The organism is Streptomyces sp. NPDC058335, assembly GCF_042723915.1.
Taxonomy (GTDB): domain Bacteria; phylum Actinomycetota; class Actinomycetes; order Streptomycetales; family Streptomycetaceae; genus Streptomyces.
In genome coordinates, this window is the sequence record NZ_JBHXHX010000003.1 from 56420 (window position 1) to 171762 (window position 115343).

Genomic DNA, 115343 nt, shown 5'->3' on the forward strand with positions numbered 1-115343 from the left:
TCGAGGAAGCGCCATCACCAGAAATCTCTTCCGCCGCTTTGGCGGACAACCGCCCCGGCTTCGCCACAGCAAGGACCGAAGTCGGACAGCACAACCGGTCGCCGAGCCAGACAGGCCGACGTCCGCTCCAGGGAAGGACCCTTCGTGAGCGACACCACCGATCTGATGGGCGCACGTGTCGAGGAGACCGCTGCCGCGCCCTCCACGGACGCCTCCGCGCCTGCCGCCGGTGCCGGCTCCCGGCGGCGCCGCGGTACCGGCCTCGAGGGCATGGTGCTGGCCGAGTTGCAGCAGGTCGCATCCGGCCTGGGCATCAGGGGCACCGCGCGTATGCGCAAGAGCCAGCTGATCGAGGTCATCAAGGAGGCGCAGGCGGGAAGTGGCGCGCCGGCCGCGAAGGCCGCGACGTCCCCCGCCGGGGACGCCACCGAGACCAAGCCCAAGCGCCGCGCCACCTCCAAGGCCCGCACGGGCGATGACGCCGCCGAGAAGAAGGCGGACGCCGCCCCGGCCGAGGCCCCCGCCGAGAAGGCCGTGGCCCAGCAGCAGATCGAGATCCCCGGCCAGCCGGCTGGGGGTACCGTCCGCGCGAGCGAAGCCGAGAGCGGGGGAAGCGACGCCCCCGTCGAGCGCCGCCGTCGCCGCGCGACCGCCGACGCGGGCAGCCCCGAGACCGTCACGGCCGAGGCGAAGAGCGCGCCCAAGGCCGAGGCCGCGGTCGCCACGCAGACCGAGCAGGCTCAGCCGCAGGGCGACGCCAGGAGCGACGCCGACGGCGCCGAGGGCCGCCGCCGCGACCGCCGTGAGCGGGGCCGCGACCGTGACCGTGACCGCCGCGGCAAGGGCGACGACCAGCAGGGCCAGGGCGGTCAGCGCCAGCAGCAGGGTCAGCAGAGCGGTGGCCGTCAGGACCGCCAGGACCGTCCGGAGCGCCAGGACCGTCAGGACCGTCAGGACCGCCAGCGGGACAACGGCCCGCAGGACGACGACGACTTCGAGGGCGGCCGTCGCGGCCGTCGCGGCCGTTACCGGGACCGTCGTGGCCGTCGTGGCCGTGACGAGATCGGCACCGCCGAGCCGCAGGTCGCCGACGACGACGTCCTGATCCCCGTCGCGGGCATCCTGGACATCCTCGACAACTACGCCTTCATCCGTACGTCGGGCTACCTGCCGGGTCCGAACGACGTGTACGTCTCCCTCGCCCAGGTCCGCAAGAACGGCCTGCGCAAGGGTGACCACGTCACCGGCGCGGTCCGTCAGCCGAAGGAAGGCGAGCGGCGCGAGAAGTTCAACGCGCTCGTGCGTCTCGACTCCGTCAACGGGATGGCGCCCGAACACGGCCGTGGCCGCCCGGAGTTCAACAAGCTCACCCCGCTGTACCCGCAGGACCGCCTCCGTCTGGAGACGGACCCGGGCGTCCTCACCACCCGCATCATCGACCTCGTGTCGCCGATCGGTAAGGGCCAGCGCGGTCTGATCGTGGCCCCGCCGAAGACCGGCAAGACCATGATCATGCAGGCGATCGCCAACGCGATCACGCACAACAACCCCGAGTGCCACCTGATGGTCGTCCTGGTCGACGAGCGTCCGGAAGAGGTCACCGACATGCAGCGGTCGGTCAAGGGCGAGGTCATCTCCTCGACCTTCGACCGCCCGGCCGAGGACCACACCACGGTCGCCGAGCTGGCCATCGAGCGCGCCAAGCGACTGGTGGAACTGGGCCACGACGTCGTCGTCCTGCTCGACTCGATCACGCGTCTGGGCCGTGCGTACAACCTCGCCGCCCCGGCCTCCGGCCGCATCCTGTCCGGTGGTGTCGACTCGACGGCCCTGTACCCGCCGAAGCGCTTCTTCGGTGCCGCGCGCAACATCGAGGACGGTGGCTCGCTCACCATCCTGGCGACCGCGCTCGTCGACACCGGATCCCGCATGGACGAGGTGATCTTCGAGGAGTTCAAGGGCACCGGCAACATGGAGCTCAAGCTCGACCGGAAGCTCGCCGACAAGCGCATCTTCCCGGCGGTGGACGTGGACGCGTCCGGTACCCGTAAGGAAGAGATCCTGCTCGCCCCCGACGAGCTCGGGGTCGTCTGGAAGCTGCGCCGGGTGCTGCACGCGCTCGACCAGCAGCAGGCGGTCGAGCTGCTTCTCGACAAGATGAAGCAGACCAAGTCGAACGCCGAGTTCCTGATGCAGATCCAGAAGACGACGCCGGGCAACGGCGACTGACGCAGGTCTTCACCAGAGGGCCGTCCCCTTTTCGGGGGCGGCCCTTTTCGCTGTTCAGGCGCGGGGTACGATCACGCCCTTCGGTCGACTTCGACCAAGATCTTCCTGAATTCCACGTCCCGAGGGGGGACTTGAGTGGGTACAACCACGTCCGGGGGCGGACGGCACAGACGCCGGATACGCATCGCCCTGCCCGTCGTCGCGGCAGGTGTCGCCACCGCCGTGGCGGGCGCGCTGTTCATGTCGAGCGCGGAGGCCGCCGAGACCCCGCCGTCGCCCGCACACAGCGGCCCGTCGGCCAAGGAACTCCAGGAGCGCCTCGCGTACGCCGTCGCCGGTGACGACCTCCCCGGGCAGACCGCGAAGACGTCCCTGAACGCGAGCGCCGCCACCACCGTCGACCCGAAGATCATCGGTGGTACGACGACGACCATCACCACCGCCCCGTGGATGGCGCAGCTCTGGTACGGCGACGACCGGGGGACCGCCACCACCGGCGACGACATCGGCTTCTTCTGCGGCGGCGCCGTCATCGCGCCGACGAAGATCCTCACCGCGGCGCACTGTGTCAAGGGCTACAACTGGCACGCCAACGGCGTCATCGTCACCGGCGCCACCCAACTGGCCACCGGCACCGACCTGTACGGCGGCACGTCCACGGGCGTCTGGCGTCAGTGGAACCACCCGTCGTACAGCGCGACGACCATCGACAACGACATCGCCGTCCTCACCCTGCCGAACCCCGTCAGGGCCACGCCGATCCGGATGACGACGGCCGCCGACACCGCCTCGTACCGGGCCGGGACGAACGCCAAGGTCTACGGCTGGGGCCGTACCACCTCCACCAACCAGGACATCTCCACCACGCTGAAGACGGCCACGCTGCCGATCCAGTCCGACAGCACCTGCACGAACGCCTACGGCGCCGACTTCGCCAAGGGCCACATGGTGTGCGCGGGCACCCCCGCCAGCGGCAGCGACGAGGGCACGACCACCGCCTGCAACGGCGACTCCGGCGGCCCGCTCGTGGTGAACGGCCGCATCGTCGGCGTCGTCTCCTGGGGCGTGAAGAACTGCGTGGAAAGCGGCGCGTACAGCGTCTTCAGCAAGGTTTCCGCGTATGTCGGTGCCGTCTACCCGCGCGCCGACGACACCAACCTCAACGGTGACAACTACGCCGACGTGTGGGTGCGCAACGCCGCCGACAAGACCGGCTACGAGCGCGACTCCAAGGGCACCTCGCTCGGCGCGCGCGAGTCCTGGGGCAACTGGAGCGGCGTCAACGTCGTCCTCCAGACCGACCTCGACCGGGACGGCTACCAGGACCTGCTGGTGCGCCGTGCCTCCGACGGCGACGTCTTCTGGAAGCACTACGTGCCCTCCAGCGGCACCTGGGCCACCAAGCTGATCGGCGACAACTGGAAGACCCGGCTGAGCATCGTGGCCCCCGGTGACGTCACCGGCGACTACCTGCCCGACCTGGTCTCCGTCGACTCCGGCGGCGCGCTGTGGGTCTACCCGGGCAAGGGCAACGGCTCCTTCGCGACCCGCGTCAAGGCAGGCGTCGGCTGGAGCTCGTTCAACTTCGTGCGCGGCCACGGCGACTTCAACGGCGACGGGCTGGCCGACCTGATCGCCCGCAAGAAGACGGGCGGCGCCGTGTACCTGTACAAGGGCCGCGGCAACGGCACCTTCGCGGCCGGTGTGAAGGTCGCGACCTGGAGCAACACGACGTACAACGCCTTCGCCGCCGTCGGTGACGTCAGCGGGGACGGCAAGGCCGACCTCCTGGCCCGCACGCCCGTCGGCACGCTCTACCTGTACCGGGGGAACGGAAGCACCGGAAATGTGATCTTTTCCGCACGGCTCTCGCTCGGGACGACCTTCAAGCAGTACGACATCTTCGCCTGACATCGCAGGTGAGCGGGGCGCTGCTCCGCCCGTCCCCTCACGCTCCGTGTCCGGCCTGTGCCAGGTCGGGCACGGAGCGTTGTGCAACCCTGTGCCGAGTTTCCCCGTCTGACCTGGCGGAGGGACCATGGTGGGGTTGACACGGAACCGAGGAGCGCATGTCCGCCGAGAGCACGCCGGAACCCGGCATACCGGGAGTGGCCGGCACACCGGATGAGCCCGGTACCGGTGGCTCGGGCCACCGGACCAAGGGCCACCGACGCAAGCCCCGCGCCAGGCGCAGAGGCCTGATGATCGCGGCGTGGACCGCGGCGGGGGTGGTCGTCCTCGGCGGCACCGGCCTCGGGTACGTGTACTTCAAGCTCAACGGCAACATCAAGAGCGTCGACATCGACCAGGCCCTCGGCACCGACCGGCCCACGAAGGCCGACAACGGCTCGGAGAACATCCTCGTCCTCGGCTCGGACACCCGCTCCGGCGCCAACAGGAAGCTCGGCGGCGGCACCGACGACGGCAGCGCCCGCTCCGACACGGCGATGATCATCCACGTGTACGAGGGCCACAAGAAGGCCAGCGTGGTGTCCATCCCGCGCGACACCCTCATCGACCGCCCCGAGTGCACCGACACCCAGGGCGGCAGGCACGACGCCGCGACCGGCGTGATGTTCAACTCGGCGTACACCACGGGCGGTGCGGCCTGCGCGGTCAAGACCGTCGAGTCCATCTCCGGTCTCCGCATGGACCACTACCTGGAAGTCGACTTCTCGGGCTTCGAGAAGCTGATCGACGAGCTGGGCGGGGTCGACGTCACGACGACCGAGGACATCAAGGACCCCGACAGCCACCTGGACCTGAAGGCCGGCACGCACACGCTCGACGGCGAACAGGCCCTCGGCCTGGTCCGCACCCGGCACGGCGTCGGCGACGGATCCGACCTCGGCCGCATCCAGCTCCAGCAGGCCTTCATCAAGGCCCTGGTCAACCAGGTCAAGGACGTCGGCCTCTTCACCAGCGGCAAGAAGCTGTACGACCTCGCCGACACCGCCACCAAGGCCGTCACCACCGACTCCGAGCTCGGCTCCCTGAACTCCCTGATGTCCTTCGCGGGCGGCCTCAAGGGCATCAGCGCGGACAACATGCACATGGTCACGATGCCGGTGCGGTACGACCCCGCGAACCTCAACCGCGTCCTCGTCGAGAAGGCGAAGGCCCAGCAGGTCTGGACGGCCCTCCAGAACGACCTCCCGATCCCGAAGGCCGCCACCGAGGGCAACGCCACGGGTGAGGCGGCGGGCGTCGTGTCCTCGTCCTGACCGCCGCGGTGCCTGCCCCGTGACTGCCGCGAGACCCGGCGGTCCGGCCGGCCGGACCGCCGGGAATAGATCGCCCCACCCCCCGGTTTTGGGGGATGCGGCCAGTGCTGGCAGACTGGTACGTCGGCTCCGGTTCACGCTTCCGCATCCCGCGGACGGCGACCCGGCGCCCTCCCGAAACCTAGGAGACACCTTGAAGCGCGACATCCACCCCGAGTACGTCGAGACGCAGGTCAGCTGCACCTGTGGCGCGTCGTTCACCACCCGCAGCACCATCGAGGCCGGCGCGATCCGTGCCGACGTGTGCTCCGAGTGCCACCCGTTCTACACGGGCAAGCAGAAGATCCTCGACACCGGTGGCCGTGTGGCCCGCTTCGAGGCCCGCTTCGGCAAGGCCGCCGGCTCCACGAAGTAGCGAGCCCCATTTCGCCGGTCCACGGCCGTGCCCCCGTCCGGGGCGCGCGCCGGGACCGGCGTTTTTGGTCGCCTGCCTTCCCTTTCCTTCGCAGTATCAGGAGCCAGAGATGTTCGAGGCCGTCGAGGAACTCCTCGGTGAACACGCCGACCTGGAGAAGAAGCTCGCCGATCCGTCGGTCCACTCCGACCAGGCCAACGCGCGCAAGCTGAACAAGCGCTACGCCGAGCTGACCCCGATCGTCGCCACGTACCGCTCCTGGAAGCAGACCGGCGACGACATCGTGACCGCGCGCGAGTTCATCGCCGACGACCCGGACTTCGCCGCCGAGGTCAAGGTGCTGGAGAAACAGCGCGAGGAGCTGACGGAGAAGCTGCGGCTGCTGCTCGTCCCGCGCGACCCGAGCGACGACAAGGACGTCCTGCTGGAGATCAAGGCGGGTGCGGGCGGTGACGAGTCCGCGCTGTTCGCCGGCGATCTGCTGCGGATGTACCTGCGCTACGCCGAGCGCGTCGGCTGGAAGACCGAGATCATCGACGCCACCGAGTCCGAGCTGGGCGGCTACAAGGACGTCCAGGTCGCCGTGAAGACCAAGGGCGGCCAGGGCGCGACCGAGCCCGGCCAGGGCGTGTGGGCCCGCATGAAGTACGAGGGCGGCGTGCACCGCGTGCAGCGCGTCCCGGCGACCGAGTCCCAGGGCCGTATCCACACCTCCGCGGCCGGTGTCCTCGTCACGCCCGAGGCGGAGGAGGTCGACGTCGAGATCAACCCCAACGACCTCCGCATCGACGTCTACCGCTCCTCCGGGCCCGGCGGGCAGTCCGTCAACACGACCGACTCCGCGGTGCGTATCACGCACGTTCCCACCGGAGTCGTCGCCTCCTGCCAGAACGAGAAGAGCCAGCTCCAGAACAAGGAGCAGGCGATGCGTATCCTGCGCTCCAGGCTGCTCGCCGCCGCACAGGAGGAGGCGGAGCGGGAAGCCGCCGACGCCCGCCGCAGCCAGGTCCGCACCGTCGACCGCTCCGAGAAGATCCGCACCTACAACTACCCGGAGAACCGCATCTCGGACCACCGGGTCGGCTTCAAGGCGTACAACCTGGACCAGGTCCTGGACGGCGACCTCGACGCGGTGATCCAGGCCTGCGTCGACGCGGACTCGGCAGCGAAGCTGGCAGCCGCGTAAGGCACGTACGCACGACCGAGGACGACACGGAGGACTTGCGTGCAGCAATCATTTGGGGGACGTTCCCCGAGCCCTCGCAGTCTGCTGCTCGCTGAGGTAGCTCAGGCCACCCAGCGGCTGGCCGACGCCGGCGTGCCCTCGCCGCGCAACGACGCGGAGGAGCTCGCCGCGTTCGTGCACGGCGTGAAGCGGGGCGAACTCCACTCCGTGAAGGACTCCGACTTCGACGCCCGGTACTGGGAGGTCATCGCCCGCCGCGAGCAGCGCGAGCCGCTCCAGCACATCACCGGGCGCGCCTACTTCCGGTACCTGGAGCTCCAGGTCGGGCCCGGCGTCTTCGTGCCGCGCCCGGAGACCGAGTCGGTGGTCGGCTGGGCGATAGACGCCGTACGCGCCATGGACGTGGTCGAGCCGCTGATCGTCGACCTCTGCACCGGCTCCGGCGCCATCGCCCTCGCCCTCGCCCAGGAGGTCCCGCGCTCGCGCGTGCACGCCGTGGAGCTGTCCGAGGACGCCCTGGTGTGGACCCGCAAGAACATGGAGGGGTCCAGGGTCGACCTGCGTCAGGGCAACGCCCTGGACGCCTTCCCGGACCTCGACGGCCAGGTCGACCTGGTCGTCTCCAACCCGCCGTACATCCCCCTCACCGAGTGGGAGTACGTCGCCCCCGAGGCCCGCGACTACGATCCCCAGCTCGCCCTGTTCTCCGGCGAGGACGGCCTCGACCTGATCCGGGGCATCGAACGCACCGCGCACCGCCTGCTGCGGCCCGGCGGTGTCGTCGTCATCGAGCACGCCGACACCCAGGGCGGCCAGGTGCCGTGGATCTTCACCGAGGAGCGTGGCTGGGCCGACGCGGCCGACCACCCCGACCTCAACAACCGGCCGCGCTTCGCCACCGCCCGCAAGGCGCTGCCGTGACCGTCCCCCCGACTACATCCGCGCAGTACGTGCACGAGGAGGCCCGCTAGACATGGCACGGCGATACGACACCAATGACGCGACCGACCGCGTGACGGGTCTGCGCGAGGCAGCGTCCGCCGTCCGCCGTGGCGAGCTGGTCGTCCTGCCGACCGACACGGTGTACGGCATCGGTGCCGACGCGTTCTCCAAGGAGGCCGTCGGTGACCTGCTGGAGGCCAAGGGCCGGGGCCGCAACATGCCCACCCCCGTCCTCATCGGCTCCCCGAACACGCTGCACGGCCTCGTCACGGACTTCTCCGAGCTGGCCTGGGAACTGGTCGACGCGTTCTGGCCCGGCGCGCTCACGCTCGTCGCCAAGCACCAGCCGTCCCTCCAGTGGGACCTCGGGGACACCCGCGGCACCGTCGCCGTCCGCATGCCGCTGCACCCGGTCGCCATCGAGCTGCTGACCGAGGTCGGCCCGATGGCGGTCTCCTCCGCCAACCTCACCGGCCACCCGGCGCCGGAGAACTGCGACTACGCCCAGGAGATGCTCGGCGACTCCGTCTCCGTCTACCTGGACGGCGGCCCCACCCCGGGCAACGTCCCGTCGTCGATCGTCGACGTCAGCCGCGAGGTGCCGCTGCTGCTGCGGGCGGGCGCGATCTCGGAGGAAGAGCTTCGCAAGGTCGTACCCGACCTCGAGGTGGCGAATTGACAGCCCCTGACGCGGGGCGTGGCATAGGCACCGGGGAACGTGCCGCGGAACAGACGACGACGTTCGGGTTTCCGCGGGACACCTTCCGCATCCTCCACGTCAGCACCGGCAACGTCTGCCGCTCGCCGATCACCGAGCGGCTGACCCGGCATTTCGTGTCGCAGCGGCTCGGGATGCTCGGCGGCGGGCTGATCGTGGAGAGCGCGGGCACCTGGGGTCATGAGGGCGCGCCGATGGAGGCCAACGCGGAGACCGTGCTGGCCGACTTCGGCGCGGACGCCTCCGGCTTCACCGGCCGGGAGCTGCTCGACGAGCACGTCATCATGGCCGACCTGGTCCTGACGGCCACCCGTGACCACCGCGCCCAGGTCATCTCCATGGGCCACTCGGCGGGCCTGCGCACCTTCACGCTGAAGGAGTTCACCCGCCTCGTCAACGCGATCGACCCGGCCACCCTCCCCCCGCTGGACGAGGGCGTGGTGATGCGCGCCCGCGCCCTGGTCCGAGCGGCCGCCGCCCTCCGAGGCTGGCTCCTGGCCCCCACGGCAGAGGCGGACGAGGTCTTCGACCCGTACGGGGCACCGCTCCCCTTCTTCCGCTCCATCGGCGACGAGATACACCAGGCCCTGGACCCCGTGGTGACAGCGCTGACGGGCGTTCCGGCGCGAGCTTGAGGCGTGCGGCTGGCATGTGCGCCGTGGTGGCAGCGGTGACGGGGGTTCCGGCGCGGGCTTGAGGCGTGCGGCTGGCATGTGCGGCTTGATGCCTGGGGGAGTTCTGGTGGACGGAGTCCGCCGCAGCGGCCCGCTGCGTGGGAGGTCCGCCGGGGGGCGAGGGGCGTGAGGGGCGCGTCAGGGGTCGGTCGCCGTGGTGACAGCGGTGACGGGGGTTGCGGCGCGAGGGGCGCGTCAGGGGTCGGTCGCCGTGGTGGCAGCGGTGACGGGGGTTCCGGCGCGGGCTTGAGGCGCGCGGCTTGATGCCCGGGGGAGTTCCGGTGGACGGAGTCCGCCGCAGTTCCGGCGCGGGCTCGAGGCTGGGGTGGCGTTTTTCGGGTGGCGTAGCCGGGCGGCAGTGGCGGCATCGGCCTACATTGGACGTACGTCACCGCCGACGCCCCGGAGTCCACCATGCCGGTCACCCATGCCATCGAGGCCGACGTCCTGCGTCGGCAGGACCCCGCGCTCGCCGAGATCCTGCTCGGCGAGCGTGAGCGTCAGGCGTCGACGCTTCAGCTGATCGCCGCCGAGAACTTCACCTCGCCCGCCGTGCTGGCCGCGCTGGGCTCGCCGCTGGCCAACAAGTACGCCGAGGGCTATCCGGGCGCCCGCCACCACGGCGGCTGCGAGATCGTGGACGTGGCCGAGCGCCTCGCCGTCGAGCGGGCCAAGGCGCTGTTCGGGGCCGACCACGCCAATGTCCAGTCCCACTCCGGCTCCTCGGCCGTCCTCGCGGCCTACGCCGCTCTCCTGCGCCCCGGCGACACCGTCCTCGCCCTCGGCCTGCCCCACGGCGGCCACCTGACGCACGGATCGCCGGCGAACTTCTCCGGCCGATGGTTCGACTTCGTGCCGTACGGCGTGGACGCGGAGACCGGGCTCATCGACCACGAGCAGGTGCGCACGCTGGCCCGCAGCCACCGCCCCAAGGCGATCGTCTGCGGCTCCATCGCCTACCCCCGGCACATCGACTACGCCTTCTTCCGCGAGGTGGCCGACGAGATCGGTGCCTATCTCATCGCCGACGCCGCCCACCCGATCGGCCTGGTCGCCGGGGGAGCGGCGCCGAATCCGGTGCCGTACGCCGATGTCGTCTGCGCCACCACGCACAAGGTGCTGCGCGGGCCGCGCGGCGGCATGATCCTGTGCGGCGGTGAGCTGGCCGAGCGGGTGGACCGGGCCGTGTTCCCCTTCACGCAGGGCGGCGCGCAGATGCACACCATCGCCGCGAAGGCGGTCGCGTTCGGCGAGGCGGCAACACCGGCTTTCACCGTGTACGCCCATCAGGTGGTCGCCAACGCGAGGGTTCTGGCGGCCCGGCTGGAGGCGGAGGGGATGGCCGTCACCACCGGCGGCACGGACACCCACCTCATCACCGCCGACCCGGCGCCCCTGGGTGTCGACGGACGTACCGCCCGCGGCCGGCTCGCGGCGGCCGGGATGGTGCTGGACTGCTGCGCGCTCCCGCACGCCGACCTCCGTGGCCTGCGCCTGGGCACGGCCGCGGTGACCACACAGGGCATGGGGGAGGCGGAGATGGAGCGGATCGCCAAGCTGATGGCGGGTGTGCTGCGGGGCGAGGCCGAGAGCCGGCAGGTCCGTGAAGAAGTGCGGGAACTCGCCGGGGGATTTCCGCCCTATCCCGACTGAACCGGGGTAGGCGCTCTCCGGTGCGCAGCCACACGTGCAACCATCGTCGCTACCCGGAAGTCCCCAACCTTATGCGCGCCTCGCTAGGGTGTGGGGCTCAGATGGCCAGCGAAACCTGTGGGGAAGCCCGTGCGTGAATACCTGCTGACGCTCTGCGTCACGGCCGCGGTGACGTATCTGCTGACAGGGCCGGTACGGAAGTTCGCGATCGCGGCGGGGGCGATGCCGGAGATCAGAGCGCGTGACGTGCACCGGGAGCCCACCCCGCGGCTCGGCGGCATCGCGATGTTCTTCGGGCTCTGCGCGGGCCTGCTGGTCGCGGACCACCTGACCAACCTCAACCAGGTCTTCGAGAAGTCGAACGAGCCGCGCGCGCTGCTCTCCGGGGCGGCGGTGATCTGGCTGATCGGCGTCCTGGACGACAAGTTCGAGATCGACGCCCTGATCAAGCTGGGCGCCCAGATGATCGCCGCCGGCGTGATGGTCATGCAGGGTCTGACGATCCTGTGGCTGCCGATCCCGAGCGTCGGCACGGTCGCGCTGACTCAGTGGCAGGGCACCCTGCTGACGGTGGCACTGGTCGTGATCACCATCAACGCGGTCAACTTCGTGGACGGCCTCGACGGTCTCGCCGCCGGCATGGTGTGCATCGCCGCCGCCGCGTTCTTCATGTACGCCTACCGCATCTGGTACTCGTACGGCATCGAGGCGGCGGCCCCGGCCACGCTGTTCGCCGCGATCCTGATGGGTATGTGCGTGGGCTTCCTGCCGCACAACATGCACCCGGCGCGGATCTTCATGGGCGACTCCGGCTCGATGCTGATCGGCCTGGTGCTCGCCGCGGGCGCGATCTCCATCACCGGGCAGGTCGACCCGGACAACCTGTTCGGCGGGTCCGAGCGCAGCACCGTGCACGGGATGGTGCCGATCTACATCCCGCTGCTGATGCCGCTGACGATCATCGCGATCCCGGCCGCCGACCTGATCCTCGCCATCGTGCGCCGCACCTGGCGAGGGCAGTCGCCGTTCGCCGCCGACCGCGGTCATCTGCACCACCGGCTCCTGGAGGTCGGCCACTCGCACAGCCGCGCGGTGCTGATCATGTACTTCTGGTCCGCGCTGATCGCCTTCGGCGCGCTCGCCTACTCGGTCAACTCGGCGTCCATGTGGATCGTCCTCGGCGTGGTGTTCCTCAGCGCGATCGGGCTCCTGCTGCTTCTGCTGCCGCGCTTCACGCCGCGCGCCCCACGCTGGGCGGAGTCCTTCGTGCCGCCGCGCTACCGGCGCCGCAAGGTCCTGCCGGAGTCGGCGCAGGCCCCGGAGACGGCGGCGGGGGAGGACTCCCCGGGCGACGTCCAGGACGAGGAGTCGGAGAACCGTACGCCGGTGGCGGTGGGCGTCTCGGGAGTCAACGGGGCGACCGCCGTGGGGCCGCGATCGCGCACGGCAAGGTAAGAATCTGACTAGAGCATTGCCAAGTCGTGGGGAAACCGAGAGTGGGCAAAGTTGCCCATTACCAGACAACTGGTCGCAGTTCCTGCACAGACGCGCAGAGTCACTCTCATGTGTGACAGCGAGCACACCATCCAGGTAAAGACCTCATCAAATAGTTTGTGATACGGTTCACGAGAACCCCGGATGGAGCCGAAGGACCGTAGTGCGACGGTCCATCGGTCGCGAGGTCGGCGTGAGGTCTTTCGCCCCTCGGACGGGGACTACGCTCGTCCATGACGACACCCCTGCCCCCCTTTGAAAGCGGAGTTGCCGCCATGCCGTCCAACGACGTCCGGATCCTGGCTCAGGCCGCCGTGCCCACGGTTGCCGTCGGCGCGATCGCCGCCGTCGTCAGCGGCGTGGTCGCGGGCGGCAAAGGGGCGATCGGGGCCGGCGTCGCGACGCTAGTGGTCATCCTCTTCATGGGGCTCGGTCTCTACGTTCTCCAGCGCACTGCCAAATCGCTTCCGCACTTGTTTCAGGCCATGGGCCTGATGCTCTACGCGGCGCAGATCCTGCTGCTGTTCATCTTCATGGCCGCGTTCAAGAACACGACGTTGTTCAACCCCAAGGCGTTCGCGGTCTCTCTTCTCGTCGGCACGCTGGCCTGGATCGGTGCGCAGGCGCGGGCTCACATGAAGGCCAAGATCCTCTACGTCGAACCCGAGTCCAGCACTCCCGCGAAGGACGAGCAGCCCCACAAATCGGGGCACTCGTCGTGAGGGGTAGGGCCGGGATAAAGACGCCGGAGAGATCCTGCTATCGTCCGGTGCCAACTGCGGCATCGCGGGCGCGGGCATCCGAGCTGACGCCTGCTCAATCGCGAGGCGAGATGCCCCCACGCCGCCACCACATCCGTATCACCAGTCCCGTGCCGAACCGCGGCCCTGCGCCGCGCCGACACAACGAGGTTGCCGTACCTATGCGCCACGCTGAAGGAGCCCGCGGTGAGTGCTGACCCGACGCAGGTGCTCGCCTTCGAGACCGACTGCCACATCTTCGACGGCTGTGGCTTCCCGGCCCCCGGCCTGCACTCGTTCCTCTTCGAGCCCTTGGTGGGCCACCAGGACGACGCCGTCTATTTCAACAAGACGATGCTGCTGGCGCTGCTCGGCTCGATCATCATCATCGGCTTCTTCTGGGCCGCCTTCCGTAAGCCGAAGGTGGTCCCGGGCAAGCTCCAGATGGTGGCCGAGGCCGGCTACGACTTCATCCGTCGCGGTGTCGTCTACGAGACCATCGGCAAGAAGGAAGGCGAGAAGTACGTACCGCTCGTCGTCTCCCTGTTCTTCTTCATCTGGATGATGAACCTCTGGTCGATCGTTCCGATCGCCCAGTTCCCGGTCACGGCGATCATCTCGTACCCCTTGGTACTGGCTCTGATCGTGTACGTCCTGTGGGTTTCGCTGACCTTCAAGCGTCACGGGTTCGTCGGTGCCTTCAAGAACTTCACCGGGTACGACAAGTCGCTCGGGGCGGTGCTGCCGCTGTCGATGACGATCGAGTTCTTCTCGAACCTGATCGTCCGACCGTTCACTCACGCCGTACGACTTTTCGCGAACATGTTCGCGGGCCACACGCTGCTGCTGCTCTTCACGATCGCCAGCTGGTACCTGCTGAACGGCCTCGGCATCGCCTACGCCGGCGTCTCGTTCATCATGGTCATCGTCATGACGGCCTTCGAACTGTTCGTCCAGGCCCTTCAGGCGTACGTCTTCGTGCTCCTGACCTGCAGCTTCATCCAGGGCGCGCTCGCCGAGCACCACTGAGCACCGCCACCTCCCAACCCCCAGACGTCCGATGGCCAACCTCCCCATCGGTCCTTGAAAGAGAAGGAAGAACTGGCATGTCCCAGACTCTCGCCGCTGTCACTGGTGACCTGAAGGCCCTCGGCTCCATCGGCTACGGTCTCGCCGCCATCGGCCCCGGCGTCGGCGTCGGCATCATCTTCGGTAACGGCACCCAGGCCCTGGCCCGTCAGCCCGAGGCCGCCGGTCTGATCCGCGCCAACCAGATCCTCGGCTTCGCCTTCTGTGAGGCGCTCGCCCTGATCGGTCTGGTTATGCCGTTCGTCTACGGCTCCTGATCATTCAGGCTGACGACCAGCAACCCAGACGAAAGGCAACGACATGAGCCAGCTGCTCATTCTGGCGGCTGAAGGGGAGGCCGAGAACCCCCTCATCCCGCCGATCCCCGAGCTTGTCATCGGCATCATCGCCTTCGTCATCGTCTTCGGCTTCCTTGCCTGGAAGCTCCTTCCGAACATCAACAAGGTTCTGGAAGAGCGCCGCGAGGCCATCGAGGGCGGTATCGAGAAGGCCGAGGCCGCGCAGACCGAGGCCCAGAGCGTGCTCGAGCAGTACAAGGCTCAGCTCGCCGAGGCCCGGCACGAGGCCGCGCGTCTGCGCCAGGAGGCGCAGGAGCAGGGTGCGACGCTCATCGCGGAGATGCGCGCCGAGGGCCAGCGGCAGCGCGAGGAGATCGTCGCCGCCGGTCACACCCAGATCGAGGCCGACCGCAAGGCCGCCTCGTCTGCGCTGCGCCAGGATGTCGGCAAGCTCGCCACCGTTCTGGCCGGCAAGCTCGTCGGCGAGTCCCTCGAGGACCACGCCCGCCAGAGCCGCGTCATCGACCGCTTCCTCGACGAGCTCGAGGAGAAGGCCGAGGCGTCGCGATGAACGGAGCGAGCCGCGAGGCCCTGGCAGCCGCACGCGAGCGTCTCGACGCGCTGACGGACAACACGTCCGTGGACGCGGCGCAGCTCGCCGCCGAGCTGGCGGCCGTCACCGCGCTGCTCCACCGCGAGGTGTCGCTGCGTCGGGTCCTCACCGACCCGGCGCAGTCCGGTGAGGCCAAGGCCGAGCTGGCCCAGCGTCTGCTCGGCAGTCAGGTCAGCGGCACCGCCGCCGACCTGGTCGCCGGTTTGGTGCGTTCCCGCTGGTCGCAGTCGCGCGACCTGGTGGACGCGCTGGAGCAGCTGGCTGACGCCGCCGACCTCACCGCCGCGCAGCAGGCCGGCACGCTCGACGACGTCGAGGACGAGCTGTTCCGCTTCGGGCGGATCATCACCTCGAACACCGAGCTGCGCGCCGCACTGACCAGCCGGAAGGCCACCGTGTCGGCCAAGGGCGAGCTGCTGCGCAGCCTGCTCGGCGGTCGTGCGGACGCGGCCACCGAGCGTCTGGTGACGCGCCTTGTGACCGCGCCGCGAGGCCGTAGCCTGGAAGCGGGACTCGAGTCCCTGTCCAAGCTCGCCGCCGCGCGCCGGGACCGCATGGTGGCCGTCGTCACCTCGGCGGTACCGCTGAGCGACCCGCAGAAGCAGCGCCTGGGCGCCGCCCTCGCGAAGCTCTACGGCCGCACGATGCACCTCAACCTCGACGTGGACCCCGAGGTCCTCGGCGGGATCCGGGTGCAGGTCGGTGACGAGGTGATCAACGGCTCGCTCGCGGACCGTATCGAGGACGCCACCCGCCGCATGGCGAGCTAGCAGCAACTCAACACGCAGTAGTGCTTACGGCCCTGGTTGGGCCGTGCAGAGGATTCCTGGGGGTCGCCCCCAGACCCCCAAAGAAACTTCGGGCCCAACAAGGAGAGCAGGGAACCCAGATGGCGGAGCTCACGATCCGGCCGGAGGAGATCCGGGACGCACTGGAGAACTTCGTCCAGTCGTACAAGCCGGACGCGGCCTCGCGCGAGGAGGTCGGTACGGTCAGCCTTGCCGGCGACGGCATCGCGAAGGTCGAGGGCCTTCCCTCGGCCATGGCCAACGAACTGCTGAAGTTCGAGGACGGCACCCTCGGTCTCGCCCTCAACCTCGAGGAGCGCGAGATCGGCTGCGTCGTCCTCGGCGAGTTCAGTGGCATCGAGGAGGGTCAGCCGGTCACGCGTACCGGTGAGGTCCTCTCGGTCGCGGTGGGCGAGGGTTACCTCGGCCGCGTCGTCGACCCGCTCGGCAACCCGATCGACGGCCTCGGCGAGATCGAGACGTCCGGCCGCCGTGCCCTGGAGCTTCAGGCTCCGGGCGTCATGGCCCGTAAGTCGGTGCACGAGCCGATGGAGACCGGCTACAAGGCCGTCGACGCGATGACCCCGATCGGCCGTGGTCAGCGTCAGCTGATCATCGGTGACCGCCAGACGGGCAAGACCGCCCTGGCCGTCGACACGATCATCAACCAGCGTGACAACTGGCGCTCCGGTGACGTGAAGAAGCAGGTTCGCTGCGTCTACGTCGCCATCGGCCAGAAGGGCTCGACCATCGCCTCCGTGCGTGGCGCCCTCGAAGAGGCCGGCGCGCTGGAGTACACGACCATCGTCGCCGCCCCGGCGTCCGACCCGGCCGGCTTCAAGTACCTGGCGCCGTACACCGGTTCGGCCATCGGTCAGCAGTGGATGTACGAGGGCAAGCACGTCCTCATCATCTTCGACGACCTCTCGAAGCAGGCCGACGCCTACCGCGCCGTGTCGCTGCTGCTGCGCCGTCCGCCGGGCCGCGAGGCCTACCCGGGCGACGTCTTCTACCTGCACTCCCGTCTGCTGGAGCGCTGCGCGAAGCTCTCCGACGACCTGGGCGCAGGCTCGATGACCGGTCTGCCGATCGTCGAGACGAAGGCCAACGACGTCTCGGCGTTCATCCCGACCAACGTCATCTCCATCACCGACGGCCAGTGCTTCCTGGAGTCGGACCTGTTCAACGCCGGTCAGCGCCCCGCGCTGAACGTCGGTATCTCCGTCTCCCGAGTCGGTGGTTCCGCGCAGCACAAGGCGATGCGACAGGTCTCCGGCCGCCTCCGCCTCGACCTCGCCCAGTACCGTGAGCTGGAGGCGTTCGCCGCCTTCGGTTCCGACCTGGACGCCGCGTCGAAGTCCCAGCTGGAGCGCGGTCAGCGCCTGGTCGAGCTGCTCAAGCAGGCTCAGTACCAGCCGATGGCCACCGAGGACCAGGTCGTCTCCATCTGGGCCGGCACCACCGGCAAGATGGACGAGGTGCCGGTCAACGACGTGCGCCGCTTCGAGAAGGAGCTGCTGGAGTACCTGCACCGCAAGGAGCAGGGCCTCATGACCTCCATCAAGGAGGGTGCCAAGATGTCGGAGGACACCCTCATCGCTGTCGCCGACGCGATCGCCGAGTTCAAGAAGCAGTTCGAGACCTCGGACGGCAGGCTTCTCGGCGAGGACGCCCCGGCCGCGGCCAAGTGACGTAAGGAAGGGACCTGACTCATGGGAGCCCAGCTCCGGGTCTACAAGCGTCGCATCCGATCCGTCACCGCGACCAAGAAGATCACCAAGGCGATGGAGATGATCGCCGCCTCGCGTGTCGTCAAGGCGCAGCGCAAGGTGGCGGCCTCCACGCCGTACGCGACCGAGCTCACCCGCGCGGTCACGGCGGTGGGTACCGGATCGAACACGAAGCACGCGCTGACCACGCAGGCCGAGACGGTCGTGCGGTCCGCGGTGCTGCTCCTGACGAGCGACCGCGGTCTCGCGGGCGCCTTCAACTCCAACGCCATCAAGGCCGCGGAGCAGCTGACGGCGCGCCTCGAGGCCGAGGGCAAGCAGGTCGAGACGTACATCGTCGGCCGGCGTGGTCTCGCGCACTACAACTTCCGTGAGCGCAAGGTCGCGGAGTCGTGGTCGGGCTTCACGGACGAACCGACGTACGCGGACGCCAAGAAGGTCGCGGCCCCTCTGATCGAGGCCATCGAGAAGGAGACGGCGGACGGCGGCGTGGACGAGATCCACATCGTGTTCACCGAATTCGTGTCGATGATGACGCAGACGGCGCTCGGCGACCGTCTGCTGCCGCTCAGCCTCGACGAGGTGGCCCAGGAGTCCGGGGCGAAGGACGAGATCCTTCCGCTGTACGACTTCGAGCCGTCGGCGGAGGACGTCCTCGACGCCCTGCTGCCGCGGTATGTGGAGAGCCGCGTGTACAACGCGCTGCTCCAGTCGGCCGCCTCGAAGCACGCCGCCACGCGGCGCGCGATGAAGTCGGCCACCGACAATGCCGGAGAGCTCATCGAGACGCTCTCCCGCCTTGCCAACGCGGCCCGCCAGGCCGAAATCACACAGGAAATCAGCGAGATCGTCGGTGGCTCCGCAGCCCTGGCCGACGCGACCGCGGGGAGTGACAGGTAATGACGACGACAGTTGAGACGGCCGTTGCCACGGGCCGCGTCGCCCGGGTCATCGGCCCGGTCGTCGACGTGGAATTCCCCGTCGACGCCATGCCGGAGATCTACAACGCCCTTCACGTCGAGGTCGCCGACCCGGCGAACGACGGCGAGAAGAAGACGCTGACCCTGGAGGTCGCCCAGCACCTGGGTGACGGCCTGGTCCGCACCATCTCCATGCAGCCCACCGACGGCCTGGTCCGCCAGGCCGCGGTCACCGACACCGGCACGGGCATCAGTGTCCCGGTCGGCGACTTCACCAAGGGCAAGGTGTTCAACACCCTCGGTGACGTGCTGAACAGCGATGAGCAGTACGAGGGCGAGCGCTGGACCATCCACCGCAAGGCCCCGAACTTCGACGAGCTCGAGTCGAAGACCGAGATGTTCGAGACCGGCGTCAAGGTCATCGACCTGCTGACCCCGTACGTCAAGGGCGGCAAGATCGGTCTGTTCGGCGGTGCCGGCGTCGGCAAGACGGTGCTCATCCAGGAGATGATCTACCGCGTCGCCAACAACCACGACGGTGTCTCCGTGTTCGCCGGTGTCGGCGAGCGCACCCGTGAGGGCAACGACCTCATCGAGGAGATGGCCGAGTCGGGCGTCATCGACAAGACCGCCCTGGTCTTCGGTCAGATGGACGAGCCCCCGGGCACCCGTCTGCGCGTGGCCCTGGCCGGTCTGACCATGGCGGAGTACTTCCGCGATGTGCAGAAGCAGGACGTGCTGTTCTTCATCGACAACATCTTCCGCTTCACCCAGGCCGGTTCCGAGGTCTCGACCCTGCTCGGCCGGATGCCCTCCGCGGTGGGTTACCAGCCGAACCTGGCCGACGAGATGGGTCTCCTCCAGGAGCGCATCACCTCGACCCGTGGTCACTCGATCACCTCGATGCAGGCGATCTACGTCCCCGCGGACGACCTGACCGACCCGGCCCCGGCCACCACCTTCGCCCACCTCGACGCGACGACGGTTCTCTCCCGTCCGATCTCCGAGAAGGGCATCTACCCGGCCGTGGACCCGCTGGACTCCACGTCCCGCATCCTGGACCCCCGCTACATCGCGGCGGACCACTACAACACCGCGATGCGCGTCAAGACGGTCCTGCAGAAGTACAAGGACCTTCAGGACATCATCGCGATCCTCGGCATCGACGAGCTGGGCGAGGAGGACAAGCTCACCGTCCACCGTGCCCGTCGCGTGGAGCGCTTCCTGTCCCAGAACACCCACGTCGCCAAGCAGTTCACCGGCGTCGACGGGTCGGACGTACCGCTGGACGAGTCGATCACCGCGTTCAACGCGATCATCGACGGCGACTACGACCACTTCCCGGAGCAGGCCTTCTTCCTGTGCGGTGGTATCGAGGACCTGAAGAAGAACGCGAAGGAGCTGGGCGTCTCCTGAACTCCGGACCGGTCGGTCCTGAGATCCGAGATCTGAGTTCGTAAGAGGGGGCGGGGTCGTCCCGCCCCCTCTTCCACGCCCACTAGACTTGTAACCAACACCCGGCAGACCCGCCGGGTGGTGACCCGAGGAGCCACCTTGGCTGCTGAGCTGCACGTCGCGCTGGTCGCGGCCGACCGAGAGGTCTGGTCCGGCGAGGCCACCCTGGTCGTCGCGCGCACCACGTCCGGCGACATCGGCGTCATGCCCGGTCACCAGCCGCTGCTCGGTGTGCTGGAGTCGGGCCCGGTGACCATCCGTACGAGTGATGGTGGAACGGTCGTCGCCGCGGTGCACGGCGGTTTCATCTCGTTCGCCGACAACAAGCTGTCGCTGCTGGCCGAGATCGCCGAGCTGTCGGACGAGATCGACGTCCAGCGCGCCGAGCGCGAGCTCGAGCGCGCGAAGGCGGAGGGCGACGCCTCCGCCGAGCGCCGCGCGGACGTACGACTGCGTGCGGCGGCGGCGAGCTGAGACAGCTCGCCGTGTGATGACGTCACTCAGCCGCGGTTGGCACCGGAGCGATCCGGAGCCGACCGCGGCTGAGGCAGATCTGGATGTTTTTTCCGTTCCGTTACCTATTTTCGGTACCTAGGAGACGAGGAGGTCGGTGTCGATGGTCCTCGCTCTGACTGTGTGCGGAATCGTCGTGGCCCTGGTGGCGCTGGGGTTGTTCGTCTTCGGCCTGCGCCGCAGACTCATCCAGCGCTCCGGCGGGACCTTCGACTGTTCGCTGCGCTGGGACGTCTCCGAGAAAACGGATACCAGCGGAAAAGGCTGGAGCTACGGGGTAGCCCGCTACAACGGCGACCGCATCGAGTGGTACCGCGTCTTCTCGTACGCCTACCGCCCGCGCCGGGTGCTGGAGCGCGCCTCCATCGAGGTGGCCGGCCGTCGGCTGCCCGAGGGCGAGGAGGAGCTGGCGCTGCTGTCCGACGCGATCATCCTCACCTGTGTGCACCGGGGCACGCGTCTCGAACTGGCGATGAGCGAAGACGCGCTGACCGGTTTCCTCGCGTGGCTTGAGGCAGCCCCGCCCGGTCAGCGCGTCAATGTGGCGTAACTCCACGAACCTTCTTACAGGCCGCTGTTGATGGCGCTCACCAGCTCACCGTTGCTGGTGTCGCCGCTGAACTCCCAGAAGAAGGCGCCGCCGAGGCCCTGGTTCTTGGCCCAGGTCATCTTTCCGGCGATCGTCGACGGGGTGTCGTAGGACCACCAGTTGGTGCCGCAGTGCGCGTAGGCCGTGCCGGCGATGGTGCCGGTGGCGGGGCAGGAGTTCTTGAGGACCTTGTAGTCCTCGATGCCGGCCTCGTAGGTGCCGGGGGCCGCGCCGGTCGCCGCGCCGCCGGGGGCGGACTGGGTGACGCCGGTCCAGCCGCGGCCGTAGAAGCCGATGCCGAGGAGCAGCTTGGCGGAGGGGACGCCCTTCGCCTTGAGCTTGGCGATCGCGTCGGCGGAGTTGAAGCCCGCGGCCGGGATGCCGGAGTACGAGGTGAGCGGGGAGTGCGGGGCGGTCGGGCCGTCCTTGTCGAAGGCGCCGAAGTAGTCGTACGTCATCACGTTGTACCAGTCGAGGTACTGGGCGGCGCCGCCGTAGTCGGCCGCGTCGATCTTGCCGCCGGAGGAGCCGTCGGCGGTGATGGCCGCGGTGACCAGGTAGTTCGCGCCGAACTCGGTGCGCAGGGCCTGGGACAGGGTGCGGAACGCGGCCGGGCCGGAGGTGTCGCAGGTCAGGCCGCAGGCGTTCGGGTACTCCCAGTCGATGTCGATGCCGTCGAAGACGTCGGCCCAGCGGGGGTCCTCCACGACGGCCTTGCAGGACTTGGCGAACGCGGTCGCGTTGGCCGCGGCCTGGCCGAAGCCGCCGGAGTAGGTCCAGCCGCCGAAGGAGTACAGCACCTTGATGTGCGGGTACTTCGCCTTGAGCTGGCGGAGTTGGTTGAAGTTGCCGCGCAGCGGCTGGTCCCAGGTGTCGGCGGTGCCGCTGACGGACTGGTCGGCGGTGTAGGCCTTGTCATAGGCGGCGTAGGTGTCGTCGACGGTGCACTGGCCGTTCTTGACGTTGCCGAACGCGTAGTTGATGTGGGTGATCTTCGCGGCGGAGCCGGAGGTCACCAGGTTCTTGACGTGGTAGTTGCGGCCGTAGACGCCCCACTCGGTGAAGTAGCCGAGCTTGACCTTTCCGCCGGTGGGCGGGGGCTCGGTGGTGCCGCCGGTGGTGCGCACGGCACGGGCGCCGCTGACCGGGCCGGTCTGGTCGGCGGTGTCGCGGGCCTGCACGGTGTAGGAGTAGTCGGTACCGGCGGTGAGGCCGGTGTCGGTGTACGAGGTGGTCGTCACCGTGGCGACCTTGGCGCCGTCGCGCAGGACGTCGTAGTTCTTGACGCCCTTGTCGTCGGTGGCCGCGCCCCAGGCCAGTTTCACCGAGGTGCCGGTGATGTCGGAGGCGGTGGGGGTGCCCGGTGCGGAGGGGGCCGCGTCGCCGGGGACCGAGGTGCCGTCACAGCTGCCGCCGTTGAGCTTGCAGTTGGACGGGGAGCCGGTGCCGGCGCCGTTGAAGCCGAAGGAGACGGAGGCGCCGGGGGCCAGCGAGCCGTTCCAGGACTTGTTCTTGGCGGTCCAGTGGGTGCCGGCGGAGGTGACGTCGGCGTCCCAGGCGGAGGTGACGGACGTGCCGGAGGGGAAGTCCCACTCGACGGTCCAGGAGCTGATGGTCGTGGTGCCGGTGTTCTTCACCGTCCACTTGCCCTCGAAGCCGGTGCCCCAGTCGGAGGGCTTGGCGTAGGTGGCGGTGGCGGATGTGGCGGCCTGGGCCGGGCTCGCGAGGCCGACCAGGCCGGCCAGCGGGAGCAGCAGGGTCGCGAGACCTGCCACGGCCTTGTGTCTGAAGCGCATGCAGCGCCTCCTCTGTGAAAGAGCGGGGGTGGGGTGTGACTGAGCCTTCACACCACGGTGCCGCGAGAATAGAAAGGTCTGGACCACGGGTCAATAGGTCTGGACCACTTCGCGGTCCGCGGTTCCCGACCGTTACTGGATCCCCAACTCCTGTGCCAGTACGGCGGCTTGGACCCGGCTGCGCAACTCCAGCTTGCCCAGCAGGCGGCTGACGTGCGTCTTCACCGTCGCCTCCGCCATGTCCAGGCGCTCCGCGATCCCCGCGTTGGACAGCCCCTCGCCGAGGCAGACCAGCACCTCGCGTTCGCGCCGTGTCAGCGACTCCAGCACCGCCGGATCGGCCTTCGGCCCCGGAGCCGGGCTCGCGGCGAACTCGGCGATGAGCCGGCGCGTGACGGCCGGCGCCACGACGCCCTCGCCGCGCGCGACCGTACGGACCGCCTCGATGAGGTCCTTCGCCTCGGCGTTCTTCAGCAGGAAGCCGGCCGCGCCCGCCCGCAGCGCCCCGAAGACGTACTCGTCGAGGTCGAAGGTGGTCAGCACCAGCACGTCCGCCAGCCCCTCCTCGACCACCTTCCGGGTCGCCGACACCCCGTCGAGGCGCGGCATCTGTACGTCCATCAGCACCAGGTCCGGCCGCAGCTCCCGGGCCAGCGCCACCGCCCGTTCCCCGTCGGCCGCCTCGCCGACCACCTCCACGTCGGGGGCGCTGCGCAGGATGAGGACCAGACCGGCGCGGACGGCGGACTGGTCCTCGGCGACGAGGACGCGGATCATGCGGGAGCTCCTTCGGCGATGGTGAGGGTGGTCATTCCGGACGGTCCCCCTCGGTGACGGGCAGTGAGGCGCGGACGGTCCACAGCGTGCCCTCGGGACCGGCCGCGAAGGTACCGCCCAGCAGGGCGGCCCGCTCCCGCATCCCGACCAGACCGGCCCCGGAGCCGGGCGCACGGGGCCCGTCCCGGTGGCCGTACGGGCTGGACACCCCCACGTCGAGCACCCCGTCCCGGCGCGCGAGGGTGACGGTGACCGGGCCCGGCGAGGCGTGCTTGAGGGCGTTGGTCAGGGACTCCTGGACGATGCGGTAGGCGGCCAGTTCGACCGGCGTGGGCACCTTGCCGTGGCCGGCGTGCAGGGTGACGTCGAGGCCGTTGGCGCGGGCGCCCTCCACCAGGTCGCCGAGACCGTCGAGGGTGGGGGCGGCGGCCGGTTCCCGGTCCCCGCTGCCGTCCCGCAGGATGCCGATCAGCCGCCGCATCTCGGCCAGCCCTTCCACGCTGTTCTCCCGGATCACCGCGAGCGCCTCCTTCGAGGTGTCCGGGTCGTCCAGGGAGAGCGCGGCCGTGGAGTGGATGGCGATCGCCGACAGATGGTTGGCGACAATGTCGTGCAACTCGCGCGCCATCCGGGCGCGTTCGGCGGTGACCGCCTGGGCGCGGTCCGTCTCGGCGAGCAGCGCGGTCTGTTCGGCGCGCAGTCGGGCGGCCACGGCGGCGTCGCGGTGGTTGCGGACGATCAGCCCCGTGGACGCGGGCGCGAACGAGACGACCCCGACGGCCACCCCGAGCAGCAGCGCCTCGGGCACCCGCCAGGCCGCGAACGGTACGACCGTCGCCGCCACCGTCAGCAGCCCGGTGACCCACGGGATCCGCCGCGCCGAGGCGGGCGTGCCGTACAGCACGGCCGCGTACACGAGGTCGGTGAACATGATCAGCGTGACGACGCTGCCCTGGGTGACCGTGTCCAGGGCCAGGGCGGCCGTGCCGGTCAGCAGCGCGGTGCGCGGGGCGGACCGGCGCAACAGCTCGCAGCCGGCCATCAGCAGCAGCGGCAGCAGGATCGGCCAGCGGCCGTCGAACAGCACGATCGGCTCGTCGGCAGGGCGGGTGCCCAGGCCGATGCCCCACAGCAGCAGCCCGCCGAGCAGCCCGCCGGTGGCGACGGCCACGTCGAACCGGTGCGGGCGGGGGAGTCGGACGGCCATGAACCCATCCAACACGGCCCGCGCGTCCGCCACCTTGTGCCCGGGAACGGTTCCGAACTGCATCTTTCGATGTACCGGAGGTTCCTCACCGGCGACGACGAACCGGGCCGCCCCGCACGGGAGCCTGAAAGGGTGACCGAGAGGAGCGAACCGTGATCGTCTGGTTGATCGCCGCCTGTGAGATCGGCTTCTGGGTGCTGCTGGCACTGGGACTGGCCGTCCGCTACCTGCTCAGGTGGCGGCGGACCAGTGTGGTGCTGCTGCTGTGCGAGCCGGTGCTGGAACTGGTCCTGTTCGTCGTGACGGCGATCGACCTGCGCGACGGGGCCGAACCCGGCTGGGAGCACGGCCTGGCGGCGCTGTACATCGGCTACACCGTCGCCTTCGGGCACTACACGATCCGCTGGCTCGACGGCCATGCCGCCCACCGCCTGGGCGGCGGCCCGCCCCCGCCCAGGCCGCCCCGCTACGGCCGCGCCCGCGCCCGGCACGAGGCGAAGCTGTGGCTGCGGGCCGTGTTCGGCGGAGCCGTCGCCCTGGCCCTGCTCCAGTGCGCCGTCTGGTACGTCGGCGACTCCGGCGACGTCAGCTCACTGCGCTCGTTCCAGTGGGTGGCCCTGCGCGTGGTCGGCATCCACGGACTGATCGCCCTGTCCTACACGGTCTGGCCCCGCAAGGCCCCGGCGGGCGCCCAGAAGGACGACGACGCGCCCGGCAGGGACCGGACGGCGACCACCTCCTCGGGAAGCCGCTAGCGGACGCTCGGCGCTCCCCGCGCCGGACCCACAGCGCGTCGCCGAGTTCCCGGCCGGGGTGGGTCCTCCGTCTTCGCCGCGGGGGACCGGACGTTGCCGGGTTTCTTGTTGGCCGTGCGGGCCAGGGTGCTGCATGTTCCGGGGGAGGGTGACCCCGGGCCCCCGGCCGGGGTGGGTCTCCTCAGCGTTCTCCGCCGGGGACCCACAGGACGTCGCCGAGTTCCTTGTTGGCCGTGCGGGCCAGGATGAAGAGCAGGTCCGACAGGCGGTTGAGGTAGGTCGCGGTGAGGGGGTTCATCACCTCGCCGTGCACCTCCAACGCGGCCCAGGTCGAACGTTCGGCGCGGCGGACCACCGTGCACGCCTGGTGCAGCAGGGCCGCGCCGGGCGTGCCGCCGGGCAGGATGAAGGACCGCAGCTTCTCCAACTCCGCGTTGAAGCGGTCGCAGTCGGCCTCCAGCTTGTCGACGTAGAACTGCTCGACCCGCAGCGGCGGGTACTCCGGGTTCTCCACCACCGGCGTCGACAGGTCAGCGCCCACGTCGAACAGGTCGTTCTGCACGCGGGTGAGGACCTTGACGATGCTCTCGTCGAGCCCGCCCAGCGCGATCGCCGTACCGATGACCGCGTTCGCTTCGTTCGCGTCCGCGTACGCCGCGATGCGCAGGTCGGTCTTGCCGACCCGGCTCATGTCGCCGAGGGCGGTGGTGCCCTGGTCGCCGGTCCTGGTGTAGATGCGCGTCAGATTGACCATGCCGCCAATCTAGACCGTCCCCGGCGCCGTGCACCGTGCCGTCCGTCACGGGTGCCGGGTGCGGCCCCCGAGGGGGTCAATCGGCGCGAATCCGGCAGGATTTGACGACGTGACCGGCGTCTCACGCCCTGAGACGTGAAACGCGTTACTAACCGGTCACACAGCGCCTCACGCCCGCTAGTGTCCCGCCGAGAGCCATATGGAGGGGAGTTCGCTCCACCGGTGCGGAATGCGCCGGATGGTTGACGCCGGTGACATCGGACGCCAGAGCGGGCAGGGCTTCTGAAAGCGCTGAAACCGCACAGGCCCCATGGGCCTCACCCCTGCGGGTGAATTCGGTATCGGTTCGCTCACAGACGGCAACCTCTGACCGCTTCACGCAGTCAGACGATGCAACACCGGACATTCACCACCGCGGAGCACGAGACGCACGCTTAGGGGAGCGCTATGCACATCAGGGGCGACCACGTCGAGCTGGTCGTCGGGGGCCGCCTCGACGTCCGCAGCGCGGCGGACGCCCGTACGGTCCTGCACACGGCGGTCGACGACGGCGTCGGAGACCTGGTGCTCGACCTGTCCGAACTCGACTCCTGGGACGCCACCGGACTCGGCGTCATCATGGGCGCCCACCGCCGGGCGGGCCGCTGCGGCCGCCGCCTGGTCCTGCGGGGCGTACCACCCCAGATGCAGCGCCTGCTGGTGGCCACCCGACTGCACCGGATCCTCGCGATCGAGGGCGGCATCGGAGTGGATTCCCTGCCGCGCGTGTGAGTCACGTCCGCCACAGAGGTGCGAGGTGCGCAAACCTCGCATCCGCGACGCGCGCAATCCTCACCGGACCGTGACGTCTCGGACGGCGCGGCACCCCGGGCTGTCGTAGATACTGTGCGAAGGTTTACGGTTCGTCTGCCCGCGCCCGCAGCCCTCGAGCGGGCACCGGACCAGAAGCGACAGCAAAGTGTGCAGCGAGGCCGGGAGGGGCTGTCTCCACACCACGCTCTTGGGGGCTTGACCTATGGACCCGACGCACCGGGAACCCGAGGAGTACGGCCGCGAGGCCGACGGCCACGCGCCGCGCCCGCGTCCCTCCAGGGACCCCCTCACGCCCGACTTCGGACAGCACACGCCGGCCCTCGCCCGCACTGTGCGAGTCGTCGCCGGCGAGCATCTCCTCACCGTCAACCCGGTCGACGGCAGCGAGATCGAACTCTCCCCGCCCACCGAGCGGCCCGGACACCCCGCCAAGCGCACCCCCGAGGACCGCGCCGAGGCCGACCACGCGGCCCAGCCTCCCGCTCCGGCCGGACCCGCCCAGCCGGAGCATCCCCTCCTCGGCCGTCAGGAGGAGCGCGAGCACCTCGTCCGGCTGCTCGCCCGCGGCCGTTCCGTCCGCCTCACAGGGCCCGCCGGTTCCGGCCGCACCAGCCTGCTCGACCTCGTCGCCGAGGACTGCGAGGACCTCGCGCCCGACGGCGTGATCCGCCTCACCGGTCACCGCCGTACCGCCGCCGACCTCCTCCACGACCTCTTCCACATCGTCTACGACGCCCCGCTGCACCGCCCCGACGACGAGGAACTGCTCGCCCTCGTCCGCGAGGTCGGCGCGGTCGTCGTGGTCGACGACCTGGAGTTCGGCGGCGCCGACCTCGACCGGCTGCTGGACGCCACCCCCGAGTGCGCCTTCCTGCTCGGCGCGACCCCCGACGTCCCGGCGCCCACCGCCGAGTCGGCCGTCGCGGAGGTCGCCCTGAGCGGCCTCGACCGCGCTGGCGGCGTCGAGGTGATCGAACGGGCCGTCGGCCGCGTCCTCACCGAGGAGGAGGCCAACTGGGCAGGCGACCTGTGGTTCGAGTCCGAGGGCCTGCCGCTGCGGTTCGTCCAGGCCGGCGCCCTGCTGCGGCAGCGCGACCACCTGCGCGCCGAGACCGCGGCCGTCGACGAGTTCGGCGTCTTCGAGGACGCCCGGCCGTTCACCGCGCCCACCCCCGCCGGCCCCCCTGCCGGAGAGGCCGAGGAGATACCCCTGCCGTCCCTGGGCGAGGCCGCCGCGCCCGCCCCGCTGCTCGCCGCCCGCCTCAGCGCCTCCGCCCGTGCCGCCCTGCGCTTCGCCGTCGCCCTCGACGGCGAGGTCCCGCACCAGGCCCATCTGCCCGCCCTGGTCGGCGACACCCACGCCGACGCCGCCCTCGGTGAACTGGCCGCCTGCGGGCTCGTCTCCCCGGTCGGCGGCCGCTACCGCCTCGCCGCCGGCGTCCAGGCCCAGCTGGAGGCCGCCGGATACGCCGACGACGCCGCCACCCGCGCCCTTACGGCCGCCCGGCACTACGCCTGGTGGGCCGGACACCCCTCCGTCACCCCCGCGCGGGTGTGCGCGGAGGCCGACGCCGTGCTCGCCGCCCTCGCCGTGACCGTCCCGGAGACCGAGCGGCCCGCCGAGGGCGAGCAGGCCACCTCGGTCGAGCTGGCCCGCACCGCGGCGCCCGCCTTCGCCGCCGGACTCCACTGGAGCGCCTGGGAACAGGCCCTGCACGAGGGTGCCGAGGCGGCCCGCCTCGCCGGGGAGTCCGCCGACCGGGCCTACTTCCACCACGAACTGGGCGTCCTCGCCCTCTGTACCGGACAGCTCGACCGGGCCCGCTCCGAGCTGGAGGCCTCCATCGGCCTGCGCGGCTCCCTCGCCGACAAGCGGGGCACCACGGCCGGCCGGCGTGCCCTCGCCCTGGTCGCCGACCGCTCGGGCGACGTACCCGGTCTGGCCTTCGCGGCGACGGCCGCCGAGGAGGCGCCCGACACCCGCCACGCGGAACCGGCGTCCACGCCCCGCGGCATCACCGCGGCGCTCCCGTCGGCGCCGCCCACCGGCCCCACCCTCGTCACCGGCCGGCCCGCCGCCACGCCCCCGGCCCACCGCGGCCGGGGCGGCCTGCGCGGCCTGGCCAAGCGCAACCTCGTCGCGGCCGGCGCGGGCGCCCTGCTCGTCGCCGTCCTCGGCACCGTCGTGACCCTCGGCGCCACCTCCGGCGCCGACCCGAACGCCCCCTCCGACACCGTGGGAGTCAACCCCACCGCCGACACGGGCGTCGGCGACGACGGCCTCGGCGGCGAGACCCCCGGCGGCGACACCGACGCAGGGAAGACGGGGGACGCCACCACCAGACCCACGGATCCGGGGCCGGACGGGACGATGGGGACGTCGGACGATCCCACGCCGACCGGGACGGCGGAGCCGTCGCCGGACACGAGCAGTTCGCACGGGACGGGAAGCGGCGGCACGTCTCCCTCGCCGACCAGGTCCCCGTCCGCCAGTCAGAGCCCCCGACCGTCCACGACGCCGTCCGAGACGACCTCCGAGTCGCCGAGCGAGACAGCCTCACCGTCCGCGAGCGAGAGCACCTCGGAACCGACCGACCCCCCGAGCGGGAGCACCTCCAGCTCGGCGAGCAACTCGATCTCCTCCACTCCCGCGGGCTCGGCCTCCCCGAGCGGTTCCGGATACTCGGACTCGGACCCGCTCATCTGACCCCACGACAACCCGAAGGGGCGGGTCCCGCAAAGGACCCGCCCCGTCGTCGTACCCCCGCCTCAGAACAGCCGCAGCTTGTCGTCCTCGATGCCGCGCATGGCGTTGTAGTCGAGGACCTGGCAGCCGATGCCGCGGTCGGTGGCCAGGACGCGGGCCTGCGGCTTGATCTCCTGGGCGGCGAAGACACCCCGCACCGGCGCCAGATGGGGATCGCGGTTCAACAGCTCCAGGTAGCGCGTGAGTTGCTCGACACCGTCGATCTCGCCGCGCCGCTTGATCTCGACCGCGACGGTCTGGCCCTCGGCGTCGCGGCAGAGGATGTCGACCGGTCCGATGGCCGTCATGTACTCGCGGCGGATCAGCGTGTAGCCGTCGCCGAGGATCTCGATGCGGTCGGCGAGGAGTTCCTGGAGGTGTGCTTCCACGCCGTCCTTGATCAGACCGGGGTCGACGCCGAGTTCGTGCGAGGAGTCGTGGAGGATCTCCTCCATCGTGATGATCAGCTTCTCGCCCGCTTTGTTGACGACGGTCCAGACGCCTTCCTCGGCGTCCGTGCCCTCCTTCAGCGTGCAGGGCGGCGACATCCAGTTGAGGGGCTTGTAGGCCCGGTCGTCCGCGTGGATCGAGACGCTGCCGTCCGCCTTCACCAGGATCAGACGGGGGGCGGAGGGGAGGTGGGCGGTGAGCCGGCCCGCGTAGTCCACGGAGCACCGGGCGATGACGAGACGCATGGTCGGCAACGCTACTCGACGCCTCGGGCACCACGCGATTCGCCCACCTGTCTCCCCTCACCACCGTTCACGGTGGCCCCGGAAGCCGCACCATTTCACCTGGAAAACACGCGTTCGAAAGTGGCCGATACTGTGCCCCACCGTCGCTCCCTATGTGCCCATTCTCCTGGTGCCGTCACGGTCCGTTGCCTACCGTAGAGAACGGGAGGTCGCGGTGCGTGTACTCAGCGTGCTCGGGGTCTGTGCACGGCGAACTCCCCAGCCCTGTCCGGCAACCCCTGCGCCTCGGGGGTGCGAGAGGAGTACCCATGTCGCTCGACGTCTCACCGGCCCTACTCGAACAGGCCGAGCGAGGCGAGGTCGACGAAGCAGAATTCGTCGACTGCGTCCGGACCTCCCTGCCCTACGCATGGGAGATGATCAGTTCCCTGGTGGCCCAGCTGAAGGTGGACGGCGGCAAGTTCGCCGACAACCAGACGCCCCCGCCGGACGAGCAGGCCCGCGGGCAATTGCTGCGAGCACTGGCGAGTGACGCGATACGCGGCGCCCTCCAGCGGCACTTCGGTGTACGGCTGGCCTTCCAGAACTGCCACCGGGTGGCGGTGTTCCCGTTGGACACATCGGTCGACGAGTCGCTGTCCCGCTTCACGTCGGTCCGCAGCCAGGTGCTCAACCAGTCCCCGGAGTTCCGGGACTGCTGAGGCTCTCGCTTGCCGCTCCTGACGTGGGAAGTGCGGTCAGTGCGGGAGCGGCAGGCTTCTCGGCGGTGGGGCCGCTCACCGGAGGTGGGGGAGGACCTCCGAGCCCAGCCGCCGCACGTTCTCCTCCGTGGCCGCCAGGTCGCCGGAGCCCTCGACGAGCAGGGCGAAGCGCGAGATGCCGGTCCGCTCGCTGGTCGCCGCGAGGCGGTCGGCGCACAACCGCGGGTTGCCCACCGGGTGCAGCCCGCAGAGGAGTTCGGTGTACGCCACCGGGTCCCGCATGCCGCGGGCCCGGCCGTCCACCGTCACATGGGCGTCGAGGCCCTGCTTCAGCCAGCCGGGCATCGCCTTCACCAGCGTCTCCACGGCGTCGGTGCGGCGGTCCGCGATCTGGCAGACGCCCGCCGAGACATGGCCGGCGCCCCGGATCTCCTCCGGAGACCGCCCGGCCGCGCGCGCCTGCTGCCGCCACCGGGCGACCATCTCGGCCTTCTCCTCGTCCCCGATGTGCATGCCGAGCAGCATCGGCAGGCCCCGCTCTGCGGCCAGCCGCACACTCGACGGGGACGTGCACGCGACGACCACCTCCGGGCCCGCCGTGTCCGTCAGGGCCTCCGCGGGCCGCGGTACGACGGGAACCTCGCGGAAGCGGAAACGCTCGCCGTCCGCCCCCACGGACGGTTCGCGCAGCCAGCGCACCAGCAGATCGAGTGATTCCGGGAACCCCGACTCGTACGCCTCCACACCCGAGCCGAACACCTCCAGGTCGACCCAGGGGCCGCCGCGCCCCACGCCGAGCGAGAAGCGGCCGCCGCTCGTCAGATGCAGCAGCGCGGCCTGCTCGCCGAGGGCGACGGGGTGCACGGTGGGCAGCACGCTCACCGCCGTACCCACCCGGATGCGCCGGGTGCGGCCCAGCAGCAGGGCTGCCAGGGTGACCGCGGACGGGCAGGTGCCGTACGGCACGAAGTGGTGCTCGGCCAGCCAGACCGAGTCCAGCCCCGACTCCTCGGCGACCTCCGCGGAGCGGACGGCGCGGTGCAGCGCCTCTCCCTGGCCCTGCCCCGGGAACTGGGCCGCCAACACGAAACTTCCAACACGCATGGGACTTTCCTGCTTCCTTGGCTCCGACACGGAGCTCCCCCACCCGGCATAACCGCCCGACACGTGCCGAGGTCACGGCTCGTCGGGGAGATTTGCGGATTGTCTGGAGAATGGGCCGTCCGTGAGGCGCGCTTACGGGCATCGGTCCGCCACGGGTACCCCCGTCGGCTCCGCGTAGGCTGGTCGGCAACCCTGCACCCTGTATAGCCCGTGAGGTGTCCCTTGTCCCCGCGTCGCAACCGACCCAAGGGTGACGACTCGTCCGGCCGGAGCGCCGAGGACGACCGCGCGAGACGTTACGGCGGCTGGCAGTCCAGCGTCAGCTGGGCCGGCGAGGACTGGAGCGTACGGCACGTGGCGGGGGCGAGCGCCGAGGGGAAGACGTACCGCTGTCCCGGTTGCGACCAGCTGATCCCCGGCGGAATGCCGCACGTCGTCGCCTGGCCCGAGCACTCGGGCGTCGACGACCGCCGGCACTGGCACAAGGCGTGCTGGAACGCACGGGACCGCCGCACCCCGGGGGTGCGGCGGTCCCGTAACGCGCCGAGGTTCTAGGCGGGTCAGACGTCCCGCTTCTCCAGCAGGGCGAAGGCGCCGCCGAGGGCCGCGGCCGTGACGCCGAGGGCGATCCACAGCGGGTCCCAGCCGGCCGGGCCGCTCTCCGTCAGCGAGGTGGAGTAGAAGACGCTCATCTGGTTCGGGATCGAGTACTCGAACAGCGCCTCGCGCAGGTCCTCCAGCGAGGACGAGAACATGAACAGCGCGATCACCAGCGGCGCCAGGACGAGGCCGATCATGATGGTGATGGCGCCCGCCGAGTGCCGGATGATCGAGCCCATCGCCAGCGAGAGCAGGCCGAGCAGCGCGATGTAGAGGGACACGCCGACGGTGCCCTTCAGCCATTCGCCGGTGGAGGGGTCCCTGGCCTCCGTCAGCAGGGCCACGTCCACCAGCGCGACGAAGAGGCACGACACCAGCGTCACCACGAAGGCGACCAGGAAGAACACGACGGCCTTCGCACCCAGCACGCGGCCGCGCGACGGGCAGGCCACCATCGTGGTCCGGATCATGCCGGTGCCGTACTCCGAGGCGGTCGTCATCACACCGAGCGTGATGATGCAGATGCTGCCCAGGAGCAGCCCGAAGAAGCCGAACGACAGCGGGTTCTCGCCGTCCAGGCCGCCCTCCGTCGGGTTCGCGGCGACGACCGCCGCGGTCAGCAGCCCGATGCCGATGACGAGCAGGACGAACACGCCCAGCGTCCACATCGTGGAACGCACCGACCGGATCTTCGTCCACTCCGAGGCGACGGCATGCCCGAGATGCGTCCGCACGACGGGGATCGGCGAGGTGTAGCCGGGGTACGAGGGGCCGGGCGCCGCCTGCCAGGCGGGCGCGGCCTGCGGGGCCGGGGTCTGGGGCGTGCTCATCGGGCGTCCTCGGTCTTGGTCGGGGCGGATGCCTGCGGCGCGCCGGCGGGCCGCTCCGACGCCTGCGGAGCGGCGGCCGGGGCCGCGGGGGGCTGTGCGGGAGCGGCGGGCGGGGCCGCGGGGGGCTGTGCGGGAGCGGCGGGCGCCGCCGGTGCGCCCGGCTGGGCGTACGGGTTGGGCGCGGCGCCGTAGGGTCCCGGAGTGGCGCCCGGCACCGGCTGCGGGGGCGCGTAGCCCTGCTGCGGGGCCGGCGGGGCGTACCAGCCGGGCTGGCCCTGGCCGGGCACCGGCATCGGCGGCTGCGCGCCCGGCGGCAGCGGCTGCTGGAGCCCGGCCTTCTGGTCGGTGGTCGACCGGTAGTCGACGGCCCCCTGCGTCATCCGCATGTAGGCCTCCTCCAGCGAGGCCTGGTGCGGCGACAGCTCCCACAGCCGTACGTCCGCCTCGTGGGCGATGTCGCTGATGCGGGGGAGCGGCAGGCCGGTGACGCGCAGGGCACCGTCCTGCTCGGGCAGGACGTGGCCGCCCGCCTCGGTGAGCGCGCCGGCGAGCTTCTCGCGCAGCTGCGGCTCGGTGTGCGGGGTGCGCACGCGCGCGAAGTCGGCGGAGTTCGCCGAGATGAAGTCGGTCACGCTCATGTCGGCGAGGAGCTGTCCGCGCCCGATGACGATCAGGTGGTCCGCGGTCACCGCCATCTCGCTCATGAGGTGCGAGGAGACGAACACGGTCCGTCCCTCCGCCGCGAGGGACTTCATGAGGTTGCGCACCCACAGGATGCCCTCTGGGTCGAGGCCGTTGACCGGCTCGTCGAACAGCAGCACCTGCGGGTCGCCGAGGAGGGCGGCGGCGATGCCGAGCCGCTGGCCCATGCCGAGGGAGAAGCCCTTGGACCGCTTCTTCGCCACGTCCTGGAGACCGACGACGCCGAGCACCTCGTCCACCCGGCGGCCCGGGATGCCCGAGAGCTGGGCGAGGCTCAGCAGGTGGTTGCGGGCGTGCCGGCCGCCGTGCACGGCCTTGGCGTCCAGCAGGGCGCCGACCTGGCGGGGGGCGTTCGGCAGCTTCCGGTACGGATAGCCGCCGATCGTCACCGAGCCCGCGGTCGGGTTGTCCAGGCCGAGGATCATGCGCATCGTCGTCGACTTGCCCGAGCCGTTGGGCCCGAGGAAGCCGGTGACGGCACCGGGCCGCACCTGGAAGGAAAGGTTGTACACAGCGGTCTTGTCGCCGTAGCGCTTGGTCAGGCCGACTGCCTCGATCATGCTCCGCACCCATCGAAAGGTTCAGGACAGCAGGGCACACGCCCCCGTAAGGCTTAGGAGGATATCGAGGCGCTGACGGTTCCGCTCAAATCAAAGTAAAACCCAGAGCTTCACGCATCGCGTTTTTTCAGCAGCACGTATCCGCCCGCGAGCGCCGCCACCACCCAGGCCGCCATGATCGCGAGCCCGCCCCAGGGGCCGTACGGGGTGTCGTCGTCGAGCGGGGTGACCACCTGCATGATCCTGCTGCCCGCCTGGTCGGGCAGGTACTGGCCGAACTTCTTCGTCGCGTCGACGTTGCCCAGGATCTGCGAGATCAGGAAGAAGAACGGCATCAGGATGCCCAGCGACAGCATCGGTGAGCGCAGCATCACGGCCACGCCCATCGAGAACACCGCGATCAGCGTCATGTAGAGACCGCCGCCGATCACCGCACGCAGCACCCCGCTGTCGCCGATCGACGCCTTGTGCTCGCCGAGCATGGCCTGCCCGAGGAAGAACGCGACGAAGCTGGTCGCCATCCCGACGAGGAGCGCGAGCCCGGCCGCCACCGCGATCTTGCTGAACAGGAAGGTGCCGCGCTGCGGAACCGCCGCCAGCGAGGTGCGGATCATGCCGGTGCTGTACTCGTTGGCCACCACGAGCACCCCGAACACGATCATCGCGAGCTGGCCCAGACTCATCCCGGCGAAGCTGATGAACGTCGGGTCGAAGGAGAGCTGGTCGCCCCGGCTCATGTCGTCGAACTCGCTCTTCGACAGCGCCGAGATCAGCATGCCGAGGGCGATGGTGACCACCACGGCGAGGGACAGCGTCCAGACGGTGGACGCCACGGAACGGATCTTCGTCCACTCCGAACGGATGACCTGGGTCGCCGCCATCTCAGTCCTTCCTCCATCCGTCGCCCCACGGCTGCTGCTCCAGGGGGGCGTCGCTGTGCGCGTGGTACTCCACCGACTCCGCGGTCAGCTGCATGAACGCCTCCTCCAGGGAGGCCCGCTGGGGGCTCAGCTCGTGCAGCACGATCTGGTGCTGCGCGGCCAGCTCACCGATCCGCTCCGACTTGCTCCCGTCCACCTCCAGCACCTCGCCGCCGGCCTCCACGACGGTGATCCCGGCGTCGTGCAGCACATCGAGCAGCCGCTCCCGCTGCGGAGTGCGGATGCGGACGTACGCCCGTGAGTTCTGGGCGATGAAATCGGCCATCGAGGTGTCGGCGAGCAGCCGGCCCTGGCCGATGACGACGAGGTGGTCGGCGGTCAGCGCCATCTCGCTCATGAGGTGCGACGACACGAACACCGTCCGGCCCTGCGCGGCCAGCGACTTCATCAGGTTGCGGATCCAGTGGATGCCCTCGGGGTCGAGGCCGTTGACCGGCTCGTCGAACATCAGGATCCGCGGATCACCCAGAAGGGCGCCCGCGATGCCCAGCCGCTGCCCCATGCCCAGCGAGAAGCCCTTGGCCTTCTTCCTCGCCACCGATGTCAGGCCGACGGTCTCCAGCACCTCGCGCACCCGGCTCGTGGGGATGCCGTTGCTCTGCGCCAGGCACAGCAGGTGGTTGAAGGCGCTGCGCCCGCCGTGCATGGCCTTGGCGTCCAGCAGGGCGCCGATGTACTTCAGCGGGTCCTTGAGCCGGTCGTAGTGCTGTCCGTCGATCCGGACGTCCCCGGCGGTCGGCCGGTCCAGGCCCAGCATCATCCGCATGGTGGTGGACTTCCCGGCGCCGTTCGGACCGAGAAAGCCCGTGACGATGCCGGGTCTGACCGTGAAGGTCAGATTGTTGACCGCCACTTTCTCGCCGTACCGCTTGGTCAGGCCTTCGAGCTCGATCATGCGGCCACGCTAGGGCCGGTGAGCGGCCGGTGCCAACCCCGGCGGGCGAACGGCGGCCGAAGCCCACGTGCCAGGAGCGCCCGACCGAAAGGGGCGGCGGGACCGAAGTCCCACCGCCCCTCACCTCGCTCGGGTGACTACCGGGTCTGCTGCGCCGGCACACCGCGGGAGATCGGCTCGTCCTCGGTCGGGGAGCCCGCCGCTGCGACCGCGGCGCCCGTGAGGGTGGCGAGCATCTCGCGCACGTTCGTCAGCTGGGCGTTGATCGAGTCGCGGCGGTTGGTGAGAGCCGCCAGCTCGCGCTCCGATTCCGAACGGATGCGGTCCGCCTTGGCGTTGGCGTCGGCCACGATGTCCTCGGCCTGGCGCTGCGCCGTCTCGACGGTCTGACGGGCCCGGCGCTCGGCGTCCGTGCGCAGCTTCTCCGCCTCCAGACGCAGCTGCTCCGCGCGGTGCTCGATCTCCGCGAGGCGCTTCTCCGCCTTCTGCTGACGGGACGCCAGGTCGCGCTCGGACTGCTCGCGGCGCTTGGCGAGGTTCGTCTCGAAGTCGGCGGCCGCCTGCGCGGCCTTGGCGCGGGTCTCCTCGAAGAGGGCGTCGGCCTCCTCGCGCTTCTGCTGCGCGTCCTTCTGGGCCTCGGAACGCAGCTGAGAGGCGTCGCTCTTGGCCTTCTCGATGACCCGGACGCCCTCGTCCTCGGCCTTGGCCTTGCGCTCCGCGGCGAACGACTCCGCGTCGTTGCGGACCTGCTGGGCCGCCGACTCGGCCAGCTCGCGGTGCTGCTCGGCCGCGCGACGGGCCTCCTCGCGCAGGTCCTTGGCCTCCTCCTCGGCGAGGCGGAGGATCTTCTCGACACGCGCGCCGAGACCGGCGTACGACGGCTCGGCGTCGCTTACCTGGGCCTGGGCGTTCTGTGTCTCGAGGTGAAGCTCCTCGATGCGCTTTTCCAGAGCAGTGATACGGGCCAGAGCGCTGTCACGGTCGGAGACGAGCTTCGAGATGCGTTCGTCCACCTGAGCGCGGTCGTACCCACGCCGCACAAGCTCGAAGCCGTAGGGGGAAGTGTCGCTCATGGGGTTCCTGTCGAATGAGACCGGTGAGGTGATAGGGGGAATCCTAGGGGCCGAAGCGGTGTGTCATCGAGCGGATGCGCGTTTGATACGGAGAATGAGACCCCTTTTGGGTGGCTAAGCGTCAGATGGCTTGCCAAAGACTTGGGCAAAGGCCCCAGACTTCAACGGAACGCCCCCGTCGCGCTAGTGGTCCGAGGACTTGCCACCCGATCGTGGAGCGCCCACCGTCGCACCCGCCTTCACTCCGCCGTCCTTGTTGCCCGGCGGGGCCTCGAAGGACTCCAGTGCCTCCAGCACGTCCTGGACGCGCGAGATCTCGGCGTTGATGTCCTCGCGGCGCCGCACCAGGACCTCCAGCTCGCGCTTGCCCTCCTCGACCGTGCGCCGGGCCTCGCGGATCGCCTCGGCCTTGAGCTCCTCGGCCTCGCGAATCAGCGTGGCCTTCTTCTGCTCGGCCTCCTTGAGGAGACCCTCGGCCTTCTTCACAGCGGCGATCCGGACCTTGCCGGCCTCCGAGTTGGCCTCCGACACCAACTCCTTGGCCTTCGCCTGAGCCTTGCCCAACTGCTCCTCGGCCGCCTTGATGAGCGCGTCGCAGCGGTCGCCGGTCGACCTCATCGTCTCGGCGGCCTCGCGGCGGGCCCGGTCGTGCAGCTCCTCGATCTCGGAGGTGATGCGGTCGCGCAGCTCCTCCGCCCGCTCCCTTATGGCGGTCGCGTCCCGACGGGCACCGACGAGCAGCTCGTCCGCGTCCGCACGGGCCTTCTCCACCCGCGAGTTGCCCTCGACCGTCGCCTCGGAGACGAGCCGGTCCGCCTCGGAACGGGCCGCGCCGACCATCGTGTCGGCCTGCGCCTCCGCCTCCGCGGTGGTCTTCAGCGCCTGCTGCTGCGCCTCGGTGAGCAGCTTGTCCGCCTCGGCGGCGGTCTCCGTGATGAGCGTGTCGACCTGCTCGGCGGCCTCGGAACGCCGCTTGTTGGCCTCCTTGCGGGCCTCGTCCAGCGTCGAGTCGGCCTCGTCGCGGGCCACGCTCAGCATGCGGTCGGCGTCCGCCGCCGCCTCCCTCTTGACCCGCTCGGCCTCGGCCCGCACCCGCTCGGCGTGCTGCCGCGCGGAACCCACCGTCTCGGCGGCCTCGGCGCGCAGCCGCTCCGCGTCGCCGGAGGCGTCCCCGATGAGCTTCTCGGCCTTCGCCACCGACTCGGCGCGCAGCCGCTCGGCCTCCGCGATCGTCTCCGCCTGGAGCCGCTCGGCCTCGGCGATGGTCTCCGTCTGGAGCCGCTCCGCCTCCGAACGCGCCTCCGTGATGAGGGTGTCCGCCTGGGTCGCCGCGTCCGACCGGATGCGGTTGGCGTCGTCCCGGGCGTCCGCCCGGGTGCGCGACGCGTCCTGCTCGGCCTGTGCGATGGTGTCCGAGGCCTCCGTGCGCACCCGCTGGGCGTGCGCGGACGCCTCCGAACGCAGCCGCTCCGCCTCGGCGATCGCGTCGCCGACGGTCCGCTCGGCCAGCGCGCGGGCGGCCTCCGTCTCCACGCTCGCCTCGCGTCGCAGCCGGCTCGCGTCCTCCGAGGCCCGCTCCCGCTCGGAGTAGGCGTCGGCGCGGACCCGGTCCGCCTCCTCCTCGGCCTCCCGGCGGGTACGGTCCGCCACGTGCTCGGCGGCGGAACGCAGCCCGGCGATCTCCTCCTGCGCCTGCTCGTGCAGCCCGGCCACGGAGTCCCGCACCTGCTGCGCGTGCTGCTCGGCCGCCGACACCATCTCGGTGGCCCGCCGGTCGGCCTCCTCCACCAGCCGTACGGCCTCGGCCTGGGCGTCCTCCACGCGCTTGCGCGCCGACGCCAGCAGCTCCTCGCTCTGCTCGCGGGCCCGCTCACGCTCCTGGTCGGCCTCCTGGCGGGCCGCGCCGAGGTAGTCCTCGGCCTCGTGGCGGCGCCGGGTGGCCTCCTCCTGGGCGGCGGCCAGCGTCTCGGACGCCTCGGCGGACAGCCGCTCGGCGGCGGCCTGCGCCTCCGCGCGCACCCGGTCCGCGGTGTCCTGCGCCTCGGTCCGCAGCCGCTCCGCCTCGGCGGCGGCCTCCGACCGCAGCCGTACGGCGACGGACTCGCCCTCGGCCCGGGAGGCGGACGCGTCGGCGGCGGCCTCGTCGCGCAGCCGCTCGGCCTCGGTCTCGGCCTGCTGCTGGAGCGTACGGATCCGCTCGGCGGCCTCGGCGCGCAGCCGCTCGGTCTCCTCGGCGGCCTCGCGGCGGATCCGCGCGGCCTCCTCGCGGGCGTCGGTGAGCGCCTCCTCGGCGGCGGCGAGCCGGGTCTCCGCCTCGGTGTGCAGCCGGGTCAGCTCCTCGGCGGCCTCCGCCTGCCGGGCCTCGACGGCGCGCTCGGCCTCCTCGCGCAGGGCGAGGGCGGCCCGCTCGGCGTCCGCCGTGATGATCTCGGCGGACTCGACGGCCTCGGCGCGGTGGCGCTCGGCCTCCTTGCGGGTGCGCTCCAGCGTCTCCTCGGCCTGCCGGCGCAGCGAGGTGGCCCGCTCGATGGCCTCCGTGCGGACCTTCTCGCTGTCCGCGGTGGCCTTCTGGCGCAGCTCGTCGGCGTCCTGACGGGCCTTCGCCAGCAGTTCCTCGGCGGTCTTGGCCGCCTCCTCGATCTGCTGGACGGCCTCCTTGCGGGCCTCCGCGCGGATCTTCTCGCCCTCGGCGACCGCGTCGGCGCGCAGCTGCTCGGCCTCGCCGCGCAGCCGGCGGGCCTCCTCCTGGAGTTCGACCGTCTTGGCCCGGTACTCCTTGGTGTCGTCCTTCGCGGCGCCCTTGAGCTGCTCGGCGATGTCGTGCGCCTCGGCGCGCAGCCGGTCGGCCTCGGTCTCCGCCTCCCGGCGGATCCGCTCGGCCTCCTCGGCGGCGGCCTTCGTGGTGCGCTGCGCGTCCTCCTGCGCCTTGTTGAGGACGTCCTCGGCGGTCTTGGCCGCCTTCGACAGCTGGGTGGCGCTCTCCTCGGCGGTGAGCGTGCGGGCCTTCTCGGCGGCCTCGGCGAGGACCTTCTCGGCCTCGGCACGGGCGTCAGCGACCAGCTGCTCGGCGTCCGCCTTGGTGGCCTCGGCCTCCTTGGTGGCCTCGCTGACCAGCCGGGCGACCTGCTCCTTCGCCGTACGCGTGCGCTGCTCGTTGGCGGACTCGGCGCCGGCGAGGGCCTTCTCGGCGGCGGCCTTGGCCTCCGCGACGACCTTCTCGGCCTCGGACTGCGCCTTGCGCAGCGCCTCCTCGGCCTCGGCCATGCGCTGCTCGGCCGTCCGGCTCAGTTCGGTGGCCTGGCGGCGGGCCGCGTCGGACTCGGTGGCCGTGGAGCTGCGCAGCGCCTCGGCGTGGTCGGTGGCCTCCTGGGCCTGGGTGGAGGCGGCGTTCAGCAGGCGCTCGGCGTCCGTGCGGGCGCGGCGCAGCAGCTGTTCGGCCTCGGCGCGGGCCGACTCGGCGTCGCTCTGGAGGCGCTGCCGGGCCTCCGTGGTGACCCGCTCGGCCTCGGCGCGCGCGGCCGCCAGGGCCTGCTCGGCCTCGGCGCGCGACTCCTCCAGGAGACGACGGGCCTGGGCCTCGGTGCGGGCGCGCAGCTGCTCGGCCCACGCCACGTTCTCGTTGACGTGCGACTCGACGGTCTGCCGGCGCTCCGCCAGCTCCTGGTCGAGCTGCTGGCGGCGGGTGACCGCCTCCTGGTGCAGCTCCGCCTGGAGCCGGGCCGCCTGTTCGGCGTGCTCCTGGAGGATGCGCTGGGTCTGCGAGCGGGCCTGGCTCAGCTCGCGCTCGGCATCGGCGCGCAGCTGGTCGGCCTGCATCTGCGCATTGCGCAGCAACTGTTCGGCCTGGTAGCCGAGGTCCCCGCCGTCGAAGGAGGGCCGGGACATGATGGTGCGCCGCGCCTCGTGCAACTTGGCGCGCAGCACCTCGACCTGGTAGCCGAGGTCCTCGGCGTGCTGAATCGCCTTTTCCCGCTCGGTCTTCAGCCGCTTCATCTCGGCTTCGAACCGCGTGAGGTGGTCGACGTCAGCCGCCGGCTCCCGCTCCTGGCTCTCGTAGCCCCGCACTGCGCGGTCCCATCCGTCCCCTGGTCGCAAGCTTCTCCGTACGAGCTCCGTCCATCCGCCGGACGGGGCCCCCGGGGAATGGTGTCAGATCAACGGCGGAGCACGGGCTGCTGCCCCGACGCTCGTCCCCCGAAACCCGGACCCCGGACGGGTCCTGCCGACATGACGGCAGGACACCGGTCGCCCTGGCTGGAGCGGCGACCGACCCCAACCCTACCGGCCCATATGTACGAGGGTCAGTGCTCAGGTGACTCAACGGGCGCCGAAGTGACCAGTTCTGTCAGTACTCCGTGGCAATCCTTTGGATGAAGGAAGGTGATTCGTGACCCCATGGAGCCACGTCGGGGCTCTTCGTACAGCACGCGTACCCCCTTGTCGCGGATGTCCGCCGCGTCCCCGTCGACATCCGCCGTACCGAAAGCGATGTGATGGACGCCCTCGCCGTTCTTCGCCAGCCACTTCCCGACGGCGGAGTCCTCCCGCGTCGGTTCCAGGAGCTGGAGGTACGAGGCGCCCCCGTCGGACGTATCGTTGATCTTGAGCATGGCCTCGCGTACGCCCTGCTCCTCGTTGACCTCGGAGTGGAAGACCTCGAAGCCGTACGTGGCCCGGTAGAACTCGACGGTGGCGTCGAGGTCGTGGCAGGCGATCCCGATGTGGTCGATTCGCGTCAGCATGGTGTCAGTGCAGCGCGACGGACGTGGTTACGCAACGTGCGCGCGATCACACCGACGGCCCGATGACGGGTGAAGTGCCGGTCAGTACATTCGAAGTAAACCCTCGTTCACTCCTCGGCCCGTGCAAGGCCGGTAAGGGGATCGCAGCTCATGACTGGAACCAACAGCACGACCTCGGTGATCGTCGCGGGCGCCCGGACGCCCATGGGACGGTTGCTGGGCTCGCTGAAGTCCTTCTCCGGAGCCGACCTCGGCGGCTTCGCGATCAAGGCCGCCCTCGACCGTGCGGGGATCGGCGGCGACCAGGTGCAGTACGTGATCATGGGCCAGGTGCTCCAGGCCGGCGCGGGCCAGATCCCGGCCCGGCAGGCCGCGGTCAAGGCGGGCATCCCGATGAGCGTCCCGGCGCTCACCGTCAACAAGGTGTGTCTGTCCGGCCTCGACGCGATCGCGCTGGCCGACCAGCTGATCCGCGCGGGTGAGTTCGACATCGTCGTGGCGGGCGGTCAGGAGTCCATGACCAACGCCCCCCACCTGCTGCCGAAGTCCCGCGAGGGCTTCAAGTACGGCGCGATCGAGATGCTCGACGCGATGGCGTACGACGGGCTGACCGACGCCTTCGAGAACATCGCCATGGGCGAGTCCACCGAGAAGCACAACACGCGCCTCGGCATCGCCCGCCCGGAGCAGGACGAGATCGCCGCGCTGTCCCACCAGCGGGCCGCCGCCGCGCAGAAGAACGGCCTGTTCGAGGCCGAGATCACGCCGGTGGAGATCCCGCAGCGCAAGGGCGAGCCGGTCGTCTTCAGCAAGGACGAGGGCATCCGCCCCGAGACCACCGCCGAGTCGCTCGGCAAGCTCCGTCCGGCCTTCACCAAGGACGGCACCATCACCGCCGGTTCCGCCTCGCAGATCTCCGACGGCGCCGCGGCCGTGGTCGTGATGAGCAAGGCCAAGGCGCAGGAACTGGGCCTGGAGTGGATCGCCGAGATCGGGGCCCACGGCAATGTGGCGGGCCCGGACAACTCGCTCCAGTCGCAGCCCTCCAACGCCATCCTGCACGCCCTGAAGAAGGACGGCCTGGAGGTCTCCGACCTCGACCTCGTCGAGATCAACGAGGCCTTCGCCGCCGTAGCCGTGCAGTCAATGAAGGACCTCGGGGTGTCGACGGAAAAGGTGAACGTCAACGGCGGCGCCATCGCCCTCGGCCACCCCATCGGCATGTCCGGCGCCCGGCTCGTGCTGCACCTGGCCCTGGAGCTGAAGCGGCGGGGCGGCGGCGTCGGCGCGGCCGCCCTGTGCGGCGGCGGCGGCCAGGGTGACGCGCTGATCGTGCGGGTACCCAAGGCCTGAGTTCCCTGTACGTCATTACCCGAACGGAGCTGTGATGCAGGACGTCTCCTCGCTGGTCGCCCAGGCCAGGGAAGGCCGGCCCCGGGCCGTGGCCCGGCTGATCTCCCTGGTGGAGGGGGCGTCGCCGCAGCTCAGGGAGGTCATGGCGGCGCTGGCCCCGCTGACCGGCAACGCCTATGTGGTGGGCCTCACCGGCTCGCCCGGCGTCGGCAAGTCGACGTCCACCTCCGCGCTGGTCACGGCGTACCGCAAGCAGGGCAGGCGGGTCGGCGTCCTGGCCGTCGACCCGTCCTCGCCGTTCTCCGGCGGCGCCCTGCTCGGCGACCGCGTCCGGATGTCGGAGCACGCCTCCGACCCCGGCGTCTACATCCGGTCCATGGCCACCCGCGGTCACCTCGGCGGGCTGGCCTGGTCGGCCCCGCAGGCCATCCGGGTGCTCGACGCGGCGGGGTGCGAGGTGATCCTCGTCGAGACGGTCGGCGTCGGCCAGTCGGAGGTCGAGATCGCCTCCCAGGCGGACACCAGCGTGGTCCTCCTCGCCCCCGGCATGGGCGACGGCATCCAGGCCGCCAAGGCCGGAATCCTGGAGATCGGCGACGTGTACGTCGTCAACAAGGCCGACCGTGACGGCGCCGACTCCACCGCCCGCGAGCTGAACCACATGCTGGGCCTCGGCGAGTCCCGCGGCCCCGGCGACTGGCGGCCGCCGATCGTGAAGACGGTCGCCGCCCGCGGTGAGGGCATCGACGAGGTCGTCGAGGCGCTGGAGAAGCACCGCGCGTGGATGGAGGAGCACGGCGTCCTCGCCGAGCGCCGCCGCGCCCGCGCGGCCCGCGAGGTCGAGACGATCGCCGTGACCGCCCTGCGCGAGCGCATCGGCGACCTGCACGGCGACCGCCGCCTCAGCACCCTCGCGGAGAGGATCGTCGCCGGCGAACTCGACCCGTACCGGGCGGCGGACGAACTGGTGACGGGGCTGACCCGGGGGCAGTGAGGCGAGCGCCGTCGACTCGGCGGCGCCGCTGACAGTTTGACCCCATGTTCCTGGCGTAGGGCACACCCCGCGACGGACCGGCCGGACCGGCCGCCGTGGCACTCGCGCCGTCCATCTCCTCGTCACCGCGTACGCCCAGGACCACGGGTACGGCGGCGACGGGGCCGCCTGGACACCGGCCGCCCTCTCCGCGGGCAGCGCGGTCGGCGGCCTCCTCAACGGCGGGATCGACTGGCGTACGCCCGCCCGGGTACGGCTGCCGCGGCCGGCGGCGGCAGTGGGGCTGACCCTGGCCTGCGCGGGCCTTGCCCCGGACCGGTGGATCCTCGCCGCGGCGGTGGCCGGCGCCGGGATCTTCGTCGGCCCCATCCCGACGACGGCCTACCTCAGCGCCGACGAAACGGCGGCACCGGGCGCCAGTGCCGGCGCCGGCACCTGGATCAACACCGGGGTGAACGCGGGCAGTTCCCTGGGCTCGGCCACCTCGGGCCTGCTCCTGGGCCACGCCCCGCTCGCCGTGTGCTTCGCGGCGGCGGGTGCGCCGGCCCTGGTGACGGCGGCGGTGGCCGGGACGGGGGCTGAGCGGGTGAAGTGAGCGGGTGACGGCGTTCAGTCGTCGTCGCCGGTCCCGTCCTGGCCGTCGTCGTCACGGTCCGCCGTGAGCTTGGCGTCGTTCAGGGCGACGTTCCAGTCGCGCTCCTTCGCCGACGAGCCGTCGGTCTCCACGTCCCAGGCGCCGGCGCCGTCGTCCTCCAGGTCGACCGAGGTGACGAAGCCCTTCGTGGCAGCCGTCTCGGCAGCCTCGGCGGCGGTGACGCCGGTGCCCTCGAGCAGGGCGCGGGCCTCCCGGACGTCGTCGGCGTCGTCGCCGGAGGTGTGCGTGCCGAGGACGCGGCCCGTCGCCGGGTCGACGAGGACGTCGTACGAGGTCGTTCCGGTGCCCAGGATCTCGACCTCCCAGCCGCGGTCGTCGTCCCCGGTCTCCGTGTCGAGGTCGGCGGAGACCGCCGTGCCCGGCCGGGACTCCAGCGCCGCCGCGATCGCCTCGGCCGCGGTCACCCCGGCGGAGCCGGGTGCCTGGGCCGTGGTGACCTCGGCCGAGCCAGGTGCCTCGGCCGCCGGCCGCGCGGTCCGCACGTCCGCCGTCGTACCGCGTGCGTCGTCGTCCGCGAAGGCGGCCGCGGTGCCACCGCCGATCGCGACGGACGCGACGACGGCGGCGATGACGAGCTTGCGCTTCATGGGGTTTCCTCCCGCTGTGATGCTTCTTCGGTTTCGTGGCTTCTGCCCGTCGCTTCGAACGCGTCTGCTTCGGATGCGTCTGCTTCGGATGCGACGGGGACCACGCTGCCCGAGCCGACCTGAAGGCACGCTGAAGCAACCTGAAGATCGCTTCAGGTGGCATTTGGGACCCTGGTCGCATGCGCCTGCTGATCGTCGAGGACGAACGCCGCCTCGCCCTGTCCCTCGCCAAGGGTCTGACCGCCGAGGGCTTCGCCGTGGACGTCGTCCACGACGGGCTGGAGGGTCTGCACCGCGCGAGCGAGTCGCCGTACGACCTTCTCGTCCTCGACATCATGCTGCCCGGCATGAACGGCTACCGGGTCTGCTCCGCCCTGCGTGCCGCCGGGAACGACGTCCCGATCCTCATGCTCACCGCCAAGGACGGCGAGTACGACGAGGCGGAGGGCCTGGACACGGGCGCCGACGACTACCTCACCAAACCGTTCTCCTACGTCGTCCTCGTGGCCCGGGTGAAGGCCCTGCTGCGGCGGCGGGGGCAGGGCGCCGGGGCCTCTCCGGTGCATGTGCTCGGCGAGCTGAGGGTGGACACCGCGGCCCGCCGGGTGTTCCTGCGCGGCGACGAAACGGCGCTCACCGCGAAGGAGTTCGCCGTCCTGGAACAGCTCGTGGTGCGGGCCGGCGAGGTGGTGTCGAAGACCGAGATCCTCGACCACGTCTGGGACTTCGCCTACGACGGCGACCCCAACATCGTCGAGGTGTACGTCAGCGCGCTGCGCCGCAAGCTGGGCGCCGGGCTCATCCGCACGGTCCGCGGTGCCGGGTACCGGCTGGAGCGGGCGGAGGCGGGCCGGTGAGGCGCCGTCTCGGATCCGTCCGGGCGCGCGCCACCCTGGGCACCACGCTCGTCGTCGCCGTGGCGCTGCTCGCCGCCGGGACGGCCGTCCTGCTGTCGCTGTGGACGAACCTGAGCGGCCAGGCGGGCACCCAGGCGGAGCGCACCGCGCGTGAGGTCGCCGCCGAACTCGCCGCCGGACAGCCCTACCGCGAACTGTCCCTGGACGACGACGACCGGCCCGTCCAGGTCGTCACCGAGGACGGCACCCTGGTCGCGGTCAGCGAGCATCTGGAGCGGATCAGCGGGACGGGGACGGACGCGGTGCGCCCGGCGACCGTCCCCGCCGCCGCTCCGGGTGGCGACGGGGACCGGGACACGGACGACGACGACTCCGCCGGGGCCTCCGCGCTGGAGCCCGGCGAGATCGCCGATGACCCCTCCTACAGCGACGGCTCCGCCACCGTGGACGGCGAGAGCGGCGACTACCGCTTCGCCGCCGTCGAGGTCGAGACGGAGGACCGCGGCACCCTCACCGTGTACGCGGGCGCACCCCTCTCCACCGAGCGCACCGCCGTCCGCACCGCGCTCACCGTCATGCTGATCGGCTTTCCCCTGCTGCTGGCCGTCGTCGCGGGCGTGACCTGGCTGATGACCCGGCGGGCGCTGCGCCCGGTCGAGGGCATCCGGCGCGAGATGGCCGCGATCACCGCCTCCGCGGACCTCGCCCGCCGGGTGCCCGAGCCGGACACCCACGACGAGGTCGCCCGGCTCGCCCGGACCACGAACGAGACGCTGGCCGCGCTGGAAGCGGCCGTGGAACGGCAGCGCCGCTTCGTCGCCGACGCCTCCCACGAACTGCGCAGCCCCATCGCCTCGCTGCGCACCCAGCTCGAAGTGGGCGCCGCGCACCCGGAGCTGCTGGACGTGCCGGGCGCCGTCGAGGACACGGTACGGCTCCAGCACCTGGCCGCCGACCTGCTGCTGCTGGCCCGGCTGGACGCGGGGGAGCGGCCCGCGGACACCAGGGTCGACCTGGCCGCGCTGACGCGGGACGAGGCGGCCGGCCGGGTCCGGGTGACCGTGGACGCGGAGCCGGCGGAAGTGTCCGGATCGCGGGGGCAGTTGCGACGGGTGCTGGCCAACCTGCTCGACAACGCGCAGCGGCACGCCCGCGAGACGGTCACGGTGACCGTGCGGCGGGAGGGCGGGCTGGCCGTCGTCGCGGTCGCCGACGACGGGGACGGCGTGCCGGAGGCGGACCGGGAGCGGGTCTTCGAGCGGTTCGTCCGGCTCGACGCGGCCCGCAGCCGCGACGACGGCGGGGCGGGTCTCGGCCTGGCCATCGCCCGCGACGTGGCCCTGCGCCACGGAGGCACCCTCACGGTCCGTGCGACGCCGGAAGGCGGAGCCCTCTTCGAGCTCCGCCTTCCGTCGGTCTAGCCGCTCGGGACCGGCAACTTCGGTCCGGCAGCTTCGGTCCAGCCGCTTACGGGCGCCCCCGCTGCTCGCGGAGGTGGTCCGCGATGGGGGTCAGGGCCTTGTCGAGTTCCGCCAGGGCCTCGGTGGAGAGGAGGTCGATGAAGTGCCGTCGCACCGACGCCACATGATGGGGCGCGACCTTCCGCATCGTCTCCATGCCGTGATCGGTGAGGACCGCGTACAGACCGCGGCGGTCGGACTCGCAGTTCTCACGACGCACCAGGTTGGCGTTCTCCATGCGTGTGATCTGGTGCGAGAGCCGGCTCTTCGACTGGAGGGTGGCGGATGCGAGGTCGCTCATCCGCATCCGGACGTCCTCCGACTCGGAGAGGTTCACCAGGATTTCGTAGTCGTTCATGGTCAGCCCGAACGGCTGAAGATCTTTTTCAAGCTGGTACGTCAACAGCCTGTTGACCTCCAGGTGGGTGCGCCAGGCGCACTGCTCCGCTTCGGTCAGCCAGCGCGTGGCCGTGTCGGTCTCCATAAGTGAAGTCTACCTAAAATGTTGAAAGGCGAACTACTGAAGGTGGTGTGACAGTGCGCACGCGTTCGATGTCACTCTCAGCAGACTACCGCTCACAGCCCGAAGCGACGCTGGAGGTCCCCCAGCTGTCCGGGAAGACGCGGTGCGCCGCCTTGCCCTCCAGGTCCGCCCGGCCCGCCTCCGCCGGGCACCCCCGGCTCGTGCGGAACCGCTCCGGTGGCCTGCTCCGGCATGAGCGTCTCCGTGGACTGGAGCAGCACGGTGCCGGCGCCCACGAACTCGAACTGGTGCTCCTCCCCGGAAGCCCCGCCCAGGCCCGTCAGTGCACGTAGACCGCCCATCAAGCCCGTCATGTACCCGTGGTCGTAGTGATGGCACGGGGACGGGCAGTCGGCCCAGCCGACGAGCGCCTGCGGGTCCACCCGGATGGGGGGTTCCATGAACACCACCGGGCCGTTAGATGCGGCCACGAACTTTCCGGTTCCGATCAGCGTCAGAAAACCTGGAACGATCGACTGCTTCAGCGCGAGAGTTGGCTGAAAAGCGAGCAGATTGCCCGAGCGAATGGTCAGGTTGCCGTCTTCCAGGTCGTACGAATTCACATCGAAGGCCCGGTCGGCGAGCAGCATCTTGCCCGAGCCCTCCGCCACGACCCAGTCGCTCGCGTGCAGAGGCGAATGGAACGACGTGCGCACCAGGCGGTCCAGCCGGCCGTGCCCGATGCCGTTGAAGTCGATCGACCCGTAGTAGGCGATCATCTTCCCCTTCTGGAGGAACCACTGGCTCCCCTTCAGCTCCACGCAGAAGGTGTACGCGTTCACGTTGTCGTCGACCGGCAGGGTCGTCGGGTCGAGGACGGTGGGGCCGCCGGTGCCCGGGTAGGTGGTCACAGCTTCTCCTCCGACGCCTGGACGTACACCGTGCCGCTGCCGCTCAGCTCCAGCTGGAACGCCTCGCCGGAGCCGCGGCCCACCATGTCCCGCCAGCCCAGGGCGGTCGAGAGCTTGTTGCGGACGTCGCCGTGGTGGGCGACGTAGGCCTGCGGGTCGACGTGGACCGGGCGCTGGGGGGTGATGGGGACCTCGAAGACGCCGCCGTGGGCCATCACGGCGACCGAGCCGTGGCCCTTCAGGGTCGTGGTGAACAGGCCCTGGCCGCTGATCTGGCCGCGGACCATGCCCATCACGCCGCCCTGCGAGCCCATGAACATGGTGCCCTGCTGGAGGGTGCCCTCGAAGGCGAGCAGGCGGTCGGCCTCGACGTAGAGCGTCTCGCCGGTGAGGCTGATGATCTGGACGTGGTGGCCGCCGTGCCCGAACAGGACGGTGCCGCTGCCCTCGACGGACATCAGGGGGGTGTCCTCGTTCGCCATGCGGCGGCCGATCATCGACATCACACCGCCCTGGCCACCCTGCACGTTCGGGGTGAAGGACACCTCGCCCCGGTAGGCGAGCATCGCGCCGCGCTGACTGAACAGGCGCCGGCCCGGCAGCACGGTCGCCTCGACGATCTTGGAGTTGATCTCGCGGAAGGCCATGTCACACGTCCCCCGCGATCGTGTTCCGCTCGCTGGGCTGGACGTACACCAGGCCGTCTCCCTCGAAGCGGATCTGGAAGGCCTCGCCGCCGCCCTCGCCCATCAGCGTGCGGAACGTCACACCGGACTGGAGGGACTGCCGGACATTGCCCTGGTGGGCGACGTACGCCCCCGGGTCCACGGTCAGCGGGAACTGCGGGCTGACCCGGAGCACCACCGCCGGCCCGTCGGAGGTGATCGCCGCCTGGCCGTGTCCCTCGACGGTCGTCGTGAACAGCCCGTTGCCCTGCGAGGCGCCGCGCAGGCCGGTGAAGGACGTCCCCGTCCTCAGCCCCGTGTCCGTCGCGAGCAGGTTGCTCGACTCCACGTACAGCTTGTCCCCCTGGAGATTCACGAGGTTGATCTCGGAGGCGCGGTCCGCGAACCAGCAGGTGCCCTGCCCCCTCACCTCCATCACGGTCATCTGCTCGCCGGTGAGTCGCCGGGTCACCATGCCCCGCAGTCCCTCGCCGCCGCCGCTCATCTTCTTGAAGGCCATCTGCCCGTCGTACGCGACCATCGAGCCGTTCTTCGCCTTGACGGCGTCCCCGGTCATGTCGACGGCGAGCACCTTGCTGCCTTGGAGTCGAAACATCGCCACGCTGCGAAGGTAGCCTTTGGGGGGCCGTGCCGACAGGGCTCTCGGGTGGGGATCGTCCCTGAATGGCCCCCTAGGTACCGTCGGCCGCGGCTTCCTGGCGCGCACCCCGCCCCGCCCGCCGCTCCGCCCGTTTGTCACAATGGACGAACGCTTGTGCGTGCGTTCACAAACGGACCGGATCAGTAACGCATCTCCCACCGAAGGTGACCCGTGGACCTCAAGACAGCCTCCGCCCTCCGCCGCCTCCGCCTGGTCTCCGCCCCCGAGGCCATCTCGTTCCTGCTGCTGCTCGTCTGCTCGGTGCTCAAGCGCACCACGGACTTCAACGCGGTGCCGGTGATGGGCATGGTCCACGGCGTGCTGTTCGTGCTGTACGTGATCTTCTGGGCGGACGCCTGGAACCGCACCAAGTGGTCCCTGAAGACCGCCGCCCTCTACTTCGTCCTCTCGGTCCTGCCGACCGGTGGATTCTTCGCCGAGCGCAAGCTCCGCCGCGAGACCGAGGACGCGGTCATCGCCTCCCGCGCCCAGCGCGAGGGCGTGGTGAAGGCGTCGTGATCGTCGCCTTCTCCGTCACCCCGCTCGGCGTCGGCGAGGACGTCGGGGAGTACGTCGCCGACGCGGTCCGCGTGGTCCGCGAGTCCGGCCTGCCGAACCGCACCGACGCCATGTTCACGTCCGTCGAGGGCGAGTGGGACGAGGTCATGGACGTCGTCAAGCGGGCCGTCGCCGCCGTGGAGGCCAGGGCGCCGCGTGTCTCCCTGGTCCTCAAGGCCGACATCCGCCCCGGCGTGACGGACGGCCTGACGTCGAAGGTGGAGACGGTCGAGCGGCATCTGGCGCCACCGGCACAGGGGGAGTAGCCGGGAGGGCGGGGTCTTTCACCGCTTCCCGGAGGCCCGCCGCAGGTACTGGCGCACCGCCCGCTGGGCCACCGGCCCCAGTTCCTCCAGCGCGCCCACCAGTAACCCCAGCTGCTCCAGCGCGTCCAGCGCCGACGCGGCGCCCGCGCCGTCGACCCCCTCGTACAGCTCGATGCCGACGAACGAGGCGGCGACCGCGCGGGCCAGCCCGGCCGGGTCCGTGAACTCGCCGAGCGGGGTGTCCGCCAGCACCCGGCGGAGCACCCGTTCGATCTCCACGATCCACAGGTCGAGCCCCGCCGCCGTGGCCGGGCCGAGCGTCTCGTGCGTCTGGGCGCCCGCCAGCAGCTGACCCAGCAGCATCACCTGGCCCCCGGCCCGCTCCTGCTCGTGGACCTCCCGCCCGACGGCGAGCAGTTCGGACAGCGAGGCGACCGCCGAGAAGCGGTCCCGGTAGCGCGACACCGACCGCTCCGCGCCGTACCGGCAGGCCGCCGCGAGCAACTCGTCCACCGAGCCGAAGTGGTAGAAGACCAGGGCCTGATTGACACCCGCCGCCGCCGCGACCGTACGGGCCGACGTCTTCGCGATGCCCTGCTCGGTGAGCGTGCGCAGCGCCCCCTCCAGCAGCTTCGTCTTCGTCTCCTGGGACTTCGCGGTCTCCGGGGACTTGGCGGTCTCCGGGGTCATGCGCGGGCCTCCTCGCGCACCGGCCGCAGTCCCGGCCGCACGCCGCGGGCGCGGACGTCCGAGTACGTCGCGGTGAAGGACCCCTCGTACCCGAACAGCGGGCCGAAGTACCGGTTCACCACCCGCACCCGGATCCGGAACCGGCCCGTCGTGTCGTCGTACGACTCCCGTACCTCCGCCGCCGCCCCGATCAGCTCCGGCACGCGCGCGTCGACCACGCCCTCCCGGAACCGGTGGGTGCCCGAGCGGATCAGCAGGGAGCCGTCCGCCTCGGCGTGGAAGTACAGGTCGGTGGCGAGGTGCTGATGGGTGCCCAGGTAGTCGAGGACGCGGTCGCCCTTCGGGCCGAGCACCATCTGGGCGTCGAACCGGCGGGCCCCGCCGGGCAGATCGAAAGTACGCACGAAGGTCACCGTCTCACGGCCGAACGAGTCGGTGTACGGCACGTTCTCGATGACGAACGGCACCCCACGTCCCGCGCGCGGGACCAGGATGTTGCGGGTGCCGCCCAGCGCCAGGAACGGCTTCACGAACGCCCCGCCGTGCCAGACGCGGTCCATCACGCCCCGGCCCGTGCAGGCCTCCCCGCTCGCCAGCCCCACCGAGAAGCGGCGCCGCAGCTGCGGGTGCAGACGGTCGAAGCCGGCGCCCATCGCCGTACGGAAGATCGAGGTCGTCACGGGCTGTCCAGGGTGCGCAGGAGGTGCGGCGCACACGCGCGTGCCGGTGGTGTGCGCAGGCAGCGGCGGGCGGCCGGAGTGCAGGACAGCGGGGACACGAGCAGCGCCAGGCACACCACGCCGCTCAGCAGCAGGGGGAGCAGATACGCAGTCGACGCCGCGAACGGCCCCAGGAGGCGCAGGAAGGATTCCCAGCCGAGGCCCCCGCAGGCGACGCTGACGGCGACGGCGCGGACGGCCAGCTCCGCGAGCCAGTTGCGCAGCGCGCGTTCCGGCGTGATGCCCCGCTCCAGCCACAGCCGCAGCCGGTCGAAGGACCAGGCCGTCGCCCAGCCCATCAGCGGGCGGAACACCATCCGGTCGGCGACCGCGCCGAAGACGCCCCAGCGGGGCCGGTAGTCGTAGCCGGTGAGGAAGCGGACGCCGTCGCCGTCGGGGACGTAACGCCAGTAGCCGCTGCCCTCGGCGAGCAGCGAGAGCGGGTGCGGCGAGGCGAAGCGCAGGGCGGAGACGCGGGTGCCGTCCGGGCGCTCCCGTTCCCCTGTCGAGACGCCGGTGCCCGCGACCGTCAGGAAGGGCAGCACGCGCGTGGCGTACCGGAACCGCTGCGGCTCGCCCTCCGCGCGCGGGAGGTGCGCGATCTCGGTGAAGCGGAGGTCCCAGCGCTGGTGCTGAGCGGGGTCCTGGGTGCGGGTCCACAGGTCGTCCGGATCGGCACGGATGCGCGCCTCGATGTAGAGCCCCATGCGAATCCCCCGGATCGGACCGGTGTTTGAGCGATCGCTCAACACTCCGAGAGTGAAGGTACACGTGTTTGAGCAGTCGCTCAATAAGGTGGCGCAGAACGGGGTTACGGGCGGCGCCCGATGGCTAACCTCTCCCGGGACTCGATCAAGTCCCGTCCGACGGGCGGGCATTCAGGCGGAGGCGAAGTGGCAGCGCGGCGCGGGCCCGTACCGGTTCGGGGCACAGTGGACAGGGCGATGGCGGCGGCCGTGAGGAAGGTGGCCGCGGCGGCCGTGACGGTCGTGTCGCTGGCGGTGCTGGGCGGGGGAACGGCGCCCCCTCGCGCGGGAGGGGGCGCCTGTACGCTCGCGCCCGGCGCACTGACCGTCGACGACCTGCCGGCCGGGTCCTCCGTGCTCGACTGCGCGGCCGTCGGCCGCCTCGTCACGCACGCCGGAGCCGGCGTCACCGTCCCCGGCCCCGGCATGAAGGTGAGCGTCGACGCCCTCACGGAGGACGGCTCCCTGCACGGCTTCACCCTGGCGGTCGCCGCCGACGGCACGGTCTCCTACGACGACCTGACGGACACCGCCGCGCACGCGGCAGCCCCGGCCGCCCCCGACCACGCCCGCGTGTCGGCCGCCGTCCCCGGCCGGGCACGGGCCGCGTGCGCCGACGGCGCCTACGCCACCGCCGGCCACAAGGAGTACGACACGTACGAGTGGTTCCTCGGCGACGGCACCCTGCCCGGGAACCTCGCCTCCGGCGACGCCCGCCGCGTCTTCGAGGACGCCATCGGCACCATCACGGCCAGCCGCAACGACTGCGGCTTCGGCGACACGGTCACCGCGAAGGCGCGGTTCCTCTCCCGCACCGGCAACGAGGCCGACATCGACCGCGACGCCCGCTGCATGGCCCGCGACGGCGTGAGCGTCTGGGACGCCGGGGACCTCAGCGGCGGGATCGTCGCCACCACCTGCTCATGGAGCCGGGCCGTCTCCGGCGGCCCCGACGCGCTGCGGGAGGCCGACGTCCGCTTCAACACCCGCGACCACACCTTCACCGACCACCCCAGCGACACCTGCTCGAACACCTACGACCTCCGCAGCGTCGCCACCCACGAGGCCGGGCACGTCTTCGGCCTGGCCCACGTCGGCGAGAGCCACGAGAGCCAGACCATGTTCACCAACTCCTTCGCCTGCTCCACCGCCGCCCGCACCCTGGGCCGCGGCGACGTCCTCGGCCTGCGCGCCCTGTACTGACGGGGGCCGGTACGACCCGCGCCGGGAGGCCGGGCGGACCGAAGGCCGAGACGGGGCTGACCGCGATATGACCGACGGGTAGGGTCTGGTGCCGTGCCGAAGCCGCCCAGCCTTCCCTTCGACCCCATCGCCCGCGCCGACGAGCTCTGGAAGCGGCGTTGGGGGAGCGTGCCGTCCATGGCCGCGATCACCTCGATCATGCGCGCCCACCAGATCCTCCTCGCCGAGGTCGACGCGGTGGTCAAGCCGTACGGGCTGACCTTCGCGCGCTACGAGGCCCTCGTGCTGCTCACCTTCTCCAAGGAGGGGGAGCTGACCATGTCGAAGATCGGCGAGCGGCTCCAGGTGCACCCCACCTCCGTGACGAACACCGTCGACCGCCTGGTGAAGTCCGGCCTGGTCGCCAAGCGCCCCAACCCCAACGACGGCCGCGGCACCCTCGCCACCATCACCGACAAGGGCCGCGAGGTCGTCGAGGCGGCCACCCGCGACCTGATGGCCATGGACTTCGGCCTCGGCGTGTACGACGCGGAGGAATGCGCGGAGATCTTCGCCATGCTGCGTCCGCTCCGGGTGGCGGCGCACGACTTCGACGAGGCGTGACCCGAGGGGCGAGGCGACGGGCGGCGTGAGGGGCGACCCGGGGCAAGATCGCCCGGAACGCCTGGTTACGCTCGACGGCATGAAGAAGAGCGTGCTGACCCGCTACCGGGTCATGGCCTACGTCACCGGTGTGCTCCTGGTCCTGCTGTGCCTGTGCATGATCGGCAAGTACGTCCTGGACCTGAGCGGTGCCGCGGACGCCACCCGTGTCGTCTCCATCGCGCACGGCTGGCTCTACGTCGTCTACCTCGTCTTCGCCTTCGACCTGGGGTCCAAGGCCAGGTGGCCGGTCCGCAAGCAGCTCTGGGTGCTGCTCGCCGGGACCGTCCCGACGGCCGCCTTCTTCGTCGAGCGAAACGTTTCGCGCGAGCTGGAGGCCAAGGTCGCCGAGGATGCGCCGGCGGTCGCCAAGGCGTAACCCCCACCGCCGTACGCATGCGTACGGCGGTCTCCCATCGACATTTACTTGGACGTCCTAGTAAATTCGAGGGTATGGACGCTGACGCCATCGAGGAAGGCCGCCGACGCTGGCAGGCCCGTTACGACGCCGCGCGCAAGCGCGACGCAGACTTCACCACGCTCTCCGGCGATCCCGTGGAGCCGGTGTACGGGCCACGGCCCGGCGACACATACGAGGGCTTCGAGCGGATCGGCTGGCCGGGGGAGTACCCCTACACGCGAGGGCTGTACCCGACCGGCTACCGGGGGCGCACCTGGACCATCCGGCAGTTCGCCGGGTTCGGGAACGCCGAGCAGACCAACGAGCGCTACAAGATGATCCTCGCCAACGGCGGCGGGGGCCTCTCCGTCGCCTTCGACATGCCGACCCTCATGGGCCGCGACTCCGACGACCCCCGCTCGCTCGGCGAGGTCGGGCACTGCGGGGTCGCCATCGACTCGGCCGCCGACATGGAGGTCCTCTTCAGGGACATCCCCCTCGGCGACGTGACGACCTCGATGACCATCAGCGGGCCGGCCGTACCGGTCTTCTGCATGTACCTCGTCGCCGCCGAACGGCAGGGCGTCGACCCGGCCGTCCTCAACGGCACCCTCCAGACCGACATCTTCAAGGAGTACATCGCGCAGAAGGAGTGGCTGTTCCAGCCCGAGCCCCATCTGCGCCTCATCGGCGACCTCATGGAGTACTGCGCCGCCGGCATCCCCGACTACAAGCCGCTGTCCGTCTCCGGCTACCACATCCGCGAGGCCGGATCGACGGCCGCGCAGGAGCTGGCGTACACCCTCGCCGACGGCTTCGGGTACGTGGAACTGGGCCTCTCCCGCGGGCTGGACGTCGACGTGTTCGCCCCCGGTCTGTCCTTCTTCTTCGACGCGCACCTCGACTTCTTCGAGGAGATCGCCAAGTTCCGTGCCGCGCGCCGGATCTGGGCCCGGTGGATGCGGGACGTCTACGGGGCGAAGTCCGAGAAGGCGCAGTGGCTGCGGTTCCACACCCAGACCGCCGGCGTCTCCCTGACCGCCCAGCAGCCGTACAACAACGTGGTGCGTACGGCCGTGGAGGCGCTCGCCGCCGTGCTCGGCGGGACCAACTCGCTGCACACCAACGCCCTCGACGAGACCCTCGCGCTGCCCTCGGAGCAGGCCGCCGAGATCGCGCTGCGCACGCAGCAGGTGCTGATGGAGGAGACCGGGGTCGCCAACGTCGCCGACCCGCTGGGCGGTTCCTGGTACGTCGAGCAGCTCACCGACCGGATCGAGGCGGACGCCGAGAGGATCTTCGAGCAGATCAAGGAGCGGGGGCTGCGGGCGCACCCCGACGGGCGGCACCCCATCGGGCCCGTCACCTCCGGGATCCTGCGGGGGATCGAGGACGGCTGGTTCACCGGGGAGATCGCCGAGTCCGCGTTCCGCTACCAGCAGTCGCTGGAGAAGGGGGAGAAGCGGGTCGTCGGCGTCAACGTGCACCACGGGTCGGTGACCGGGGATCTGGAGATCCTGCGGGTCTCTCACGAGGTGGAGCGGGAGCAGGTGCGGGAGCTGGGCGCTCGGCGGGCCGTCCGCGACGAGTCGGCTGTCCGTGCCGCCCTCGACGCGATGCTGGCCGCCGCCCGGGACGGGTCCAACATGATCGGGCCGATGGTGGAGGCGGTGCGGGTCGAGGCGACGCTGGGGGAGATCTGCGGGGTGCTGCGGGAGGAGTGGGGGGTGTACACGGAGCCGGCGGGGTTCTAGAGGGGTTCTGGGTGGCCGGCGGCGGCCGGGTGTTTCCTCGCCCGCGCCGCCGGACCTGAAGGGCCTCGGCCCGGCCCTCACATGCCGGACGAGTTGGGGGGTGGTGCCGCCAAGCCGTGCAGGAGCACCCGGGTGAAGTCGCTCACCCACTCCTCGTCCGCCGGTTCCGCGCTGACCAGGGTGCGGTGGACCACCGCACCCGCGACCATGTCGAAGATCAGGTCCACCGTGCGGGACGCTTCCAGGGGGTCCGATTCCGGCGGGAGTTCACCTCGGGTCCGGGCTCGGGCCCGGCCCTCCAGCACCAGGTCCTTCTGCGGGTCGACGATGGAGGCACGGATGCGTTCGCGCAGGGCCTCGTCGCGGGTGGATTCCGCGACCACCGCCATCAGGCCACTCTTGGCCTCCGGACGGGCGAGGATCGCCGCGAACTGGAGGACCACGCCCTCGATGTCCGCGGCCAGGCTGCCCCGGTCGGGGAGTTCCAGTTCGTCGAAGAGTTCCGCGACCGCGTCCACGACGAGTTCGTTCTTGCCGGACCAGCGGCGGTAGAGCGTCGTCTTGGCCACCCCGGCGCGGGTCGCCACGTCCCCCAGCGTGAGCTTGGACCAGCCCAGTTCGACCAGCGCCTGGCGGGTCGCGGACAGGATCGCCGTGTCGGCCGCGGCGCTGCGCGGGCGTCCGGCACGGCCGGCGGGGGTGCGGCTCTGCATCCTCCGACGATAACCGGCCGGTTCTGTCCGGTCGTGAGGGAGATCACCGGGGTGGGGCGGCGGGAAGGCCACTCCCGGTATTACGCTACGACTCGTAGCGAAAGCTCGTGAACGGACGTACACGAGTCGCGGCCGGACGGCGTGGGGTGGGGACCCGGCGCTTATTTCGGATCGCTTTTCACGCACACGCGCGGACGGGGGAGGATAGACGCATGCAGCCACGGAACATGTCCATGAGCGGAGTCGTCGACCTCGCCGCGGTGAAGGCGGCCCAGGAGGCCAAGGCGAAGGCGGAGCAGGCTCGGGCCGAAGCCGCCCGGCAGGGCGGGACGGGGGCCGTGTCGCCCGCGGACCTCGTCATCGACGTCGATGAGGCCGGGTTCGAGCGGGACGTCCTCCAGCGGTCCGCCGAGGTGCCGGTCGTCATCGACTTCTGGGCCGAGTGGTGCCAGCCCTGCAAGCAGCTCAGCCCGGTGCTGGAGCGGCTCGCCGTCGAGTACGACGGGCGGTTCCTGCTCGCCAAGATCGATGTCGACGCCAACCAGATGCTGATGCAGCAGTTCGGGGTGCAGGGCATCCCGGCCGTCTTCGCGGTCGTCGCCGGGCAGGCGCTGCCGCTCTTCCAGGGGGCCGCCGGTGAGGCGCAGATCCGGCAGACCCTGGACCAGCTGGTGCAGGTCGCCGAGCAGCGCTTCGGTCTGACCGGCCTCACCGTCGATCCCGAGGCCGACCCCGGCGAGCGTGCCGAGGCGGTCGTCGAGCCGCCGGCCGGCCCGTACGACGCCCTGCTGGAGGCCGCCGTACAGGCTCTGGACGCGGGTGACTTCGGCGGGGCGGTGCGGGCGTACCAGAATGTGCTGGCCGACGACCCCGGCAACACCGAGGCCAAACTCGGCCTGGCTCAGGCCGAGTTGCTGCACCGGGTGCAGGGCATGGACCCGCAGCGGGTGCGCAGGGAGGCCGCCGACAGGCCGGGTGACGCGCAGGCCCAGATCGCCGCCGCCGACCTCGATCTGGTGGGCGGGCATGTCGAGGACGCCTTCGGGCGGCTCATCGACACCGTGGCCCGTACGGCCGGTGACGAGCGGGACGCGGCGCGGCTGCGGCTGGTCGAACTGTTCGAGGTGGTCGGTCCCGACGACCCGCGGGTGACGGCGGCGCGCAGGGCGCTGGCGCGCGCCCTCTTCTAGAGGGGCGGGGGCCCGGTTCTGACCAGTCGCTAAACGTCGGAGCCGGTGGTGCCCGAGTGAAAGTTCCGCCGACACGGTTCCGCTGCGGCCGCGCTTTGCCAAAACTTGGCAATCGCGGCCGCTGTTACTGGCAGTAAGTCAGGGCCGCAGTTCTGTCGGATTCTGTCCAGCGATCAATAGTTTTGTCCTGGGCATGGCTGCCACCGAGCGTTGTCGGCCGAGACCTGTGGGTCGTTGTTCGGTTATCCGGCCGTTACTAGCGAGTAACGAACCCCCTTGTGCGGGCGGCGAGAATGCACCACGATCGGCCACGCTCGGTCCATTGCCGTACCCCGACAGCCGGTTGGGTCAACGGATTTTCCTGGGTCCCCACCGAGCGAGCCGACGGCAGTGGCGTCGGCTCTTGGGCAGGGGGGTCTTCGCCGAGGCGAAGCCTGTCCAGCAAGGTTGTGCGTGATGCGTGTCAGGCGCGACCAGTGGTTGTCGCTCGGGGGTGATCGCCGGTGATTCGGGCGCGGTTCGCGCCTGAGGAATACAGGCGCTCCCCTTCCCGAGGACGTAGCACTTCTCCCATCCCTGCCCGGCTGAGCCGCCGTTCCGGGGGCTAGTCAGGGCCAGGAGATGTACGTCCGAGAAGGAGGAAATATGGAGTCCCAGGTGCGTGGCGGGACCAGATGGAAGCGCTTCGCTGTGGTCATGGTGCCCAGCGTCGCCGCCACGGCGTGTATAGGTGTCGCCCTCGCGCAGGGTGCGCTCGCAGCGTCGTTCAGCGTTTCGGGTCAGTCGTTCAAGGTCACCGCGGACAAGCTCGTCGGTACGGGCTTCTCGCAGTACGGCGCGATCGACTCGGGCTACACCCTCGACGGCAAGAAGACGGCTCACCCCGTCGCGGTCTCCGGGTTCAAGAGCGCGTCGATCACGAACATGTGCCAGTCCGTGGTCACGCCGAACATCCCGCTGATCGGTTCGGTCAGCCTCACGCTGAAGGCCGGCGGTGGCGACACCCCCGTCAAGGCCGAGAACCTCTTCATCGACGTCGAGGACCTCCAGGCCGATGCGACGTTCACGAACATCGACATCGGTGTGGCCGCCAAGGACCTGAAGAAGGGTCCGGGCATCAAGAGCGGCGACACCGCGAACCCGTTCGGGTTCGCTCAGGAGGCCGAGTCGGCCGTCCTGACCGACGTGAAGCAGACGGCGTGGGCGACCACCGCTGGAACCTTCAAGCTCAGCGGCCTGAAGATGTCGCTGTCGACGGGTGTCAAGGAGTGCTACTAAGCACTCTCTGACGGGCGGGGGAGCCGGTGGCACCCCCGCCCGTCCAGTCTCACCCGTCCGGACCGGAGCGCCCGTCCAGCCGTGAGCGCCGGTCTTCACCCGCAGCACAACCACCACAGCAACGCCGCACCAGGGAGCTGTTTTCCATGAGCGCCGAGACCCCTGTCGCCCCCGGCCAGTTCGACCTCCGGAGGCAGCAGTTCCGCGCCTGGCGGGGCACGAGGCCGTTCTGGGCCGGTCTGTTCATCCTGATCAGCGGGCTGCCCATCGCCTACTTCCCGTACGCGAACCTTCAGATCGGTCATCTGACGCTGGCGATGGCGACCACCGCCGGCGCCGGCTCGCTGATCATCGGCGTACTGCTCGCGGTGCTGGGCGTCAGCCTGTGGTTCCAGAAGCACGTACGGGTCTTCGCGGGCGTCGCGGCGATTCTGCTGGGTCTGGTCTCCATCCCGGTGTCCAACCTCGGCGGCTTCCTCATCGGCTTCCTCTTCGCCCTGATCGGCGGAGCGATGGCCGTCTCCTGGGCGCCGGGAGCACCGCCGTCGGAGCAGGCGCTGGAGAAGGGGCCGGGTACGGGCACGACGCCCGCCGCTGCCTTCCCGGAGGGCCCGGGAACCGCCCCGGCGGACGGACCCACCGTGAACCCGTACAGCACGGGTCCGGTCTTCACCAAGGACGCCGACGGCTCGGACGAGCCGAACGAACTGTCAGGAACGAGCCCGGCCAACGGGGCGAACGGGAGGCACAGTGCCGGCTGACGAGGTGACCACCGGGAGCGGTGTGGACGCTGCCCGCGTGAGAACCGGGCCGCGCCACGCGGCACCCAAGAAGCCGCTGTTCACCAGGCTCCACATGCCGGCCGGCAAGGCGATAGCCCTGGCGGCCATGCCGACGGCGGTCCTCATGGGCATGGGGTTCACACCGACCCTCGCCAACGCCGAGGACCAGCCGACGTCCAAGAGCCTCACCATCGACGAGTACAAGGACTGCGTGGCGGCCCTGGAGGACTCCGAGGGAACCGACGCCTCCGCGTCGCCCTCGCCGTCCGCCTCGGCGAGCGCGAGCGAGTCCGCGGACGACGAGAAGGACGACGCCAAGGACGACTCCGGATCCGGTTCGAAGGACGAGCCGACGGACGGCACGAGCGGCACGGGTGACTCCACTGCGCCGGATTCAGGTGCCGGTGAAGCGGACGAGCCCGCCCCCGCGGCGTCGTCGGCGACGTCCGAGCCGCAGAAGTCGGAGAGCTCGGGCGACACCGGGACGGCCAGTCCGTCGCCGTCCGAGACGGACAAGAACCTGCTGGAGACGATCGGCGACACGATCACCGATCTGTTCGACGGCAAGGATGCCGAGGAGACGGCCACCGCGAGCCCGACCCCGTCGGCCTCCGAGTCCGCCTCGACGGGCACCGGCGGCGACACGGCGACGGACACGGGCTCCGGCTCGGCCGACTCCGGCAAGGACTCCGGTACCGCCAAGGACACCTCCGACGCCCTCACCGACGCGGTGAAGGACACCGCCGACAAGGCGGGCGACACGGCGAAGGCCGCCGAGGACAAGGCGGAGAAGGCGGCGGAGGACGCCGCCGACGCGACGGCCTCGCCGAGTCCGTCGGAGAGCGCCACGACCGCCGTGGACGACTGCCCGGTCGCCACCGAGGACGAGAGCGGCATCGACAACAAGACGCCGCTGCCGGACGACCCGTGGTACCTCAACGCCAGTTCGCTGCTTCTCAAGGGCGCCGACTACCAGGGCATCGTCGAGGTGAAGACGGCCAACGGGACCAAGAAGAAGGTCCTGAAGTACGTCATCTCCGAGGGGACCGACATCGGCGACCTGCACCAGACGGTCAACGACAAGCAGGCGGGCGTGACTTACCACGTTCAGGCCGGCTCGGGCACGACGTCGACCATCCGCAACGGCGACACGATCATGTACACCGAGAGCATCTCGGGGAACCTGTTCGGTCTGATCCCGGTGACGTTCGACCCGGAGAACCCGCCTCCGCTGAACATCCCGCTGATCTACTTCACCAAGGTGAAGGTCGTCCAGGCCGGCCAGTTCGGCGGCGACCTCCACATACCGGGGATGCACCTCTACAACACCAAGTAGGCATCCCCCGCAATCCCTTCCGGGAGCCGCACAAGGCCTGAGGGCGCCCCCTTTCACAGGGGGCGCCCTCAGCGCCGTTCAGCGGTCCGCTCCCGCGGGGCAGCGGCCGGTCAGCCGCGGCCCTCCTCGCCCAGGTGGTGGACGCGGACCATGTTCGTGGTGCCGGGGACGCCGGGGGGCGAGCCGGCGGTGATGACCACGATCTCGCCCGGGTTGAAGCGGTTGAGCTTGATGATCTCCTGGTCCACCAGGTCGACCATCTCGTCGGTGCTGTTCACGAACGGCACGACGTGCGACTCGACGCCCCAGCTGAGGGTCAGCTGGTTGCGGGTGCCCTCGTCGGTGGTGAAGGCGATGATCGGCTGGGTCGCGCGGTAGCGCGAGAGACGGCGGGCGGTGTCGCCGGACTGGGTGAAGGCCACCAGGCCCCGGCCGCCGAGGAAGTCGGCGATCTCGCACGCGGCACGGGCGATCGAACCGCCCTGCGTACGCGGCTTCTTGCCCGGCACGAGCGGCTGGAGGCCCTTGGAGAGCAGCTCCGTCTCGGCCGCGGCGACGATCTTCGACATCGTCTTCACGGTCTCGATCGGGTACGCGCCCACGCTCGACTCGGCGGACAGCATGACCGCGTCCGCGCCGTCCAGGATCGCGTTGGCCACGTCGGAGGCCTCGGCGCGGGTCGGACGGGAGTTGGTGATCATCGACTCCATCATCTGGGTCGCCACGATCACCGGCTTGGCGTTGCGGCGGCACAGCTCGATGAGCCGCTTCTGCACCATGGGGACCTTCTCGAGCGGGTACTCGACGGCCAGGTCGCCACGGGCGACCATCACACCGTCGAACGCCATCACGACGTCCTCCATGTTCTCCACCGCCTGCGGCTTCTCCACCTTGGCGATGACGGGGACGCGGCGGCCCTCCTCGTCCATGACGCGGTGCACGTCCTGGACGTCCTTGGCGTCGCGGACGAAGGACAGCGCGACCAGGTCGGCGCCCATGCGCAGCGCGAACCGCAGGTCGTCGATGTCCTTCTCGCTCAGTGCGGGCACATTGACGGCCGTGCCGGGCAGGTTGATGCCCTTGTGGTCGGAGATGACACCGCCCTCGATGACGATCGTCTTCACCCTCGGGCCCTCGACGTCCAGGACCTTCAGCTCGACGTTGCCGTCGTTGATGAGGATCTGGTCGCCGCGCGAGACGTCGCCGGGCAGGCCCTTGTAGGTGGTGCCGCAGATCGTCTTGTCGCCGGGCACGTCGTCGGTGGTGATGGTGAACTCGTCACCGCGCACCAGCTCGACCGGCCCCTCGGCGAAGGTCTCGAGGCGGATCTTCGGGCCCTGGAGGTCGGCGAGGACACCGATGGCCCGGCCGGTCTCCTTGGCAGCGGCACGGACCCGGTCGTACCGGCCCTGGTGCTCGGCGTGCGAGCCGTGGCTGAAGTTGAAGCGGGCCACGTTCATGCCGGCTTCGATCAGCGACACGAGCATTTCGTGGGAGTCGACCGCGGGGCCGAGAGTACAGACGATTTTCGAACGGCGCATGGGGCGATCCTATCGGTTTGTTTCGCTACGGAATATTCCGTCTGGTGGAAGATACAAATGGGCGGGAACGCGCTCAGTTGCTTTCCTGCTCAGTCACCACGCGGCGGAGCCGCATATCGATTCCGCCCGACCAGCGCGTAGGTCTGTGTGGCGATCTCCAGTTCCTCGTCCGTGGGGACCACGGCGACCTTCACTCGCGCGCCTGCGGGTGAGATCAGCCGCGGCTCGTCACTCCGTACGTCGTTCAGTTCTGCGTCCACCGCCAGGCCCAGGGTCTCCAGGCCCGCGACGGCCGCCGCGCGCACCGGTGCCGCGTTCTCGCCGACCCCGGCGGTGAACACCACGGCGTCCACCCGGCCGAGCACGGCGTAATAGGCGCCGATGTACTTCTTCAGACGGTGAATGTAGATGTCGAAGGCGAGCTTCGCCTGTTCGTCGCCCTCGTCGACCCGCCGTCGGATCTCCCGCATGTCGTTGTCACCGCACAGGCCGATCAGCCCGCTCTTCTTGTTGAGAAGAGTGTCGATTTCGTCGATGGACATTCCGCCAACACGTGCCAAATGGAAGATGACGGCCGGATCGGCGTCTCCGGAGCGGGTACCCATGACGAGGCCTTCGAGCGGGGTGAGCCCCATCGAGGTGTCGACGCACCTGCCGCCCCGTACGGCGGAGGCGGACGCCCCGTTGCCGAGGTGCAGCACGATGACGTTCACCTCCTCGGGCGTCCGGCCGAGCAGTTCGGCGGTCGCCCGGGAGACGTACGCGTGCGAGGTGCCGTGGAAGCCGTAGCGCCGGATGCGGTGCTCGTCGGCGGTCTTCACGTCGATCGCGTAGCGCGCCGCCGACTCCGGCATCGTGGTGTGGAAGGCGGTGTCGAAGACGGCGACCTGCGGGAGGTCCGGGCGCAGCGCCCGCGCCGTGCGGATCCCGGTCAGGTTGGCCGGGTTGTGCAGCGGGGCCACCGGGATCAGCCGCTCGATCTCCGCGAGGACCGCGTCGTCGATCACGGTCGGCTCGGTGAAGTGCTTGCCGCCGTGCACCACCCGGTGCCCGATCGCCGCCAACTCCGGGGAGTCCAGCCCCAGTCCGTCCTTGACGAGTTCCTCGGCGACGGCCTTGAGGGCCGCGTCGTGGTCGGCGACGGGCCCGTTCCACTCGCGGGACTCGCCCGTCGCGAGCGGCGTGTGCTTGAGCCGCGAGGTCTGCTCGCCGATGCGCTCGACGAGGCCCTGCGCCAGCCGGCTGCTGTCGCTCATGTCGAGCAGCTGGTACTTCACCGACGAGGAGCCGGAGTTCAGGACGAGGACGCGGGTGCCGGTCACTGCTGGGAAACCTTCTGGTCGAGGGTCTGGGCCTGGATCGCCGTGATGGCGACGGTGGTGACGATGTCCTGGACGAGGGCGCCGCGGGACAGGTCGTTGACCGGCTTGCGCAGCCCCTGGAGCACCGGGCCGACCGCGATCGCGCCGGCCGAACGCTGCACGGCCTTGTACGTGTTGTTGCCGGTGTTGAGGTCGGGGAAGATCAGCACGCTGGCCTGGCCCGCGACCTCGGAGCCCGGCAGCTTCGTCGCCGCGACCGTCGGCTCCACGGCCGCGTCGTACTGGATCGGCCCCTCGATCCGCAGGTCGGGGCGCCGCTGCCGGACCAGCCCGGTCGCCTCGCGCACCTTGTCGACGTCGGCGCCGGAACCGGACGTACCCGTCGAGTACGACAGCATCGCGATCCGCGGCTCCACGCCGAACTGGGCGGCGGTCGCGGCCGACTGGATGGCGATGTCGGCGAGCTGCTCGGCGTTCGGGTCGGGGTTGACGGCGCAGTCGCCGTAGACGAGGACCTGGTCGGCGAGGCACATGAAGAACACGGACGAGACGATGCCGGCGTCCGGCCTGGTCTTGATGATCTCGAAGGCGGGCCGGATCGTCGCGGCCGTGGAGTGCACCGAACCCGACACCATGCCGTCGGCGAGACCCTCCTGGACCATCAGCGTGCCGAAGTAGTTCACGTCGGAGACGACGTCGTACGCCAGCTCCACCGTGACGCCCTTGTGGGCGCGCAGCCGTGCGTACTGATCGGCGAAGGCGTCGCGCAGTTCGCTGGTGGCCGGGTCGATCAACTGGCAGTCCCCCAGGTCGATGCCGAGGTCCGCGGCCTTCTTGCGGATCTGGTCGACCGGGCCGAGGAGGGTCAGGTCGCACACCCCGCGGCGCAGCAGGACCTCGGCCGCGTGCAGCACCCGTTCCTCGGTGCCCTCGGGGAGGACGACCCGGCGCAGGTCGGAGCGGGCCTGCTCCAGCAGCTTGTGCTCGAACATCATCGGCGTGACGCGGTCGCTGCTCGGCGCGGAGACCCGCTTCAGCAGGTCGGCGGTGTCGACGTGCCGCTCGAAGAGGCCGAGCGCGGTCTCCGCCTTGCGCGGGGTGGCCGCGTTGAGCTTGCCCTCCAGGGAGAACAGCTGCTCGGCGGTGGGGAAGCTGTTGCCGGCCACGGACAGCACGGGCGTGCCGGGCGCGAGACGGGCGGCGAGCGTGAGGACCTCCTGGCTCGGCACCTCGCCCAGGGTGAGCAGCACGCCGGCTATCGGCGGGGTGCCGGCGCTGTGCGCGGCCAGCGAGCCGACGACCAGGTCGGCCCGGTCGCCGGGGGTGACGACCAGGGCGCCGGGCGTCAGGGCGTGGAGGAAGTTCGGCAGCATGGCGCCGCCGAAGACGAAACCGAGGGCGTCGCGGGCCAGCCCCGAGTCGTCGCCCAGCAGCACCTTCGCCCCCAGGGCGGTGCTGACCTGCGCGACCGTCGGCGCCGACAGGGCGGGCTCGTCGGGCAGCACGTAACAGGGCACCGGCAGCCGGGAGACGAGCCCTCCGGCGATCTCCTCGCGGTCCTCGCGGGCGACCCGGTTGGCGACCATGGCGATGACGTCGCAGCCCAGGCCGTCGTAGGCGCGGTAGGCGTTGCGGGTCTCGGCGAGCACCGACTCCGTGCTCTGCCCGCGGCCGCCGACGACGGGGATCACGGAGGCGCCGAACTCGTTCGCCAGGCGCGCGTTCAGGGACAGTTCGTCCGGGAACTGGGTGTCGGCGTAGTCGGTGCCGAGGACCAGGACGACGTCGTAGTCGCGGGCGACGCGGTGGAAGCGGTCGACGAGCCGGGAGACCAGTTCGTCGGCGCCCTGCTCGGCCTGGAGGGCGGACGCCTCGTGGTAGTCCATGCCGTAGACGGTCCCGGGGTCCTGCGACAGCCGGTACCGGGCCCGCAACAGGTCGAACAGGCGGTCCGGCCCGTCGTGGACGAGGGGGCGGAAGACCCCCACCCGGTCGACCTGGCGGGTCAGGAGTTCCATGACCCCCAGCTCGACGACCTGGCGGCCGTCGCCGCGGTCGATCCCGGTCACGTACACGCTGCGCGTCACGCGTGCTCTCCGTTCCATCGATGGGGCCGTTCGGGCGGCTCATAAAAATCGCCCACCGAGGTGAGCAGAACCCTCTTGACAATACCCCTGCCCGCGGATAAGGCGCCCGTCAAGCGACAGTCGCCTCGGGGGCATGAAAGAATCGATATCGGCTCACCGGTACCCACAGCGAGCAGGAGACACAGCAGGATGCGCATCGGAGTCCTCACCGCGGGCGGCGACTGCCCCGGCCTGAACGCAGTGATCCGGTCGGTCGTGCACCGCGCGGTCGACAACTACGGCGACGAGGTGATCGGCTTCGAGGACGGATACGCCGGTCTGCTCGACGGCCACTACCGCACCCTCGACCTGAACGCCGTCAGCGGCATCCTCGCCCGCGGCGGCACGATCCTCGGCTCCTCACGGCTGGAGCGCGACCGCCTCCGCGAGGCCTGCGACAACGCCTCGGACATGATCCACGAGTTCGGCATCGACGCGCTGATCCCGATCGGCGGCGAGGGCACGCTGACGGCGGCCCGCATGCTGTCCGACGCGGGCCTGCCGGTCGTCGGCGTCCCGAAGACCATCGACAACGACATCTCCTCCACGGACCGCACCTTCGGCTTCGACACGGCCGTCGGCGTCGCCACGGAGGCCATGGACCGTCTGAAGACGACGGCCGAGTCCCACCAGCGCGTGATGGTCGTCGAGGTCATGGGCCGGCACGCGGGCTGGATCGCCCTGGAGTCCGGCATGGCGGCCGGCGCCCACGGCATCTGCCTGCCCGAACGCCCCTTCGACCCGGCCGACCTCGTGAAGCTGGTGGAGGAGCGGTTCGCGCGCGGCAAGAAGTTCGCGGTGATCTGCGTCGCCGAGGGCGCCCACCCCGCCGACGGCACGATGGACTACAGCAAGGGCGCGATCGACCAGTTCGGCCACGAGCGCTTCCAGGGCATCGGTACGGCGCTGGCGTTCGAGCTGGAGAAGCGGCTCGGCAAGGAGGCCCGTCCGGTCATCCTCGGCCATGTCCAGCGCGGCGGTGTGCCGACGGCGTACGACCGTGTCCTCGCGACCCGCTTCGGCTGGCACGCGGTGGAGGCGGCGCACCGGGGCGAGTTCGGCATGATGACCGCGCTGCGCGGCACCGACGTGAAGATGGTGCCGCTCGCGGAGGCGGTGACCGAGCTGAAGACGGTGCCCAAGGACCGGATGGACGAGGCGGAGTCGGTTTTCTAGGGTCTGTCGTCCTCAGCCGGAGTTCTTCTCGACGGTCGTCCAGAAGTGGTCGGTGATCCGGTCGAGGAAGTCGCGGCCGGAGTCCCGCGCGTCACCGGCCGCACTGCCGCCGCCCCAGCTCAGGGTGGCGGTCATCTGCCCCTGGTAGCTGTGGTGCAACTGCTGGAGGACGGCCTCCAGCACGCGCCGGTCCAAGGGGAGGATCTTGCCGACCGGCTTGGTGTACGCCTGCCAGCGGGTGCTGACCGCGCTGCGCAGGAGTTCGGCGAGTTCGGCCTCGCGGCCGGTGACGACGATCAGGTCGGGCGGGGTGAGGCCGAGCAGTTCGGTGAGTACGGCGGACTGGCGGTCGGTGCCGCGCCACTGGCCGCTCTCCTCCATGCGCATGTAGGCCGGGAACTCGTGACCGACGGCGCGGGCCACGTCCTCGGGGGCCAGGCCCCGGGCGATCCGGAACTCACGCAGCGTGCGCGGGCGGCCGATCAGTTCGGCGGGGGAGCACCACAGGACACCGGCGAGGGCGGTCAGCTCGGGGCTGGTGGGGGACAGGGTCGCTCGTTCCCAGGAGACGACGAGTTCCGGGGTGGCGTAGGGCAGTCCGAACGAGACGCGCAGGCCGTGGGCGACATGGTCCGGGGTCATCCCCAGTGCGGCGCGCAGCCGGCGGGCTGCGAGGGCGTCGAAGGGCGGACCTGGCTGGTGGGTGTGGGACAGGGGTCGGTGCACGGGCACACCGTAGGCGCCGGAGGCTGCTGTGACTACGGGCGGTTCGACCATAGTCACCGGTTGTGGAAACGTACGGTGAGCGGTTTCCGTCGTTTCCTCCCCGGTGCCGGTGCCGGTGCCGGTGCCGGTGTCCGAGCCGGGCCCCGTGGCCGGTGCCGGGGCGCGGGCATGCCGGCCGCCGGTTGCTTGTGGCTGCGTCACGGGGCTGCCGGGACCCACCGGTACACCAGCTGCGGTTCCGGGGCCCGAGCCGGGGCCCGTGGCCGGTGCCGGGTCGCGGGCATGCCGGCCGCCGGCTGCTCGTGGCTGCCTCACCGGGCGGCCGGGACCCACCGGTAGACCAGCTCGGGTCTGCCCACCTGCCCGTACAGCGGCTTGCGTTCCGCCCTTCCCGACTCCACCAGGTGTTCCAGATAGCGGCGGGCGGTGATCCGGGAGATGCCCACCGCCTCGGCCACTCCCGCCGCGGTCAGTCCCTCCGTCGCCTCCCGCACGGCCCCCGTCACCCGCTCCAGGGTCGGGCCGCTCAGCCCCTTGGGCAGCGCGACGGGGCCCGGTGCGCGCAGGGTGGCCAGGGCGCGGTCGACCTCGTCCTGACCGCTCGCCTCGCCGGCCGCCCCGCGGAACTCCGCGTACCGCACGAGCCGGTCCCGCAGGGTGGCGAAGGTGAACGGCTTCAGCACGTACTGGACGACGCCCAGCGACACACCTTCCCGGACCACCGTCAGATCGCGCGCCGAGGTAACCGCTATCACGTCCGCGTGGTACCCCGCCGCCCGCAGCGAGCGCGCCAGCTGGAGCCCGTGCCCGTCCGGCAGATGCAGGTCCAGCAGCAGCAGGTCCACCGGCGTACGGTCCAGCATGCGCCGCGCCTCCGCACCGGTGTGCGCCTTGCCCACCGCCACGAACCCCGGCACCCGGCCGACGTACAGGAGATGCGCGTCGGCGGCGACGGGGTCGTCCTCGACCACCAGCACCCGGATCGGCTCGTCGCCCGAAACGTCCGTCACGTCCGTCATCCCTTGCCTCCCGACACCGGCACGGCGGCGACCGTCGTGCGCAGGGGCAGCCGTACCACGAACTCCGCTCCGCCGCCCTCGGCCTCCGCCACCGACAGGGTCCCGTCGTGGCGGTGCACAGCCTGCTGGACGAGGGCCAGGCCGAGGCCGCGGCCCCCGGGTCCGGACGGCTTCGTGGAGAAACCGCGCTCGAAGACCTGCTCGGTGTGCGCCGGGTCCACCCCGGCACCGGTGTCCGTCACCCGCAGCACCAGCTCGCCGCCGCCCTCGCCGTCCCGCGCGCCATGCTCGGTGCACGCGGTCACCGTGACCCGCGCCCGCACGCTGCCCTGTGCCGCGTCCACGGCGTTGTCGATGAGGTTGCCGAGGATGGTGACCAGGTCCCGGGCGGGCAGCGAGTCCGGGAGCAGCCCGTCGTCGAGGCCGCTGCCCTGCGACACCACCAGCTCCACGCCCCGCTCGTTCGCCTGCGCCGTCTTGCCCAGCAGCAGCGCCGCGAGGACCGGCTCGCTCACCGCGGCCACCACCTGGTCGGTCAACGCCTGGGCCAGTTCCAGTTCGGCGGTCGCGAAGTCCACGGCCTCGTCGGCGCGGCCCAGTTCGATCAGCGAGACCACGGTGTGCAGCCGGTTCGCCGCCTCGTGGGCCTGTGAGCGCAGGGCCTGGGTGAACCCGCGCTCCGAGTCCAACTCGCCCATCAGTGACTGGAGTTCGGTGACGTCGCGGAGGGTCACCACGGTGCCCCGGCGTTCTCCGCCGGACACCGGCGAGGTGTTCACCGCCACCACCCGGTCCGCCGTCAGATGCACCTCGTCCACACGCGGTTCGGAGGACAGCAGAGCGCCCGTCAGCGGGGCGGGCAGACCGAGGTCGGCGACGGACCGGCCCACCACCTCCCCCGAGACACCCAGCAGTTCACGGCCGCCGTCGTTGATCAGCGCCACCCGGTACTGGCCGTCCAGCATCAGCAGCCCCTCGCGCACCGCGTGCAGTGCCGCCTGGTGGTAGTCGTGCATCCGGCTCAGCTCGGACGCGTTCATGCCGTGGGTGTGGCGGCGCAGCCGGGCGTTGATGACGTACGTGCCGACCGCGCCGAGCGCGAGCGCGCCCGCCGCGACGCCGAACAGGGCCGTCACCTGGTCCTGCACCCGTTTGGTGATCGCCTCGACCTTGATGCCCGCGCTGACCAGGCCGATGATCCGGCCGTCGTCGTCCTCGACGGGGGTGACCGCGCGGACGGACGGGCCGAGGGTGCCGGTGTAGGTCTCGGTGAAGGTCTCGCCCTTCAGGGCGCGGGCGGTGTTGCCGCGGAAGTGCAGGCCGATCTGCTTCTCGTCCGGGTGGGTCCAGCGGATCCCCGCCGGATTCATGATCGTGACGAAGTCGACCTCGGTGTCGTGCATGATCCGCAGCGCGTACGGCTGGAGTTCGGCCGTCGGGTCCGAGGTGCCGATCGCCTCCCGCACGGAGGGGGAGTCGGCGACCGAGCGGGCCACCGCCGAGGCCTGCCGGCTCGCGGCCTCCTCGGCCTGGCCGCGGTCGCTGATGTAGGTGAACAGCGCGTAACCCGCGACGAGCACCGCTATGAGGACCGCCTGCATGGCGAACAGCTGGCCGGCCAGGCTGCGGGGTCTCGGGACGGGGATGCGCATGTCGTCAGTGTGCCCCCCGGTTAAGCGTGAACTAAATGAACGGAAGGGTGACCGCCCTCACAGCGCGGGGGGATAGTCACGGCATCCCCCATATCCCCCGGACGTGAGCCGCACGCCGGTGATGCCGACGAAGACGTCAAGGAGGGCAGCCGTGGCCGCCAGCACCCCCGATACGGCATCCGCCGTACCCGCCGAGAAGCGGGACCGCACGCACTATCTGTACATAGCGGTGATCGTCGCGGTCGCCATCGGTATCGCCGTGGGCCTGATCGCCCCCGACTTCGCCGTCGAGCTGAAGCCCATCGGCACCGGGTTCGTGAACCTGATCAAGATGATGATCTCGCCGATCATCTTCTGCACGATCGTGCTCGGCATCGGATCCGTCCGCAAGGCCGCCAAGGTCGGCGCCGTAGGCGGTATCGCCCTCGCCTACTTCACGGTCATGTCGCTGGTCGCCCTCAGCATCGGCCTTGTCGTCGGCAACATCCTGGACCCGGGCAGCGGCCTCGCGCTCACCGACGCGGTCAAGGAGACCGGCCAGGCGCAGGTGTCGGCGGAGGCCAAGGACACCACCGAGTTCCTGCTGGGCATCATCCCGACCACGATCGTCTCCGCCTTCACCGGCGGTGAGGTGCTCCAGACGCTGCTCGTCGCGCTGCTCGCGGGCTTCGCCCTCCAGGCCATGGGCCCGGCCGGTCAGCCGGTCCTGCGCGGTGTCGAGCACATCCAGCGGCTCGTCTTCCGCATCCTCGCCATGGTGATGTGGGCCGCCCCGATCGGTGCCTTCGGTGCCATCGCCGCGGTCACCGGCTCGGCCGGCGTCGACGCGCTCAAGAGCCTCGCGGTCCTGATGCTCGGCTTCTACGCGACCTGTTTCCTGTTCGTCTTCATCGTGCTCGGCACGCTGCTGCGGGTCGTCTCGGGGCTGAACATCTTCGTCTTCTTCAAGTACCTGCTCCGCGAGTTCCTGCTGATCCTGTCCACCTCCTCCTCCGAGTCGGCGCTGCCGCGCCTCATCGCGAAGATGGAGCACCTGGGCGTCAGCAAGCCCGTCGTCGGCATCACCGTCCCGACCGGCTACTCCTTCAACCTCGACGGCACCATGATCTACATGACCATGGCCTCGCTGTACATCGCCGACGCCATGGGTACGCCGATGTCGGTCGGCGAGCAGATCCCGCTGCTGCTGTTCCTGCTGGTCGCCTCCAAGGGCGCCGCCGGTGTCACCGGCGCCGGCCTCGCGACCCTGGCCGGCGGCCTCCAGTCGCACAAGCCGGCCCTGGTGGACGGCATCGGCCTCATCGTCGGCATCGACCGCTTCATGAGCGAGGCCCGCGCCCTCACGAACTTCGCGGGCAACGCCGTCGCCACGGTCCTGATCGGCACCTGGACCAAGGAGATCGACAAGGGACGCGTGGAGCAGGTCCTCGCCGGTGAGCTGCCCTTCGACGAGAAGACCCTCCTCGACGACGGCCACGGCGGCAGCCAGGACGCCCCCGCTGCGGACCTTCCCGAGCAGCGGGAAGAGGGCGAGAAGGAACTCGCCAAGGCCTGACGCCCCCGGGGCGGCACGTCCCCTCCCACTCCGGGTGTCCGGCCCTGCCTGAACCCGGGCCGGACACCCGGTTGTACGCCGGGCGGCTGAGTACTCCCCCGTAGCTCAGCCGCCCGGTTTCCGCTTCTCCCTCTTGCCGCAGGCCCTCGGTGTTCGCCCACCGGGGGCCTGCGGCGTTTCTCGCGTGGTCGCGGCCGTCAGTCGGACTCGTTCACCTTCGTCACCAGTGCGGCGGCCAGGGTGGCGGGCACGCCCGCGGCGGTGAGCGTCGTGACGGCGGCCGACCGGCCCGCCTCGTGCGTGCTCAGCAGCTCGTCGTTCACCGCCTCCATCAGCGCGAACACGATCTGCTCGTGCACGTACGCCAGCGCCGGCGCCGGCAGTGGTGAGACGAACGTCCCCTCGTCCAGACCGCGCTGGAGCAGCCGGATCGAGTCCCGGCGGACCGGGGCGAGCCGCTCCCGGATGCCCTGCATGGTGACCGTGCGCTGGGCCAGCGCGACCAGCAGACGGTAGCGGTCGGCGATCTTCCAGACGGCCAGCACCGACCGGGCCAGCTCCTCCGCCGGGTCCCCGACGGCCTCACGTTCCGGCTGGTGGGCGGCCGCCAGCACCTCCACCGCCTCGTCGACCAGCGTGCCGATCAGCGCCTCACGGCTGGGGAAGTGGCCGTACACCGTGCGCCGTACGACACCGGCGGCGCGGGCGATCTGGTCCATGGACGCGTCGGGGTCGCGCAACAGCTCGGCGAGGGCCACATCGAGGATGCGGCGTCGGTTTGCCTCGGCGCGACTGTTGTTACCCGTGGTCATGGCGGCCATTGTGCCCGCCTTCCGGTGATGGCTCATTCCGCGCCCCGGATTTGCACGCTGTTGTGCAGCGGACGTACATTGCACAGCGTTGTGCAATTCAAGCCGCGCACGTCCCGAGGAAGGCGATCCCTGCCATGCGACTCGTCATGAACGAACCGGTCGAAGGGATGAAGGGCCCCTACCGCCGACGCTGGTGGGCGCTCCTCGTCCTCTGCCTGAGTCTGTTGATCATCGTGATGGCGAACACCGCCCTCACGGTCGCCGCGCCCGCCATGACCGAGGACCTGGGCCTCTCCAGCGCCGACCTCCAGTGGGTGATCGACGGCTACACCGTGCCGTACGCGGCGCTGATGCTGCTGCTCGGGGCGATCGGCGACAAGTACAGCCGACGCGGGGCGCTCGTCCTCGGGCTCGTCGTGTTCGCCGGCGGCGCCGTCTCCGGCTACCTCGCCGACAGCTCCACCGCCGTGATCGCGGCCCGCGCCGTGATGGGCGTGGGCGCGGCGCTCATCATGCCCGCGACGCTCTCACTGCTCGCCGCGACCTTCCCGCGCGCGGAACGCGCCAAGGCGATCGCCCTGTGGACCGCGACCGCGGGCCTCGCCATCGCGGCCGGTCCGCTCGTCGCCGGCGCGCTGCTGGAGAACCACGGCTGGTCGTCGTCGTTCCTCATCAACGTGCCCGTCGCCGCCGTCGCGATAGTCGGCGCCCTCGTCCTCGTCCCGCCGTCCAGGGCCGGGCACCACGACCGCATCGACTACGTCGGCGGTCTGCTGTCGGTGGTCTGGATCGGCGCGCTCGTCTACATGATCATCGAGGGTCCGCACTTCGGCTGGGGCCCCAAGTCGATCGGCGCGGCGGTCGTCGCCGCCGCGGCCCTGCTCGCCTTCGTCCTGTGGGAACTGCGCCACCCGCGCCCGGTGCTCGACGTCCGCCGTTTCACCGACCGCCGTTTCGCCGGGTCCAACCTGGCCGTCGCCCTGTTCTTCCTGGCCGTGTTCGGCGCCTTCTACTACCTGACCCAGCACCTCCAGTTCGTCCTCGGCTACGACGCCCTCGACACCGGCCTGCGCATGCTGCCGCTCGCCGGCGCGGTCTTCGTCGGCTCGGCCCTGACCGCCTACCTCACCCCGCGCGTCGGCATGAGGTGGACGGTCACCGCGGGCATGGTCGGCGGCACGGCCGCCCTCGCCCTGCTCACCCAGGTCGACTCCACGTCCTCGTACGGCGACTTCGTGGCGCCCCTCGTCGTCCTCGGCGTGGCGATCGGGCTCGCCCTGTCGCCCTGCACGGACGCCATCATGGGGGCGTTCCCCGAGTCCGAACTGGGCGTCGGCGGCGCGGTGAACGACACCTCGCTGGAGCTGGGCGGCTCCCTCGGCATCGCCATCCTCGGCTCGCTGCTGGGTACGTCGTACTCCGACCACCTCGGAGACGCGGCGTCCGGCAGCGGCCTCCCGGCCGGCACCCTCGCCACCGCACAGGACTCGGTCGGCGCCGGGTACGCCGTCGCGCAGGGCGTCGCCGACAGGGCGCGGCAGCTCGGTGAGCAGGCGGCACAGTCGACCGATCCGCAGCAGGCCGCGCAGCTCAAGGCGCAGGCCGCCCAACTCGCCGAGAACGCCCGGCACATGGCCGACTCGGTCGGCTCATCCTTCGCGGACGCGGTCGCCCACACGAGCCTGGTCGGCGCGGTCGTGCTCGGCGTCGGAACCGTACTGGTGGCGGTGCTGCTGCCGGGCAAGGGGAAGCCGGCGGAGGCCGGGACGGAGGGCGAGGAGGACACGGAGCGGGAACGGGAGGTCAGCGAGGTGCGCTGAGCGGTTCAGGCCCAGGGGTCGGTGATCTCCCGCAGGGACGTGAGCGCCTCCCGCAACTGCCGCATCCGGCGCTTGCCGAGGTGCTCCTCCCACTCCTGCTCCACCTCCGCGACCACCCCGTCCGCGACCTCCTTCGCCGCCCACGCCTTCTCCGCGCCGCACACCAGCCGGGCCCGCCGGTCGGTCGGGTCCGGCATCCGCCGCACATAGCCGGCCTTCTCCAGCTGGTCGACCAGGAAGCCGGCGGTCTGCTTGGTGATCTGGGCCTGTTCGGCGAGGTCCGTCAGCCGGGTGCCGTCCGGGCCGATGCGCTGGAGGACCCGGGCCTGGGCGGGGGTGAAGTCGTCGAAACCCGCCTCGGCGAGGGCGGCGAAGACGCGGTTCTCCAGGGCCCGGTAGGGGAGGAACAGCAGGACGCCCGTGTTGATCTCCGGCTCCGCCTCGTCCGGGCCGCCGTCCGTCGTCACCGCCGACACCTCCTCGCCCGCTTTCGCCATGCCTTGACAGTGGTCAGAGTCCCTGACTAATTTGGTCAGAGAAGCTTACCACTTGAGTGGGTGATTCCCGTGGGTGCGGTGCTGGACGAGGACACGTGCTGGCAGGTCATCGACCGTGAACGGACCAGCCTGGCCGACCTGTTGGAGGGGCTCGGTCCCGAGGAGTGGGAGACGCCCACGCAGTGCGGGGACTGGCGGGTGCGGGACGTTGCCGCGCATCTGACGGTGGCGGCCCGCTTCTCGTACGGCCAGGTGGTGGGTGAGATGGTCCGCGCCCGCGGCAACTGGAACCGCATGATCCATGACAGCGCCGTCCGTGAGGCGGGGCGCCCGGCCGACGAGATCGTCGCCCTGCTCCGCTCCACCGTCGGCTCCCGCCGCCTCGCCCCCATGACCAGCCGCCGCGAGCCCCTCATCGACATCCTCGTCCACGGCCAGGACATCGCCCTCGCGCTCGGCCGGGACCGCGAGATGCCGCGCGAGGCGGCCCGCGACGCCGCCGACCGCGTCTGCACGATGCGCGTCCCGCCCCGCCCCTGGCCCCTCCCGCGGGCCCGCGTGGTCGCCACGGACATCGAGTGGAGCCACGGCGAGGGCAAGGAGATCCGCGGCCCGATCGCCGCACTGCTCCTCCTGCTGACGGGCCGGGAAGCGGCTGCGGAGGCTCGGCTGACGCGGACGGGGTGACACCCGCCCACGGTCCCGCCGTTTCGTTGAGGTGCGGTGCCCGCGCCTCGGGCCGCCCGGATCGGCCCGTACCCGCCGACGACCGCCCCACCCCGGTACCACCGGCCCCACCCCGGCCCAACCCCGGTACCACCCGCCTCACCCCCGTCGCGCCCGTCTCACCCCCGTACCCCCCGCCGTCGCCGCACCGCCTCCTCCAGCCGGGTCAGCTCCTCCTCGTCCAGGGTCAGGTCCGCCGCCGCTGCCGAGTCCTGGATCGTCGTGGGGCGGCTGGCGCCCGGGATGGGGATCACCGTGGGGGAGCGGGTCAGCAGCCAGGACAGGCAGACCTGTTGGGGGCTCACCCCGCGTTCCCGGCCGATCTCGTGGAAGGCGGCGAAGCGGTGTCCGCCCTCCGTGCGGGACGGGCCGTCCAGGGCGCTGCGGGCGATGCCGCCGAGGGGGCTCCACGGGAGGAAGGCCAGGCCCAGTTCGGCGCACAGGCGCAGCTCGGGCTCGCTGTCGCCGACGGCGGGGGAGTAGCGGTTCTGCACCGACACCAGCCGGTCGCCGAGGATCGCGTGGGCCCGGCGGATCTGGTCCGCGTCCGTGTTGGAGATGCCGGCCAGCCGGATCTTGCCCTCGTCGAGCAGGTCCAGCAGGGCGCCCACCGAGTCCTCGAAGGGCACGGCGGGGTCGGGCTTGTGCAGTTGGTACAGGCCGATCGCGTCGACCCCGAGCCGCTTGAGGGAGGCCTCCGCGGCCGCCTTGAGCCGGCCCGGTTCGCCGTTCACCGTCCAGTCCTCGCCGGCCGGCCTGCCCCGGCCGCCCTTCGTGGCGACCAGCACCTCCTCGGCCGTAGCGCCGTAGGTGGCGAGGGCGCGGGCGACGAGGCGTTCGCTGTGCCCGGGTTCGGCTCCGGGGAGGTGGTAGGAGTCGGCGGTGTCCAGCAGGGTCACGCCCGCGTCCAGGGCCGCGTGGACCGTGGCGAGCGCGCGGGCCTCGTCGGGGCGTCCCTCGATGGACAGCGGCATCGCGCCGAGCCCGATCGCGCTCACCCGGAGGCCGCCGAGGGTGCGGTACCGCACGTCAGCCATCCTTTCCGAGGGTCTCCGCGACCGCCCGCCCGAGCCACTGCCGGGCGTTGCCGAAGGCGAAACCGAGCCGCACGGCACGGGAGTTGTCCATGGGGTAGGAGCGGCGGAAGGCGAACGGGGAGACCTCGCCGACCTCCACCTCGTGGAAGACGGTCTTGCCGTCGGGGAAGTGCCCGGCCACCACCCCGCACAACTCCTCGGTGGTCAGCGGCTGGTGGGACGCCGCGTTGACGGGTCCGGTGAACTCCTCGCCCGCCGCCCAGAACAGGAAGTCCGCGATCTCCTCGACGTGGATGTACGTCGCCGGGTGGTTGGACACCGGCACGGTGATCGGCTCGCCGGTGCGGATGCGGTCCGCGTAGTGGGCCAGCCGTCCGGTGAAGTCGTCGGCGCCTCCCAGGACGTGCGCGACCCGTACCGCCGTCCACGGGAACGCCGCGGCCGACGCGAACACCGCCTCCGCCTGACGCTTGCCCTCGCCGTAGTGGGCGTCGAGGAACTCGGCGTCTCCCCAGGGAAGTTCGAGGTCGACGGTCGCGGCCAGGGGATCGACGTCCGTCTCCCGCACGGGGGCGATGGAGTCCTCGTACTCGTAGACCTCGACGGTGGACGTCAGCACATAGCGGTGGGTGCGGCCGGCGAGGACGCGCACGGCGACGGCCGCCTGCCGCGGGGTGTAGCAGACCTGGTCGACGACCACGTCGAAGCGGCGCGGGCCGAGCGCCGCGCGCAGCGCCTCCTCGTCGTCGCGGTCGGCGACGAGGTGGACCGTCCCCGCGGGCGGCCGTGACGATCCACGGTTGAGGACCGTGACCCGGTCGCCGGCCGCCAGCAGCCTTTCGACCAGCCGCCTGCCGACATACCGGTTCCCACCGATGACCAGAACCTCTCGCGCCTTTTCCATGACCATAATTCTCGCGGCGTACCCACGAGGTCTGAAGGGGAAGACATGGGAGTTCAGGTCGGCGCACCGAAAGAACCACGGCATCCGCGCGCCGCCGCCAGCGAAACAGCGGTGGCCTTCGACGCCCTGGACCGGCAGATACTCCACCTGCTCCAGACGGACGGCCGGATCAGACTGAGCGAGCTGGGACGCCGGGTCCGGCTGAGCCCGGCCGCGGTGACCGAGCGGGTGCGTCGCCTGGAGGCCGCGGGCGCCATCACCGGATACGGCGCCCAGGTCGCCCCGGCCCGCCTCGGCTACGGCATCCAGGCGTTCATCCGGGTCAACCCGCACGGCGGCTACACCCTCAAGCACCCCCGCACCCTGGAACTTCTCGACCGCCCCGAGATCACCGAGGTCCACCACGTGATCGGTGAGGACTGCTGGCTCCTCAAGGTGGCCGTCACGGACACGGTGCACCTGGAGGAGGTCCTGGAGCAGACCTCGGCGCTGGGCCGGACCACGACGTCGATCGTGCTGTCCTCCCCGGTGCACGGGAAACCGCTCCTGCCGCCGGCGTGAGGCCGTCGCGCCGACGCCACCTCTTGCGTTGACGTCGGCGTCAAGCCGTACGTTCGTAGGCATGCGAATCGGCGAGCTGGCCGCACGGGCCGGAACCACGACGCGGACGCTGCGGTACTACGAGTCGCGGGGGCTGCTGCCCGCGCGGCGCGACGAGCTGGGTCATCGGGCCTACGACGAGCGCGACCTGCGGGCGTTGCAGCAGATCAGGACGTTGCAGCACTTCGGGTTCGAGCTGGAGGAGACCCGGCCCTTCGTGGAGTGTCTGCGGGCCGGACACCCGGAGGGCGACTCGTGCCCGGCCTCGCTGGCGGTGTACCGGCGCAAGCTGGACGAGCTGGACGCGCTCATCGGGGAGCTGGCGGCGGTCCGCGAGAAGGTCGCCGGGCAGCTCACGCGGGCCGAGCGGGCGCGTGACGAGCTGGCCGCCGAGGCGCTGGTTCCGGGGGGTCCGGAGCCCGTGTGCGAACTGGGAGGGCGGGAGCGGTGACCAAGGTGGCCGGAGTGGACGAGGTGACGGACGCGGATTTCGGGGCGGAGGTGCTCGCGGCGGAACTGCCGGTGCTGGTGGAGTTCACCGCCGACTGGTGCCCGCCGTGCCGGCAGATGGCGCCGGTGCTCAGGGCGCTCGCGGAGGAGGAGGGCGAGCGGCTGAAGGTGGTGCAGCTGAACGTGGACCAGAACCCGGAGACCACCAACCACTACAAGGTGCTGTCGATGCCGACGTTCATGGTGTTCCGGGGCGGTGAGCCGCTGAAGGCGATGGTGGGAGCGCGGCCGAAGCGGCGGCTGCGGGAGGAGTTGTCGGACGTCCTCTGAGCACCATGCGGCACCATGCGAAAAACCCCCGAGCAATTGCGCTCGGGGGTTTTCTCGGCGTATATTCGATGATTCGCGACTTCAGGCGACTGAATCGCGGAAAAGTTCAATGAGCAGAGTATATCCGGGCGGGAGCGGCATTGTCAAACATCGACGCAGGCACCGATGTAAGTAACGAATTCACCGACGGTGAAATGCGCGGTGAACAGGAATTCATCGACGGGCTGTACGCGCGCGTGGACGCGCTGCGCGGTGTCACCGAGGCCGCCGTCACCGACGCGCTCGCCCAGGGCAACACCCCCATGCAGGCCCGCCTGGAACGGGACATCCTCGTCGCCGAACGCTCCGGGCTGCTCGCCGCGCTGAACGCCGTGGACGGCTCGCTCTGCTTCGGCCGGATCGACCTGTCCTCCGGCGCCAGCCACCACATCGGCCGGATCGGCCTGCGCCGGGACGACCCCGACCGCACCCCGGTCCTCGTCGACTGGCGGGCCGACATCGCCCGCCCCTTCTACCTGGCCACCGGCCACACCACGATGGGCCTGCGCCGCCGCCGGCACATCTCCACCGACGGCCGCCGGGTCACCGCCCTGCACGACGAGTTCCTCGACCTCGGCGACGCCACCCGCACCGGCCACGAGGACCCCGCCGGTGACGCCGTCCTGCTCGCCGCGCTCAACTCCGCCCGCACCGGCCGCATGCACGACATCGTGCAGACCATCCAGGCCGAGCAGGACGAGATCATCCGCGCACCCCACCGCGGGGTGCTGGTCGTCGAGGGCGGCCCCGGCACCGGCAAGACGGCCGTCGCCCTGCACCGCGCCGCCTACCTCCTCTACGAGCACCGCGAACTGCTCGCCAAGCGGGCCGTCCTCATCGTCGGCCCCAACCCCGCCTTCCTCGGCTACATCGGCGAGGTGCTCCCCTCCCTCGGCGAGACCGGCGTACTCCTCGCGACGGTCGGCGAGCTGTACCCGGGCGTGAAGGCGACGGCCGCGGACACCCCCGAGGCGGCCGCCGTGAAGGGCCGCGCCGACATGGCCGACGTCCTCGCCGCCGTCGTACGCGACCGGCAGGCGCTGCCCGACCCCGTGATCGCGATCGAGCACGACCGCGAGGTGCTGATGCTCGACGAGGGGCTGGTCGGCGTCGCCCGCGAGCGGACCCGGGCCGCGAAGCTGCCGCACAACGCCGCCCGCGAGCACTTCGAGGGCCACATCCTCAACACCCTCACCGAGCTGTACGCCGAACGCGTCGGCACCGACCCCTACGACGGCTCCAGCCTCCTCGACCCCAGCGACGTCACCCAGATCCGCGACGAGCTGGCCGAGAACCCCGAGGTGTGGGCGGCCGTCGACCAGTTGTGGCCGGTGCTCACCCCGCAGCGGGTGGTCGCCGACCTCCTCGCCGACCCCGAGGGGTACGTCCATGAGGAGGACGCGGCCGCCATCCGCCGCCCGGTGACCCGGGCCTGGACGGTCGCGGACGTCCCGCTGCTCGACGAGGCCGCCGAACTCCTCGGCGAGGACGACCGGTCGGCACGGGAGCGCGCCGACCGCGAACGGGAACGGCAGGTCGCCTACGCCCAGGGCGTGCTGGACGTCTCCTACGCCTCCCGGACGTACGAGTTCGACGACAAGGAGGACGAGGACTCGGAAGTCCTGTCGGCCCACGACATCATCGACGCCGAACGCTTCGCCGAACGCCACGAGGAGGACGACCACCGCAGCGCCGCCGAGCGCGCGGCGGCCGACCGGACCTGGGCGTTCGGGCACATCATCGTCGACGAGGCGCAGGAGCTGTCGCCGATGGCGTGGCGGCTGCTGATGCGGCGCAGCCCGACCCGCTCCATGACGCTCGTCGGCGATCCGGCGCAGACCGCGGAGGCGGCGGGCGTCGGCTCCTGGTCGGGCATCCTCGACCCGTACGTCGGGGACCGCTGGGAGCACACCAGGCTGGGCGTCAACTACCGCACCCCCGCCGAGATCATGGACGTCGCGGCGGCCGTCGTCCGCGCCGAGGAGCCCGACTTCGTGCCGCCGAGTTCGGTACGGTCCACCGGCGTACGCCCCTGGGTGCGCGCCGTCGACGACCTGCCGGGCGCGGTCGCCGAGGCGGTGGACGAACTGACCCCCGCCGAGGGCCGGCTGGCGGTGATCGCCCCCCGCGACCTGCACCGGCGCCTCGCGGCCCGCCTCGACGGAGTCACCGCGGACGCCGACCCCGACCTCACCCACCAGGTCGTCCTCCTGGACCCCCGCCAGTCAAAGGGCCTGGAATTCGACTCGGTCCTGGTGGTGGAACCGTCCCGCTACGGCACGAGCGACCTGTACGTCGCCCTGACCCGGGCCACCCAACGCCTGGGAGTCCTCCACACGGGGAACCTGCCGGGGCCGCTGGCGGAGACCCTCGGGTAGCCCGGCGCCCGGGGGCTACGCCGGCCGCAGCCACACCGTCGACAGCGGGGGCAGCGTCAGGCGGACGGACGCCGGGTGGCCGTGCCAGGGCTGGGGTTCGGGTTTCACCGGGTCGGGGTGGAACACGTCGCTGCCCCCGTACCGCCCGGCGTCCGTGTTGAGGACCTCGTACCACGCGGGTACGTCGTCCGGCACGCCCAGCCGGTAGTCGTGGCGGACGACGGGGGAGAAGTGGGACACCGCCAGCAGGGGCGTACCGTCCGCGTCGCGGCGCAGGAAGGCGAGGACGTTGTCGTCGGCGGCGTCACCCACCACCCACTCGAAGCCGTCGGCGGAGGTGTCCCGCTCCCACAGCGCCGGCGTCGAGCGGTAGACGGAGTTCAGGTCACGGACCAGCTCCCGCACGCCCCGGTGATCGGCCTCCGCCCCGTACGCGGGGTCGAGCAGCCACCAGTCGGGCCCGTGCTCCTCCGACCACTCCGCCCCCTGCGCGAACTCCTGCCCCATGAAGAGGAGTTGCTTGCCGGGATGGGCCCACATGTACGCCAGGTAGGCCCGGAGACTCGCGCGCTGCTGCCACCAGTCGCCCGGCATCTTCGACACGAGCGACTTCTTGCCGTGCACGACTTCGTCGTGCGAGATGGGCAGGACGTAGTTCTCGCTGTAGGCGTACACCATGGAGAAGGTCATCTCGCCGTGGTGGTACTTGCGGTACACGGGTTCGTGGCTCATGTACTGGAGCGAGTCGTGCATCCACCCCATGTTCCACTTCAGTCCGAAGCCGAGCCCGCCGAAGCCGCTCGGCCCCCGGTGGTGCGTGGCGCGCGTGACGCCGTCCCAGGCCGTGGACTCCTCCGCGATGGTCACGACGCCGGGGACGCGCCGGTACACGGTGGCGTTCATCTCCTGGAGGAAGGCCACCGCGTCCGGATTCTCCCGGCCGCCGTGCTCGTTGGGCGTCCACTGGCCGGGCTCGCGCGAGTAGTCGAGGTAGAGCATGGAGGCGACGGCGTCCACCCGGAGCCCGTCGATGTGGAACTCCTCGCACCAGTAGACCGCGTTGGCGACGAGGAAGTTGCGCACCTCGCGCCGCCCGTAGTCGAACTCCAGCGTCCCCCAGTCGGGATGCGCGGCCCGCAGCGGGTCCTCGTGCTCGTAGAGGGTCCGCCCGTCGAACTCGGCCAGCGCCCAGTCGTCCCGCGGGAAGTGCGCCGGCACCCAGTCCATGAGGACGCCGATGCCCGCCCGGTGCAGCGCGTCCACGAGGAACCGGAAGTCGTCGGGCGTGCCGAGCCGGGCCGTGGGCGCGTAGAAGCCGGTGACCTGGTAGCCCCAGGAGCCGCCGAAGGGATGCTCGGCGATCGGCATCAGCTCGACGTGCGTGAAGCCCAGCTCCCTGACGTACGCGGGGAGCTGCTCGGCGAGTTGGCGGTACGTCAGACCCGGTCGCCAGGACGGGAGATGGACCTCGTAGATCGAGAGCGGTGCCTCGTGGGCCGGACGTTCCCCGCGACGCGCCAGCCACTCCTCGTCGCCCCACTCGTAGTGCGAGGACTCGACCACCGACGAGGTGGCCGGCGGGGTCTCCGTACGGCGGGCCATCGGGTCGGCGCGCTGGGTGCGGGAACCGTCGGGCCGGGTGATGTCGAACTTGTACAGCTCACCCTCGCCGATCCCCGGCACGAACAGCTCCCACACCCCGGACGAGCCCAGCGCCCGCATCGGATACCCGATGCCGTCCCAGAAGTTGAAGGTGCCCGCGAGCCGCACCGCGCGCGCGTTGGGCGCCCACACGCAGAAGCGGGTGCCGCTCACACCCTGGTGGGTCATGGGGTGCGCGCCGAGCACCGTCCACAGTTCCTCGTGCCGGCCCTCGCCTATCAGGTGCAGGTCCAGATCGCCCAGCGTGGGCAGGAAGCGGTACGGGTCCTCGGTCTCCTGGACCGCCCCCTCGTAGGCGATGACGAGACGGTAGGCCGGGACCTCCCGCAGAGGGAGCAGGCCGGAGAAGAAGCCGTCGCCGTCGTCGTGCAGCCCGGCCCGCAGATCGCCCGTGACGACGGTGACCGAGAGGGCGTAGGGGCGGAAGGCGCGGAAGACGATGCCGCCGGGCACCGGGTGCGCGCCGAGCACGGCGTGCGGCTGGTGATGGGTGCCATGCAGCAGCCGCTCACGGTCGACGGCGTCCAGCGCGGGGGAGAGGGCGACTTCCAGAGGCTCGGCCGAGGGCTCGACGGCGGGCTCGTGGGCGCGCTCGACGGGGGCCTTCTTCGCGGTGCTGCCGCGGGGGGCGGCCTTCGGCGTGACCGCTTTCTTCGCCACGGTCTTCTTGGCCGCGGTCGCCTTCTTCGCCGCCGCCTTCTTCGTCACGGCCTTCGCCGTGACGGCCTTCTTGGCGGCGGCCTTCCCGGCAGCCGCTGTCTTCTTGCCCGCCGCCTTCTTGGCCGTCGCCGTCTTGGCCACCGTCTTCTTGGCCGCGGCCTTCTCGGCCGGGACCTTCTTCGGGTCCTTCGAGGCCTTGGGGGCCTTCGGGTCCCTCGGGTCGGAACCGTGGGGGGACGGGGGGCTGGGAGTCACGGGCGAAGCCTCCTCAGGACGAGTCGGATGCGGCGAGCCGACGTATCGCGGTCAGCGGGACGGAGAGCCAGTCGGGGCGGTGCCGGGCCTCGTAGACGACCTCGTAGACCGCCTTGTCCGTCTCGTAGGCCCGCAGCAGTACGGGATCGGTGCGTGGGTCCGTGCCGGACGCCTCGGCGTAGCCGGAGCAGTACGCGGCCCGGCAGACCTCGGCCCATCCGGGCGCCGGCGGGTCGGTGGAGAGGGCGGCGTAGTCGAAGGAGCGCAGCATGCCCGCCACGTCCCGGACGGCCGGCTGGGGCATCCTGCGTTCGGCGAGCGGACGGGCCGGTTCGCCCTCGAAGTCGATCAGCGCCCACTCTCCGGAGGGTGCGCGCAGGCACTGCCCGAGGTGCAGGTCGCCGTGGACGCGCTGGGCGGTCCAGGTACGGCCCTCGGCCGCGAGGTCGGCCAGTGCCGAGAAGGCGGTGCGCAGGCCGGGTGCGTACGGGCGCAGGGCGGGAACCGCCTGGGCGGCCGCGTCGAGCCGCTCGGTCATGCCGTCGACGAGCGGTCCGAGCTGGGCGTGGCCGAGGGTCGCGGTGGGCAGCGCGCGGGCCAGTGCCGTGTGCACCTCGGCGGTGGCCCGGCCCAGCGCCCGCGCCTCGGCGCCGAAGTCCTGGCCCTTGGCCAGTTCCCGCAGCGCCAGCTCCCAGCCGTCCGTCGCGCCCTGCACATACGGCTGGAGCACACCGAGCACGTACGACTCGCCGGCGCCGTCGTCCAGGTCCGCGTGCAGCCATGCCGTCGGCGCGGGCACCCGGGAGGAGCCCTCGCGGGCCAGCGCCAGCGGCAGTTCCAGGTCGGGGTTGACGCCGGGGACGACCCGGCGCAACAGCTTCAGAATGAACGTATCTCCAAAGACGACCGACGAGTTCGACTGCTCGGCGGTCAGCCGGCGTGGCACCAGGCCGGCGCGTATCTCCTGTCCGGGGTCCCGTTCGCAGCGCAGGACGCCGATCCGGGCCTCGGTGCGCAGTGCCTCCAGGAGGACCTCGGCGGGCCGGGTGTCGTACAGGGCGTCGTAGACGGTCCGGCCGCCGAGCGGTCCGTCCGGCACATGCCCGATCATCGCGGGCGCCAGCCGGGGCGGCAGCGCCTCGCGCGCGCCGATCAGGAGCTGGTAGCAGTCGCCGGGTACGGCGCCCTGGTGGGCGCGGACCAGCAGGTGGTAGAGGCCCAGCCTGGACGCGGCGGGCAGCAGCTCGGTGCCCGCCACCAGCGAGAATCCCGTGACCGGACTCCCCTTGCCGGCGAACCAGCGCTGCCGTGGCAGCCACTCCCGCAGCAGGGGGGCCAGCGACGTGAGGAGGCCGGGACTGGTCGTGCCGGAGAGTGTGACCGTTTCCGCCATGGCGTCACGTCCTTTCCCCGAGGGGGGCGGGGTGTTACTGATGCGTGCCCCGGGCGGGGCGGGAGAAACCGCCCCGCCCCGGGCTTCTAGACCGTCTCCCTGCGCAACCGGAACCAGTAGAAGCCGTGCCCCCCGAGGGTCAGCAGGTACGGCAGGTCACCGACGGCCGGGAAGCGGACGCCGCCGAACAGCTCGACGGGGTGGCGGCCGCCGAACCGGCTCAGGTCCAGCTCGGTGGGCTGGGCGAAGCGGGAGAAGTTGTGGACGCACAGGACCAGGTCGTCCTCGTACTCGCGCAGGAAGGCGAGGACGGCCGGGTTGGAGGACGGCAGTTCGGTGTAGGTGCCGAGGCCGAAGGCGGGGTTCTGCTTGCGGATCTCGATCATGCGGCGGGTCCAGTGCAGCAGCGAGGAGGGCGACGCCATGGACGCCTCGACGTTGGTGACCTGGTAGCCGTGGACCGGGTCCATGATGGTCGGCAGAAAGAGCCGACCGGGGTCGCAGGACGAGAAGCCCGCGTTGCGGTCCGGTGTCCACTGCATGGGGGTGCGCACCGCGTCGCGGTCGCCGAGCCAGATGTTGTCGCCCATGCCGATCTCGTCGCCGTAGTACAGGATCGGCGAGCCGGGCAGCGACAGCAGCAGCGCGGTGAAGAGTTCGATCTGGTTGCGGTCGTTGTCCAGGAGGGGCGCGAGCCGGCGGCGGATGCCGATGTTGGCGCGCATGCGCGGGTCCTTGGCGTACTCCGCGTACATGTAGTCGCGCTCTTCGTCGGTGACCATCTCGAGGGTCAGCTCGTCGTGGTTGCGCAGGAAGATGCCCCACTGACAGCCGGAGGGGATCGCCGGGGTCTTGGCGAGGATCTCCGACACCGGGTAGCGGGACTCGCGGCGGACCGCCATGAAGATGCGGGGCATGACGGGGAAGTGGAACGCCATGTGGCATTCGTCGCCGCCGGAGGCGTAGTCGCCGAAGTAGTCGACGACGTCCTCGGGCCACTGGTTGGCCTCGGCCAGGATCACCGTGTCCGGGTACTGGGCGTCGATCTCCTTGCGGACCCGCCTCAGGAACTCGTGCGTCGCCGGAAGGTTTTCGCAGTTCGTCCCCTCCTCGGCGTACAGGTAGGGCACCGCGTCGAGACGGAAGCCGTCGATGCCCAGGTCCAGCCAGAACCGCAGCGCGGAGATCATCTCCTCCTGCACGGCCGGGTTCTCGTAGTTGAGGTCGGGCTGGTGGGAGAAGAAGCGGTGGAAGAAGTACTGCTTGCGCACCGGGTCGAAGGTCCAGTTGGAGACCTCGGTGTCGACGAAGATGATCCGCGCGTCCGCGTACTGTTTGTCGTCGTCGGCCCACATGTAGTAGTCGCCGTAGGGCCCGTCCGGGTCCTTTCTCGACTCCTGGAACCACGGGTGCTGGTCGCTGGTGTGGTTCATGACGAAGTCGATGATGACGCGCATGCCGCGCTGGTGGGCGGCGTCGACGAACTCCACGAAGTCGGCGAGGTCGCCGAACTCGGGCAGTACGGCGGTGTAGTCGGAGACGTCGTAGCCGCCGTCCTTGAGCGGTGACTTGAAGAAGGGCGGCAGCCACAGGCAGTCGACGCCCAGCCACTGGAGGTAGTCGAGTTTGGCGGTGAGGCCCTTGAGGTCTCCTACGCCGTCGCCGTTGCTGTCCTGGAAGGAGCGGACGAGGACCTCGTAGAAGACGGCTCGTTTGAACCAGTCGGGATCGCGGTCCTTGGCGGGGGTGTCCTCGAAGGTGTCCTGAACGGGCTCGTTGACGATCATCGTGTGGGTGACCCTCCGATCTGCGGGGTGGACGGTCGCAGGACGGTCAGGACGTGCGCGGGCCGGGTGCCCGGTTCGAGGCGCACGTAATTGGCCCTGCCCCAGTAGTAGGTCTCGCCGGTGAGCTCGTCGCGCACCGGCACGGACTCGTGCCGGTCCAGGCCGAGTTGCGGCATGTCCAACGAGACCGTCGCCTCCTGGGTGTGGTGGGGGTCGAGGTTGACGACCACCAGAACCGTGTTCGAACCGCTCCGCTTCGAGTAGACGATCACCGCGTCCTGGTCGGCGTGGTGGAAGTGCAGGTCCCGCAGTTGCCGCAGCGCGGGATGGGCCCGCCGGATCTCGTTGAGCCGCGTGATCAGCGGGGCGATGGTGCGGCCCTCGCGTTCGGCGGCCTCCCAGTCCCGCGGCCTGAGCTGGTACTTCTCCGAGTCGAGGTACTCCTCGCTGCCTTCCTTCACCGGGGTGTTCTCGCACAGCTCGTAGCCGCTGTAGATGCCCCAGCTGGGGGAGAGGGTCGCGGCGAGCACGGCCCGTGCCTCGAAGGCGGGGCGTCCGCCGTGCTGGAGGTAGGCGTGCAGGATGTCGGGGGTGTTGGGGAAGAAGTTCGGCCGCATGTAGGAGGCCGCCTCACCGGACAGCTCCGTCAGGTACTCGGTCAGCTCCTCCTTGGTGTTGCGCCAGGTGAAGTACGTGTACGACTGCTGGAAACCGATCTGCGCGAGGGTGTGCATCATCGCGGGCCGGGTGAACGCCTCGGCCAGGAAGATCACGTCCGGGTCGGTCCGGTTGATCTCCCCGATGACCCGCTCCCAGAACACGACCGCCTTGGTGTGCGGGTTGTCCACCCGGAAGATCCGCACGCCGTACGACATCCAGTGCCGCAGCACCCGCAGCGTCTCGGCGACCAGCCCGTCCATGTCGGCGTCGAAGGCGATGGGGTAGATGTCCTGGTACTTCTTCGGCGGGTTCTCGGCGTACGCGATCGTCCCGTCCGGCCGGTGATGGAACCACTCGGGATGTTTCTGCACCCAGGGGTGGTCGGGCGAGCACTGGAGCGCGAAGTCGAGCGCGATCTCGAGGCCGTGCTCTCTCGCCCGCTGCACGAACCACGCGAAGTCGTCGATCGTGCCGAGATCCGGGTGCACGGCGTCGTGCCCGCCCTCCGGCGAGCCGATCGCCCACGGCACGCCCACGTCCTCGGGTCCGGGGTCGAGGGTGTTGTTGCGGCCCTTGCGGAAGGTCGTACCGATCGGATGGATCGGGGGGAGGTAGACGACGTCGAAGCCCATCGCGGCGATGGCCGGCAGCCGGCGGGCGGCCGTGCGGAACGTGCCGTGCGGACGCTCCGGTGTCCCCTCCGAGCGGGGGAAGAACTCGTACCAGGAGCCGTACAGCGCCCGCTCCCGCTCCACCTGCAGGGGCAGCGTCTCGGACTCGGTGACCAGTTCCCGCACCGGATGGCGGGCCAGCACCGCGTCCACCTCCGGGTCGAGTGCGGCCGCCAGCCGGGAGGCGGCCGGGCGGGCCTCGTCGCGCAGGGCGTCGGCCGCGGCGAGCAGGACGTCCCGCTTCGCCCCGGCGTCCTCCTCCGCCTCGGGGATCCCGGCGGCGGCGCGCTCGTACAGCCGGGCACCCTCCTCCAGGACCAGGCCGGTGTCGATGCCCGCGGGAATCTTGATGCGCGCGTGGTGGCGCCAGGTGCTGACCGGATCGCCCCAGCCCTCGACGGTGTACGTCCAGCGGCCCGGCGCGTCCGGGGTGACGTCGGCGCCCCAGCGGTCGGTGCCGGGGGTCAGCTCGCGCATCGGCGTCCACGGGCCGGGGCGGCCGTCGGGATCGCGCAGGACGACGTTGGCGGCGACGGCGTCGTGGCCCTCGCGGAACACGGTGGCCGATACCTGGAACGTCTCTCCGACGACCGCCTTGGCGGGCCGGCGGCCGCGCTGGACGACCGGCCGGACGTCGAGGACGGGTATGCGCCCCACGGCGGTCCCGGCCCCCGCGGAGGATCGCTCCACGGATGATCGCTTCCCGGAGGATCGCTCCGGGGCGGTCGGTCCGGCGGTGGCGGAACGCTCGGAGGGTGGCGCTGCGGTGCGAGGGGGTGTCGGGGGTGCTGACGAATGGTGCGTGGCGGGCATGACCGCTCCTGTCCGCATCAACGAGGGTGGGCGGATGGATGTGGGGAGGTGGGTCCTGCGACATTCGGGGTGGTTGGTGCCGGGTACTGCGGGGCTTGCCGCGAGCCGGGCGCGCCGGGGCGCGACCCGGCAGGCGTGTGCCGGGGTCGTGCTCGCCGCACGGCGTGCTCTCGTCGTACGGCGTGCTCTGGTCGTACGGGGTCCTGTACCGGAGGAGCCTTCCCACCCTATTCGGGTGAGCAATCCGGCACGTTGTTAACTACTCGCGCGTATGTATTCACAAAGTTCCGGCCTCGCCCACGCGTACGAGAAGCGAGCGCTCGCGACGCGGCGAGGCCGGGTCGGGTGCCCCTCCGCTAGGAGCGGGGGACCCGCAGGAGTTTGTCCGGAGAACCGGGGCCCCGGCCGGACACCTTGCCGTTCGTCGCCCCCGCGACCAGGGCCCGTTCCACGTGTGCGGGCGTGGCCTTCGGACGCGTGGCCAGATACAGCGCGGCCGCGCCCGCCGCGTGCGGCGCCGCCATCGACGTACCGGAGTAGGTCGCGCGCCCCGTGTCGCTCGTGTGCGCCGTCGAGGTGATGGACACTCCGGGGGCGAACAGGTCGAGGGCCGAGCCGTGGTTGGAGTAGGCGGCGCGGGCGTCCCGGCGGTCGGTCGCGCCGACGGTGATCGCCTGTCTGACGTCGGCGGGGGAGGACAGGGCGGCCGCCCGGCCCTCGTTCCCCGCGGCGACGGTGTAGGTGACGCCGGAGCGGATCGACGCGCGGACGGCGGCGTCCAGTTGCGCGCTGTACGGGCCGCCCAGGCTGACGTTGGCGACCGCCGGCTTCTTCGCGTGCCGGGTGACCCAGTCGATGCCGGCGATGACCCGCGCGGTGGTGCCGGCGCCCGCGCCGTCCAGCACGCGGACGGAGACCACCTTCGCCTTCTTGGCGACCCCGGCGCTCGCACCCGCGACGGTCCCGGCGACATGGGTGCCATGGCCGTTGCCGTCCCCGGCGCCGCGGTCGCCGCCCACGAAGTCCCACCCGTACGACGCCCGGCCGCCGAAGTCCCGGTGCGTGATCCGTACGCCGGTGTCGATGACGTACACCGTCACCCCGGCCCCCGCGGAGGCCGGCGCGGTGTAGCCGCCGTCCAGCGGGAGGCCCGCCTGGTCGACGCGGTCGAGGCCCCAGGACGGCGGCCTCTTCTGGGTCCGAGGGCTCTGCCGGGTCGCGCTCTGCCGGGTCCCGGCGGTCTGCGGGGTCGCGCTCGGCTGGGTCCCGGCGCTCTGCGGGGTCGCGTCGAGGGCCACCCGGGTGTCCTGTGCGACCGACACGACCCGCGGGTCGGCCGCGAGCCGCCGTGCCTGTCCCGGGGTCGCCTCGACGGCGAAACCATTGAGGACCGTGCCGTAGGTGTGGCTGATTCTCGCCCCGTACCGTGCGGCGATGCCCCGGCCCGCCGCTGCTGCCCGCACCCCCTCCCTGAGCGTCACGAGATAGCTGCCGTCGACGGTGCCGGGCTGACCGGCGCCGCTTATCGTCCCCTCCGGTGGTGCGGCGTGCGCGGGCGGGGTGATGGCCGAAAACACCACGGTCGTGGCGACCGCGATGAGACCCCCCACCCGGCGCAGACGCCGTGTCCGCGTCCGAGCCATGGTTCGAGTTCCCCTCCTCGACTCGACGCACGACGGCGGTGCCGGGTGCGCCACCCGCAGCCTCTCGTGCGGCGTGAAGTGTCACAAGGTGGCCCGCGGGGGTGGAATCGGCCATAAAGGGGCGCACTGGAGGGCTCTGGGGCGCCGGTCAGGGCATCCCGGCCACCCGGGCGGGGCCATCGGATCGTCCGGCGGGGCGTGGGAAGCCCCGCCGAGGGCCGAAGTACGGGCCCGGCGGCGGCAGCCTCCAGCGAGTCCGGCACCGACGCCGGTACCGTCATCAGAGACGTTGACGCACACTGCCGTGCGCCACTCCATACGCACGCCGAGGTGGAATGTGAAGGCGATCCGTCGATTCACTGTCCGACCCCTTCTCCCCGAACCCCTCCGGCCGCTCAGTGACCTCGCGCGCAATCTGCGCTGGTCATGGCATGCGGAAACCCGTGAACTCTTCCGGTCCGTCGACCCCGAACACTGGGCGGCCGCGGGCGGCGACCCCGTACGGCTGCTGGGCGGCGTACGCGCCGCACGCCTCCAGGAACTGGCCGAGGACCACCGTTTCCTGAGCCGGCTGACCGCCGCGGCCGACGATCTGAACGACTACATGACCGGCGACCGCTGGTACCAGGCGCAGTCCGCCGAGCTGCCCGCCGCCGTCGCCTACTTCTCCCCGGAGTTCGGCGTCACGGCCGCCCTGCCCCAGTACTCCGGCGGCCTCGGCATCCTCGCCGGCGACCACCTGAAGGCGGCCAGCGACCTGGGCGTTCCCCTCATCGGGGTCGGGCTGCTCTACCGGCACGGCTACTTCCGGCAGACCCTCTCCCGCGAGGGCTGGCAGCAGGAGCACTATCCCGTCCTCGACCCCAACGAATTGCCGGTCACCCAGCTGAAGGAGGACGACGGCAGCCCCGCACAGGTCTCCCTCGCCCTCCCCGGCGGAAAACAGCTCCACGCCCGGATCTGGCTGGCCCAGGTCGGCCGCGTCCCGCTGCTGATGCTCGACTCCGACGTCGAGGAGAACGACCTCGGCGAACGCGGGGTGACCGACCGGCTCTACGGCGGCGGCAGCGAACACCGACTCCTCCAGGAGATGCTGCTCGGCATAGGAGGTGTCCGGGCGGTACGCACGTACTGCCGGCTGACCGGGCACGCCCCGCCCGAGGTGTTCCACACCAACGAGGGCCACGCCGGGTTCCTCGGCCTGGAGCGGATCGCCGAGCTGTGCGACGGGGGACTCGACTTCGACTCGGCCCTGGAGGCGGTCCGCGCCGGCACGGTGTTCACCACGCACACCCCCGTCCCGGCGGGCATCGACCGCTTCGACCGCGAACTGGTCGCCCGGCACTTCGGACCCGGCGCCGAACTCCCGCGCATCGACGTGGGCCGGATCCTCAACCTGGGGATGGAGACCTATCCCGGCGGCGAGGCCAACCTCTTCAACATGGCGGTGATGGGCCTGCGCCTCGCCCAGCGCGCCAACGGCGTCTCGCTCCTGCACGGCCAGGTCAGCCGGGAGATGTTCGCCGGCCTGTGGCCCGGCTTCGACGCCGAGGAGGTCCCGATCACCTCCGTCACCAACGGCGTGCACGCCCCCACCTGGGTCGCCCCCGAGGTGCTGCGGCTGGGCGCCCGGCAGATCGGCGGCCAGCGCGCCGAGGACGCGCTCAGCGTCGGCGGCTCCGACCGCTGGGACTCCGTCGCCGACATCGCCGACCAGGACATCTGGGACCTCCGCCGCGACCTGCGCGAACAGCTCGTCATGGAGGTACGGCAGCGGCTGCGCGCCTCCTGGCGGCAGCGCGGCGCGGGCACGGCCGAGCTGGGCTGGATCGACGGCGTCCTCGACCCCGACGTCCTCACCATCGGGTTCGCGCGCCGCGTCCCCTCGTACAAGCGGCTCACGCTGATGCTGCGCGACCGCGACCGTCTGATGGACCTGCTCCTGCATCCCGAGCGGCCCATCCAGATCGTCGTGGCGGGCAAGGCCCACCCGGCGGACGACGGCGGAAAGAGGCTCGTCCAGGAACTGGTCCGCTTCGCGGACGACCCGAGGGTCCGCCACCGCATCGTCTTCCTCCCCGACTACGGCATGGCGATGGCGCAGAAGCTGTACCCCGGCTGCGACATCTGGCTCAACAACCCGCTGCGCCCGCTGGAGGCCTGCGGCACCTCCGGCATGAAGGCGGCGCTCAACGGCTGCCTCAACCTCTCCGTCCTGGACGGCTGGTGGGACGAGTGGTTCCAGCCCGACTTCGGCTGGGCCATCCCCACCGCGGACGGCTCCGGAACCGACGCCGACCACCGCGACGACATCGAGGCGGCGGCACTCTACGACCTGCTCGAACAGCGCGTCACCCCGCGTTTCTACGAGCACGGCCGGAACGGGCTGCCCGACCGCTGGATCGAGATGGTCCGCCAGACCATCACCCTCCTCGGCCCGAAGGTGCTGGCCGGCCGCATGGTCCGCGAGTACGTCGAACGGCTCTACACCCCGGCGGCCCAGGCCCACCGCGCCCTCGACCCCGACGCGGCCCGCGACCTCGCGGCCTGGAAGGCGAAGGTGCGTTCCGCCTGGCACGCCGTCACCGTCGACCACGTCGAGACCTCGGCAGTCACCCCGACCGCCGAACTCGGCACGACGCTCGCCCTCCGCGTCCGCCTGCGCCTCGGCGACCTCACCCCCGACGACGTCGAGGTCCAGGCCGTCTCCGGCCGCGTCGACGCGGAGGACCGCATCACGGACGGCACAGCCGTCCCCCTGAAACCGGTGGGCGGCCCCGACCTGGAGGGCCGCTGGGTCTACGAGGGCCCCCTCTCCCTCGACCGCACGGGCCCGTACGGCTATACCGTCCGCATCCTCCCGGACCACCCGCTGATCGCCTCGAGGGCGGAGTTGGGGCTGGTCGCGGGGCCTTCTGAGGAACTGGCCGAGGGGGCGGGGGTGCTGATGCGGTAGGGGGCGACGTGAGGTGACGACGGGTCCCGCGACGGGTGTGATCGCCGCGGGGCCCGTCCCGTATTGCTTGGATGCATACGGGATCACGGCCACACCCTGGCCCGCCCCGCGCCGCCGACTCCCCGACGACCCGCACGCCCAACGCGCCGCCGTCCCCTCCGCTTCCGCGGAAGCTCCGCACTCTGCTGTCCCGCGCTGCGGTGTTCGCCCTCGGAGGTGAGCTGCTCCTGGACGAAGCGGGCACGTCGGAAGACGTCGTCGGGCACGGGGAATCAGGTCAGCTCGTTTCGGCTCGGTGATGTCGCACAGAGCGATCAGTCCGGCGCCGATGCGACGCTCCCAGGCGCAGCAGCAGGGGTACGCGGGCGAGGGCGGAGGTGCCGACGGAGATGGTCGGTCACGCTCGACGTGTGGCTCCTCCGCCGCGGTACGTGCGCTTGTCGAGAAGGTCTTCGGCGTCCAGGCCGCCGTCCGCCGCCAGATCCTGTAGTTCATGGAGGGCGCGCAAGCGATGGTTGCGTGCCGCTGCTTCGCGCAGGGCGGTGTTGATCGTGTCACGCGTGGTCGTGGTACCGAGTTCCTTGGCGGCTGCTTCCAGGGCTTCGTCGCCGACGTCGATCACCGTACGGCTCATGCCTCTCCTCCGCACGTGCACAGACGTGTGGGTGGGTCGCTGGAACTCCGTCCCGGCTACTCCTTCAGCCCCGCCGTCGCCAGCCCCCGCAACACCGTCCCGCACCTCCGCGCATACGCCTGCTGCAACCCCCGCGTCGCCGGGCCGCCCGCCCGCGCGTACCACTTGGCTCCCCGGCTGAACGCCGAGACCGTCAGCCAGACCGTGCCGTCGCCCGTGCGGTCGACGACGAAGGACTCCTCGCCGGACTCCGGGTGGCCCGCCAGTGTGCCGTACGCCCAGCCCGCCCGCCGGTGTTCCTCCACCGTCCAGACCACGCGGCAGGGGGCCTTGATCAGGCCGGCCAGGGTGACCGTGACGTCCACGTCGGGGGCCGCGCGGTCGGCACTCGCCTCGATGCCGACGCCGAGGGCGCGGTGCATCTCCCAGGTGAGGACGGCCTCGGCGGCGCGTCGGAAGACCTCCTCGCCCTCGCCGAGGCGCGTGCGCACGTGCAGGGCGTGGAAGCCGGGCGGGCAGAAGCCGGGCTCGCGCGTGGCGCCGACGTCCTCGTACGTGAAGTCCGCAACTGACATGGGACCCAAGAGTAGGGCGGCACCCGGAACGCCTTCTTCCCGGGTGCCGCCCCGACGTCAAGCAAGTGGTCAGGCCACGTTGACCGCCGTCCAGGCAGCCGCGACCGCCTTGTACTCCGTGCTGGTGGAGCCGTACAGGGCCGAGGCGGCGCTGAGGGTCGCCGTGCGGGCGCCCGCGTACGTGGTCGTCGACGTCATGTACGACGTCAGCGCCTTGTACCAGATCTGGACCGCCTTGGCGCGGCCGATGCCGGTGACCGTCGAACCGTTGGAGGTGGGGGAGTTGTACGAGACGCCGTTGATGGTCTTGGCGCCGCTGCCCTCGCTCAACAGGTAGAAGAAGTGGTTCGCCGGGCCGGACGAGTAGTGCACGTCCAGGTTCTTCAGCGTGGACGACCAGTAGTCGGCCGACGCGCCGTCCTTGCTCGGCTTGTCCTGGTAGCGCAGCGGGCTGCCGTCGCCGTTGATGTCGATCTTCTCGCCGATGAGGTAGTCACCGGGGTCCGAGGAGTTGGCCGCGTAGAACTCGACCGCCGTGCCGAAGATGTCGGACGTGGCCTCGTTCAGGCCGCCGGACTCGCCCGAGTAGTTCAGGCCCGCCGTGTTGGAGGTCACGCCGTGGGTCATCTCGTGGGCGGCCACGTCGAGCGAGGTCAGCGGGTTGGTGTTGGACTCGCCGTCGCCGTACGTCATGCAGAAGCAGGTGTCCGACCAGAAGGCGTTGACGTACGCGTTGCCGTAGTGGACGCGGGAGTACGCGGCGACGCCGTTGTTCTTGATGCCGTTGCGGCTGAAGGTGTTCTTGTAGAAGTCCCAGGTGGTCTGGGCGCCGTAGGCCGCGTCGACCGCCGCCGTCTGGTCCGAGGTGGAGCTGGAGGCCGCGCCGGTGCCCCAGGCGTCGTCCGCGTCGGTGAACAGCGTGCCCGCCGAACTGGTGGTGCTGCGCGCCTTGTTGTACGTCTTGTGGCCGCCGCGCGAGGTGTCGTACAGCTGGTACGTCGAACCCGACAGGGCGGTGCCGAGGGTGACCGTGCCGGAGTAGAGGCTCTTGCCGGTGCCGGTCTCGATGCCCTGGTACTCGTACAGCTTCGCGCCGGTGGCCGCGTCGGTGATGACGTGCAGCTCGTTGGGGGTGCCGTCCTCCTGGAGGCCGCCGACGACGGTCTCGTAGGCCAGGACCGGCTTGCTGCCGTTGCCCGCCCAGATCACCTTGCGGGGCGCCTGCGAGGCCTCCGTGTCCTCGGAGCCCGCCGCCTTCGCCAGCGACAGCGCCTGGCTCTCGGCCTTGGCGGTGCCGACGGCCGGGGTGGTCGAGGCGACCTTGATGGTGGCCTTCGTCGCCTTGGTGACGCCCTGGTCCGCGCCGGTGGCCGACTCGTGGACGACCAGGTCGCCGCCGAGGACCGGCAGGCCAGCGTACGTGCGCTCGTAGCGCGTGTGGACCGTGCCGTCGGCGTCCTTGACGACGTCCCGGACGACCAGTTGCTCCTGGGTGCCGAGGCCTATCTCCCGCGCGGTGGCGCCGGCGTCGGCCTGCTTGTCCTGGATCAGGGCGGTGCGGACGGCCGGGGCGAGCGCGGTCGGCACGGCGAGGGGCTTGGCGGCCGTCGTGTCGGCGGGGGACTGGGCGGCGGCCGTACCGGAGGTGAGTCCGGTGGTGACGAGGGCCCCGGCCGCGACGGCGGTCGCGATGGCCAGGGTGGTGCGCTTGTGACGCGCGTAGAGGGAGGACACACAAGCTCCTTGGGAGTGGGGGTGCCCGGCCGGTGTGGGGAGACCGGCCGTGACGACTGTGAAGTTGTGCGGCGGGTGACAGGAAGAGTGGCATCCAGGTCGCGTACATGTCAGGACCTCAAAGTGATGTTGGCCGAAAACCGACCGAGCGGTGAATATTGCGGCCATGTGAACGGGCGTGACCTCGGTCAAAGGCCAACACAACCGAGGCAATCGACTGGCAAAAAGAGGACGCCGCCCCGGGAGCCGAAGCTCCGGAGCGGCGTCCTGTTGGTGGGGGGTGGGCCCGTGTGCGGCCCCCTGTCACAGCCTGGCGGCGACCTACGGGAAGGTCAGCTTCCAGCTGTTGATGTAGCCGGTGTCCACGGCGGCGTTGTCCTGGACCCTCAAGTTCCAGACGCCGTTGGCGACTTCGGAGGACGCGTTCACCGTGTAGGTGGTGTTGAGGTTGTCCGCGCTGCCGCCGGTGCCGTACGCCTTCAGCGTGTACACCGTGCCGTCGGGGGCGACCAGCTGCACCCGGAGGTCACCGACGTAGGTGTGGACGATGTCGACCGCCACCGCGAGGTTCGACGGCGCGTTGCCCGTCCGGCCGGAGACGGTGACCGGCGAGTTGACCGCCGCGCCGTTGTCCGGAATCGATACGTCGGTGGTGCTCTCGAAGGAGGTGCCGCCACCGCCGCCGCCACCGGGCCGCGCGCCGACCGCGATGCCCGCCCACGCGTGCTGGACCGCCGTGTACTCGGCGCTCGTCGTGCCGTACAGCTCACCGGCCGCCGCGAGGGTGCCCGTGCGGGCGCCCGCGTAGTTGGTGGTCGAGGTGAACTTCGTGGTCAGCGCGCGGAACCAGATCTTCTCGGCCTTGTCCCGGCCGATGCCGGTCACCGGCAGCCCGTCCGAGGTGGGCGAGTTGTACGAGACACCGTTGATGGTCTTGGTGCCGCTGCCCTCGCTCAGCAGGTAGAAGAAGTGGTTGGCCGGGCCCGAGGAGTAGTGCACGTCGGCGGACCCGATCCCGGAGTACCAGTTGTCGTACGACGAGCCGTCCTTGCTCGGCTTGTCCATGTACCGCAGCGGCGTGCCGTCGCCGTTGATGTTGATCTCCTCGCCGATGAGGTAGTCACCGACGTCGGAGGGGTTGTTGGCGTAGAACTCGACGGTCGCGCCGAAGATGTCGGACGTCGCCTCGTTCAGCCCGCCGGACTCGCCGCTGTAGTTGAGGCCGGCCGTGTTGGAGGTGAGCCCGTGGGTCATCTCGTGCGCGGCCACGTCGATGGACGTCAGCGGGTTGGCGTTGCCGGAGCCGTCGCCGTACGTCATGCAGAAGCAGCTGTCCGACCAGAACGCGTTGACGTAGTTGTTGCCGTAGTGGACGCGGGAGTACGCGCCGACCCCGTCGCCGCGGATGCCGGAACGCCCGTGCACGTTCTTGTAGTAGTCCCAGGTCAGCTGGGCGCCGTAGGCGGCGTCGGCGCCGGCCGACTCCAGGTTCGAGGGGCTGCCGTTGCCCCAGACGTCGTCGGGGCCCGAGAAGAGGGTGCCGGTGCCGGAGGTGCCGCGGTTGAGGTTGTACGTCTTGTGGCTGCCGCGGGTGGCGTCGGTGAGGTTGTACGTCGTCCCGGACTGCGTGCTGCCGATGGTGACCTGACCGCTGTACACCGTGTTGCCGGTGCCGGTCTCGATGGCCTCCCACTCGTACAGCTTGGCGCCGCTGGTGGCGTCCGTGACGACGTGCAGTTCCTGCGGGGTGCCGTCGTGCTGGAACCCGCCCACGACCGTCTCGTAGGCCACGGTCGGCGTGCCGTTCGCGGCCCAGATCACCTTGCGGGGCGCGCGGTTGACGTCGGGGCTCTTGGCGTCCTCCGCCTTCGCGGCCGACAGCGCCTGTGCCTCGGCCTTGGCCGCGGGCACCTTGGCCGTGGTGGTGGCCGGCTTGATGGCGGCGCGGGTGGCCTTGACGACGGACTCGGTCGCACCGGCCGGGGTGGACTCGACGACCAGGTCGCCGCCGAGGACCGGCAGGCCGGCATAGGTGCGCTCGTAGCGGGTGTGGACGGTGCCGTCCGCGTCCTTGAGGACGTCCCGGACGACGAGCGCCTCCTGGGCGCCGAGGCCCAGTTCCTTCGCCGTCTGTGCCTTGTCGGCGTTCGCGTCGCGGATCAGCTCGGCGCGCTGGGCGGGGGTGAGCCGGACCGACTCGGAGCCCGGTATCGCCTGGCCGGCCGCCTGCGGTGCCTTCTCCGGGGCGGCCGTCGCGGCGCCGGACTGCACGGCGGCGGCGATGAGCGCGGACACGCCGACGAGGGCGAAGGCCGCGGCTCTGCGGGAGGGGGTGTGGGAGGTGCGTCTGCGAGGAGAGGAACTGCTGCTCAACACTGACTCCTTCTGCGCGGCCGCGGGTCACGCGGCCGGGGGAGACCGCACGGCGGGTGGGCCGCGCGGGCACAACTAGGGCCGTACGCAGAACGGGTGACGCTGTGGGGTTGCTGTGCAGTAGCAGTGGGAAGAGTGGCAGCCGATAGCGCTGTCTGTCAGGAGCGCGTCAGAAAGTTGGCCGGAAACGGTTCGTTGTCCGGGAGTTCATGTTCGATATACGGAGCTGATCACTGAAGGCGGCTTTTGGGGTCCAGAGGCTCCCCGTGCCACGTCCCCCACAGGGACGCGTACGCCCCGCCCGCCCGCACCAGCTCCTCGTGCGTGCCGAGTTCGGTCAGTCGGCCGTTCTCCATCACGGCGACCCGGTCCGCGTCGTGCGCGGTGTGCAGCCGGTGCGCGATGGCGATGACCGTACGGCCGCGCAGTACGGCGGCCAGCGCGCGCTCGGTGTGCCGGGCGGTCGCCGGGTCCAGCAGGGCCGTCGCCTCGTCCAGGATCAGTGTGTGCGGGTCCGCCAGCACCACCCGCGCCAGCGCGAGCTGCTGCGCCTGCGAGCCGTCCGTACGGCGCCGGTCCGCGCCCACCTCCGCGTCGAGACCGCCGGGCAGCTCCCGCACCCAGCCCGCGGCACCGACCGCGGCCAGCGCCGCCCACAACTCCTCGTCCGTCGCGGCCGGTTCGGCGATCAGCAGATTGTCGCGGACCGTGCCGAGGAAGACGTGATGCTCCTGGGTGACCAGGACGACCTGCCGGCGCAGTGTCTCCGGGGCCAGGTCCGCGACCGGCACCCCGCCCACCGTGACCGAACCCGCCGTCGGCGCGTCCACGCCCGCCAGCAGCCGGCTCAGCGTCGTCTTGCCCGCACCCGACGGACCGACCACCGCGAGCCGCTCCCCCGGCCGTACGGTCAGGTCCACCCCGCGCAGCACCTCGCCGCCGCGGTCGTACGCGTACCGCACGCCCTTCACGTCGATCCGGTCGTCCACCGGGACCGGCGCCCCGCCCCGCGGCTCGGACCGCGGGGCGCGAGCCAGCCCCTCCACCCGCGCGAACGAGGCACCGCTGCTCTGGAACTGCTCGACGCGCATCAGGATCTGGTCCAGCGGCTCCGTGAACTGCCGCAGATACAGCGCCGCGGCCACCACCGCCCCCAGACTCAGCGTGCCCCGCGCGTGCAGCATCCCGCCCATCAGCAGAACCCCCGCGACGGGCAGCGCGTACGACACCTCCACCACCGGGAAGAACACGCTCCGCAGAAACAGCGTGTGGAACCGCGTACGACGCGAGATCTCCAGCGCCTCCCGGCTCGCCGCCGTCCGCCGCTCCCCGAGCCGGAACGCCTCCACCGTGCGCGCCCCGCCCGCGGTCTCCGCGAGGATGTCGGCGACCTCCGAGGTGGCCGCCCCCTCGGCGAGGTACCCGGCACGCGCCCGCCGCAGATACCAGCGCAGCGCGAACCAGATCGGCGTCAGCCCGAGCACCCCCACCGCGCCGAGCAGCGGGTCGATCACGAACACCGCGCCCAGCAGGAACAGCGCCTGCACCGCGCAGACCAGCAGCTCGGGCCCGGCGTCACGCAGGGTCGTGCCCACGGCCGCCACGTCGGCGGTGCCACGCGTGGTGAGGTCGCCGGTACCGGCCCGCTCCACGACCGACGCGGGCAGCGCGAGCGTCCGCTCGACGAAGCCCTCCCGCACCCGCGCGAGCGTCCGCTCCCCGAACCGGTGCCCCGCGTACCGGGCCCAGCGGGCCAGCAGCAACTGCGCCAGCGCGCACACCAGGATGACCGGGGCCAGCCGGTCCACCGCCGCGGTCCCGCCGCCGGACCGCACCTCGTCGATGATCCGGCCGAGCAGCCAGGGCCCGGCCAGACCGGCCGCGGCGGCCAGCACGTTGAGCGCCAGGACACCGGCGAAGACCCGCGCGTCGGCCCGCACGAGCCGGCCGGTGGCCCGCCGCACCTCGGCCCGCGAGGCCACCGGAAGCCGCCCCTCGCCGACCTCCTCCGCCCCCTTCGCCCCCTTCGCAACCGGCGTCATCGCACGGCCCCCTCGGCATCGGTGTCCTCGGCGGTCCCGCCCTCAGCGCCCTCAGCGCCCTCAGCGCCCTCAGCGCCCTCAGCGCCCTCAGCGCCCTCAGCGCCGTCCACGTCTCGCGCCACCAGCGCCCGGTACCCCGGCTCCGTCTCCAGCAGCACCTGGTGCCGGCCGCTCGCCGCGACCTTCCCGTCGACCAGGTACAGCACCCGGTCGGCGTGGTCGAGCAGCAGCGGGGAGGAACTCGTCACGACGGTCGTCCGGTCGGCGCGCGCCTCCCGCAGCCGCTCCGCGATCGCCGCCTCCGTGTGCGCGTCGAGCGCCGAGGTGGGCTCCACGGCGAGCAGCACCTCGGGGTCGGCGAGCAGCGCCCGCACCAGCCGTACGCGCTGCCGCTGGCCCCCGGAGAGACTGCGTCCCCGCGCGGCCACGGGGGAGTCGAGCCCGTCCGGCAGGCCCTGCACGATGTCCTCGGCGGCAGCCGCCCGCAGCGCCCGGTCGATCTCCGCGGGGGACGGTGCGCCCCGCCCGCCCACCAGCTCGCGCAGGCTGCCGGCGAACAGGTCCGCCTCGTTGTCGGCCACCAGGATCCGCTCCCTGACCCGCGCCGACCGCACCTCGTCGAGGCGTACGCCGCCCCAGGTGACGTCGGTCGGCCCGTACCGGCCCAGCCGGTCGATCACGGCGGCCGTGTCGGCGGGCCGCGCGCCTGCCAGCGCCGTCAGCAGGCCGGGCACGACCCGCACGCCGGAGGCGGGGTCGTACAGCTCCGAGGGCCCGTCGGGCGCGTCGGTGGTGCCGGCGTCGGGGTCCGGCTCCAGCCGGAGCAGCCGTACGACCCGGCGCGCGGCGACCACGCCCCGGCTGAGCTGGTAGCCCATGTCGACGATGAACGCCACCGGGCCGACCAGCACGGCCACATAGCCGTACACCGACACCAGCTCGCCCACCGTCAGCTCGCCCTGGGCCGCGAGCCGGGCCGCCAGCCAGGTCACCACGGCGAGGAACACCGTGGGCAGGCCCACCCCCAGGGCCTGCATCCAGCTGGTGACCGAGCCGACCCGGTAGCCCTGGGCGCGCAGCCGCTGGGAGTCGCGGTGGAAGGCGTCCGCGAACAGCCCTTTGCCGCCGAGGCCGTTGAGCACGCGCAGCCCGCCCGCGAGGTCGCCGATCCGCGCGGTGAGCACCCCCTGCCGCTCCCGGTACTCGCCCTCGGCGCCCTGGAGCCGCCCCATCAGTGGGCCGACCAGCACGGCGATGACCGGCATCCCCAGCAGCACGACCGCCGCGAGCAGCGGGGAGACCGACAGCAGCACCCCGGCGACGACGACGTAGACGACGACCGAGCCGATGCCCGGCCCGATCACCGTCAGGGACATGGCGATGGTCTGCACATCGCCGACGCCGATGGTGACGACCTCCCCGGCCCCGATCCGGCGCGGCAGCGCGGCGCCCAGCCGGACCGCGTGCCCGACGACCACCTTGACCGTGCGGAAGTTGGCGTCCATGCGCAGCCGGGTCATCGTGCGGTGCCGCATGATGCTCACCCAGGCGTTGAACGCCCCCACCAGGAACAGCGCGGCCGTCCAGCCCGCCAGCGCGGCCGTGTCACCGCGCTCCAGTCCGTCGTCGACCGCCCTCGACAACAGGTACGGCGCGACCGCCAACAGCACCATCCAGACGCTGGCCAGCGCGGCCCCCGCCAGCGCCCGCCCCGGCTGGCGGCAGGTCAGCCACCACAGGTACGACCAGCCGCCCCGGCAGTCGGGCGGGCCGGGGTCGGCGTAGGCGTCGATCGGCTGTTTCCGTGTCCGCCGCGCCCTCACGCGAGGCTGTCCCGCCAGGCGCGGTGCAGGTCGGCGAACCGGCCGGTGCCCGCGACGAGTTCGGCCGGGGTGCCGTCCTCGACGATTCTTCCGTGCTCCATGACGAGCACCCGGTCGGCGATCTCCACGGTCGACAGCCGGTGCGCGATCACCACCGCCGTACGGCCCTTCAGGACCGTCGCCATCGCCGCCTGTACGGCCCGTTCGCCCGGCACGTCGAGCGAGCTGGTCGCCTCGTCGAGGATCAGCACCGCAGGGTCGGCGAGCAACGCCCGCGCGAACGCGACGAGCTGGCGCTGACCGGCGGAGATACGGCCGCCGCGCCGGCGGACGTCCGTGTCGTAGCCGTCGGGCAGCGCGCTGATGAACTCGTGGGCGCCGAGCGCCTTCGCCGCCCGCTCGATGTCCTCCCGGCTCGCGTCCGGCCGCCCGATCGCGATGTTCTCGGCGACCGTCCCGGAGAACAGGAACGCCTCCTGCGTCACCATGACCACCCCGCACCGCAGTTCGGCCATGGCCAGATCGCGCAGATCGACGCCGTCGAGGAGGACCCGGCCCGCCGTCGGGTCGTAGAAGCGGGCGAGGAGCTTGGCCAGGGTGGACTTTCCGGCGCCGGTCGAGCCGAGGACGGCGACGGTCTGTCCGGCGGGCAGGGTGAGGTCGAAGCGGGGCAGCACCTCGCCGCCGGTGCGGTAGCCGAAGGCGACGCCGTCGAACACGACCTCGCGGCCCGGCATGCCCGACCGGCGGGCCGGAAGCTCCTGGGGCGCGGTCGGCTCGGGCACGGACGGCTTCTGGGCCAGCAGCCCGGCGATCTTCTCCAGGGAGGCCGCCGCCGACTGGTAGGAGTTGAGGAACATGCCGAGCCGGTCGATCGGGTCGTACAGCCGACGCAGATACAGCACCGCCGCCGCCAGCACACCCAGTGCGAGGGAGCCGTCCGCGACCCGCTGGGCGCCCCACAGCACGATCAGCGCGACGGCGGTGTTGGCGACCAGCCGTGAGCCGACGACGTACCGGGCCATCTCCAGGAGCGCGTCGCCGTTGGTCCGCTCGTGCCGCTGGTTCAGGACCCGGAAGTCGGCCTCGTTCACGGCCTCGCGGCGGAACGCGCGCACCGGCCGGATGCCGTTCACCGTCTCCACGAACTTCACGATCACGGTCGCGATCGCGGTGGACCGCGCCCGGAACACCCGTCCCGCGCGCCGCTGGTAGACCCGGACGAGGAGATACAGCGGCCCGAACGACGCCACCGCGACCGCGCCGAGACCCAGGTCCAGCCAGAGGAGCATGGCCGAGATGTAGAGGAAGGACAGGACGACCGTGACCAGTTCCTGGAGGCCCTCGCTGAGCAGTTCGCGCAGCGACTCCACGTCCGTGGTGGAACGGGAGATGAGCCGGCCCGAGGTGTAGCGCTCGTGGAAGTCGATGCTCAGCGTCTGCGCGTGCCGGAAGATCCGCCCGCGCAGGTCCAGCAGTACGTCCTGGCTGACGCGGGCGGAGGCGATCAGGAACGCGTACTGGAGCCCGCCGCCGGCCAGCGCGCACCCCAGATAGCCGACGCCCACCGCGACCAGCGGTCCCAGATCGTCCGCGCGGAACGCCGGTACGGCACGGTCGATGGCGTACGCCACCAGGAGCGGGCCCGCCTGCACGGCCCCTTGCTGGAGCAGCAGCAGGAACGTGGTGAGGGCGACGCGCGCCTTCATCGGGGCGAGCAGCGAGCGCAGCAGCGTGCCGGTGGCGCCCGGCGGGGTGGGCAGGACGTCCCGGTCGAAGGCGTCGACGTGCTCCTTCGCGGCCGTCAGGTCCTCGTCGTCGTCGGCGGTGGGGGAGGCGGTCGTGGGCGCGGTCATCGGCGGTCGGCCTCCTGGTCCCCGGACATGAGATGGGCGTACTCGGCGTTGGTGCGCAGCAGTTCGTGGTGCGTGCCCAGCGCGGTGATGCGGCCGCCGGACAGCAGGGCGACCCGGTCGGCGAGCAGCACGGTGGACGGCCGGTGGGCGACGATCAGCGCGGTCGTGTCGGCGAGGACGCGGCGCAGCGCGGCCTCCACGGCGGCCTCCGTGTGGACGTCCAGCGCGGACAGCGGGTCGTCGAGCACGAGGAACCGGGGCCGGCCCACGACCGCCCGCGCCAGCGCGAGACGCTGCCGCTGCCCGCCGGACAGGCTCAGCCCCTGCTCACCGACCTGGGTCCGGGTGCCCTGCGGCAGCGCGTGCACGAACTCGGCCTGCGCGACGGACAGCGCCCGCTCCAGGTCGCCGTCGTCCGCGTCGCCGCCGGATCCCATCAGCACGTTCTCCCCGACGCTCGCCGAGAACAGCGTCGGCTCCTCGAAGGCGACGGAGACCTTCGCCCGCAGTTCCTCGCGGGGCATCGCGGTGATGTCCTCCCCGTCGAGGGTGATCCACCCGGAGGTCACCTCGTGCAGCCGGGGCACGAGCGCGGTGAGCGTGGTCTTCCCGCTGCCGGTGGCCCCGACGAGCGCCATGGACTCCCCGGGCCGGACATGCAGATCGACCCGGTCGAGAACGGGAGGGGAGCCGGGATCGGCGTCGGGATAGCGGAAGGTGACACCGTGAAAGCGCAGGCCGTCGCCTCCCGGTGCCGCCGTACGCCTCTGCGTGTCGGTGGAGGATTCCGGCTCCGCGTCCATCACCTCGAAGTACCGTTCGGTCGCCGTCGCCGCCTCCTGGCTCATCGCCAGCAGGAAGCCGATGGAGTCCACCGGCCAGCGCAGGGCGAGTGCCGTGGAGAGGAAGGCGACCAGCGTGCCCGCGGACAGCTCGCCGTCCGCCACCTGCACCGTCCCCAGCACCAGCGCGGCGCCGATGGCCAGTTCGGGCAGGGTCACGATGACCGCCCAGATCGTCGCCAGCAGCCGCGCCTTGTGCAGTTCCGTCCCGCGCAGGCCGAAGGACAGTTCGCGGAACGCCAGCGCCTGGCTGCGGTGCCGGCCGAAGCCCTTGATGATGCGGATGCCGAGGACGCTCTCCTCGACGACCGTCGTCAGGTCGCCGACCTGGTCCTGGGCGCGTCGCGCCACGCGCGCGTACCGGTTCTCGAAGATCACGCACGTGACCATGACCGGGATCGCGGGCCCCAGGACGACCAGCCCGAGCGTCCAGTCCTGGAGCAGCATGATGGTCACGCCGACGAGAATCGTCACCGTGTTGACCAGCAGGAACGTCAGAGGGAAGGCGAGGAACATGCGCAGCAGCATCAGATCGGTGGTCCCGCGGGACAGCAGTTGTCCCGACGCCCACCGGTCGTGGAAGGCCACCGGCAGCCGCTGGAGATGCCGGTACAGACCGGCCCGCATCTCCGCCTCGACATGCGACAGCGGCCGTGCCACCAGCCAGCGCCGCAGCCCGAACAGCACCGCCTCCGCGGCCCCGAGCAGCAGCAGGAACAGCGCGCCCAGCCAGACGCCCCCCGAGTCCCGGTCCGCGACCGGCCCGTCCACCATCCACTTCAGCACGAGCGGGATCACCAGCCCCGTACAGGAGGCGACGACCGCTACGGCGGCGGCGGTGAACAACCGCACCCGGACGGGCCGCACATACGGCCACAGGCGCAGCAACGTCCGTACGGCGGAGCGGTCCTCGGTGGGTGCGGGTGTCGTGGGCATCAGGAGCGAGCCTACGGATCGCCACTGACATCGCCCACCGAGTTTTGGCCGGACCGGGCTCGGTCTTCGGACCTACGACCTGCGCGTTCGAGCCGCCGGGCGGGGCGGGGCGGGGTCTGCGGCTCGGGCGTTGCGGGCCCGTCGCTCAGCGGTCGGCCACCCGCATCTCGAACCAGGTCGTCTTCCCTCGGGGCAGCAGGTCGACGCCCCAGCGGTCGGACAGCTTGTCGACGAGGAACAGCCCCCGGCCGCTGACATCCATCTCCTGGACCGGCATCAGACAGGGCAGCCCTCGTGAGGGGTCTCGGACCTCGACGCGGATCCAGCCGCGCCGCCTGCGCAGGCGCAGTCCGAAGACGCGGGCACCGGTGTGGCGTACGGCGTTGCCGACGAGTTCCGAGACGAGTAAGACGGCGTCCTCGGTCATCTTGGGGGTGAGCTGCCAGCGGCGCAGGACGATGACCTGGGTGAGGCGCCGGGCGGTGGCGGCGGACTGGGGGCGGGACGGCAGTTGGATCTCGGCGTCCGTGGGGTCGCCGAACAACTCCAGTGCTCTGAGTGCCTGTTCGTCCTCGGCCGCAGGCGACCAGCGTGCCGCGGCCACGCGCTCGTGCCCCCGCGGCTGTTCGATACCCTCCAGCCCCGCCATGCCCCCATCATGGCGGCCCGCGGCTTCCCGCGGGGCCGTTCCGGGGGAATACGCCCCCCGGAAGCAACCATTCCGCACGATGCGAATGGCATATGCCATAGGCACTTCGTGGCCACGTGCAGCCAGCTGGCCTGCGACGACGGCTCGTTCGGAGGTATTCGCAGGCAATCGCCGGGCTCCCTCGACGCGGCAGCCTTAAGGCCGACTTAAGGTTCCGATGAACCGCCCCATCGAGGGACCCGGATGAGACGCTCCGTCAATTGCAAGGGCTCCCGGAGTGTTTCGGCGAGACGAGTCTCACATCGGACCCGCTCCGCGGAGCCAGGAGTTCGGCGTCACTGGAACTTCGCCTTGCCCGGCCCCTCCTCGACGAAGCTGCGCATGCCGATCTCCCGGTCGGGGGTCGCGAAGAGGCCCGCGAACCAGTTCCGCTCCACGGCGAGGCCGGTCTCGATGTCCGTCTCCAGACCGGTGTCGATCGACTCCTTGGCCGCCCGCAGCGCGATCGCCGGACCCTGCGCCAGCTTCGCCGCCCACGCGTGCGCCTGCGCGTACACCTCGCCGGCCGGGACCACCCGGTCCACCAGACCCAGCGTCAACGCCTCGTCCGCCTTCACCGTACGGCCGGTGAAGATCAGGTCCTTCGCCTTGGACGGGCCGATCAGCCGGGACAGCCGCTGGGTGCCGCCCGCGCCCGGGATCAGGCCGAGCAGGATCTCCGGCTGGCCGAGCTTCGCGTTGTCCGCGGCGATCCGGAAGTCGGCGCAGAGCGCCAGCTCGCAGCCGCCGCCCAGCGCGTAACCGGTCACGGCCGCCACCACCGGCTTGGGGATGCGGGCCACCGCCGTGAAGGCGTCCTGGAGGGCGCGGGCGCGCAGGACCATCGCGGTGTGGTCCATGGGCTGCATCTCCTTGATGTCCGCGCCCGCCGCGAACACCTTCTCGCCGCCGTACAGGACGACGGCCCGCACGTCGTCGCGACGGCCCGCCTCCTCGGCGAGTTCCCTGAGCCGGTCCTGCGTGGCGACGTCCAGCGCGTTCATGGGCGGGCGGTCCAGGCGCAGCGTGCCGACGCCCTCGGCGACTTCGAGATTCACGGTCATGCCAGCAGGTTAACGGCGACTAACGGGGGCGGGGGTCTGGGGGTCGTCCCCCAGGGGGTGCCGCACGGGCACCGACGACGACGGGCCCGGTGCCGTGGGTCACAGCACCGGGCCCGTCGTCGGGCGGGACCTACTTGGTCCACTCCGCCCACGGGATGTTCCAGCCGTTGAGGCCGTTGGACGCCTCGACGGTCGGGTCGGTGGAGTTCTTCACGACCACCACGTCACCGGTCATCGAGTGGTCGAAGAACCAGGCGGCCGGTACGCCGCTGTCGTAGCCGCCGCGCACGTCCCGCAGGCCGATGCAGCCGTGGCTGGCGTTGTAGTTGCCGAAGGCGTCGCCGCCCCAGTAGTTGCCGTGCACGAAGGTGCCGGAGTCGGTCAGCCGCATGGCGTGCGGGACGTCCTTGATGTCGTACTCGCCGTCGTAGCCGACCGTGTCGCCGTTCATGCGGGTCACCGTGAACTTCTCGCTGATGACCATCTGGCCGTTCCAGGTGGCGTAGCCGGGCTTGCCGGTGGTGACCGGGATGGTCTTGACGACCTTGCCCTCCTGGGTGACCTGCATCGTGCGCTTCTTGGCGTCCACGATCGACACCTGGTCGCGGCCGATGGTGAAGGACACCGACTTGGACTGCTTGCCGTAGACGCCCTTGCGGCCCTCGACGCCGTCGAGGTTCAGCTCGACCGTCACCTTGGTGCCGGCCTTCCAGTACTTCTCGGGCCGGAAGTCGAGGCGGTCGTTGCCGAACCAGTGGCCCTGTACGTCGACGGCCGGCACCGTCTTGATCTTGATGGCCTTCTCGACGTCGTCCGGCGAGGTGATGCCCCGCGTGAAGCGCACCGAGAACGGCATGCCGACGCCGACCGTGGAACCGTCCTCGGGCGTGAAGGTGCCGACGAAGGTGTTCTCCGGCGTCAGCGTGGTGAAGGACGCGTCCTCGGCGGCCGTACGGCCCTCGGCGTCCTTCGCGACCGCGTGCACCTGGTACTTGGTGGCGGCGGCCAGGTGCGTGCTCGGCGTCCAGCCGGCGCCGTCCGCGGAGATCGCGCCGTCGACCTTCGCGCCGTCGGCGTCCTTGACGACCACCTCGGTCAGCTTGCCCTTGGCGGCCGTCACCTTGAGGACGCCGCTGGTGTCGACGGCCTTGGCGCCGTCCTTCGGGGCGATCGAGACGACCGCCTCCGACTGCCCGCTCGCCACGGCCGTGGCGCCCGCGCCCTTGCCGTCCTTGGTCTTCTCCGAGCCGGAGTCCCCGCCTCCGCCGCAGGCCGTGACGGCCAGCAGCAGTCCTCCGACGATCAATGCCAACCGCTTGTCACGGCCGCGTGAGCGACCGCCAACCGATGCCCCCGATATCGGTCGCACGTTCAAGTCCGTTCTCCCCTCCCCCGGGCCGATCAGGCCCGCACGCAGGCACTACCCCTGCGCTGCGCGCATATTAACCACATGGTCAGGGGCCCTGGTGACCCCGGAATGTCACCGTTCAGTCCCAACTTGGACCATGGGAGGGGAAAGTCGCTCAGGAGGTCAGTTCACCGCGCTGCCGGCGGTCCATTCCCTCCAGTTCATGTTCCAGCCGCCGAGCCCGTTGTCGGGGGCGACCGTCTTGTCCTTGCTGCGGACCACCTCGACGACGTCGCCGATGAGACTGCGGTCGAAGAACCAGCCCGCGGGCGTGTCCGCGCCGCCGCCCTTCACGTCCCTGAGACCCACACAGCCGTGGCTGAGGTTGACCCGCCCGAAGGCCTCGGGGGACGCCCAGTAGTTGCCGTGCAGGAAGGTGCCGGACTCGGTCAGCCGCATGGCGTGCGGCACGTCCGGGATGTCGTACTCGCCCTTGCCGTTCTTCTTCTTGAAGCCGACCGTGGCGCCGTTCATCCGGGTCACGTCGAGCATCTCCGTGACCACCATCTTGCCGTTGTACGTCGTCGTCTTCGGCGCCCCTGCGGTGATGGGCACGGTGGCCAGCAGCTCGCCCTCGCGCCGCACCCGCATGGTGTGCTCGGCGGCGTCGACGACGGAGACCTGGTGGCGGCCGACGTCGAAGGAGAACGTCCGGTACTGGAGCCCGAAGACGCCGGGCGCGCCCTCGACGTCGCGGAAGCGCAGGGAGACGGTGACGCGGGTGCCGGGCTTCCAGTAGTTCTCGGGCCGGAAGTCGAGCCGGGACGTGCCGAACCAGTGCGGGCGGACCTCGACGGCCGGGTCGGCGGTCACATGGACGGCGCGCTCGACGGCGGCCCGGTTCTCGATCTCCCGGTTGAACTCCAGGGAGACGATCATCCCGGTGCCGACCGTCGACCGGTTCTCGGGCGTGACGTAGCCGATGAACCGCTCCTCGGGGACGTACGTCGTGAACGTGGTGTGCCGGGCCGAGCGGTGCCCGTCGCCGTCCACCGCGACCGCGTCGACCGTGTAGCGGGCGGCGAGCGCGAGCCGGCCGTCCTCCGGGCTCCAACTGCGGCCGTCCGCGGAGATCCGGCCCGGCACCTCGGCCTCCTGCGCGTCCTGCGACTTGACGACCTTCACCGACTCCAGCCGCCCGTCCGGCACCCGGACCCGCAGCGCCTGGCTCGGGCGCACCTCCCTGGCGCCGTCCTGCGGAGTGACCCGGATGGCGTCCGCGGGTGCCGGGGGTTTGCCCAGCACCCGGTCCAGCCCGCTCCTGCCGTCCCCGCTGCATCCGGCGGCTCCCGCCAGCAGTCCTGCCCATGTCAGTACGGCGGTCAGTGCGACCCCCGCGCGCCGTGCGCGCCCAGTTACGTGCCTCACGCGGTACCCAACGACGGGCCCCGCTCCGGGGAAACGTGAGTGCGAGGCACACGCTGGGCAGAACAGGGGGGAGGACGACGCCAAGGGGAGCAGCGGACGGGACGCCGTACGCCCCGGGCCCGCGTCGTGCCATGAGCCGCGGGAGGCTGAACGGTGTCCAGCGCAGCCGAGCAGGAGGCGGTGGCGGAGGCGAGCCCCGCCGCGTCCGCCGTCGTGAACGGGGCACCGCGAAGGACGCCCGGCGTGCCCGTGTGGCCCGGCGCCTCCATGCCCCTCGGCGCCCGCTTCCGGGTCGGCCCCGACGGCGTCGCCGGCACCAACTTCGCCCTGTGGGCGGGCGGCGCCGAGGCCGTCGAGCTGTGCCTCTTCGACGAACAGGGCCGCGAGACCCGCGCCCGGCTGACCGAACTCACGCACGAGATCTGGCACGGCTTCGTGCCCGGCGTGATGCCCGGCCAGCGCTACGGCTACCGGGTGCACGGCCGCTGGGACCCGTGGACCGGCGCCCGCTGGAACCCGGCGAAGCTGCTCCTCGACCCGTACGCCCGCGCCGTGGACGGAGAGTTCCGCCTGCCGCCCGAGGTGTACGGGCACGTCCGCGACTGGCCGCAGCAGCAGGTCGCCGACACCGTCCGCGACGAACGGGACTCCGCGCCGTACGTCCCCAAGGGCGTCGTCGTCCACGATGACGACGACTGGGCCGACGACCGCCGCCCCAAGACCCCCTGGGCCGACTCGGTCATCTACGAGCTGCACGTGCGCGGCTTCACCATGCGGCACCCCGGCATCCCCGAGGAACTGCGCGGCACCTACGCCGGCCTGGCGCACCCGGCCGCCGTCGAGCACCTGGTGAACCTCGGCGTCACGGCCGTCGAACTGCTCCCGGTCCACCAGTTCGCCCACGAGGACCACCTGCTGCGCCGGGGACTGCGCAACTACTGGGGCTACAACTCCATCGGCTACTTC

General features: G+C 71.1%; 99 protein-coding genes (1 of these 99 cut by a window edge). 50 read left to right on the forward strand and 49 right to left on the reverse strand.

Annotation, left to right across the window (positions count from 1 at the left end; genetic code table 11):
• Nucleotides 1-144: 144 nt before the first annotated feature.
• The 20 genes from rho (at nt 145) to ACFWJX_RS06200 (ending at nt 21211) form a co-directional block, all read left to right on the forward strand.
• Entirely contained in the window at nt 145-2229 is a 2085-nt protein-coding gene (gene rho / locus ACFWJX_RS06105) for a transcription termination factor Rho (RefSeq protein ID WP_383237557.1), read from the forward strand.
• 135 nt (nt 2230-2364) lie between these two features.
• Nucleotides 2365-4140, forward strand: a complete 1776-nt coding sequence (locus tag ACFWJX_RS06110) for a trypsin-like serine protease (protein ID WP_383237560.1) — start codon at nt 2365-2367, stop codon at nt 4138-4140.
• Between the two features lie 158 nt (nt 4141-4298).
• The gene (locus ACFWJX_RS06115; RefSeq protein WP_383237563.1) at nt 4299-5453 is read left to right on the forward strand and encodes an LCP family protein; all 1155 of its coding nucleotides are present in this window, start codon (nt 4299-4301) and stop codon (nt 5451-5453) included.
• Between the two features lie 193 nt (nt 5454-5646).
• Entirely contained in the window at nt 5647-5868 is a 222-nt protein-coding gene (gene rpmE, locus ACFWJX_RS06120; protein ID WP_383237566.1) for a 50S ribosomal protein L31, read from the forward strand.
• A gap of 109 nt (nt 5869-5977) precedes the next feature.
• Entirely contained in the window at nt 5978-7054 is a 1077-nt protein-coding gene (gene prfA / locus ACFWJX_RS06125) for a peptide chain release factor 1 (RefSeq protein ID WP_086770596.1), read from the forward strand.
• Between the two features lie 81 nt (nt 7055-7135).
• Nucleotides 7136-7975, forward strand: coding sequence for a peptide chain release factor N(5)-glutamine methyltransferase (prmC, locus tag ACFWJX_RS06130; RefSeq protein WP_086770606.1), 840 nt, complete (start codon nt 7136-7138; stop codon nt 7973-7975).
• Between the two features lie 52 nt (nt 7976-8027).
• Nucleotides 8028-8675, forward strand: coding sequence for an L-threonylcarbamoyladenylate synthase (locus tag ACFWJX_RS06135; protein ID WP_086770595.1), 648 nt, complete (start codon nt 8028-8030; stop codon nt 8673-8675).
• Complete coding sequence (locus ACFWJX_RS06140) at nt 8672-9349, forward strand: protein-tyrosine-phosphatase (RefSeq protein WP_383237569.1); 678 nt, start codon at nt 8672-8674, stop codon at nt 9347-9349. Before ACFWJX_RS06135 ends, ACFWJX_RS06140 begins: the two co-directional genes overlap by 4 nt.
• A gap of 453 nt (nt 9350-9802) precedes the next feature.
• Complete coding sequence (gene glyA / locus ACFWJX_RS06145) at nt 9803-11041, forward strand: serine hydroxymethyltransferase (protein ID WP_383237572.1); 1239 nt, start codon at nt 9803-9805, stop codon at nt 11039-11041.
• Nucleotides 11042-11170: 129 nt separating this feature from the next.
• The gene (locus ACFWJX_RS06150) at nt 11171-12496 is read left to right on the forward strand and encodes an MraY family glycosyltransferase (protein ID WP_383237575.1); all 1326 of its coding nucleotides are present in this window, start codon (nt 11171-11173) and stop codon (nt 12494-12496) included.
• A 314-nt stretch (nt 12497-12810) separates the two neighbouring features.
• On the forward strand, nt 12811-13257 hold the full coding sequence (locus tag ACFWJX_RS06155) for a hypothetical protein (protein WP_383237578.1): 447 nt from the start codon (nt 12811-12813) through the stop codon (nt 13255-13257).
• Nucleotides 13258-13467: 210 nt separating this feature from the next.
• Nucleotides 13468-14304, forward strand: coding sequence for a F0F1 ATP synthase subunit A (gene atpB / locus ACFWJX_RS06160; protein WP_383238451.1), 837 nt, complete (start codon nt 13468-13470; stop codon nt 14302-14304).
• 77 nt (nt 14305-14381) lie between these two features.
• Nucleotides 14382-14621, forward strand: coding sequence for an ATP synthase subunit C (locus ACFWJX_RS06165; RefSeq protein WP_005311859.1), 240 nt, complete (start codon nt 14382-14384; stop codon nt 14619-14621).
• A 43-nt stretch (nt 14622-14664) separates the two neighbouring features.
• Complete coding sequence (locus ACFWJX_RS06170; RefSeq protein ID WP_383237581.1) at nt 14665-15213, forward strand: F0F1 ATP synthase subunit B; 549 nt, start codon at nt 14665-14667, stop codon at nt 15211-15213.
• Nucleotides 15210-16025 carry a F0F1 ATP synthase subunit delta gene (locus ACFWJX_RS06175; protein WP_383237584.1) on the forward strand — a complete coding sequence of 272 codons (816 nt, stop codon included), beginning with the start codon at nt 15210-15212 and terminating at the stop codon, nt 16023-16025. The genes ACFWJX_RS06170 and ACFWJX_RS06175 overlap by 4 nt, the downstream gene beginning before the upstream one ends.
• 119 nt (nt 16026-16144) lie before the next feature.
• On the forward strand, nt 16145-17734 hold the full coding sequence (gene atpA / locus ACFWJX_RS06180; protein WP_383237587.1) for a F0F1 ATP synthase subunit alpha: 1590 nt from the start codon (nt 16145-16147) through the stop codon (nt 17732-17734).
• A 21-nt stretch (nt 17735-17755) separates the two neighbouring features.
• Entirely contained in the window at nt 17756-18673 is a 918-nt protein-coding gene (locus tag ACFWJX_RS06185) for a F0F1 ATP synthase subunit gamma (RefSeq protein ID WP_383237590.1), read from the forward strand.
• Nucleotides 18673-20109 carry a F0F1 ATP synthase subunit beta gene (atpD, locus tag ACFWJX_RS06190; protein WP_383237593.1) on the forward strand — a complete coding sequence of 479 codons (1437 nt, stop codon included), beginning with the start codon at nt 18673-18675 and terminating at the stop codon, nt 20107-20109. The genes ACFWJX_RS06185 and atpD overlap by 1 nt, the downstream gene beginning before the upstream one ends.
• Before the next feature lie 138 nt (nt 20110-20247).
• Nucleotides 20248-20622 carry a F0F1 ATP synthase subunit epsilon gene (locus tag ACFWJX_RS06195; protein ID WP_210593804.1) on the forward strand — a complete coding sequence of 125 codons (375 nt, stop codon included), beginning with the start codon at nt 20248-20250 and terminating at the stop codon, nt 20620-20622.
• Between the two features lie 142 nt (nt 20623-20764).
• On the forward strand, nt 20765-21211 hold the full coding sequence (locus ACFWJX_RS06200; RefSeq protein ID WP_383237596.1) for a DUF2550 domain-containing protein: 447 nt from the start codon (nt 20765-20767) through the stop codon (nt 21209-21211).
• A gap of 14 nt (nt 21212-21225) precedes the next feature.
• On the opposite strand, the gene ACFWJX_RS06205 is transcribed toward ACFWJX_RS06200, so the two are convergent.
• The 3 genes from ACFWJX_RS06205 to ACFWJX_RS06215 form a co-directional block, all read right to left on the reverse strand.
• Nucleotides 21226-23046 carry a glycosyl hydrolase family 18 protein gene (locus ACFWJX_RS06205; RefSeq protein ID WP_383237599.1) on the reverse strand — a complete coding sequence of 607 codons (1821 nt, stop codon included), beginning with the start codon at nt 23044-23046 and terminating at the stop codon, nt 21226-21228.
• Between the two features lie 132 nt (nt 23047-23178).
• Complete coding sequence (locus ACFWJX_RS06210) at nt 23179-23823, reverse strand: response regulator (RefSeq protein ID WP_383237601.1); 645 nt, start codon at nt 23821-23823, stop codon at nt 23179-23181.
• Nucleotides 23824-23854: 31 nt separating this feature from the next.
• Nucleotides 23855-25030 carry a sensor histidine kinase gene (locus ACFWJX_RS06215; protein ID WP_383237604.1) on the reverse strand — a complete coding sequence of 392 codons (1176 nt, stop codon included), beginning with the start codon at nt 25028-25030 and terminating at the stop codon, nt 23855-23857.
• Between the two features lie 152 nt (nt 25031-25182).
• Here ACFWJX_RS06215 and ACFWJX_RS06220 point away from each other — a divergent pair, with 152 nt between their 5' ends.
• A complete protein-coding gene (locus ACFWJX_RS06220; RefSeq protein ID WP_383237607.1) occupies nt 25183-25785 on the forward strand; it encodes a hypothetical protein in 603 nt (200 codons plus the stop codon).
• Between the two features lie 181 nt (nt 25786-25966).
• Here ACFWJX_RS06220 and ACFWJX_RS06225 read toward each other — a convergent pair whose 3' ends face one another.
• Entirely contained in the window at nt 25967-26539 is a 573-nt protein-coding gene (locus tag ACFWJX_RS06225; protein ID WP_383237610.1) for a cob(I)yrinic acid a,c-diamide adenosyltransferase, read from the reverse strand.
• A 447-nt stretch (nt 26540-26986) separates the two neighbouring features.
• Between ACFWJX_RS06225 and ACFWJX_RS06230 the strand changes: the two genes are divergently transcribed.
• Nucleotides 26987-27310, forward strand: a complete 324-nt coding sequence (locus ACFWJX_RS06230) for an STAS domain-containing protein (RefSeq protein ID WP_383237613.1) — start codon at nt 26987-26989, stop codon at nt 27308-27310.
• 244 nt (nt 27311-27554) lie between these two features.
• On the forward strand, nt 27555-30059 hold the full coding sequence (locus ACFWJX_RS06235; protein ID WP_383237616.1) for an ATP-binding protein: 2505 nt from the start codon (nt 27555-27557) through the stop codon (nt 30057-30059).
• A gap of 62 nt (nt 30060-30121) precedes the next feature.
• On the opposite strand, the gene nucS is transcribed toward ACFWJX_RS06235, so the two are convergent.
• Nucleotides 30122-30793 carry an endonuclease NucS gene (nucS, locus tag ACFWJX_RS06240; RefSeq protein WP_383237619.1) on the reverse strand — a complete coding sequence of 224 codons (672 nt, stop codon included), beginning with the start codon at nt 30791-30793 and terminating at the stop codon, nt 30122-30124.
• 308 nt (nt 30794-31101) lie between these two features.
• Here nucS and ACFWJX_RS06245 point away from each other — a divergent pair, with 308 nt between their 5' ends.
• The gene (locus ACFWJX_RS06245) at nt 31102-31494 is read left to right on the forward strand and encodes an SCO5389 family protein (RefSeq protein ID WP_086773029.1); all 393 of its coding nucleotides are present in this window, start codon (nt 31102-31104) and stop codon (nt 31492-31494) included.
• Nucleotides 31495-31569: 75 nt separating this feature from the next.
• Here the strand turns inward: ACFWJX_RS06245 and ACFWJX_RS06250 are convergent, their stop codons facing one another.
• Nucleotides 31570-32598 carry an LLM class flavin-dependent oxidoreductase gene (locus ACFWJX_RS06250; protein ID WP_383237622.1) on the reverse strand — a complete coding sequence of 343 codons (1029 nt, stop codon included), beginning with the start codon at nt 32596-32598 and terminating at the stop codon, nt 31570-31572.
• Between the two features lie 222 nt (nt 32599-32820).
• Here ACFWJX_RS06250 and ACFWJX_RS06255 point away from each other — a divergent pair, with 222 nt between their 5' ends.
• Nucleotides 32821-33153: an ATP/GTP-binding protein gene (locus ACFWJX_RS06255; protein WP_383237624.1), complete on the forward strand. Its 333-nt coding sequence runs from the start codon at nt 32821-32823 to the stop codon at nt 33151-33153.
• A gap of 5 nt (nt 33154-33158) precedes the next feature.
• Here ACFWJX_RS06255 and ACFWJX_RS06260 read toward each other — a convergent pair whose 3' ends face one another.
• From ACFWJX_RS06260 to mce, 7 genes are all read right to left on the reverse strand, one after another.
• On the reverse strand, nt 33159-34028 hold the full coding sequence (locus ACFWJX_RS06260; RefSeq protein WP_383237627.1) for an ABC transporter permease: 870 nt from the start codon (nt 34026-34028) through the stop codon (nt 33159-33161).
• A complete protein-coding gene (locus ACFWJX_RS06265; protein ID WP_383237629.1) occupies nt 34025-35290 on the reverse strand; it encodes an ATP-binding cassette domain-containing protein in 1266 nt (421 codons plus the stop codon). Before ACFWJX_RS06265 ends, ACFWJX_RS06260 begins: the two co-directional genes overlap by 4 nt.
• 110 nt (nt 35291-35400) lie before the next feature.
• The gene (locus ACFWJX_RS06270) at nt 35401-36171 is read right to left on the reverse strand and encodes an ABC transporter permease (RefSeq protein ID WP_383237631.1); all 771 of its coding nucleotides are present in this window, start codon (nt 36169-36171) and stop codon (nt 35401-35403) included.
• A 1-nt stretch (nt 36172) separates the two neighbouring features.
• Nucleotides 36173-37126 (reverse strand): ABC transporter ATP-binding protein, encoded by a 954-nt coding sequence (locus ACFWJX_RS06275; protein WP_383237634.1) that lies wholly within the window; start codon nt 37124-37126, stop codon nt 36173-36175.
• Nucleotides 37127-37263: 137 nt separating this feature from the next.
• A complete protein-coding gene (locus ACFWJX_RS06280; RefSeq protein WP_383237637.1) occupies nt 37264-38199 on the reverse strand; it encodes a cellulose-binding protein in 936 nt (311 codons plus the stop codon).
• A 183-nt stretch (nt 38200-38382) separates the two neighbouring features.
• On the reverse strand, nt 38383-42264 hold the full coding sequence (gene scy, locus ACFWJX_RS06285) for a polarized growth protein Scy (RefSeq protein ID WP_383237639.1): 3882 nt from the start codon (nt 42262-42264) through the stop codon (nt 38383-38385).
• 236 nt (nt 42265-42500) lie between these two features.
• Complete coding sequence (gene mce, locus ACFWJX_RS06290; protein ID WP_073499834.1) at nt 42501-42941, reverse strand: methylmalonyl-CoA epimerase; 441 nt, start codon at nt 42939-42941, stop codon at nt 42501-42503.
• Between the two features lie 150 nt (nt 42942-43091).
• Here mce and ACFWJX_RS06295 point away from each other — a divergent pair, with 150 nt between their 5' ends.
• The 3 genes from ACFWJX_RS06295 (at nt 43092) to ACFWJX_RS06305 (ending at nt 45883) form a co-directional block, all read left to right on the forward strand.
• On the forward strand, nt 43092-44294 hold the full coding sequence (locus ACFWJX_RS06295; RefSeq protein WP_383237642.1) for an acetyl-CoA C-acetyltransferase: 1203 nt from the start codon (nt 43092-43094) through the stop codon (nt 44292-44294).
• A gap of 34 nt (nt 44295-44328) precedes the next feature.
• Nucleotides 44329-45288, forward strand: coding sequence for a methylmalonyl Co-A mutase-associated GTPase MeaB (gene meaB / locus ACFWJX_RS06300; protein ID WP_383237645.1), 960 nt, complete (start codon nt 44329-44331; stop codon nt 45286-45288).
• Between the two features lie 277 nt (nt 45289-45565).
• The gene (locus tag ACFWJX_RS06305) at nt 45566-45883 is read left to right on the forward strand and encodes a hypothetical protein (protein WP_383237648.1); all 318 of its coding nucleotides are present in this window, start codon (nt 45566-45568) and stop codon (nt 45881-45883) included.
• A gap of 14 nt (nt 45884-45897) precedes the next feature.
• Here the strand turns inward: ACFWJX_RS06305 and ACFWJX_RS06310 are convergent, their stop codons facing one another.
• On the reverse strand, nt 45898-46530 hold the full coding sequence (locus ACFWJX_RS06310; protein ID WP_383237651.1) for a PepSY domain-containing protein: 633 nt from the start codon (nt 46528-46530) through the stop codon (nt 45898-45900).
• Between the two features lie 179 nt (nt 46531-46709).
• Between ACFWJX_RS06310 and ACFWJX_RS06315 the strand changes: the two genes are divergently transcribed.
• On the forward strand, nt 46710-47387 hold the full coding sequence (locus ACFWJX_RS06315) for a response regulator transcription factor (RefSeq protein WP_252546610.1): 678 nt from the start codon (nt 46710-46712) through the stop codon (nt 47385-47387).
• On the forward strand, nt 47384-48808 hold the full coding sequence (locus ACFWJX_RS06320; protein WP_383237655.1) for an ATP-binding protein: 1425 nt from the start codon (nt 47384-47386) through the stop codon (nt 48806-48808). The genes ACFWJX_RS06315 and ACFWJX_RS06320 overlap by 4 nt, the downstream gene beginning before the upstream one ends.
• A gap of 46 nt (nt 48809-48854) precedes the next feature.
• On the opposite strand, the gene ACFWJX_RS06325 is transcribed toward ACFWJX_RS06320, so the two are convergent.
• The 4 genes from ACFWJX_RS06325 to ACFWJX_RS06340 all read right to left on the reverse strand — a co-directional run bounded on the left by ACFWJX_RS06325 (nt 48855) and on the right by ACFWJX_RS06340 (nt 51502).
• Nucleotides 48855-49331, reverse strand: a complete 477-nt coding sequence (locus ACFWJX_RS06325; RefSeq protein WP_383237659.1) for a MarR family winged helix-turn-helix transcriptional regulator — start codon at nt 49329-49331, stop codon at nt 48855-48857.
• Nucleotides 49332-49423: 92 nt separating this feature from the next.
• Nucleotides 49424-50221, reverse strand: coding sequence for an AIM24 family protein (locus tag ACFWJX_RS06330; protein WP_383237663.1), 798 nt, complete (start codon nt 50219-50221; stop codon nt 49424-49426).
• Complete coding sequence (locus tag ACFWJX_RS06335; RefSeq protein ID WP_383237665.1) at nt 50218-50868, reverse strand: AIM24 family protein; 651 nt, start codon at nt 50866-50868, stop codon at nt 50218-50220. The genes ACFWJX_RS06330 and ACFWJX_RS06335 overlap by 4 nt, the downstream gene beginning before the upstream one ends.
• A gap of 1 nt (nt 50869) precedes the next feature.
• On the reverse strand, nt 50870-51502 hold the full coding sequence (locus tag ACFWJX_RS06340) for an AIM24 family protein (RefSeq protein WP_383238453.1): 633 nt from the start codon (nt 51500-51502) through the stop codon (nt 50870-50872).
• Nucleotides 51503-51718: 216 nt separating this feature from the next.
• Between ACFWJX_RS06340 and ACFWJX_RS06345 the strand changes: the two genes are divergently transcribed.
• Both ACFWJX_RS06345 and ACFWJX_RS06350 read left to right on the forward strand, forming a co-directional pair.
• Entirely contained in the window at nt 51719-52066 is a 348-nt protein-coding gene (locus ACFWJX_RS06345; protein ID WP_383237668.1) for a DUF3817 domain-containing protein, read from the forward strand.
• Complete coding sequence (locus ACFWJX_RS06350) at nt 52063-52371, forward strand: MTH1187 family thiamine-binding protein (RefSeq protein ID WP_383237671.1); 309 nt, start codon at nt 52063-52065, stop codon at nt 52369-52371. The genes ACFWJX_RS06345 and ACFWJX_RS06350 overlap by 4 nt, the downstream gene beginning before the upstream one ends.
• 18 nt (nt 52372-52389) lie before the next feature.
• Here the strand turns inward: ACFWJX_RS06350 and ACFWJX_RS06355 are convergent, their stop codons facing one another.
• Genes ACFWJX_RS06355 through ACFWJX_RS06365 form a run of 3 tightly spaced genes read right to left on the reverse strand, consistent with a single transcriptional unit; the run spans nt 52390 to nt 54487 of the window.
• Entirely contained in the window at nt 52390-53061 is a 672-nt protein-coding gene (locus ACFWJX_RS06355) for a TetR/AcrR family transcriptional regulator (RefSeq protein ID WP_383237674.1), read from the reverse strand.
• Nucleotides 53058-53714 (reverse strand): DUF4166 domain-containing protein, encoded by a 657-nt coding sequence (locus ACFWJX_RS06360; protein ID WP_383238455.1) that lies wholly within the window; start codon nt 53712-53714, stop codon nt 53058-53060. The genes ACFWJX_RS06355 and ACFWJX_RS06360 overlap by 4 nt, the downstream gene beginning before the upstream one ends.
• A 23-nt stretch (nt 53715-53737) precedes the next feature.
• A complete protein-coding gene (locus tag ACFWJX_RS06365) occupies nt 53738-54487 on the reverse strand; it encodes a hypothetical protein (RefSeq protein WP_383237676.1) in 750 nt (249 codons plus the stop codon).
• A 237-nt stretch (nt 54488-54724) separates the two neighbouring features.
• On the opposite strand from ACFWJX_RS06365, the gene ACFWJX_RS06370 reads away from it, so the two are divergent.
• The 4 genes from ACFWJX_RS06370 to ACFWJX_RS06385 all read left to right on the forward strand — a co-directional run bounded on the left by ACFWJX_RS06370 (nt 54725) and on the right by ACFWJX_RS06385 (nt 58525).
• Nucleotides 54725-55729, forward strand: coding sequence for a matrixin family metalloprotease (locus tag ACFWJX_RS06370; protein ID WP_383237679.1), 1005 nt, complete (start codon nt 54725-54727; stop codon nt 55727-55729).
• A gap of 93 nt (nt 55730-55822) precedes the next feature.
• On the forward strand, nt 55823-56332 hold the full coding sequence (locus ACFWJX_RS06375) for a MarR family winged helix-turn-helix transcriptional regulator (protein ID WP_383237681.1): 510 nt from the start codon (nt 55823-55825) through the stop codon (nt 56330-56332).
• Nucleotides 56333-56411: 79 nt separating this feature from the next.
• On the forward strand, nt 56412-56750 hold the full coding sequence (locus tag ACFWJX_RS06380) for a DUF3817 domain-containing protein (RefSeq protein ID WP_383237684.1): 339 nt from the start codon (nt 56412-56414) through the stop codon (nt 56748-56750).
• Between the two features lie 74 nt (nt 56751-56824).
• Entirely contained in the window at nt 56825-58525 is a 1701-nt protein-coding gene (locus ACFWJX_RS06385; protein ID WP_383237687.1) for a methylmalonyl-CoA mutase, read from the forward strand.
• A 77-nt stretch (nt 58526-58602) separates the two neighbouring features.
• Here the strand turns inward: ACFWJX_RS06385 and ACFWJX_RS06390 are convergent, their stop codons facing one another.
• On the reverse strand, nt 58603-59238 hold the full coding sequence (locus ACFWJX_RS06390) for a TetR/AcrR family transcriptional regulator (protein ID WP_383237690.1): 636 nt from the start codon (nt 59236-59238) through the stop codon (nt 58603-58605).
• 212 nt (nt 59239-59450) lie between these two features.
• Between ACFWJX_RS06390 and ACFWJX_RS06395 the strand changes: the two genes are divergently transcribed.
• The 4 genes from ACFWJX_RS06395 (at nt 59451) to ACFWJX_RS06410 (ending at nt 63824) form a co-directional block, all read left to right on the forward strand.
• Nucleotides 59451-60428: a tetratricopeptide repeat protein gene (locus ACFWJX_RS06395; protein WP_383237693.1), complete on the forward strand. Its 978-nt coding sequence runs from the start codon at nt 59451-59453 to the stop codon at nt 60426-60428.
• Nucleotides 60429-61073: 645 nt separating this feature from the next.
• On the forward strand, nt 61074-61706 hold the full coding sequence (locus ACFWJX_RS06400; protein WP_383237696.1) for a DUF6230 family protein: 633 nt from the start codon (nt 61074-61076) through the stop codon (nt 61704-61706).
• 146 nt (nt 61707-61852) lie between these two features.
• A complete protein-coding gene (locus tag ACFWJX_RS06405) occupies nt 61853-62467 on the forward strand; it encodes a DUF6114 domain-containing protein (protein WP_383237699.1) in 615 nt (204 codons plus the stop codon).
• Nucleotides 62457-63824, forward strand: coding sequence for a hypothetical protein (locus tag ACFWJX_RS06410; RefSeq protein ID WP_383237702.1), 1368 nt, complete (start codon nt 62457-62459; stop codon nt 63822-63824). Before ACFWJX_RS06405 ends, ACFWJX_RS06410 begins: the two co-directional genes overlap by 11 nt.
• Nucleotides 63825-63934: 110 nt before the next feature.
• Here the strand turns inward: ACFWJX_RS06410 and pyk are convergent, their stop codons facing one another.
• From pyk to pta, 3 genes are all read right to left on the reverse strand, one after another.
• The gene (gene pyk, locus ACFWJX_RS06415) at nt 63935-65365 is read right to left on the reverse strand and encodes a pyruvate kinase (protein ID WP_383237705.1); all 1431 of its coding nucleotides are present in this window, start codon (nt 65363-65365) and stop codon (nt 63935-63937) included.
• Between the two features lie 89 nt (nt 65366-65454).
• The gene (locus ACFWJX_RS06420) at nt 65455-66687 is read right to left on the reverse strand and encodes an acetate kinase (RefSeq protein WP_383237708.1); all 1233 of its coding nucleotides are present in this window, start codon (nt 66685-66687) and stop codon (nt 65455-65457) included.
• Complete coding sequence (gene pta / locus ACFWJX_RS06425; protein ID WP_383237711.1) at nt 66684-68774, reverse strand: phosphate acetyltransferase; 2091 nt, start codon at nt 68772-68774, stop codon at nt 66684-66686. The genes ACFWJX_RS06420 and pta overlap by 4 nt, the downstream gene beginning before the upstream one ends.
• A gap of 189 nt (nt 68775-68963) precedes the next feature.
• On the opposite strand from pta, the gene ACFWJX_RS06430 reads away from it, so the two are divergent.
• Nucleotides 68964-69989, forward strand: a complete 1026-nt coding sequence (locus ACFWJX_RS06430; RefSeq protein WP_086770819.1) for an ATP-dependent 6-phosphofructokinase — start codon at nt 68964-68966, stop codon at nt 69987-69989.
• A 12-nt stretch (nt 69990-70001) separates the two neighbouring features.
• Here ACFWJX_RS06430 and ACFWJX_RS06435 read toward each other — a convergent pair whose 3' ends face one another.
• The 3 genes from ACFWJX_RS06435 to ACFWJX_RS06445 all read right to left on the reverse strand — a co-directional run bounded on the left by ACFWJX_RS06435 (nt 70002) and on the right by ACFWJX_RS06445 (nt 73386).
• Nucleotides 70002-70766: an XRE family transcriptional regulator gene (locus ACFWJX_RS06435; RefSeq protein ID WP_383238458.1), complete on the reverse strand. Its 765-nt coding sequence runs from the start codon at nt 70764-70766 to the stop codon at nt 70002-70004.
• 260 nt (nt 70767-71026) lie between these two features.
• Nucleotides 71027-71725, reverse strand: a complete 699-nt coding sequence (locus tag ACFWJX_RS06440) for a response regulator (RefSeq protein ID WP_383237715.1) — start codon at nt 71723-71725, stop codon at nt 71027-71029.
• A gap of 5 nt (nt 71726-71730) precedes the next feature.
• Nucleotides 71731-73386, reverse strand: coding sequence for an ATP-binding protein (locus ACFWJX_RS06445; RefSeq protein WP_383237718.1), 1656 nt, complete (start codon nt 73384-73386; stop codon nt 71731-71733).
• Between the two features lie 121 nt (nt 73387-73507).
• On the opposite strand from ACFWJX_RS06445, the gene ACFWJX_RS06450 reads away from it, so the two are divergent.
• Nucleotides 73508-74941 carry a cation:dicarboxylate symporter family transporter gene (locus ACFWJX_RS06450; protein WP_383238459.1) on the forward strand — a complete coding sequence of 478 codons (1434 nt, stop codon included), beginning with the start codon at nt 73508-73510 and terminating at the stop codon, nt 74939-74941.
• 197 nt (nt 74942-75138) lie between these two features.
• On the opposite strand, the gene ACFWJX_RS06455 is transcribed toward ACFWJX_RS06450, so the two are convergent.
• Nucleotides 75139-75762 (reverse strand): TetR/AcrR family transcriptional regulator, encoded by a 624-nt coding sequence (locus ACFWJX_RS06455; protein ID WP_383237721.1) that lies wholly within the window; start codon nt 75760-75762, stop codon nt 75139-75141.
• Between the two features lie 125 nt (nt 75763-75887).
• On the opposite strand from ACFWJX_RS06455, the gene ACFWJX_RS06460 reads away from it, so the two are divergent.
• Nucleotides 75888-77573, forward strand: coding sequence for an MFS transporter (locus ACFWJX_RS06460; protein ID WP_383237724.1), 1686 nt, complete (start codon nt 75888-75890; stop codon nt 77571-77573).
• Between the two features lie 5 nt (nt 77574-77578).
• Here the strand turns inward: ACFWJX_RS06460 and ACFWJX_RS06465 are convergent, their stop codons facing one another.
• Nucleotides 77579-78070: a MarR family winged helix-turn-helix transcriptional regulator gene (locus tag ACFWJX_RS06465; protein WP_383237727.1), complete on the reverse strand. Its 492-nt coding sequence runs from the start codon at nt 78068-78070 to the stop codon at nt 77579-77581.
• A gap of 60 nt (nt 78071-78130) precedes the next feature.
• On the opposite strand from ACFWJX_RS06465, the gene ACFWJX_RS06470 reads away from it, so the two are divergent.
• Nucleotides 78131-78757, forward strand: a complete 627-nt coding sequence (locus ACFWJX_RS06470; RefSeq protein WP_383237730.1) for a maleylpyruvate isomerase family mycothiol-dependent enzyme — start codon at nt 78131-78133, stop codon at nt 78755-78757.
• Between the two features lie 158 nt (nt 78758-78915).
• Here ACFWJX_RS06470 and ACFWJX_RS06475 read toward each other — a convergent pair whose 3' ends face one another.
• Together ACFWJX_RS06475 and ACFWJX_RS06480 are read right to left on the reverse strand one after the other, a co-directional pair.
• Nucleotides 78916-79824 (reverse strand): aldo/keto reductase, encoded by a 909-nt coding sequence (locus ACFWJX_RS06475; protein WP_383238462.1) that lies wholly within the window; start codon nt 79822-79824, stop codon nt 78916-78918.
• A gap of 1 nt (nt 79825) precedes the next feature.
• Nucleotides 79826-80737 carry an NAD-dependent epimerase/dehydratase family protein gene (locus tag ACFWJX_RS06480; RefSeq protein WP_383237733.1) on the reverse strand — a complete coding sequence of 304 codons (912 nt, stop codon included), beginning with the start codon at nt 80735-80737 and terminating at the stop codon, nt 79826-79828.
• A 45-nt stretch (nt 80738-80782) separates the two neighbouring features.
• Between ACFWJX_RS06480 and ACFWJX_RS06485 the strand changes: the two genes are divergently transcribed.
• From ACFWJX_RS06485 to ACFWJX_RS06500, 4 genes are all read left to right on the forward strand, one after another.
• A complete protein-coding gene (locus ACFWJX_RS06485) occupies nt 80783-81298 on the forward strand; it encodes an Lrp/AsnC family transcriptional regulator (protein WP_383237736.1) in 516 nt (171 codons plus the stop codon).
• A 61-nt stretch (nt 81299-81359) separates the two neighbouring features.
• Nucleotides 81360-81788, forward strand: a complete 429-nt coding sequence (locus tag ACFWJX_RS06490) for a MerR family transcriptional regulator (protein ID WP_073499110.1) — start codon at nt 81360-81362, stop codon at nt 81786-81788.
• Nucleotides 81785-82117: a thioredoxin family protein gene (locus ACFWJX_RS06495; RefSeq protein ID WP_383237740.1), complete on the forward strand. Its 333-nt coding sequence runs from the start codon at nt 81785-81787 to the stop codon at nt 82115-82117. The genes ACFWJX_RS06490 and ACFWJX_RS06495 overlap by 4 nt, the downstream gene beginning before the upstream one ends.
• A gap of 194 nt (nt 82118-82311) precedes the next feature.
• A complete protein-coding gene (locus tag ACFWJX_RS06500) occupies nt 82312-84534 on the forward strand; it encodes a HelD family protein (RefSeq protein ID WP_383237743.1) in 2223 nt (740 codons plus the stop codon).
• A 15-nt stretch (nt 84535-84549) separates the two neighbouring features.
• Here the strand turns inward: ACFWJX_RS06500 and glgB are convergent, their stop codons facing one another.
• The 5 genes from glgB to ACFWJX_RS06525 form a co-directional block, all read right to left on the reverse strand.
• Nucleotides 84550-87111, reverse strand: coding sequence for a 1,4-alpha-glucan branching enzyme (glgB, locus tag ACFWJX_RS06505; protein WP_383237746.1), 2562 nt, complete (start codon nt 87109-87111; stop codon nt 84550-84552).
• A 13-nt stretch (nt 87112-87124) separates the two neighbouring features.
• Entirely contained in the window at nt 87125-88504 is a 1380-nt protein-coding gene (locus ACFWJX_RS06510) for a phosphotransferase (protein ID WP_383237749.1), read from the reverse strand.
• A gap of 86 nt (nt 88505-88590) precedes the next feature.
• Complete coding sequence (gene treS, locus ACFWJX_RS06515) at nt 88591-90291, reverse strand: maltose alpha-D-glucosyltransferase (RefSeq protein ID WP_383237752.1); 1701 nt, start codon at nt 90289-90291, stop codon at nt 88591-88593.
• Nucleotides 90288-92435 carry a maltotransferase domain-containing protein gene (locus ACFWJX_RS06520; protein ID WP_383237755.1) on the reverse strand — a complete coding sequence of 716 codons (2148 nt, stop codon included), beginning with the start codon at nt 92433-92435 and terminating at the stop codon, nt 90288-90290. Before ACFWJX_RS06520 ends, treS begins: the two co-directional genes overlap by 4 nt.
• Nucleotides 92436-92791: 356 nt before the next feature.
• Nucleotides 92792-94078: a S8 family peptidase gene (locus ACFWJX_RS06525; protein WP_383237758.1), complete on the reverse strand. Its 1287-nt coding sequence runs from the start codon at nt 94076-94078 to the stop codon at nt 92792-92794.
• Nucleotides 94079-94415: 337 nt separating this feature from the next.
• On the opposite strand from ACFWJX_RS06525, the gene ACFWJX_RS06530 reads away from it, so the two are divergent.
• Entirely contained in the window at nt 94416-97034 is a 2619-nt protein-coding gene (locus ACFWJX_RS06530) for a glycosyltransferase family 1 protein (protein ID WP_383237761.1), read from the forward strand.
• Between the two features lie 397 nt (nt 97035-97431).
• On the opposite strand, the gene ACFWJX_RS06535 is transcribed toward ACFWJX_RS06530, so the two are convergent.
• From ACFWJX_RS06535 to ACFWJX_RS06590, 12 genes are all read right to left on the reverse strand, one after another.
• Nucleotides 97432-97668 (reverse strand): type II toxin-antitoxin system VapB family antitoxin, encoded by a 237-nt coding sequence (locus ACFWJX_RS06535; RefSeq protein ID WP_383237764.1) that lies wholly within the window; start codon nt 97666-97668, stop codon nt 97432-97434.
• Nucleotides 97669-97724: 56 nt separating this feature from the next.
• Nucleotides 97725-98243 carry a DUF1990 domain-containing protein gene (locus ACFWJX_RS06540; protein ID WP_383237766.1) on the reverse strand — a complete coding sequence of 173 codons (519 nt, stop codon included), beginning with the start codon at nt 98241-98243 and terminating at the stop codon, nt 97725-97727.
• A gap of 69 nt (nt 98244-98312) precedes the next feature.
• Nucleotides 98313-99977, reverse strand: a complete 1665-nt coding sequence (locus tag ACFWJX_RS06545; protein ID WP_383237768.1) for a M4 family metallopeptidase — start codon at nt 99975-99977, stop codon at nt 98313-98315.
• A gap of 321 nt (nt 99978-100298) precedes the next feature.
• Nucleotides 100299-102350 (reverse strand): M4 family metallopeptidase, encoded by a 2052-nt coding sequence (locus ACFWJX_RS06550; protein ID WP_383237770.1) that lies wholly within the window; start codon nt 102348-102350, stop codon nt 100299-100301.
• Nucleotides 102351-102580: 230 nt separating this feature from the next.
• Complete coding sequence (locus ACFWJX_RS06555; RefSeq protein WP_383237773.1) at nt 102581-104392, reverse strand: ABC transporter ATP-binding protein; 1812 nt, start codon at nt 104390-104392, stop codon at nt 102581-102583.
• Nucleotides 104389-106215 (reverse strand): ABC transporter ATP-binding protein, encoded by a 1827-nt coding sequence (locus ACFWJX_RS06560; RefSeq protein ID WP_383237776.1) that lies wholly within the window; start codon nt 106213-106215, stop codon nt 104389-104391. Before ACFWJX_RS06560 ends, ACFWJX_RS06555 begins: the two co-directional genes overlap by 4 nt.
• Complete coding sequence (locus ACFWJX_RS06565; protein WP_383237779.1) at nt 106212-108071, reverse strand: ABC transporter ATP-binding protein; 1860 nt, start codon at nt 108069-108071, stop codon at nt 106212-106214. Before ACFWJX_RS06565 ends, ACFWJX_RS06560 begins: the two co-directional genes overlap by 4 nt.
• The gene (locus tag ACFWJX_RS06570) at nt 108068-109849 is read right to left on the reverse strand and encodes an ABC transporter ATP-binding protein (protein WP_383237782.1); all 1782 of its coding nucleotides are present in this window, start codon (nt 109847-109849) and stop codon (nt 108068-108070) included. The genes ACFWJX_RS06565 and ACFWJX_RS06570 overlap by 4 nt, the downstream gene beginning before the upstream one ends.
• Before the next feature lie 145 nt (nt 109850-109994).
• Nucleotides 109995-110498, reverse strand: coding sequence for an ATP-binding protein (locus ACFWJX_RS06575; protein WP_383237785.1), 504 nt, complete (start codon nt 110496-110498; stop codon nt 109995-109997).
• Nucleotides 110499-110833: 335 nt separating this feature from the next.
• Nucleotides 110834-111601 (reverse strand): enoyl-CoA hydratase/isomerase family protein, encoded by a 768-nt coding sequence (locus ACFWJX_RS06580; protein ID WP_383237788.1) that lies wholly within the window; start codon nt 111599-111601, stop codon nt 110834-110836.
• Between the two features lie 130 nt (nt 111602-111731).
• A complete protein-coding gene (locus ACFWJX_RS06585) occupies nt 111732-112976 on the reverse strand; it encodes an Ig-like domain-containing protein (protein WP_383237791.1) in 1245 nt (414 codons plus the stop codon).
• Nucleotides 112977-113132: 156 nt separating this feature from the next.
• Nucleotides 113133-114377, reverse strand: a complete 1245-nt coding sequence (locus ACFWJX_RS06590) for an Ig-like domain-containing protein (RefSeq protein WP_383237793.1) — start codon at nt 114375-114377, stop codon at nt 113133-113135.
• Between the two features lie 153 nt (nt 114378-114530).
• On the opposite strand from ACFWJX_RS06590, the gene glgX reads away from it, so the two are divergent.
• Nucleotides 114531-115343: the 5' end (the start) of a glycogen debranching protein GlgX gene (gene glgX, locus ACFWJX_RS06595; protein ID WP_383237795.1), read on the forward strand. The gene runs 1422 nt beyond the window's last position; only the first 813 of its 2235 coding nucleotides appear in the window; its start codon is at nt 114531-114533; the stop codon falls past the right edge of the window.

Excerpts from the sequence above, each read along its gene's own strand:
- ACFWJX_RS06115 (WP_383237563.1), top strand. The coding sequence starts at position 4,299 with ATGTCCGCCGAGAGCACGCCGGAACCCGGCATACCGGGAGTGGCCGGC.
- prfA (WP_086770596.1), top strand. The coding sequence starts at position 5,978 with ATGTTCGAGGCCGTCGAGGAACTCCTCGGTGAACACGCCGACCTGGAG.
- ACFWJX_RS06135 (WP_086770595.1), top strand. The coding sequence starts at position 8,028 with ATGGCACGGCGATACGACACCAATGACGCGACCGACCGCGTGACGGGT.
- glyA (WP_383237572.1), top strand. The coding sequence starts at position 9,803 with ATGCCGGTCACCCATGCCATCGAGGCCGACGTCCTGCGTCGGCAGGAC.
- ACFWJX_RS06155 (WP_383237578.1), top strand. The coding sequence starts at position 12,811 with ATGCCGTCCAACGACGTCCGGATCCTGGCTCAGGCCGCCGTGCCCACG.
- ACFWJX_RS06165 (WP_005311859.1), top strand. The coding sequence starts at position 14,382 with ATGTCCCAGACTCTCGCCGCTGTCACTGGTGACCTGAAGGCCCTCGGC.
- ACFWJX_RS06170 (WP_383237581.1), top strand. The coding sequence starts at position 14,665 with ATGAGCCAGCTGCTCATTCTGGCGGCTGAAGGGGAGGCCGAGAACCCC.
- ACFWJX_RS06175 (WP_383237584.1), top strand. The coding sequence starts at position 15,210 with ATGAACGGAGCGAGCCGCGAGGCCCTGGCAGCCGCACGCGAGCGTCTC.
- atpA (WP_383237587.1), top strand. The coding sequence starts at position 16,145 with ATGGCGGAGCTCACGATCCGGCCGGAGGAGATCCGGGACGCACTGGAG.
- ACFWJX_RS06185 (WP_383237590.1), top strand. The coding sequence starts at position 17,756 with ATGGGAGCCCAGCTCCGGGTCTACAAGCGTCGCATCCGATCCGTCACC.
- atpD (WP_383237593.1), top strand. The coding sequence starts at position 18,673 with ATGACGACGACAGTTGAGACGGCCGTTGCCACGGGCCGCGTCGCCCGG.
- ACFWJX_RS06200 (WP_383237596.1), top strand. The coding sequence starts at position 20,765 with ATGGTCCTCGCTCTGACTGTGTGCGGAATCGTCGTGGCCCTGGTGGCG.
- ACFWJX_RS06205 (WP_383237599.1), bottom strand. The coding sequence starts at position 23,046 with ATGCGCTTCAGACACAAGGCCGTGGCAGGTCTCGCGACCCTGCTGCTC.
- ACFWJX_RS06210 (WP_383237601.1), bottom strand. The coding sequence starts at position 23,823 with ATGATCCGCGTCCTCGTCGCCGAGGACCAGTCCGCCGTCCGCGCCGGT.
- ACFWJX_RS06215 (WP_383237604.1), bottom strand. The coding sequence starts at position 25,030 with ATGGCCGTCCGACTCCCCCGCCCGCACCGGTTCGACGTGGCCGTCGCC.
- ACFWJX_RS06225 (WP_383237610.1), bottom strand. The coding sequence starts at position 26,539 with ATGGTCAATCTGACGCGCATCTACACCAGGACCGGCGACCAGGGCACC.
- ACFWJX_RS06230 (WP_383237613.1), top strand. The coding sequence starts at position 26,987 with ATGCACATCAGGGGCGACCACGTCGAGCTGGTCGTCGGGGGCCGCCTC.
- ACFWJX_RS06235 (WP_383237616.1), top strand. The coding sequence starts at position 27,555 with ATGGACCCGACGCACCGGGAACCCGAGGAGTACGGCCGCGAGGCCGAC.
- nucS (WP_383237619.1), bottom strand. The coding sequence starts at position 30,793 with ATGCGTCTCGTCATCGCCCGGTGCTCCGTGGACTACGCGGGCCGGCTC.
- ACFWJX_RS06245 (WP_086773029.1), top strand. The coding sequence starts at position 31,102 with ATGTCGCTCGACGTCTCACCGGCCCTACTCGAACAGGCCGAGCGAGGC.
- ACFWJX_RS06250 (WP_383237622.1), bottom strand. The coding sequence starts at position 32,598 with ATGCGTGTTGGAAGTTTCGTGTTGGCGGCCCAGTTCCCGGGGCAGGGC.
- ACFWJX_RS06260 (WP_383237627.1), bottom strand. The coding sequence starts at position 34,028 with ATGAGCACGCCCCAGACCCCGGCCCCGCAGGCCGCGCCCGCCTGGCAG.
- ACFWJX_RS06265 (WP_383237629.1), bottom strand. The coding sequence starts at position 35,290 with ATGATCGAGGCAGTCGGCCTGACCAAGCGCTACGGCGACAAGACCGCT.
- ACFWJX_RS06270 (WP_383237631.1), bottom strand. The coding sequence starts at position 36,171 with ATGGCGGCGACCCAGGTCATCCGTTCGGAGTGGACGAAGATCCGTTCC.
- ACFWJX_RS06275 (WP_383237634.1), bottom strand. The coding sequence starts at position 37,126 with ATGATCGAGCTCGAAGGCCTGACCAAGCGGTACGGCGAGAAAGTGGCG.
- ACFWJX_RS06280 (WP_383237637.1), bottom strand. The coding sequence starts at position 38,199 with ATGAGCGACACTTCCCCCTACGGCTTCGAGCTTGTGCGGCGTGGGTAC.
- mce (WP_073499834.1), bottom strand. The coding sequence starts at position 42,941 with ATGCTGACGCGAATCGACCACATCGGGATCGCCTGCCACGACCTCGAC.
- ACFWJX_RS06295 (WP_383237642.1), top strand. The coding sequence starts at position 43,092 with ATGACTGGAACCAACAGCACGACCTCGGTGATCGTCGCGGGCGCCCGG.
- meaB (WP_383237645.1), top strand. The coding sequence starts at position 44,329 with ATGCAGGACGTCTCCTCGCTGGTCGCCCAGGCCAGGGAAGGCCGGCCC.
- ACFWJX_RS06310 (WP_383237651.1), bottom strand. The coding sequence starts at position 46,530 with ATGAAGCGCAAGCTCGTCATCGCCGCCGTCGTCGCGTCCGTCGCGATC.
- ACFWJX_RS06315 (WP_252546610.1), top strand. The coding sequence starts at position 46,710 with ATGCGCCTGCTGATCGTCGAGGACGAACGCCGCCTCGCCCTGTCCCTC.
- ACFWJX_RS06325 (WP_383237659.1), bottom strand. The coding sequence starts at position 49,331 with ATGGAGACCGACACGGCCACGCGCTGGCTGACCGAAGCGGAGCAGTGC.
- ACFWJX_RS06335 (WP_383237665.1), bottom strand. The coding sequence starts at position 50,868 with ATGGCCTTCCGCGAGATCAACTCCAAGATCGTCGAGGCGACCGTGCTG.
- ACFWJX_RS06340 (WP_383238453.1), bottom strand. The coding sequence starts at position 51,502 with ATGTTTCGACTCCAAGGCAGCAAGGTGCTCGCCGTCGACATGACCGGG.
- ACFWJX_RS06355 (WP_383237674.1), bottom strand. The coding sequence starts at position 53,061 with ATGACCCCGGAGACCGCCAAGTCCCCGGAGACCGCGAAGTCCCAGGAG.
- ACFWJX_RS06360 (WP_383238455.1), bottom strand. The coding sequence starts at position 53,714 with ATGGGCGCCGGCTTCGACCGTCTGCACCCGCAGCTGCGGCGCCGCTTC.
- ACFWJX_RS06365 (WP_383237676.1), bottom strand. The coding sequence starts at position 54,487 with ATGGGGCTCTACATCGAGGCGCGCATCCGTGCCGATCCGGACGACCTG.
- ACFWJX_RS06370 (WP_383237679.1), top strand. The coding sequence starts at position 54,725 with ATGGCGGCGGCCGTGAGGAAGGTGGCCGCGGCGGCCGTGACGGTCGTG.
- ACFWJX_RS06380 (WP_383237684.1), top strand. The coding sequence starts at position 56,412 with ATGAAGAAGAGCGTGCTGACCCGCTACCGGGTCATGGCCTACGTCACC.
- ACFWJX_RS06385 (WP_383237687.1), top strand. The coding sequence starts at position 56,825 with ATGGACGCTGACGCCATCGAGGAAGGCCGCCGACGCTGGCAGGCCCGT.
- ACFWJX_RS06390 (WP_383237690.1), bottom strand. The coding sequence starts at position 59,238 with ATGCAGAGCCGCACCCCCGCCGGCCGTGCCGGACGCCCGCGCAGCGCC.
- ACFWJX_RS06395 (WP_383237693.1), top strand. The coding sequence starts at position 59,451 with ATGCAGCCACGGAACATGTCCATGAGCGGAGTCGTCGACCTCGCCGCG.
- ACFWJX_RS06400 (WP_383237696.1), top strand. The coding sequence starts at position 61,074 with ATGGAGTCCCAGGTGCGTGGCGGGACCAGATGGAAGCGCTTCGCTGTG.
- ACFWJX_RS06405 (WP_383237699.1), top strand. The coding sequence starts at position 61,853 with ATGAGCGCCGAGACCCCTGTCGCCCCCGGCCAGTTCGACCTCCGGAGG.
- pyk (WP_383237705.1), bottom strand. The coding sequence starts at position 65,365 with ATGCGCCGTTCGAAAATCGTCTGTACTCTCGGCCCCGCGGTCGACTCC.
- ACFWJX_RS06430 (WP_086770819.1), top strand. The coding sequence starts at position 68,964 with ATGCGCATCGGAGTCCTCACCGCGGGCGGCGACTGCCCCGGCCTGAAC.
- ACFWJX_RS06435 (WP_383238458.1), bottom strand. The coding sequence starts at position 70,766 with ATGGTCGAACCGCCCGTAGTCACAGCAGCCTCCGGCGCCTACGGTGTG.
- ACFWJX_RS06445 (WP_383237718.1), bottom strand. The coding sequence starts at position 73,386 with ATGCGCATCCCCGTCCCGAGACCCCGCAGCCTGGCCGGCCAGCTGTTC.
- ACFWJX_RS06450 (WP_383238459.1), top strand. The coding sequence starts at position 73,508 with ATGCCGACGAAGACGTCAAGGAGGGCAGCCGTGGCCGCCAGCACCCCC.
- ACFWJX_RS06455 (WP_383237721.1), bottom strand. The coding sequence starts at position 75,762 with ATGGCCGCCATGACCACGGGTAACAACAGTCGCGCCGAGGCAAACCGA.
- ACFWJX_RS06460 (WP_383237724.1), top strand. The coding sequence starts at position 75,888 with ATGCGACTCGTCATGAACGAACCGGTCGAAGGGATGAAGGGCCCCTAC.
- ACFWJX_RS06465 (WP_383237727.1), bottom strand. The coding sequence starts at position 78,070 with ATGGCGAAAGCGGGCGAGGAGGTGTCGGCGGTGACGACGGACGGCGGC.
- ACFWJX_RS06480 (WP_383237733.1), bottom strand. The coding sequence starts at position 80,737 with ATGGAAAAGGCGCGAGAGGTTCTGGTCATCGGTGGGAACCGGTATGTC.
- ACFWJX_RS06485 (WP_383237736.1), top strand. The coding sequence starts at position 80,783 with ATGGGAGTTCAGGTCGGCGCACCGAAAGAACCACGGCATCCGCGCGCC.
- ACFWJX_RS06490 (WP_073499110.1), top strand. The coding sequence starts at position 81,360 with ATGCGAATCGGCGAGCTGGCCGCACGGGCCGGAACCACGACGCGGACG.
- ACFWJX_RS06500 (WP_383237743.1), top strand. The coding sequence starts at position 82,312 with ATGCGCGGTGAACAGGAATTCATCGACGGGCTGTACGCGCGCGTGGAC.
- ACFWJX_RS06510 (WP_383237749.1), bottom strand. The coding sequence starts at position 88,504 with ATGGCGGAAACGGTCACACTCTCCGGCACGACCAGTCCCGGCCTCCTC.
- treS (WP_383237752.1), bottom strand. The coding sequence starts at position 90,291 with ATGATCGTCAACGAGCCCGTTCAGGACACCTTCGAGGACACCCCCGCC.
- ACFWJX_RS06520 (WP_383237755.1), bottom strand. The coding sequence starts at position 92,435 with ATGCCCGCCACGCACCATTCGTCAGCACCCCCGACACCCCCTCGCACC.
- ACFWJX_RS06525 (WP_383237758.1), bottom strand. The coding sequence starts at position 94,078 with ATGGCTCGGACGCGGACACGGCGTCTGCGCCGGGTGGGGGGTCTCATC.
- ACFWJX_RS06535 (WP_383237764.1), bottom strand. The coding sequence starts at position 97,668 with ATGAGCCGTACGGTGATCGACGTCGGCGACGAAGCCCTGGAAGCAGCC.
- ACFWJX_RS06540 (WP_383237766.1), bottom strand. The coding sequence starts at position 98,243 with ATGTCAGTTGCGGACTTCACGTACGAGGACGTCGGCGCCACGCGCGAG.
- ACFWJX_RS06555 (WP_383237773.1), bottom strand. The coding sequence starts at position 104,392 with ATGACGCCGGTTGCGAAGGGGGCGAAGGGGGCGGAGGAGGTCGGCGAG.
- ACFWJX_RS06565 (WP_383237779.1), bottom strand. The coding sequence starts at position 108,071 with ATGACCGCGCCCACGACCGCCTCCCCCACCGCCGACGACGACGAGGAC.
- ACFWJX_RS06570 (WP_383237782.1), bottom strand. The coding sequence starts at position 109,849 with ATGCCCACGACACCCGCACCCACCGAGGACCGCTCCGCCGTACGGACG.
- ACFWJX_RS06575 (WP_383237785.1), bottom strand. The coding sequence starts at position 110,498 with ATGGCGGGGCTGGAGGGTATCGAACAGCCGCGGGGGCACGAGCGCGTG.
- ACFWJX_RS06580 (WP_383237788.1), bottom strand. The coding sequence starts at position 111,601 with ATGACCGTGAATCTCGAAGTCGCCGAGGGCGTCGGCACGCTGCGCCTG.